Below are 115343 nucleotides of genomic sequence, written 5' to 3' on the forward strand. Positions count from 1 at the left end.
CGCGGGCGTGGGCGCAGAAGCAGGTACAGTCCGATGAGAATGAGGATGGCGGGGCCGACATACGCCAGGGAGGCGAGGACATCGTCAAAGATGCCGCCATAGAGGATGGCGAAGCCGACGATGCCCAGGATGACGCCGGGGATAAGCGGCCACCAGTGAACTTTCTCGGAAACAAAAACCGAGAGGATGGTGATCAGGACCCAGCCGAGGGCGAAGGCGAGCAGGAATACGCCGCCTTCGTCTACGTCGGCGGGAAGCTGCCACGGACCGGCGATGAGCAGAGTTCCGATGCCCAGCCCGGCGAGGATGCCGCCGGGGATGATGGGACCGATTTGCCGCGCCACCAGTCCCCAAACGAGGAAGATGATGGCTAATGCCGGCAAAACATACACCCCCACGCTCTCCATATCCACAAACTGCATGACGAGGGCCACCAGACCGATTACGATCAAGACAATGCCCCCAACCAATTGGTCACGTGTAAGTCTTCGGGTTGTCATTTGCTTGCTCCTTTTGGCGAGAGACGCCACTAACCCTGCATATATCATAGGCAAAACGTGCCGGGAAGGGACGTGACGAAAATCACCACCGGCTTGCGAGTTTGTCATCAGGCAGTAGAATCCAATGCAGGGGCATGATGGTGGCGACTGTCCACAATCACCTTTCCGGAGCAACTACTAACACGCTCTGGAGATTGGACCCATTTCAGCAGATGAAGTCGGTCCAATCTGGCTTAGGAACGGAAATTAAAGAAGACAACGAAGTTGTTTCCTTGCCGTTCCGGCAAACTGACGATGCAAGTCCGTACTTTATTTCATCGTCACGCCTTAGCCGTTATTTTCCGGAAAATGATGAGACGTCTTGTGCTTGAGATCGCGCTTCCGGGAAGATACGGATAGCGTTCCTTACTGGCTTGTGCCGGCATTCTTGTGAAACACCCATGTACGAAATTCCCCTGTTCCCCTTAAAGACCGTCCTCTTCCCCGGTATGCCGTTGTCGCTCCATATTTTTGAAGAGCGTTATAAGCAGATGATGCGCCAATGCTTACAGGAGCATATCCCATTTGGCGTGGTCCTCATTCAACACGGAGAAGAAGTGGGCGCGCCCGCACAGCCACACGTGGTTGGCTGCACGGCGCGGGTGACGCATGTGCAGCCGCTGGAAGATGGGCGCATGAATTTGCTGGCCGTGGGGCAGGATCGCTTCCGCATTCTTTCGCTGAAGCACGACAAGCCGTTTTTGGTGGGGGTGGTGGAGATTCTCCCGCTGCAAGTGGGGGACCGGGCGGTGCTGGCGGCGGAGGCGATGCGGCTGCGCCCGTTGGTGGAGCGGTATCTGGGGATTTTGGCGCAGGCCAATCAGATTGCGTATAGCGCGGACCAACTTCCTGACGAGGCGGAGAAGTTTGCTTTTCTGGCGGCGGCATTGCTGCAAATGCCGGCAGCCAAAAAACAAGCCCTCCTCCATTTCGACAGCGACGCCAAGCTCTTGTCCGCCCTACGCGCCTGCTACCTGGAGGAACTGGCCGTCCTCAAGGCATTGCTCAAACCACAGGCCAACGACCTGGAAACAGGCCCTTTCTCCCTCAACTAGCCCCTAACCTGGCCCTCTCTATGTTCCCCGAAAAGAGTTGGCGGAATCGGTGGGGATAGTCTCATCCATGATGTCGCCCTGCGGGTTGTGGTGAATTCTTCCACACAATGCTTTCGCGTAGACGAATATCGCGGGACGAACTGCCGACCAGCAACTCAAACTCGCCCGCCTCAACGGTCCAGCAGTGGGTGGCCGTGTCATAGAAAGCCAGCGCCGCCTGGTCCAGCAGCAGCGTGACCGTCCGCGTTTCGCCGGGTAGCAAATGCACTTTGGCAAAAGCCTTCAACTCTTGCGGCGGGCGGGCGACGCGGGCCGCCACGTCGCGCACATAAAGCTGCACCACTTCCTGGCCGGGAACGTTGCCGGCATTTGTGACATCAACCTGCACCTCAATCCCGTCTCCGGGGCCAAATTCCGCGCCATTTAGCCGCAAATTGCTGAAGGCAAACGAGGTGTAGGACAGGCCGTGGCCGAAGGGAAACAGCGGCTCCATCTTCTTCTTATCGTAGTAGCGGTAGCCCACAAAAATCCCCTCCCCATACACCACTTTGCCGTTTTCGCCGGGGTAGTTCAGGTACGCCGGATTGTCTTCCAGAGCGCGGGGAAACGTGATCGGCAGCTTGCCCGAGGGCGACACGTCGCCGAACAACACATCGGCCAGCGCGTGCCCGGCATCTTGCCCGCCATACCACTGCTGCACAACGGCGGGAACGGCGTCCACCCACGGCATCTCCACGGGCGACCCCACGTTGAGGACGACCACCGTACGCGGATTGGCGGCGGCGACACGCCGGATTAGCTCGTCTTGCTGCCGCGCCAGGGTCATATCCGCGCGGTCGAATCCCTCGCTTTCCCATTCCCGCGTTAGCCCGGCGACCACGATGGCTGTATCCGCGCGCGCCGCCAGGTCCACGGCGGCCTGGATGGGGTCGTCGGGCATGGGGGGGGCGCAGCCCAGCCGCAGCGTGCGCCACGGAATGGTGGGCGCGGTGATGTACTCAACCTGCAGCGCGACCGGCTTGTCCGGCGAGAGTTCGAGGGCAACGGTTGTTTGCAGATCGCGCTCTCCCTCCTGGCGGTGATCGATAACGACGACTCCGTCCAGCAGTAGCCGCGCCTGTCCGATACTCCAGAGATGCAGATGGTAAATGCCGGCACGCGGCACCGTCAAAACGCCGTCCAATCGCAGCGAAAAATGGGCCGGGTCCACATACGGATTGACCGTCCCAAACCAGGTGAGATGGCTCTTGCGCGCCGTCTCTTGCACGGCGGGGTCGCCGCTCAGGTCGAGATTGTGATAATACGAGAGCGTCAGGCCGTGGTCGGCCCCATCCGGGGTCGTGAGCCAGGCGGCATCAAGCAGCGGTGGCATCCGATGAATGGGCGTACCCAATTCGTACGCAATGGTCACGTCGCCGGCGGCACGCGCCCGCAGCCCCTCCAGCGGCGAAACGGCGTAATGGGCATTCACCTGGGAGCTGCCGCCGCCCATGATGTTGGCCCAGAAGGCGTTTTCGCCGATGACGGCAATGGTCTGGGGTTGCGTCGGGTGCAGTGGAAGCAGATCGTTGTCGTTTTTGAGCAGGACGATGGCTTCCGTGGCCGCTTTGCGCGTCAGATCGGGTGGAGGAGGAGATGATGGGGGGGTGTTTTGTGCCGGCATGATGCCCGGCATGATGCCCGGCATGATGCCCGGCATGATGCCCGGCATGATGCCCACCCGCGCCAGCAATCGCAACAAGCGACGTACCTTGTCATCGACCGCCGCTTCCGCCAACGTCCCCGCTTCAACGTCCGCCACAATCGCCTCCGCCGTCATCCAGCGCGCCGGACCGGGCATTTCCACGTCCAGGCCGCCGCGGCGCACGCCCTCGCTGTAGGTTCCGTACCAGTCGGAAACGACCAGCCCATCATACCCCCACTTTCCTTTTAGCACCTCGTCCAACAGCCCGTGTTCGCTGGCATGAACGCCATTGATGCGATTGTAGGCGCTCATGATGGCCCAGGGATTGGCCTTTTGCAGCGCGATGCGGAACGGCTCCAGGTAAATCTCGTGCAGCGGTCGTTCCGCCACCTGCGCGCTGATCGAAAACCGCTCAAATTCCTGATCGTTGCAGACAAAATGCTTGATACAGGCGGCCACCCCCCGGCTTTGCAGGCCATTGATGTAGGCCGCGGCCATCGTGCCGCTGAGGTAGGGGTCTTCGGCAAAGCATTCAAAGTTGCGCCCGGCGATGGGCGTGCGCGGGATGTTCACCGTGGGGGCCAGCAGCACGTTTGCCCGGCGGCGGCGAGCTTCCTCGGCCAGGGCCGCGCCCACCTGGGTGATCAGGTCGGGATTCCAGGTGGCGCCCAGGGCCACGCCCACAGGGAAGCAGACGGACGTGTCCCCCAGATTGTCGTCGGTTCCGCGCACGCCGTTGGGGCCGTCGCTCATGCGCGCGGCGGGGATGCCCGATTCGGGCAGGGCAACGGTGTGCCACATGTCGGCTCCGGCGAGGAGGGCGGCTTTTTGCGCCAGGGTGAGTTGTGTCAGCAGGCTATCGAGGTGTTGTGCTATGGTTGGGTTCATGGGGGATTGTCATAATGTGACCACGACTTGCAGCCGTACGATCTGACCGTCGCGGTGGAAAATGTGTTGGCTGATGGTTGGGTCCAGGCTTTGGCCGGGGATGGTTGTGGATTGGCCGTTGGCATAGGTGATGGTGATTTGGGGGTGTGTGCCGGCATCATAAATCACCGGCGTCTGGCAAAATGTGAAGGCAAGGGAGCCAACGGGCAGGGGGAATGTCTGCTGTTTCCCGTGGACATCGACGTAGGTGAAGGGGGTGGATGCCGGCAGGAACTCCTCTTCTCGGAGCAGCGTGGGCGCAAAGTGCAGCGCCCCCTGGCGCACAAACACGCCCAACTCGCCCCACCGGGTCAGGATTTCCTCCTTGACCTGGCCGGTCATGCCGGGCTGACGCGCGCCCGCGCCCGCCGGGGTGTGCGAGTAGGGATCGGTGGGGAAAGCGCCGTAGGCGGCAGGCGATTTGTTGAAGCCCAACCCCTGGCGTATGTCGGTGTAGGCGTGGGCGAGGGCCTGGATAATGCCGGCATCTTCTCCCCCATCCACCGCCGCCAGATAATTCTCCTGCACCGCCAAAAGCAGCTTCGCCACCATGTGCCAGTAAATGCTGCCCAGCCCCTCGTAGGCGAAAAACGTGCCGGAGCGACCGGTAAAAGCGTGGTGATTAAACGTGGCCTCAAACAAGTCCAGAATAAACGCGCGTTCGGCGGACACGAGATCGGCGTAGGCGGATTCCCGCGCCAGATTGTCCAGCGCATGGACCACCTGGGAAGCGTTGCGGAACGCGCCGTTGAAATGGTACGCGCCGTTTTCGTCGCGGATCAGCAGGCGGTGGTCCCCGTTGGCCGTTAATGCCCGCACCAGCGCCGAATCCGCCACTTGCGCCGCGGCAATGTTGTTTTTCTGGCGGAAACCGGGCAGGGTGCGGTGCGGATAGAGCAGGTAACTGTGCTGGTCGGCGCGATAGAGGTCGCTGTGGCGCAGGCTGTGCAGCAATGTGACCACCTCGGCGGCGGGCAGCAGGCCGGCGGAAAGAATGGCGACCTGCCCTTCCAGCATGGGGTACAGATGCCCTACGCGGACTTCGTTGCCTTCGAGCCGCAGAATGTTGTAGGCGTGGTAGAGGTTGTCCGGGCGGCGATTGGCGCGCAGGGTGTGTTCAATGTAGGTTTGCGCCAGGGAGAGGAAGTTTGCCAGGGTGGATGCCGGCAATTTCCGTTGGCTGGCGGGTGGTCCCTGGGCATAAATGGTGGCGCGATAGGCCGTGGCCGCCGCTCCCAACTCGTCCATCATCCCCCGCCGCGCCGTGCCGTCGAAGCCGGTTGCCAGGCAGGGCTGGTAGGCGGCAAAAGTAGCCTGCACGCGGGCGAAGAGGTCGGCCACCGCGCTGTTCACGGCAAATGCTTCGTCCGCGCCGGCGCGCAACTGCGTTTGCCAGAAGGCAATGAAGCGGCGCAAATAGGCGGTGGTGACGACGGAAAGCCCTTTGCCCACGAGGGCGTTGTTGGCGTCGTTCCACTCCGGGCGCTGCGTGTTCATCCAGATGCCGCCTTCGGGAACGAGGTTGGTGAGCTTGGCGAGCAGCAGGACGAGTAGTTTTTCCGCCAGGGTGACGTGCATGATGTTGCCGGCATCATCCCGATGCAGGCGGGCGTCTGTACCCAAGTCGGCCACGGCGGCTTCGATTTGCCGCTCGCTCTCCTCGTCGAAGACAATGGTGTTGTACCAGTCGGCCAACATTGCCTGGTAGGGGCGCAGGCGGTAGGGAACGTTGGCGTAGGCGAAGATGGGGCGGTTCCAAAGGCCGGCCAGCGCGCCCGGTCGCACCTGTTCGGCGATTTCCAGCAGTTTTTGCAGATAGATGATCTGGTGATCGCTCCAGTAGCCGATGTTGGCCCATGGGTTGTCGGGTTCGGGGCTTTCCCACTCAATGCCGGCACGGGTGATCCGGTACGGATTGTAGCCATCGGCGGTGGTGGCGTTCAGGAACTTGGCGATGATGCCTTCCAGATACGCCGGAAATGAAAGGGCCAATGGTTCCCAGTTCTGGAAAATATCGCGCCAGTTGCCCTGGTAATCCAGGTGCGGGGAGCCGTCCGCCTTTTTGAGATTGATGGAGAAGTGGTTCCACGGGCGGCTGGGGTCGCCGTGTCGGCGGCTGAAGGTGAGGGGCAGGTATTCGTAGGACAGGCGCAACAGGTCGGGGGCGTTGCTGGCGGCGGCGCTTTCGTGGAGTTCGTGGATGGTCATTTGTGCCGGCAAATCCGCGAACCACCGCCCATATCGATCCAACACCGCCCGATTCCGCACCCGCGCGAAATCCAGCCAATCCGCCCGCTCAATCTGGTAGCCGTGCGCAAAAATCCCCCCGCGCATCACATTGAACAGCACGTTGGCGAAGTGGTGCGCCGTAGTCGTTTGCCGCGCCGAAACTTGCAGCCCATCGGCGGCGGCCACGTAGCGAACCAGGCCCTGCGTTCCCCGGGCAATATCCGCTTCGACTTCCTTTTCCACGGATGCCGCGTCCTGTCGCAGCAGGCGTTCCAGCCGCACCAGGGCCGCGCTATCCAGATTCACGTCGGCGGCCATGTGCCATCGCTGCTCCTGGCGCGGGTCCAGCGTCAAGGGGGCATAGACGAAGTAAGCGCCCGCTTTGCCGCACAGATCTTGCTCCGGCGTCAGCGGGCGACCCTGGCGAAAGGCATCGAGCTGCTCGTCGCAGAGCAGGTGGCAGCGGGCGTCCAGGCCGATCTGCCAGACTGCCGACGCTTTCAGCGATTCGCTCGGTTCCGCATGGTCGGTGAGGGTGGCGCTGAGGGCAAAGATGCCTAATCCGGTGGCCGGGTCCAACTCATTCCGCTTGTAAGCGTGCAACAGGCTGCTCAAAGAAGTTTGCAGCGCCGCCGTTGCCCCATAGGGCAGGACGTTGCGCAACCCGTCGAGGAGATCAACGTGACAGGCGTCGTCTCCGTCGTTCCGCAGCCATCCGCTCTTGATAAAGCCAAAACGGTCGCCGGTGCGCCAGGCGATCCGTAAGGTAAGGCGGAGGTCGTGGTTGATCTCCTCGAAGATGAGTTTGTCGCCGTAGATGTTTTTGTAGAGGTGGCGTTCGCTGCGATAAACGCCGTCGTATCGCCGCGAGAATGGTTCCCAGAGATACGTGCGTCCCTGGCGCGTGACGCGCAGCACGCTTTTGCCGCCGGTCTGTTCGGCGTGCGCGGCGAGTTTGTCTTCCGTCTCGTAGGGGAATAGGGCGAAGTCGGCGTTGATGCGCCCGGCGGTCATGCCGCCGTTGCTGGCGATAAACAGCCAGTGGTCCGTATTGCTGACCAGGTTCATCAGGAAAGGGGGCATCTGGTCGTAATGACGGATGCGGTAGTACGTTTCGTTGAGGAAGGTGACGTACTCGCCTGTGCCGGCATATGTCTGTGTATGTAAGCGGGTTTTTCCCGCATAGAGTTCACCCTGAGGAGTCGTCATGGTTATCCAGAATGCAGGTTTGCCTGATTTGTGGCCGCCTGATGAGTTGGCCGGACTACGGACGTTCGTACACGCGCACGTAATCGACCGTCATGCGCTGTGGGAAAACCGTTGTGTCGTCGGGATAACCCGGCCAACGTCCCCCCACGGCCACGTTCAGGATAATGAAGAAGGGATGATCGTAGACCCAATCGCCGGGCACGTCATCCGGAGTGACGGTGTTGTATAGCGTATCATCCATGTACCAGCGGATAGCTTGCGGCTCCCATTCCACGGCAAAAACGTGGAAATCATCGGCAAAGGGCGCGCCGCCGGGTATGGCATAGGGCTTGCCGATGCCATTGGCCCCGGAGTAACCCGGCCCATGTACCGTGCCGTGGATCAGGTTGGGTTCGCGCCCAATGTTTTCCATGATGTCAATTTCGCCGCAGAAAGGCCAGCTAACCTTCCCGAAGTCGTTGCCCAGCATCCAGAACGCAGGCCAGATTCCTTGCCCCCGTGGAATCTGGATGCGCGCCTCAATACGGCCATACTGCTGTTCCATGGTCCCTTTCGTGATGAGCCGCGCCGAGGTATAGAGCTTGCCCCCCTTGTTTTGCTCTAATGCCTGTATCACCAGATTGCCATTTTCGATAAAGGCATTGTCCGGCGAGTCGGTGTAATACTGCGCTTCCCCGTTGCCCCAGCCGTTGCCCCCGATTTCATGTATCCAGGTGTTGCTGTCTAGCGCCGGCCCGTCAAACTCGTCGTGCCACGTCAACGTCCAGCCTTCCAGATAGCCAACCGGCGTGGCCGTGGGATCGGGCGTGGGCGTGGGGCCAAAGAGGGAACCACCCGCGCAGCCGCCAAGAAGGAGCAGGCAGGCCAGGGTTGCCAGAAAGAGGGGTGGGTGTTTCATATCGGTTACTGTTGTGCCTTTGTGGATGCGTCACACGTTCATGCAGGAGGCGCACCACAACAGAAGCCCGATTTTCCAAATCGGGCAGGCGATTTAGAAAATCGCCCTACAAAAGTAGTCCGAACATCTTGTTCGGACAGTCACACCAGATGCACGACCATCCTGTTTTCACAGAAGCCCGATTTTCCAAATCGGGCGGGCGATTTAGAAAATCGCCCTACATTCAACTACCAACCACCAACCACACCGCGGCAGCCGCGACTTCGCGTAAGCGAGCGCCGCGGCTGCCGTTGATCCATTCCGCTATGGCTTGAAGATGACGGAGTAGTAGGAGATGAAGAGGTCGGCCAGTTTCACCTGATCCAGATAGATGGTGCCGCTGCTGCCATTGGGCATCTCGAATCCGTAGCCCCAAACGTCGGTCAGCGTGAGGCCGTCATCGGGGGCGCCATCCGGTTGGTCGGCGGCGCGCACGAAGCGATGGAAGGGCAGCGTGACCTTCCGCCAGCCGCTGACGTCATCGACGAAGGAGGCGGTGAAGCGCTCGGATGTGTTTTCGGCCTGGTAGACGCGCACGTAATCGACCAGCATGGTTTGCGGGAAGACGAGGTTCGGGTCAATGCTGCCGCCGAAGTTGCCGCCAATCGCCAGGTTTAGCAAGAGGAAGAAGGGGTGGTTGTAGACCCATTGATTGGGGGCCACGTCGCTTGGGGTGGCGTTGTGGTAGTTGATGCCGTCTACGTACCAGTGGATTTCATCCGCTCCCCATTCGATGGCGAAGGTGTGGTAGTCATTCGCCACGGGTTCGCCGAAGTCATAGGTGTTGCCGAAGGCGCTGCCGCCGGAGTAGCCGGGGCCATGGATCGTGCCGAAGATTTCCGTGGGGATACGGCTGACGTATTCCATGATGTCGATTTCGCCCGATTGCGGCCAGCCCACTTCGTCCAGGTCCGTGCCCAGCATCCAGAAGGCGGGCCAGAGGCCGTCGCCGCCATCGGGGACCTGGATGCGCGCTTCGATGCGCCCGTACTCATATTCCATGCGGTCCCAGGAGATGAGGCGGGCGGAGGTGTATTCGCAGGGGCCGTACCAGCAGGCCAGGTCGCTGGTGTTGGTGTTGACTTGTTGCATGGTGAGGGCGAGGTTGCCGCTGCCGTCGAGGGCGGCGTTGTCGGCGCTGTCGGTGTAGTATTCCGATTCGCTGTTGCCCCAGCCGGGGATGCCGTTGAGGGTTCCGTCGCCGATTTCGTAGCGCCAGATGTTGGGGTTGGGTTTTGTGCCGGCATTTCCGTCAAACTCATCCTGCCACACCATCACCCAATCCGCCGGATCAACATCCGCCGTCGTCGCCGACTGATTATCCAGCAAGTTCACGCTGACCGACTCCCCGCTGCCGCTGCCATAGAACCAGAAACTGAGGCCATCGTAGCCGCTCCAGTCTTGTCCCTGGACAAAAGGTTGCGTGAAGGAGACCGGGGTGTCGCCGGTGTCATACGTCACCGCCAGCACCCGTTCATACGTATCCTGACCGGGTCGCGCCATGGCGTCACCGCTCATCACCTCCGTGATCGTGAAGGCCACGTCGCCATCGCTCTCCAGGAAGGAGTGATACCCCTCGAAGTCGTGCAGCAGCGCCGGATCGGCCTCCTCGTTGTCCTCAATGGTGAGAACGGCGCGGTACTGGAAGCCGAGCGTGGCATTTGTCGGGTCGGAGAGAACCAGCATCAGGTTCTCGTCCCCTTCGTATTTGCCATCGTCCAGCGTGGCGACGGTGAAGGTGGCCGTGGTTTCTCCGGCGGGGATGGTGACGATGCCGGCAGCGGGCGTGTAATCGCGGTCCGGCGTGGCGTATCCTTCGGCGCTGCGGTAAGCGACGGAGACGGGAGACTCGGCGCTCATGTTCAGCGTGACGGTGACGACGGCCGTTTCTCCTTCGGCGGCGGAGAAGGTCCCGCCGGCGAAGCTAACGGTCAGGTCCGCCGCGTCGCCGGTGTTGCCGTAGATGGCGAACTGGTCCAGGTAGTTGGTCTGCGCGCCCATGGGCACGGAGCCAAACGCGCCAAAGGCGTAGCCATGCACTTCGGTGAGGGTGAAGCCGTCGTTGGGCGCACCGTTGCCGATGTCCTTGCGGTTGAAGTTGCTGAAGGGGATGGCGAAGAAGCGCCAGCCGCTGAAGTCGTCGGGGATGTCTACGCTGAAGCGTTCGGCGTCATCGCCGGTGGAGCCGGGATTGCGGTTGTCGAGGATGTCCAGGAAGAGTGTGCCGCCAGTGTTGTTGCCATAGAGCCAGAAGCAGACGCCTTCGTAGTCGCTCCAATCTTGTGGCGTCCAGGTGTCCGTGGCCTCGTTGGCGAAGGCGTGCACAAAGCCGGCCCACTCGCCTGTGTTGACGGTGGTGTCGATTTGCAGCACGGTGTTGGGCGTGTCCTGTCCGGGCACGGGTTCGGGGGGGCTGTCGGTGATGGTTTGGGTGAGGGTGATGCCGGCACTGGCCGCGGGCGCGTTGAAGGTGAACCAGCCAATGGAAGCCGAGCCATCCATCCCCGCGGGCAACGTCGTCAACTCGTAGTCATCAACCGTCGTCACGCGCACCACCAGCGCGAACTGATCGATGTAGTTGGCCTGCGCGCCCATGGGCACGGAGCCAAACGCGCCAAAAGCGTAGCCGTGCATCTCGGTGAGGGTGAGGCCGTCGTTGGGCGCGCCGTTGCCGATGTCCTTGCGGTTGAAGTCGCCGAAGGGGATTTCAAAGTAGCGCCAGCCGCTGAAGTCATCGGGGATGTCCACGCTGAAGCGTTCCGCGTCGTCGGAGGTGGAACCGGGGTTGCGGTTGTCGAGGATGTCCAGGAACAGCGTGCCGCCGGTGTTGTTGCCGTAGAGCCAGAAAGCGACGCCTTCGTAGCCGCTCCAATCTTGCGGGGTCCAGGTATCGGCGGCGTCGTTGGCGAAGGCGTGGACGAAGCCCGCCCATTCGCCGGTGTCGATTTCCGTGTTCATTTGCAGCACGGTGTTCGGCCATTCGGTGTCGGGAATGGGGGCGGGAATGCCGTCCGTGAGGACTTGCGTAAGGGTGATGCCGGCAGCCGCCGTGGGCGCGTTGAAGGTGAACCAGCCAATGGACACGGAACCGTCCATGCCGCTGACCAGTTCCGTCAATTCGTAATCGTCCACGATGTCCAGTTTGGCCGTGGTGGGGCTGGGCTGCTCGTCGTCCACGATAGTCAGGGTGGCCGCGCTGGGCGACCCCAGGGTGACGCTGAGGGGATCGCTCAGGGTGAGCAGCACCGTTTCCGCGCCTTCCAGCGCGCCATCGTCAATCGTGTCTACCGTGAAGCTCTGTGTGAGGGTGTTGGCGGGGAAAATGAGCGTGCCGGCAGTGGCGGTGTAGTCCGCGCCGGCTGTGGCCGATCCGTCGGCGGTGGCGTAGCTGACGCTGACGGGGTAGGTGGCCGTCATGTTCAGGGTGGCGATGATGGTGGCCGTGCCGGCTTCGTCCACGCTGTAGGTGGGGCTGTTGAATTGCACGGTGAGGGGGAGCGTGCCGGCATCGCCGTAAACGCTCACATTGTCCAGGTAGAACGAACTTGCGCCGCCGGGCAGCGGGAATACCCACCCCCACATCGTCGTCAGGTTCAGAATGCCATCGTCGGGATACGGTTGGAAGTCCGTGGCAAAATTGAACATATCGAAGTCAACCGCCACTACCTGCCAGCCGGTGAAGTCATCGGTGAAGTTGTAGTCCCAGCGTTCGGCGTGGTCCGCGTCGCTGCCGCCGTCAAACACCTCCACCTGATAGGAGAGGCCGGAGTTCAGGCCGTAGAACCAGAAACTGAGGCCGTCGTAGTTGGTCCAATCCTGGGAAACCGCGCCAAAGTCCGCGCCAAAACCGGCATAGTCGCCGATGGTGAAGGTTGTGGAGAGCAGTTCGTTATAGCCAACCTGGCCCGGTAGCGCGATGGGGCTGGTGTCGGAGATGAGTTCCGTGAATGTGGTGATGCCGCTGCCGCCGCCGTTGTAGACAAACCAGCCTTGTGGCGGGCCACCTTCAAAATCGGCCAACGAAATCAAATTGGTGACGGCGACGTTGTCCAGGTAGAACGCGGACGCGCCGATGGGCAGGGGGAATACCCAGCCCCACATTGTGGTCAGGTTGAGGATGCCATCGTCAGGGTAGGGCTGGAAGTCCGTGGCGAAATTGAAGGCGGAAAACGGGATGATGATTTGCCGCCAGCCGGTGAAGTCGTCGGTGAAGTTGTAATCCCAGCGTTCGGCGTGGTCGGCGTCGCTGCCCCCGTCGAACACTTCGGCCTGGTAGGAGAGGCCGCTGTTCTGGCCGTAGAACCAGAATGTGAAGGCGTCGTAGCTGGCCCAGTTTTGGGAGACCGCGCCGAAGTTGTCGCCAAAGCCGGCATAATCGCCAACGGTAAAGGTGGTGGAGAGCAGTTCGTTGTCACCAACCTGACCGGGAAGAGCGGCGGCATCGGCGTCGGAAATGATTTCCGTGAAGGCGGTGAGGTTGCTACCGCCGCCATTGTAGACAAACCAACCCGCCGGGACGCCACCTTCGAAGTCGGCCAACATGGGGAAGTCGGCCAGCGGCGTGGCGGGGACGGCCACTTCCGCGCGCGCGTCCGTGGGGCGCAGCATAATCAGGGTGGTGAGCAAGGCTGCCGCGGCCAATGTGATCACCAGCAATATCTGTTTGAGTTTCATGAGGTGCTTGCCTTTTGTGGGCCAAAAACCCGGTTTCTGGAAGAAACCGGGTTTTTCGAGTGGTTATTTGGAGCCGGTGACGACGATGCCCTGGATGAAGACGCGTTGGGCGAGGAAGAAGATGGTCAGCGGCAGGATCATGGTGATGATGGAGGCGGCCAGGATGAGTTGGGGTTCGGAGGAGTAGAGGCCGTTGAAGGTGGTGAGGCCGACGGTGATGGGGTTGATGTCCGGGTTGCCGGCCAGATAGATGAGGGGGCCGAAGAAGTCGTTCCAGGCAAAGAAGAAATGGAAGAGGGAGACGGCGACTAATGCCGGCACTGCCTGCGGCAAAATCACGGAGAAGAACGTGCGCAGTGGTCCGGCCCCGTCGATCTTGGCCGCTTCTTCCATGTTCTGCGGAATCGTCATGAAGTATTGCCGCAGCAAAAAGACGTTGTAGGCGTTGGCGAAAAATTGGGGCACGATTAAGGGTAGCCAGGTTCCGCCCCAACCAATGGAGATGAAGAAGGCGTAGGTGGGAACCAGCGTCACCGCCGGAGGGAGGACGATGGTGGCGATGAGGATGATGAACAGGACGTTTTTGTAGGGGAAGTTGAAACGGGAGAAGCCGTAGGCGACGAAGGCGGATGAGCCGACGGCGCCGATCATGGTGACGACGGCGTACATGAGCGTGAAGGCCAGCAGACGCACGAAGTCAATGGTGTTCCAGGCTTTGGGGTAGTTCTCCCATTGGATACTTAGCTCGCGCACGGGTTCTAATGTTCGCCAGCGTCCTTCCCATTCGATGATGCCGGCATCAGGGTTCTTCGGATCGATAAAGCCACTGGACTCGCGCCCCTTGTCCACCAAAGCCCACTCCTGGATGCCGTCCTCCGTGGGCACTTGCAGCACATCATACGTCTGCCCTTCGTACGCATACTTCACCGTTTCCGAAGGCAAAATGGGGGCAGTTGAATCCGAAACCTGTTGTTTGCTCTTCACGGAAGTGACCGCCCCATAGGCCAGGGGCATCAAATAAATCGATAAGAGCATCAAGGCAAACAACGTGATTGCGGCCTTCGTCAGGATATTACGCCGGCGTTTGGCGATCATTCTTTGGGTAGCGGCTTCAGAAAGGGGTCCAGATACGGTTGTGGCCATGACATACCTCCGTTGCGTTGTTCAATAGGCGTTACTGGCGGCAAGACCTGACGGACCTCACGGATCTATCGGGTCTCACCTGGACAACATGGCTCCCCATGCTGGCTTAATCTCTCCCTGTGGGGTAGTAGACCCAATATCGGGACGTGCCAAAGATGATCAGGGTGAAGGCCAGGGCAATGAAGAACATGAACCAGGCCAACGTGGCCCCGTAACCCATGTTGGCGAAAGAAAACGCCTGCTTGTAGAAGTAAACCATGTAGAAACGGGTGGCATTTTCCGGGTAGCCGTTGCCGCCATTGAGGACGAATGGAACCAGGAAGTATTGCAGCAAACCCACCACGCCCAACACCAGGTTGTAAAAAATCACCGGGGAGATCATTGGTAACGTGATGTTGAACAACCGACGGAAGTAGCCGGCGCCGTCAATTTCTGACGCTTCGTAAAGCTCCGTGGGAACCCCCTGGAGACTGGCCAGGCTGGTGAGGATGGCATTGCCCAGGCCCCAAAGGCCGATGAAGGCAAAGGCGAAGTACACCAGTCGCGGATTATCCAGCCAGCGCAGGCCGTCCAACCCCACGGCCTTCACGGTTCCAAAGGACAGCCACTCGATCATGCGATTCAGCCATCCTGTTTGCGGATTAAGCACTTGCTGCCAGATGAGGACGCCGGCAATTGCCGGCACCATCGTGGGCGCATAGAAAAGCGTGCGGAAGATATTTGTGCCCCACAAGTTCTTGGAGTTGAGCAGCAAGGCCAACCCAATCGGCAGGATGATGCCGATGGGCAAGGCAATGAGGGCGTAGATGAAGGTGACGCCTAATGACTGCCACACGACCGGATCGTCGAGAAGCATACGCCGCCAGTTTGCCAGGCCAACAAACCGCGCCTCATCTGGCGCGGCAAGTTGGAAGTCCAGGGTGGAGAAATAGAAAGATGCCACCATGGGCACGAGAAAGAAGATGAGAAAACCGATTATCCAGGGCGAAATGAAGGCGTAACCCAGTCTCGCTTCATATCGCTGCAAGGGAGTCAGTTTTTTCCGCCTGGTGCGGATTTTGGATTGGGCACTGATTTCCTCAAAGAATCCCATGACGTTCCTCCTGGTTGCGCAAGCGGGATAGATTGCTTTTTGGGATTGTCTGGCGGACAAAACAAGGAAGGTTTTTGGTCAAGGTGGGTCAGTTTAGCCATCATACCCATCTTGAATCAGGAACGAAGCTTCGTGGTGGAACTTCGTTCCTGATTATTTGCCGCTAGAATGAAGAGCTATTTGGCGGCGTCGTAGATGGCTTGCAGGTCTTTCACCAGGGTGTCGATTTCCGCGTCAAGGTCGAGGCCCGGATTCTGGTCCATCAATTGGCTCAACTGCGCGTACCGGTCGCTGGCTTCGAGGAAGCTGGGCAGACCTTCTTCGTGGCTGGGGTTGTCCGGGTAGGAAAGGCTGGCGCGAACGACGTCCCAATTGATGTCCGCGCCGGAGGTGGCGCCAAAGGATTTCGTGCGCAGATCATCGAAGTAGGAGTCTTGCAGGCTCAGGCGTGCCGGCATTCCACCATAGATCGCCGCCAGTTCACCCGCCTTCTCGCCCAACAGGTAGGTCAATACCTCGAACGCTTCTTGCGGGTGCTGGCTCGTCTTCATGATGCCGAACGTATCCGCGTGCAGTTTCGCCGTGGTCACGCCATTGTAGGAAGGCACGGCAGCCGCGTCCCATTGTGATTCCAATGCGCCAACGCAGCAGGCGGCGTACCAGAGATGCACATTGGCCATGGCCAGGTTGCCGGATTCAAACCAGTTGCCGGCGGACAGAATGTCACTGTTGCCATAGACGCCGTTGGGATACCAGCCTTCCTCCCACATACCGGTGTAGTACCAGTGCATCGCCTCGCGCCAGTTGTCCGGGAACTGCGCATTACCGCTGGCGTCAACCAGGCTGCCCGGACCAAACAGGGTGGCAATGGCGCGCATGTCCCCCCACATATTGCCGTAACCGAACTGAACGATGTTTTCAATGTCAAAGTCGGGGCTGGTGGCGTCGTTACCGTTGGCGTCCACGGTCAAGAGCATGGCCAGCTCGCGCACGGTTTCGGTGTTCCAATCCATCTCGTTGCCGTCCGCATCCACGTAAGGCACACCGTATTCCTGCGGCGGGTAGGGCAGACCGGCTTCATCAAACAGGTCTCGGTTGAAGAAGGTGAACGAAGGGAAAACGGCGAAGGGGATGCCCAACTGCTCGCCCTCAAAGACGTAGAAATCGACCAGCGCGGGGTCAAAGTCGCTCAAGTCGTAGTTGTTGGCCGCGATCAGCGGGTTCATGTCCATCCAGGCGCCGGGGAAGGAGGCGCGCCCCCGAATGCCCATGGGGCCGACGATGTCCGGCGCGTTACCGGCGGCAATCTGGGTGTTCAACACGTCATAGGCGGAAGCATTGTCCACGATTTCCAACTTCAGGACGATTTTGTCCTGCGATGCATTGTAGGCGGCTACTACGTCTTCTTGCGCCTGAATCGTGGCTTCGTCGGTCCCCGCGCCCAGGCCCACATACCAGCGGATTTCGATGGCGTCACCGGTGGTGGTCTCTTCCATGGGGGCTTCCGTGGGTTCTTCGGCGGGCGCTTCCGTGGCCGCGGCTGTTTCCGTGTCCGCATTGGTTGCGGCGGATGATGAATCGCCGGCTGGCTCCGTGCCGCCGCCGCAGGCGGCGAGCATCATACTGGCGATCAGTAACAGGCTAAAGATGAATATCAAACGGGATTTCTTCATCAGGATTCTCCTCTCTTTTGCGTACATGAGCGATTGAAGGGTTGGTTTTGTGGGGGAATGGGGTTCTTTCTGGGGATGCGTCACCTCCGCTAATCAATTGAGATGGGGATCGGACGTTTCGTTTGAAAGCGATTTCTCCTTTGCGGGTTTATTTGCCGCGCTCTGTGAAAACGCTTTCAAGAAGGTTAACATCTTATTATTAAATTGTCAATGATTTGAAGAGATTTTGGGGGTAAATGCCGGCATCAATGCTCTCTTGCCCGAAAGCGATTTCACTGTACAATTGCCCAAAGGAGTAAACATATGCCCTCTCCCGACAACAAGGTCACCATTTTAGATATTGCCGAAAGAGCGAATGTATCCCCCAGCACCGTTTCCCGCGTCCTCAGAAACTCCGCCGGCGTGGCCCAGGAAAAACGAGACGCCGTCTATCAGGCAGTGTCGGATCTCGATTATCGACCCAACATCTTCGCCCAAAGCCTTGCCAGCGGCCAATCCATGACGATTGGCGTCCTCACGCAGAATTTTGGCAGCCCATTTTACGATGGCATCTTGCAGGGTATCTTGCAGGGGATGGAGGATACGGATTACTGGCCCATTTTCGCCGATGGCCGCTGGCAGCCGGCGATTGAACAACAGGCGCTGGAGCTGCTCCTGGCTCGTCGCGTTGATGGCCTTATCCTGGTGGGCGGCCAATTAAGTGAGCCGATACTGCAAAGGATCGCGGCGGAAACCCCCCTCGTCGTGGTGGCGCGCCAGTTGAAGTCCATGCCCGACCGCTGCATCTATGTAGACAACTTCACCGCGGCATACCAGACAACACGCTTCCTGCTGGACATGGGGCACCGTGAAATCGCCCACATCACCGCGCCCGTCGTCTATCATCAATCCGTGGATGACATCGCCCGGCGACTTGAGGGGTATCAGCAGGCATTGCGAGATGCCGGCATGGAACCCGACCCGCGCCTGCTGGTGGAAGGAAATTTGCAGCAACAATCCGGTGTGCTGGCCGTGGAGATGCTGTTATCGCGGGGATGCCCGTTCAGCGCCATTTTCGCGGCCAACGACCAGATGGCCTTTGGCGCGCGCCTGGCGCTGTACCGGCGGGCGATTCGCGTGCCTGAAGATGTCTCCCTGGTGGGCTTCGACGATGAATCGTCGGCGGCCTACATGGTTCCCCCCTTGACCACGACGCGCCAGCCGGCGGCGGAAATGGGGGAGGCCGCCGCGCGGGCCATTCTTGCACTGATCAACGACAAAAAACCAGATCTGCCCGTCTTCCAGGCGGAGATGGTGGTGCGAGAGTCAGCGGTGCGCCGCCGCTAAGTAACCGCCCGAAAACAACTTCACACTTTTTACGGGCGGTTACTGACAAGCTGCCCGCACATTTCCGCTAATTTAATTGCGGGCAGCCACTAAGGGTTCGCGCAAACCTTCCCGGAAGCTCCGTGTCGGGCTAAAAGCATCTCAAAATGCATTGCATTTCGGTAACTACTAAGCCAGATTGGACCAATTTGCTCTGGTGAAAATCGCCATTGAACGCGTGAAATTGGTCCAATCTCCAGAGAGCGTTAGTAGTTACGCATTTCGCATGAAAACGGCTTCCGGGAAGCTGCCGACGAGTCGTTACCAGATAAGTCAGCCACCCGCCTTCCGGTTTGTTTTAGACGCGCTCAATGATCGTGGCGATGCCCATGCCGCCGCCGGCGCAGAGGGTGATCAGCGCCGTGTTCAGGTCGCGCCGCTCCAGTTCGTCCAGCGCCGTGCCCAGCAGGATCGCGCCGGTGGCCCCCAGGGGATGCCCCAGAGCAATAGCGCCGCCGTTGACGTTGATGCGTTCGGTGTTGTCCAGGCCCATCTCTTTCATAAATTTGAGGACGACGGCGGCGAAGGCTTCGTTGATTTCGATCAGGTCAATGTCGGAGAGGGACATGCCGGCATTCCTTAAAGCCTTGCGCGTCGCCGGAGCTGGACCCGTGAGCATAATCGTCGGTTCATCCCCTACCAGCGCCGCCGCCCGAATCCGCGCCCGCGGGCGCAATCCCAACGCCGCTCCCTTCGCCTTTGCCCCTACCAGCACCAGCGCCGCCCCATCCACAATCCCCGACGAATTCCCCGCCGTGTGTACGTGCTCAATGTGGTCGATCTGCGTGTACTTGCGCAGCGCAATGGCGTCAAAACGGGCCAACCCCATCCTCTCGAAAGCGGGACGCAGCATTGCCAGCCCCTCCCGCGTCGTCTCCGGGCGCATGTGTTCATCGTAATCCAGCAGCACATTCCCGGCATCGTCGCGCACGGGCACAATGGCGCGGAAATGCCCGTTTGCCCGCGCAAAAGCCGCCCGCTGTTGCGAATCAAAAGCGAAGTTGTCCACGTCGGCGCGGCTGAATCCCTCCAGCGAGGCGATCAAGTCGGCGCTGATGCCCTGCGGCACAAAGCCAATCGTCTCGCTCACGTTGGGGTCGTCCATGATCGCCCCGCCATCCGACCCCATGGGCAGCCGTGACATGGATTCCACGCCCCCCGCCACCACCAACTGCTCCCATCCAGAGCGCACCTTCATGGCCGCCAGGTTCACCGCTTCCAGGCCGGAAGCGCAAAAACGGTTGAGCTGCATCCCCGGCGTGTCCAGATTCCAGCCTGCGTACAGCGGCGCCGTGCGGGCAATGTCTCCCCCCTGCTCGCCAATGGGTGTTACGCAGCCCAAAACCACGTCGTCCACTTGCGACGTGTCCAACTGCTGCCGCTGCTGTAAGGCCTGAAAGAGGCCCGTGAGCAGGCGAATGGGCGTCACGTCGTGCAGCGCCCCGTTCGCTTTCCCCCGTCCACGCGGCGTCCGTACTGCGTCAAAAACATAAGCGTCAATCGTCATTTTCTTTTCCCTCGCAAGAAGCATCCGGCCTGTCGCCCTCTCGCTTTCAAACGCCGAGCGCGCGTCCGATTACTTCTTTCATGATTTCGTTTGTGCCGCCATAGATGCGTTGGGCGCGGCAGTCGCGGAAGGCGCGGGCAATGGGGTACTCTAGCATGTAGCCGTAGCCGCCGTGGAGTTGCAGGCATTGGTCGGTGACGCGCCACTGCATGTCGGTGGTCCAGTATTTGGCCATGGCGGCTTTTTCGGCGGTTAGTGTGCCGGCATTATGCGCCTCAATGCAATGATCAATGAACACGCGCCCGATCTCCACCTCCGTGTGCATTTCCGCCAGCGCGAAGCGGCTGTTTTGGAACTTGCCAATCGGTTGCCCAAAAGCGGTGCGCTCCTGGCAGTATTGTAGCGTCCACGCCAGCGCCGCCTCCGCCGAAGCCACCGCGGTAAGGGCAATCGTCAGGCGTTCGCGGGGCAGGCCCTGCATCAGGTAGTAGAAACCGTGACCCTCCTGACCCAGCAGATTTTCCCGCGGCACGCGCACGTTGTGGAAGAAAAGCTCGGCGGTGTCCTGGGCATGGATGCCAATTTTGTCCAGATTGCGCCCGCGCTCGAAGCCTTCCATGCCTCTTTCCACGACCAGCAGCGACACGCCGCGACTGCCGGCATTTACGTCCGTCTTCGCCACCACCACCACCAGGTCGCTGAGGATGCCATTGGAGATAAACGTCTTCTGCCCGTTTAGCACATAGTGGTCCCCCTGGCGCACCGCCGTCGTCTGCACGCCCGCCAGGTCGCTGCCCGTGTTCGGCTCCGTCATCGCCACCGCCCCGATCATCTCCCCCGCTGCCAGGCGCGGCAGCCAGCGCTGTTTCTGTTCCTCCGACCCGTGCCGGATGATGTACGGCGTGACCATGTCGGTGTGGATGGCAAAGCCCGGTCCGGTGGCATTCACGCGGGCCAGCTCCTCGATGATGATGGCGCTGTAACGGAAGTCGTTGACGCCCATGCCGGCATACGCCTCCGGCACATCCATGCACAAAAAGCCCAATTCGCCCGCCTGCCGCCACAATTCGCGGGGGACAATCCCCTCCGCCTCCCACTGCTCATGGTGCGGCGCAATTTCCCGTTCCACAAAGCGGCGCACGGCGTCCTGAAACATGCGGTGTTCACCGGTTAGAAGGTCTGGTTTCATGCGATCATGCTCCTTCACCATCCTGGAAGTTCGCGGCTCCCAGGAAGGTTTTTCGGGTATTGTACCCCGCAACCCCGCTGCGCCCTATGGAATTTGGTCACCAACCGTCGCCACTGGCGGCAAATCTGCCAACCACTGCGTCATCTCTTGCAAACTGATCAGGCGGCGGCGGTGTAAAATCGCCACACTTTCCGCCCCCAGTTGGTGCGCCTCCGCCAATCGCTCCTGTGCGTGGGCGATGCGCGCCAGGAAATACAGCGCCTTTGCCTCATATTCTTGTGCGGTCGCGTCGCGCGCCAGCGTCAGCGCCACCGACGCAAACGTCGCTGCCTGCTCCCATTGTTGTGTTCTCATGTGCAGTTCGCTCAACGTCAGCAGAATGTTGCTTTTTTGCCACCGGTTCCCCAGCAATTCCACCCTGGTGAGTGCCTCGCGGCCATACGCTTCCGCCGCCGCGTAATCGGCGCGGTTGGTGGCCACGGATGCCAGTTGCCCCAACAGATGACAGATGAGTTCCTGATGCCCTACCTCTCGCGCCAGAGCTAATCCCTCGCGCAAATAGGCATCTGCTTCCGTAAACGCCTGCTGCCTGACTGCCAGCGCGCCCAGATTAACGAGTAGGCTACTGATGCGCTCGCGGTGGCCGATTTCGCGGGCGATTTCCAACCCTTCCTCATAGCAGCTTTGCGCCTGGTGCGCCGCTCCGTGCTTGGCCATAATGGCCCCCAGGTTGAGCAAGAGCGTGGCGATCAGTTCCCGATATTGCAGCGCCCGCGCCAGTTGCAGCGACTCCGCATACGCTGCTTCCGCTTGATCAAACAGGCCGCGCCGTGCGGTTAGTACCTCAACAATGTGATTTTGAGGAGTTCGCATCCTCAGATGCGAACAGGCGGCATCTGAGGATGCCGCACTCCTCACCCCTCATTTTTAGGTTGTCGAGGTACTAGCGTCCCCAGGTTGCGCAGCAGGTCGGCGATCTGCTCCTGATTAGCGGCGGCGCGTGCCAGCGTCATTGCTTGATGGTAATGCGTTTCCGCGTCGGCGTAGGCGCTGCGTTTGGCGGCCACCATGCCCAATCCCTGCAAAAAGCGGCTTTCTTTTTGCGCGTCACTTAGTTGGCGTGCCAGGGCCACGCCCTCGCCCAATGTGCTTGCCGCTACGTCATATTGCCCCTGATTGATGGCCAGGTTGCCGGCAAGCAGGAGCAAGTCGCAGGCCAGCGACTTGCGCGATTTGGCGCGCGCCAGCGTCAGGGCTTCGCGGATGCAGGTTTCCGCTGTTTCGTAATCACCCATTTTCGCAGCAGTTTCGCCCAGGTTGCGCTGTAATTCCGCCCGCGCGCCATCATCGACGACGACGGCGAGGGCCTGTTCCAGGTATGTTCGGGCGGTGGTGTACGCGCCGTGGCGGTTGAGATAGGAGAAGATGGTGTTGACGCCGCTTACGAACAAGGCCATTGGGCGTGAGCGCGGGCGCTGTCCAGCGCAGCCAGGATGTTGCTGGCCTCACCATTCATGATGCTGGCGTCGTGTGCGTTGGCCTGTGCGTAGGGGATGAAATAAGCAGCCAGGCGTTTTTGCGCCGTGGCATCTATTTGCTGCAAACGGGCATAGTCGGCTACCGTCTGATGCAGACAGAAACGTCCTCCTCCGGTGTCTTCCAGGAGGCCAAAATCGATCAGCGTGGCAAAGGTGTTGTCGGTGGTATTGTTGACGGCGCAGGCTGCATTCCGGGACAACGGCATAAATGCTGGCGCGGCTTACGTGTTTGATTTCTGGGCCGGCTCCCTGTCTGGGACGACGCCACCTTGGTGCTGGAGCCGGGAAAGGGTTGAAGGCCACCGGCGCTTCCGCCTCCAGGCGCATCCTGGCTTGGGGGCGGAATCAGGCGCCAGTCGATTGCTTTTTCGTAACGACGAACGCTTTCTGGAGTTGGGACCAATTTCCCCAGAGAAAATTGGTCCCATCTGGCTTAGCCGTTACGCTTTTTCTACACGCACGCGCACGTTGCTGAAGGCGGCGTTGCCGGTGAGGGGGTCGATGGTGTGGTCGTCGGTGAGGTCGTTGATGGAAATGCCGGCATTCTCCCGCGCCACCGCCAGCAAAATCCCCGACCGATCATGCCCCCACCCATGCGGCAAACTGACCACCCCCGCCATCACCTCGTCGCTCACCGCCACCTGCGCCCGCACCTGCCCCACCCGCGAGCAAACCAGCGCCATATCCCCCGTTTGCAGCCCCCGCACCGCCGCGTCCTCCGGATGCAGCAGCAGCGTACACCGTTCTTTCCCCTTCACCAGTCGGTGGCTGTTGTGCATCCACGAGTTGTTGCTCCGCAACTGCCGCCGCCCGATCAAGGCCAGGTCAAAGGTGTGTTCCCTGCCGGCATTTCCGCCGAAGAAGTGCGCCGCCAGCCGCGCCATGTCCGCAACAAATAGCTCCGGAGCCAGTTCGATCCGGTGCGTGGGGGTGTAGAGTCGTGCCGGCATACACGACCGCAGCGCCCCTAAATCCACCCCATGCGGCTGCCGCTTCAACTTCGCCAGATTCAGCCCATCCGCCCGCCCCCGTCGCCCGCCCCACGACCCATACGGCCCATACCGCAGCCCCAGGTCCAGGATCGTCTCCGGTCGCCGCTGGAACACGTCCCCCTTGTCCCGGCGCGGCGGTTCGCCTTCCCCCGCCTCCAGATGCGCCCGCAGCGCCTGGAAAATCTGCCAGTCGTGCCGCATGTCCGGCTCCGGCGCAAACAGCGCGGGGGAATACTTGGCCGTGTTCTGCACCGCCAGCACGTGGAAAGCGAGATCGTAATGGGATGTTTCCAACCCCGTCGTCGGCGGCAAAATGATGTGCGCGTGCCGCGTGGTTTCGTTCACGTAAATGTCAATCGCCACCATGAAATCAAGCTGCGCCAGGGCGTCATCAAGCTGACGTCCATGGGGCGTGGAGAGAACGGGATTGCCGGCACTCGTCACCAACGCCCGAATCCGTTCCTCGCCCGGCGTCAAGATTTCCTCCGCCAGCGCAGCCACGGGCAGTTCCCCGCCGAATTCCGGCAGCCCGCGCACGCGGCTGCGCCAGCGCCCATAGCCGCCCGTGCGCCCCGTCGCGCCCACGATGCTCACCACGTCAATGGCCGGATGGGTGAACATGGCCCCGCCGGCGCGGTCAAAATTACCGCTGACGATGTTCAGCAGGTTGATCAGCCAGTGGCAAAGGCCGCCAAACGCCTGTGTGGATGTGCCGATGCGCCCATAGCAGACGGCGCGCGTGGCGGCGCAAAATTCCCGCGCCAGGCGACAAATGTCCGCCGCCGCCATGCCCACGGCATCCGCCACGCGCGCCGGCGTGAAGGCGGCCACCGCTTCTTGCGCCTGCGCCAGATGGTCGCTGTACGCCTGCCACCCATTGGTCCGCGCCAGGCCCTCGGCAAAGATAACGTGCAGCATGGCCGCCAGCAGCAGCGCGTCGCTGCCCGGCCGCGCGAAGAAATGTTCGTCGGCGCGCGCGGCGGTTTCGCTGCGGCGCGGGTCAATGACCACGATTTTGCCGCCGCGCTGTTGAATGCGCCGCAGGCGGTCGGCAATGCCCGCCGCCGTCATCATGCTGCCGTTGGAGACGAGGGGGTTCGCGCCCAGGATGAGCATGTAGTCGGTGCGATCCACGTCGGGGACGGGAACGAGGTATTGGTGGCCGAACATGAGGTAGGCGGCTAGATGGTGTGGCAGTTGGTCCACGGAGGTGGCGGAAAAACGGTTGCGCGTGCGCAGGGCGCGAATGAAAGGCGCGGCGTAGAGCAGCGTGCCCATGTTGTGTACGGAGGGATTGCCCTGATAGATGCCCACGGCGTTGCGCCCGTGCGCCGCCTGCACGGCGCGCAGGCGGGCGGCCACTTCCGCGAAGGCTTCCTCCCAGCCGATCCGCTGCCAGCCGGCGGCGGTGCGCCGCACGGGAAATTTGAGGCGGTCGGGATCGTGGTAGATGTCTTGCAGGGCCACGGCCTTGGGGCAGATGTGCCCGCGGCTGAACGGGTCCTCTTTGTCCCCTTCAATGGCGATGATTTGCCGGTCGCGCATGGAAATGCGCAGGCCGCACATCGCTTCGCACAGGTTGCAGGTGCGGAAGTGAACGTGGTCGGGCTGGGGCTTGCTCATGGGCCGTTCTCCTTCGTATAGTAAGACGAGTGGTGGGCAAAACGCGGATAAGGCCAATCCAGAAAAATATCGATCCAGAAAAGGCACGATTTTCGGGATTGGCTGGAGGCTTTTTCGGTACGGAATAGGATCCTTCAAATTCCGAAAAAGCCCAAAACATCTCTGTTAGCCCTTGCGGGGCTGATCTTGGCGAAGTCCCTGTGGCCTTCGGCGAGCACAGGCAGATAAAACAGGAATCCGCGCAGTCTGGCGATGCTGATTGTTCTCATCCATCCTGGGGCGTTCCGCGCAGGGGGAACGCTTCGGGACTGGCTTCGACGTTGACGGTGACTTCGCAGTTGGGCAGGGCGGTATCGTAATCGGCGCCGCCATCGAAGTAATCGTCCTCGCTGCCGCAGTTGGCGCTGTCATTTCCCGGACCACCGATGATCAGGTCGTCCCCGGCGCCACCCCAGAAGGTGTCATCACCGTCCAGCCCCGTGAGTTGGTCGTTGCCGTTTTCGCCCAGTATCTGGTCGCTGCCGGCATTTCCGCTGATCTGATCATCCCCCGTTCCCCCACAAATCACATCGTCCCCGTCCCCGCCCAGAATCGTATCATCCCCACCCCGCGCAAAAATCACGTCATTCCCCGCCGTGCCCACCAGTTGGTCCGCCCCCTCCGTGCCCAGAATCGTCGGCGTGAGACCGGCGCAGGCCGGCGCGACGATGGTCATGGCGATGCCGGCATTATTGCCCAAATCGGCATCCAACACGTCGCTGACAATCGTGGCCGTATTCGTGATCGTCCCATCCGTATCCGGTATCACGGAAATGTACAACGAGAAAGCGGTATTTGCCGCCAGTCCGGGGAAAAGGCAGGTGACGGCGTGCGCCTGGGGATCGTAACTGCATTCGGCGACGTTGCTGCCGGCATACGTCACATCTGGCGACAACCGATCCACAATCGCCACGTTGGGCGCGGGGCCGGGGCCACCGTTCGCCATTATCAGTTCATACGTCAGCGGCATGCCCGTTTGTGGCTGCGGCGTGTTCGCCTGCATCGTCAGGGACACGTCGGCCAGGCTGCCAAAGACGACGTAAGTTTCGCCCGCGTTGAACTTGTCGTGTGGGTCGGCGCGGAAAGCGCCAAAAATGAGGTCGGGGATGCCGTCGTTGGTCAGGTCGCCGTTGGCGACGCCAATGCCGAAGTAGTCGGCGGGATCAATGCCGTTGAAATAGAAGTTGGCAATGTCTCCCACATGGTAGTAGCCGGCGTCCAGCGGTCCGTAGACGATGAAGGCGCGCCCCGCTTCCATGCGCCCGTCGGGGTCGGAGGTGGTGGCGCCGATCATCAGGTCATCGTAGCCATCCAGGTTGAGGTCGCCGCTGCGCGCGCCCACGCCCAGGTGGTCTTCCTGGCCCAGGCCGCTGATGGTGATGTCCGCGTCGCTGTTTAGGTCCCAAGTGCCGGCAGAACGTGGCCCAAACAACACGTACAACTCCCCCGCATTCAGCACGCCGCTCCCCTCCGCCGCCCACGCGCCCACCAGCAAATCAAGGTGTCCGTCGTGGTTGATGTCCCCCGTGTCCACGCCATACCCGGAGAGATCGCCCCGCCGCTTTCCCTTAATGAGCAAGTCCGCTTGCGCCAGTTCCACCGTCATGCCCGCGCCAAACGGCCCGAAAACGACGTAAGTTTCGCCGGCATCCTCGCGCCCGTCCGGGTCCGCCTGCCGCGCGCCCACGGTCAAATCCTCGTAGCCGTCCCCGTTCACGTCCCCGCCGGCCACGCCCACGCCCGTTTCATCAAACGGATCAATGCCGTTGAAGGTCACGTCGCGGATGTCGTTCAATTCATAGACGCCCGGCGCGAATGGGCCAAAAATGATGTACGCCTCGCCCGCGTTTTCCCGTCCATCCGGGTCGGCGCGCCGCGCGCCAATCGTCAGGTCATTGATGCCGTCCGCGTTAAAATCCCCCACAGCCACGCCAATGCCCGAATGGTCGCCGGCATCAATCCCATGAATGGTCACGTCCGCGTCCGTACTCAGTTCCAGAGACCCTGCCGCCAGCGGACCAAACAAGATGTATGTCTCGCCGGCATCCTCGCGCCCGTCCGGGTCCGCCTGCCGCGCCCCAATCACCAGGTCGGGCAGCCCGTCCATGTTCAGGTCGCCTACGTCCTGCCGAATGCCGGAAAGGTCTACGGCATGAACGCCGTTGATGGTCAGGTTGCGCGCCTGGTCAATCTCGCGCACCACCACGGGGTTGGCGGCCGGTGGCGGCGCGGCCTGTGCGCTCCACCGCAGCGCCCACAAGCTAAGGCTCGTGAGCAGCAGGGTGAGGGTGGTTAGATTTAATAGCCGCCGGGTGCGGGCGGGGGAACAGGGGAGCAGGGGAGCGCGTTCATGGCTGTCAGCGGACAAGGCTTCCTCCGTTGGTTGGTGGGGTGATGATCCCAATTACACAAAGGCGCTGATGCCCGTCATTTCGCGCCCGACTATCAAGAGGTTGATTTCGTTGGTCCCTTCGTAGGTGTAGATGGCTTCCGCGTCGAGCATGAGGCGGGCGATGTGGTTTTCAATCAGGATGCCATTGCCGCCCAAGATTTCTCTGGCCAGGCTGGCGACGCGGCGTGCTTTGCCGGCATTATTGTACTTTCCGAGGGAGACCATGCCGTTGGTGGCCTGGCCGGCGGCCATCAATTGCGCCAGGCGGAAACAGAAGAGCTGCATTTGCGTCACGTCGGCGGCCATATCCACCAGTTTTTGCTGCACAAGCTGGAAGCCGGCAATGGGGCGGCCAAACTGTTCCCGCTCCCGCGCATAGGCCAGGGCATATTCCAGGCAGGCAGCGGCAATGCCCGCTGCTTCCCAGCAGATGGTGTAGCGGGTGTAGCTGAGGACGCGAGCCACGTCGCGGAAGCTGCGCGCGCCGGCCAGCCGATTGGCGGCGGGAATGCGCGCCTCCGTTAGTTCAATGTCCGCGTTGAGGACGGCGCGCTTGCCAATTTTGCCGCCGATGTTGCTGATGCGCACGCCCGGATTCGCCCCCGGCTCTTCGATGACGAACCCGCCCATCTGCCCCGCTTCGTCTTTGGCCCAAATGATGAGGTAGTCGGCGATGGCCGCGTTGCCGATCCACCGTTTTTGGCCGTTGAGGATGTAGCTGTCGCCATCGCGGCGGGCGGTGGTGAGGACGTTGGCGGCGTCGGAGCCGCGCGCCGGTTCGGTGAGGCCAAATGCGCCGATTTTGCGCAGGTCGGCCATGTCGGGCAGCCAGCGCGCTTTCTGCGCTTCGGAGCCGAGCATGCCGATGCTGCCCATGGCCAGGCCGGAGTGGACGCCGTAAAACGTGCCGATGGAGCCGTCGCCGCGCCCCAGTTCGTAGCGAACCAGTCCCGCGGCCAATGGGTCTAGCCCGGCGCAACCGTAGCCGCGCAGCATAGTGCCCATGATGGGCAGTTCGCGCAGGCCAAAGGCGATGTCGCGGGGGAATTCGGCGCGTTCCCAGTATGGGTTGATGTGGGGCAGCACCCGGTCGCTAACGTAGCGGCGCACAAGCTGGCGCAGGTGGCGCTGTTCGTCGTTGAGCAGGTCGTCCAGGCGGAGAAAGTCAAAGGGGGTGACGGCCATTGCAGAAGGAGACTAAACAATACGGTGCTGCTGTTCGGCGGCGGGCGCGTCGGTGAGGAGGTCGAGGGCGTGGGGGAGGACGGGGAGGAGGATGTCCAGGCTTTCTTTGACGGCTTTGGGGCTGCCGGGGAGGTTGATGATCAGGGTGTTGTGGGAAATGCCGGCAATTCCCCGTGACAACATCGCGTGCGCCGTAATCTTCAAGCTCTCCGCCCGCAGCGCCTCGGCAATGCCCGGTGCTTCCCGTTCAATGACGCGGCGGGTGGCTTCCGGCGTGACGTCACGCGGGGCAAAGCCCGTGCCGCCGGTGGTCAGGATCAGGTTGAGGCCGGCACGGCACCAGCGGCGCAGCGCGTCGCTGATGCTGTCCTGGTCGTCGGGGACGATGGCTGTTTCGCTGATGGTCCAGGGGGTGCGTTGGGCGAGAATGCCGGCAATCACCGGTCCACTACGATCCTCATATTCCCCCCGCGCGCCGCGATCGCTGACCGTCAAAATCCCCACCCGTCGTTCCGTGCTCATTTTTGCAGCATTCCACTGTGCTCAATCAAATCCAGCCATTCATCATTGAGGCCGCTATCCGTTACCCCATAAAAGACGCGCAGAGTGTCCCCATCGCGCAGCGCCAGGTCATACCAGACGTACTCATCCTTGCGCCGCGTGTTCAGGACCGCCATGTTTCGGTACCATTGAATCTTCGCGGGGTCTGGCTTGTGCGTTTCCGCCTGGATAATGGCGTAGTGCCACAGCTTGCGCGCCGAGGATTTGGTCACGTTCTTGATCAGGTTGTTGTTCCGCAGGTCGCGCACGGTGTGGTAGATGCTGTCTTTGCGCTGCTGGCTTTCCACAATTTCCACGCCGGTGCGCGGCGGAGCGATCTCGGTTGCGGGGGCGGTGCGCCCGGCGGCGGGGGGAGGAGGTGTTTCCGGGTGGGCGGTGGGTGTACGCTCGAGGGATTCGGCTTTTTCTGCCGGCATTTGCGGCAACCTGCCCAATCCTCTTTCCGCCAGCCGCACTATCTCATCCCGCACCGCCAGCGTTGTATCCGCTTCGTCGCGCACAAAAAACTTGTTTTCGTCCAGCGCGTAAGGCGTCTCTTCGCCGGCGCGTATCGTGATGCGTACCACGTGCCGCCCCTTGGACATCAATTCGTCCATGGACAGATCGGGTTCAGGGCTGAAGCGGCTGGAAACCTTTGTTTGTAGTCGCTCAATGGCCCGATGCACGTCATTGACGCCTACGGGCGCTTCCTTCGGATTGTCCGAGACGCCCACGTAAATGGTGCCGCCGTTGGTGTTCGCCATGGCGCAAATGTCCTGCAAAATACGATCCTGATGCCCGCCCCGCTGCAATAGGCTCGTATGGAATGCCTGTACAATGGAGGGGCCTTCCTCACGCGCCAACTGCACAAAATCCAGCGGTTCCGCCCGTCCGCGGAAGGGGCGTGTCAGCGAGAGGTCATTCCCCTTTAGCACGGCGGCCAGCGCCTCAAAGCTGACTGCGTCCAACAACACTTCCGTGATGCGTTCGCCCACGCCCAGCGATTTGGGCTGCTTGGGGTCGCGCACGAGGCGGTGGGCATCGGAGCCTTGGATGCAGCGCATGGGGCGCGGATACTCCGGTTTGGAACCATCGAAGAAGCGGCGCGTGGTGTAACGGCCTCGCTTTTCCAGGTCGGTGACTTCCAGCGTGTGTAAATGGGGGTCCTGCGTGTAGGCGATGCGCGTTTGGCCGCCGAAATCGAGGCCACGCATAGCCACGCCGTTGCCGGAATTGGCGTGCGCGGCGATGACGATGCCGCCGGCTTGATCGATGACGCGGTATGCGGTGAGAACGTCGCTGGTGGCTCCGGCGGTGGTTTTCCCTTTGCCCAATACCTGCGGGGACACGTTCAGGGTGAGCAGCAGGTGTTCCAGGAAGCTCATGGGCGTGTCCTGCGGAAAAATGCCCAGAATGTGGAAGCCAAACATGGCCGTGAACTCGAATCCCGGCAAGACCAGGATTTTGTTTAGCAGCCGACGATACTCTTCCAGCCGCCGTTTTTCGTCCGATTCAATGCGCCCCAGTTCTTCCAGCCATAACAATTGCTCAATTTCCTTGCGCATGGCCGTGAAGCCGGCCACGCTGTTGTGGTCGGTGAAGGCGATGATGTCCAGGCCGCGTAGTTCCGCCTGACGTAGAATGTCCAGATAGCTAATGTGAGGCTCTTGATAATCCTCGGAGCCTGGGGTGTGTAGATGTAAGTCAATGCGCCGCCATTGGCGGGCTGTATTTTTGGGTTTGGGCTTGTTTCGGCCCGATTTACTTGCCATTAGAGTGATGCCTGTGGTCGGTAATGTGTAGTGGTTTCATTTTCAACGATGCAACGCACCTACAAAATGCGTTTTTTGGGCGGCAAGCCGCCTGATGGATTGCGCGCGGAGGGTTAAAGTCGTGTTTTGAGGTCCGCGAGCAGTTCACGGAAGGGGAAGGGTTTTAGGAAGAAACGATCCGCGCCCGCTTGCAGCGCGGTTTCGGCGCGGCGGGCATCGCCGGAGGTGATGATGATGGGGATGTCTTTGCGTGTGGAGGTTTGTCCAGTACGAATTTCCTGCAACAATTCCAGGCCGGTGTCGTTGCCGGCAAGATGGTAATCAATCACGAAGGCGTCTACCTGGCCCGTGATGCAGGCCCGCGCGCTTTCCTTATTTGTCGCGCAGGTAACGGAGAAGCTATCCATTTCCAGCAATACGCGCAGTAATTGGATACTGCTAAGGTTGTCATCTACCAGAATAATATGCGGCATACTACTTGAAATTATCCGGGTTTGACGTATTTTGCCGTGGGTGGCGGTTCGGAGAAGTGGGTTTCGTTTGGAATAGGGCGCGCCCGGCTTATTTTTTGCCTTCTCCGAGGGAGGCGATGCCGCGTACCGCGCCGATGGTGGCGACGGCTACTTTGATGGCATCCTTGGTGTCAATTCGGGGCGGACCGCCGCCGTTTTCCTCGGCGGTGCGGATGAGAAGGTAGGTGGTCGCCAGGCCGATGAAGGCACCGGCAAGCGCACCAATAATGAGAAATTTCTGTTTCCAGTTATTATCCATCAGGTGTCCTGCGTGTGGTTAGGTGTCGTTGTTTGCTGTTCCGTTGGTGGTGTGGCTTTGGGTTGGACGAGGCGGGCGGCGGTGGTTGTCAGGCGGGTGATGGTGGCGTTGCCGGCAGTGACCGCTTGCGCGATGCGTGGGGCGAATTCGTTGACTTTGGCGTCAATCTGATGCAGGAAGCCATCCAATCGCCAGAAAAGGTGTTGCAGACGGCGCAGCGGGGCGTGACCCTGGCGGCGGGAGTAGAAAATGCCGGCAATAAACGCGATTGGTAGCAGCGGACAAAGCAGCGCCCACGGCAGCGCCATCAGGATGAAAATCGTATCCGCCAGCCCGGAGGCCAGTCCCCGCGCTCCTGCCGTGTCCGCGCCCGTGAAGCTCTGCGGCAAAACGGCGGCCCAGAAGAGCCAGCCCAGCAGGCCGAGGACGATCAACACGCCCAGTCCCAACGGGCCGTAGACAAAAAGCGCGTTAAAGCGGCGCAGCGCTTTCTCTCGATTGCGCTGCGCCTGGCTGGGTGCCCATTCTACGGGTGGCGTTTCTGGCAGTGTCTCCGTTGCTTCCATCTTGGTAATTATTTTACCACATCCTGGCGTGAAACGTAACGAATACGCTCTTTGTCGTCATGGGCAGGGAGCGCCGTCATCGCATTGGCAATAGTCGGCGCTGGTTCCCTGCCCTTCCCACATCAGATAGGTGACGGAGGTATGCCGGCATGTCCCGGTTCCCGCCACGTCGCGTGCCCATTCCAAACCAAGACCATTCAGTTTTTCTTCCTGCACGAGAAAGATGCGCAGGTGCGCCCCATCCTGCGCGCCCAGGCGAACCTGGCCGCCGCGGGCAATGTTCACGGCCAGCAGCGGCAAGGACATGAGGAACAGCCAGAACAGGATGAGGAGGAGGCAGCCGGTGCGGCGCAGCCACTGTTTCATAGGCGCTTTAGGCAGGCGGGTGATCAGGCGGGTTCCGTTTGGGGTTGCGTGGTGCGTAATGCCGGCACATACATCAACGTGGCATACTCCTTCACCATCCGCCGCATACTGAACTGGGGCGTATTTCCGCGAATTGCCTCGCGCATCATTTCTACCCAGCCGCGCGGGATGTCATCCCGATCTCGTTCATAGAAGAGGGGGACAACCTCCTCTTCTAGCAGTTCATAGATGGCATTTGCGTCCGCCCGGTCCTGGGCATCGGGGTTGTCGTGCCGCCCCCCGTCGATAGCCCAGCCATTGGCCCCATTGTATCCTTCGGCCCACCAGCCATCAAGGATGCTCAGGTTGGGCACGCCGTTGAGTGAGGCTTTCATGCCGCTGGTGCCGCTGGCTTCGCGGGGGAGGCGGGGCGTGTTCAACCAGACATCGACGCCCTGCGTGAGATAGCGCGCCATGTGCATGTCGTAATCTTCCAGAAATGCGACGCGCCCGCCCAACTGGTTGTTTTTCGCCAGATTGTAGATTTCCTGAATGAGCCGTTTGCCAGGATCGTCGGCGGGGTGAGCTTTGCCGGCAAAAACAATCTGCACGGGGCGGTGTGCGTCCAGCAGAATACGGCGCAGCCGCTCAATGTCCTTGAAGATCAGAGTGGCGCGTTTGTAGGTCGCAAAACGGCGAGCAAAGCCAATCGTCAGTGCGTAGGGGTCCAGGAGACGGCCGTTGACGAGTACTTGCAGGGGGTCGGCGGTTCCGGCTATCCACTGGGTGCGCAACCTTTCACGCAGGAAGTGGATCAACTTGCGCTTCATTTCCAGGTGGACGTCCCAGAGGTCTTGTGCCGGCAAATCCTTGATCCGCTCCCATACGGCCAGGTCATCCTGTCTATCCCGCCAATCCGGTCCCAGATACTTGTTGAACTGATCGCTCATCTCGCTGGAAATCCAGGTGGGCACATGGACGCCGTTGGTTACGGAAATGATGGGTACATCGCGCACCGATCTGTCCGGCCAGACCTCGTTCCACATCGCTCGCGATACGTCGCCATGCAGTTTGCTGACGCCATTCGCCATCCCCGCCATACGCAGAGCCAGCACCGTCATGTTGAAAGCGACGCCCCACGACTCCTGGTGTTCGCCCAGGCTGAGGAACTGCTCCCGATTCAGGCCCATTTCGTGCCAGAAATTGGCGAAATAATGCTCCACCATGTGGAACGGGAACGTGTCATGACCGGCGGGTACAGGGGTGTGCGTGGTGAAAATGGTTTGTTGCTTGACATCGGCGGCGGCGGCGGCGAAGCTCATACCCGCCTGCACTTTTTCGCGGATTAACTCCAACACCAGGAAGGCGGAATGTCCCTCGTTCATGTGCCATGCGCCGGGCTGGTAGCCGAGGGCGCGCAGCAGCCGCACGCCGCCAATGCCCAGCATGATCTCCTGGCGGATGCGCATTTCGTTGTCCCCGGAGTAGAGGCGCGCCGAGAGTTCACGCTCCCAGGGGTCGTTTTCATCCACGTCCGTATCCATCAAGTAGAGCGCGGTGCGGCCCGCTTCGATTTTCCAGGCCCGGGCAAAAACGTACCGATCGCCAATGGGGACGCTGATCATCAACGGGTGACCATCCGGATGGAGGACCGGGCGGATGGGGGCGATGTGCATGTCCAACTGCTGGTAGACCGCTTCCTGCCAGCCGTGCGCGGGAATACGTTGACGGAAATATCCCTGCGGATACATGAAGCCGACGCAGACGAGGGGCAGCCCCAGGTCACTGGCCTCTTTGGCGTGGTCGCCCGACAAAATGCCCAGGCCGCCGGAGTAGATGGGGAGGGAGTTGTGCAGGCCAAATTCGGCGGAGAAGTAAGCGATTGTCCTTTCTTTGAGTTCCGGGTAGGTGGTGTGGAACCAGCTATGACCGTTTGCCATTTCCTGGTCCAGGCGCATGAGTACCTGGTTGTAGCGGCGCGCAAAAACGGGATCGTTGGCGGCTGCTTCCAGGCGCTCCGGGCTGATTTCATGCAGCATTTGCACGGGATTGTGTTGGGTGCTGCGCCAGAGGGTCAGGTCTAGTCGTTTGAACAGATTGCGAGCTTCGGGGGTCCAACTCCACCAGAGGTTGTAGGCTAAGTCGGGCAAGCGCCGGAGTTTTGCCGGCATTTTTTCCTCAAGTAACGTCATCTCTCTTACCTTCATGTCGCCGCGCATCAGTGACATTTCGCGGCAAAAACATCATTCCTGGCGAATCTTGCTTCGCCAAAATAGTTGACATGTCAACAATTAACGCAGCGATTATATCACGCCCCGTCAACCGGACAACGACAGCCAATTGTCGCACGGCAACCAGACGTGTCTGATCACCACCGGCGAAAAAGACGGCAGATATGGAGACGGTGTAGGGAACGGACGATTTAACCGTCGACCTTCACCCGCCACGGCGGGCGGGTTGCCCGTGGGCGGGGATTCAGGGCGCAGTCAATTGCCAGGGCGGCGGATTGTTCCACGCACCAGTGGAAGGCTGCCGCCCCCATCAGGTTAACGTCCATCGCCGGCGACGGGTTGGTGGGGTTGATCACGTAAGGCGTGCCGTCGGCCAGGGCGAATTCGACCATGTTGATGTCATAGCCAAACGCGCGCGTGATCGTGCTGGCGTCCGCCCGAATGCGCGCCAGCAGGTCCGCGTCGAGGCCTGGCGTTTCGATCTGGTAGGTCTTTTTTTCCAGGGAGAATTCCAGCGGGAGGACATTGTCGCCGCCGATGACGAAGCAGTGGATGTGCTTTTCCGCCGGCACGATCTCCTGCAAAATCATCGTTAATGTATGGCTCTGGTCGTATCGGTCAATCAACTCATCCACGTTGTGCACGCGGTAGGAAATGCGTCGTCCGCCGGTGATCGCATCCTTGAAAATTGCCGGCACACCCACGTACCCAATCACCCCTTCCCAATCCAGCGGATAAGAGAGATTGCGGAAACTCTCCGGAACCGTATCCGCCTCCACCGTCTTGTTGGGTAAAATTAGCGTGCGCGGGATCTTCATCCCCAACTGCGCCACCAAACTCAACCCATAAAACTTGTCGTCAATGGACCACGTGTACGGGTCGTTTAGCACCACGCATCCTTGCATCGCCGCATACTTCACCACAGCCCGGTAAAAGGGAATTTCATGGGACATGCGGTCCACAATGACGTCATAGCCAAGCACATCATTTGTCTTGACGCCGCTTAGTTTCACCAACTCCGCCGTCACGCGACTGCTGCGACGGTTGACCTCCGCCATAATAGCGGACGGCCAACTCCACTCGCGCCCAATCAACAGACCAATGCGCTTCTGCGTCATCTCAACTCCTTCAAAGTAGTCATCAGTGGGTCGTGGCAAGAACAGTTGATGGTTAGAGGTTCGTAACGGGTAAGAGCAGCACGTTCTGCGTTCATCGTTTAACTATTCACCTCCACCTTCCCGGAAGCTGTTTTGATGTTAAGTCAGCCAAGATTGGTTCATTCTTGGAGAAAGAACCAATAAAATAAAAGGGGGAAGTTATTCTTTGATGGTCATCAACAACAAGACATTTTGGGCCTGAAATGCCACTTCCGGGAACGTTCGTTAGACTATGTACCCCGGAGGTTGAACAGTCACTATTGTTAACAGTTTGTTGTTGGCCAGGATTGTACCGAATTACCGCCCGCATACAAAACGGAAAAGCGATGTTTTGACGACGTCGCCTGGCTGTCGCCTGGATTTCCCTCTCCTGATGCGCAAATAAGATAGCCCGTGACTTATGACCATGTTATAATGCGCGGCGGTCTGACCGTGGTAACCGGTCGGCCTCTTTTCCACGCCTGTACAATTCGCGTCGCCGGTTCTCGACACCACCCATTTGGCTGCCCGTGAGTCAGTTCCCAATTTGCCTGCCGATTTGCCGGCACAGGACCACATCTCTGGCGTGGCTTATGGCTGCGTGGGGCAACGACGCTCATTCAACCAGCGGGCGTCAAGACGATTTTTTCATCCCGTCCGTGACCTGTTTTGCCCTCGTGCCCGGTGTATCCATCCAACTATGTAAAGGAGCTTCGAGTGAATCTACATGAATACCAGGCAAAGCGATTATTTGCCAAAGAAGGTGTACCTATTCCCAACGGCGATGTGGCCTCCACCCCGTCGCAGGCGCGCGCCGTTGCCCGCGATCTGGGCGGCAAAGTCGTGGTCAAAGCGCAGGTCTTGACGGGCGGGCGCGGCAAGGCGGGCGGCGTCAAACTGGCAAACACCCCGGACGAAGCCGAGGAACTGGCGCGACACATCCTGGGCATGAATATCAAGGGCCTGACCGTGCGCAAAGTGCTCATTGACGAGCAGTCCCCTGGCATTCAGCAAGAGATTTATCTGGCGGTGTTGATTGACCGCGCCAAAAAACTGCCCATGATGATGGCTTCCGCTGCCGGTGGCATGGACATCGAAGAAGTGGCGGAGACAACGCCGGAAAAGATTTTCCGCGTGCACATTAACCCCAACATCGGCCTGCGCCAGTATCAGACGACCTATCTGGCATCGGGCATGAACCTGCCGCAAAATCTGTGGTCGGATTTTCACAAGCTGGCGGCGGGTCTGTACGCGGCTTTTCTCAAGAATGACGCTTCACTGGCGGAGATCAACCCCCTGGTGATCACCGGCACGGGCAAGTTATTGGCGCTTGACGGCAAATTTTCCGTAGACGACAACGCGCTCTACCGCCATCCCGATCTGGAAGAGATGCGCGACGTGGATGAGGAGCCGGCGGCGGAGCGGGAAGCCCGCCTCAGCGGCGTCAACTACATCCAGCTCGACGGCGAGATTGGCTGCATGGTTAACGGCGCGGGGCTGGCGATGGCCACCATGGACATCATCAAGCTCTATGGCGGCGAACCCGCCAATTTCCTGGACATCGGCGGCGGGGCCAAGTCGGATCAGGTGGCGACGGCGCTGCGTATCATTCTTTCCGACTCGCGCGTCAAGGCGGTACTATTCAACGTCTTTGGCGGCATTGTGCGCGGCGATGAGGTGGCGCGCGGTATTATTGAGGCGCTGCGTCAGCTTGACACGAAAGTGCCCATGGTGGTCCGTTTGCTGGGCACGAATGCGGAAGAAGGACTGCGCATTTTGCAAGAGGCCGACATGGTGACGGCCACGACCTTATCCGAAGCGGCGCAAAAGGCTGTGAAACTGGCGCGAGGAGAGTAACGATGAGTATCTTAGTTGACAAGAACACGCGCCTGTTGGTGCAGGGTATTACCGGGCGGGAAGGCAGCTTCCATACGCAGCAGATGGTCGAGTATGGCACGAACGTGGTGGCGGGCGTGCGCGCGGGTAAGGGCGGCGAATGGATTCATGGCGTGCCCGTTTTTGATACGGTGCAGGAAGCGGTGGAGGCCACGGGGGCGAATGCGTCCGTGTTGTATGTGCCGGCACGTTTTGCCGCCGATGCTATTTATGAAGCAGCGGATGGCGGCATTAAGCTGATTGTGTGCATCACCGAACGCATTCCCGTTCTGGACATGGTCAAAATCACCTCCTACCTGGACGCCAAAGGCGTGCGCATGGTCGGTCCCAACTGCCCCGGTCTGATCACGCCGGGCGAAGCCAAAGTGGGCATCATTCCCGGCTCCATTGTCACGCCGGGGCCGATTGGCGTCGTCTCTCGCAGTGGCACACTCACCTACGAGGTCGTGTACGCCCTCACCAGCCGCGGCATCGGGCAGACCACCTGCGTGGGCATCGGCGGCGACCCGGTGAACGGAACTAGCTTCATCGACGTGCTGAAGATGTTTGAGGCGGACCCGGACACGGAGCAGGTGATTATGATCGGTGAGATTGGCGGCACGGATGAAGAGAAGGCGGCCAGGTACATCGCCCAACATATGACGAAACGGGTGACGGCGTTTATTGCCGGCAGAACGGCTCCTCCTGGACGGCGTATGGGGCACGCCGGCGCGATTGTGGAAGGCAAAAGCGGCACGGCGGAAGGCAAAATCGCTGCCCTGGAAGCCGCCGGCGTGCGCGTGGCTGCCAATCCTGACGAAATCGTGGGCATGATCGCCTGATCATTGCCCGCTTGTGGTGAGTGAACCTCAGAGGCGAAGGCGCGGTCCGTTCTCGCGGGCGCGCGCCTTCGCCTACAGGGCGGCAGCCGATGAACGCCTTACGCCGAACTGACGCAGGTTTTTGGGTCGTGCTGCTGCTGTGCGTGCTGGTGGCGTGGCCGTTTATCAGTCGCGCCGGGCTGCCGCAACAAACGGACGCCGAACTGCACATTTTCCGCCTGGCGGAGTTGAACCGGTTGGTGCGCGGTGGCGTCTGGTATCCCCGGTGGGCGCCAGACTTTTATTACGGCTACGGCTATCCCATTTTCAATTACTACGCCCCCCTGACCTATTACCTGGGACTGCTGCCGATGCTGGTTTTGGGCATGACGGCGGTGCAGGGGGTGAAGTTTGTATTTGTGTTGGGGATGGTGTTGGCCGGGGTGGGGGTGTATGGGTTTGTGCGCGACAATTGGGGGCGAAATGCCGGCATTCTCGCCGCCGCCCTCGTCCTCTTTGCCCCCTACCTGCAATTTGTAGACCCCCACGCCCGGGGCGACCTTGCCGAATCCTTCAGCTTTGGCCTGCTCCCCCTCGCTTTTTGGGCCTTTGATCGCCTACGCCGCTGCCCAGGCCCCGGTAATTGGCTGGCTGCTTCCCTGCTGACTGCCGGCATCATCCTGGCGCACAACCTCATGGCCCTCGTCTTCTTTGCCCTCCTCCTCGCCTGGTCCATCTGGTGGTTCATCCTCGGCGAGAAACCGCGGCGCGGCTGGTCGTTTGCCGCCCTCCTGCTGGGCGTGGGCGTGGCCGCCTTCTTCTGGCTGCCCGTGGCGCTGGAGCAAAGCGCCGTCAATTTGCGCTCCGTCATCGGCAGCGGCAGCCATTTCGACTTCCGCCACCACTTTCTCGACTGGCGCACCCTGTTGGGCGTGTCCCATCTCCTTGACTGGGGAGCCACGGAGCCGGATTTTGTCTTTAATCTGGGTCTGGGGCCGTGGCTGCTGGGTGCGGCGGGAATGGCGGCGCTGATGGCGCGGCGCGGTCAGGGACGGCGGCAGGCGGCGTTTTTTGCGTGGGCGGGGGCGGCGTTGCTGTTTTTGATGATGCCGGCATCCACCTTCCTCTGGGAAATTGTGCCCGGCCTGCCATTCCTGCAATTTCCGTGGCGGCTGCTCGGCGCGACCGCCATCATGCTGGCCGTCGTCGGCGGCGCGGGAGCCGGGGCCTGGCTGGGTGACGGCGGCGGCTGGCGCGGCTGGTTTTGGGCGGCGGCGCTGGCCCTCGTCATGCTGCCCGCCTTGCCGCTGACCGAAATCCCGCCCTGGCCTGCCGACTTTGGCCCCACGGACACGCGCCGCATTGCCGAAATTGAACTGGAAGGCCGCTGGCTGGGCACGACCTCTACGGCGGATTTTGTGCCGGCAACCGTAGACGTGATTCCGCTGCCCACGGAGCAGGTGGTCCGCGCCTTGTTGCGCGACGAGCCGGTGGACCGCGTTAATCGGGCCACGTTGCCTGCCGGCACAACCGTGACCGCCGCGGCCATCACGCCGCTGCATACCCGGTACACCGTGCGCGGCACGGAGCCGTTCGCCCTGCGCCTATACCAATTTGCCTTCCCCGGCTGGCGCGCCCAGGTGAATGGTCGGGATGCGACCACGGATGTGGGGCTGCCGGAGGGATTTTTGGTGGTCCCGCTGCCTGCCGGCAATTTGCAGGTGGACGTTTTCTTTGGCCCAACCCCCGCGCGCCGCGCCGCGAGCGGGGTCACGCTCCTATCCCTGGTCCTGACTCTTGCGGTCGCCGGCTACACTTCGTATAGCGAGAGGGGTAGGAGAAAGAACAGCGGGGTCTCATCCGCGTGGGGGGCGCTGCGCTCGTCTTTTTGGGGAATGTGGGCGATGGTTGTGGTTGCCGGCATTATCACCCTGGCGCACGTCGGGCTGATTTCTCCCCAGGGCTGGCTGCGCCTGGAATCCACCGACCTGCGCGCCCTCCCCGCGCAAACGGACGCGCGGATCGTCTACAACGACGAGATAGCCCTGATCGGCTTTGACGCGCCCCAGACTATGCAGCCGGGGCAGTCGTTACGTCTGACGCTGTATTGGCACGCGCTGACGGTTGTCCCCCAAAATTACCAGGTTTTTGTGCATTTGCTGGCTCCAGATGGGCAGGTGGCGACGCAGTCGGATAAGTTGAATCCGGGGGATTTTCCCACGGAGCGTTGGCCGCTGGACCGGTATGTGCGTGATGAACATGAGTTGGTTTTGCCGGAGGAAATGCCGGCAGGCAACTACCGTCTGGTCGTCGGCCTCTGGCTGCAAAACGAGGGCCGCCGCCTGCCCGTCAGCGATGCCGAAGGCCGACCGCTGGGCGACTTCGCCCTCCTGCGGATGTATGCTATTGTCACGGATCATCAGTGAGAAAGGACATTGCCACCTGACACTCTCTGCTAAAATGTTGACATTGACCCGCATCAGGGAAAACATCTCATGACAACGCAAAGATCGTTAGAAAAAATCACCCTTCTCGGCTACAAATCTATCCGCGAATTGCGGGATTTTCCCGTCAGGCCAGACTTGAATGTTCTCATTGGCGCGAACGGTTCTGGCAAAACCAACTTCATCCGCTTTTTTGAAATGTTGGGGCACATGTTGGACCCAAACAAAGGCCTGCAAAACTACGTGAGCGCGCGGGGGCGGGCGGACGCTTTCCTTTTTCGGGGCATGAAGGTGACGCCGGAACTAAGCGCGCGTCTGGTTTTTGGCCTCAATGAATACAAGTTCACCCTGCGTGCGGCGGATGATCGCTCACTGTTTTTCGCGCAAGAATCCGCGCCGTTCGCCGGACCATGGTATGGTCGGATTGAGAATGCTCAGGGCGGTGGTCATGTAGAAAGCAAGATTGCCCAGGCGAGACCACGCAGCGCCAGTGAACAATGGGTGGTGGACACGATTCAAGGATGGCGCGTTTATCACTTTCATGACACTTCCCCTTCCGCTCCCGTCATGGGCTTGCACAATATCGTTGACAATTTGGTGCTGCACGGCAATGCGGCGAATCTGGCTCCCTTTCTCTTGCGTATGAGCCAGCGCCACGCGGCGCAATACGCCCAGATTGAGGAAGTGGTCAGACAGGTCGTTCCATTCTTTGGCGCATTTGCTTTGCATGAAGGTTCCCCAGGACAGACGCAACTGCTCTGGAAGGATCGTTATTCTGATCTACTGTACTATCCGCATCAGCTTTCCGATGGGACCCTGCGCTTCATTTGTCTGGCGACGCTGCTGCTCCAACCTGAGCCGTTGTCTACGATTATTATTGACGAGCCAGAATTGGGACTTCATCCATTTGCGATTCAGTTGCTCGCCAGTCTGTTGCATGAGGCGTCCAGTCGGTCGCAGTTGATTGTTTCCACGCAATCATCTTTGCTGTTGGATGAGCTGTCGCCCGAACACGTTATCGTGGTGAACCATGAACAGGGCGAATCGACTTTCAACCGACCGGAAACGAAACAGCTACAGGAATGGCTGGCGGAATACACGTTGGGGCAGCTTTGGGAAAAGAATGAGTTGGGAGGAACGCCTTGAAGCCGTGGATCAGGCTTTATGCAATGGTGGAGGGGCAAACGGAACGGACGTTCGCGGAAGCCGTGCTGAAACCGCATCTGGTGGAATTCCAGCTAGAGATGCGGGCAATTCTGGTGACGACCAATCGCAAATTAGGCAGCCGTAGTGGCGTCTTGCGCTATGCGCACGTGCGTGCGGACCTTGAACGCCACATGCGCCAGGACAAGCACTCAGAGGCGTATTTCACGACCATGATCGACTATTATGGGCTATCCGCGGATTTTCCTGGTTGGGGCGAGTCTCGGCGTGAATCGACATCGGAAGGTCGCGTGGCGGTGCTGGAGCGCGCTTTGCGGGAGGATTTGGGCGACAGGCGGTTCATTCCCTATTTTCAGTTGCACGAATTTGAGGCGCTGCTTTATTGTGATTTATCTCAGTTGGCGCGCCGCATTAGCGGGAGCGAGGATGTCCTGGACTTGTTGGCGCGGGAGGTGCAAGGCGCATCGCCCGAAGAGGTCAATGAGGGGGACGCAACAGCGCCCAGCAAGCGGATCATTCGTTATGTGCCGCTGTATGAGAAGCTGAAAGTACGGGTAGGGTCTTCGGCTGCCGCCGCTATTGGTTTACCCGAACTGCGTGACAATTGTCCTCATTTTGATGCCTGGGTGAGTCGTCTGGAACGATTGTCATCCAGTTAAGTGCCCAGTGATGGGGCGGTTTTTTGAGTGAGTTTGCGATGCGCGTGATTAGCGGCAAGGCCAAAGGGCGGAAGTTGAAGATGGTGGGGGGCAGCACGACGCGCCCGATCACGGATCGGGTGAAGGAAAACCTGTTCAACATCTTGCAGGATGAGGTGACCGGGGGGCGGTGGTTGGACCTATTTGCCGGCACGGGGCAGGTGGGCATTGAGGCGCTTAGCCGGGGAGCCGCCGAAGTCGTCTTCGTGGACAGCGCCGTCCAGGCCATTCGCGTGCTGCGCGACAATCTGCGGAGTACAGAACTGACGGCGGGCGCGGTTGTGCGTAAGGGGGATGCTTTTTCGCTGCTGCGATCGGGCGCGGGTGGCCCATTTGACCTCATTTACGTGGCCCCACCGCAGTACCGCGAGATGTGGCTGCGCGCCCTGGAGATCATCGATGCGCAGCCGGCGCCGCTGGCGCGGGATGATGGCCTGGTCGTGGCGCAGATTCATCCGAAGGAGTTCCGCGAAGTGGCCTGGCGGCATTTGCGGCTGGAGGACCGGCGGCAATATGGGACGACGATGCTCTGCTTTTATCGTGTGGCGCACGCCGGCGTGGCCGACCCAGTCGCGGAAATCAATAACGACGGCAGCCTTTAGCCGCCACGCCGCCGATAGAACCACTTCTCTCCCTCGATGGCGATAAAGGCGAGCGTGCCCAGGGCGAGCGTGACGCCCAATTGTGCCCCCGTCAGCGGTGTGACGCGGAAGAAATCGTCCAGCGCGGGCACGTAAATTACGAGCAACTGTAGGGCCAGGGTCAAGACCGCCATGAGCAGCAGCACGGGGTTGCTGCGCCATCCAAGTGATACCAGCGAAGCGCGTGCGGAGCGGGAAGCCAGCGCCTGCCCGATTTGCAGAAAAGCGAGCGTGCTGAAGATCATCGTTTGCCAGGTGGTATCCGCCGGATTTTGGGGATCATACGTGAAGTAGCCCAACCCCAGGGCGATCAGACCAATGAGGATGCCCACCCAGGCTACGTGCAGTCCCATGCCGTCGCTGAAGATGCTGTCCCGTGGCGAGCGCGGCGGTCGCCGCATGACCCCTTTCTCCGCCGGTTCCACGCCCAAACCTAGCCCGAGCAGACCGTCGGTGAGCAGGTTCAGCCAGAGCAGTTGCAGGGGCAGCAACGCCACGGTGATGCCCAGCAAGGGCGCGAACAGCATGACGATGACTTTGCCGATGTTGCCGGCAATTGAGAACTTCACGAACTGGCGGATATTGTTGTAAATAACGCGCCCTTCTTCCACGGCGGCGACGATGGTGGCGAAATTGTCGTCCAGCAGCACCATTTCCGACGCTTCCTTCGATACATCCGTTCCCGTGATGCCCATGGCGATGCCAATATCCGCTTTTTTCAGTGCCGGGGAGTCGTTGATGCCGTCTCCCGTCATGGCGACTATTTGCCCTTTTTGTTGCAGCGATTCGACGATGCGCAGCTTGTGTTCCGGGGAAACGCGGGCGTAGACGGAGACTTCTTGCACGGTTTGGGAGAGTTCAGCGGCGGACATCTGACCGATTTGCACCCCTGTTTTGACGCGCCCGTTGTCGGAGATGCCCAGTTCGTAGGCAATGAAGCGGGCGGTCAGGGGATGGTCGCCGGTGATCATGATGGGGCGGATGCCGGCATCCCGGCAAGTTGCCACCGCCTGTTTGACTTCGGGACGGGGGGGATCAATCATGCCCACGAGACCAATAAAGGTCAAGTCGCTTTCAACAATCGCCGTCGCCTGGCCTGTGGGGGGCGTCGCCCACCAGCGCAGCGCCACACCCAACACGCGCATGCCTTTTTGCGCCATCTGGTCATTCGCCAGGGCGATGCGCTGCCGCCACGCTTCATCAAGTGGCTGTGTCTCCGTTCCCACCCAGACGGCGGCGCAGCTTTCCAACAGCCCGTCTACGGCTCCTTTTGTGAAGGCGAGATAAGGTTTTGCGATGGGGGTGAGGGGGGAGAGTGATGCCGGCATTTCCTCCGCAAACGGCCATTGATGCACCGTCGTCATCCGCTTGCGCTCCGAATCAAAGGGCAACTCCCCCACGCGCGGCAACAACGCCTGCGCCGCCTCTGGGCGCAGATTGGCCTGCGCCGCCGCCACCAACAGCGCCCCCTCCGTGGGGTCGCCAAGAGCCAGGTAGCGTCCCGTTTGTGGGTCGGGCTGCAGCGAGGCGTCATTGCACAACGCCCCCCCCATCAGGGCCAGGCTGATGGCCGGCGGCTGACCGTCCAGGGGCGTCGTGTCGGGCAATTGCAGCGCGGGCGCGGGATGCCCCGTACCCACCAACTGCAAACTGTGCCCGGCCACGTCAATCACCGTCACCGTCATTCGGTTTTCCGTCAGCGTGCCTGTTTTGTCGGAACAGATGGTTGTCACGGAGCCGAGGGTTTCCACGGCGGGCAGCTTGCGAATCAGGGCGCGTCGTCTGAGCATTCGTTGCGCGCCCAGTGCCAGCGTGATGGTGACAACGGCAGGCAAGCCTTCCGGTACGACGGCCACGGCCACGCTCACGGCGGTGAGGAACATCTCGCTCCAGGTTTCACCGCGCCAGACGCCAATGAGCATCACCAGTGCGGCGACGGCCACGCCGAAAATCGCCAGCGTCTTGCCGACCTGGTCTAGCCGCCGTTGCAGCAAGGTCTGGCTGTCCGTCACATCCTGGATGAGGGTGGCGATTTTGCCCAGTTCCGTGGACATGCCTGTCGCGGCGACGACGCCCGCGCCCCGTCCATAGGTGACGATGGTTCCCATGTAGGCCATGTTGCGACGGTCGCCCAGGGGAATTTCTGCTTTGTCCAGGGGCGCGGTATCCTTTTCCACGGGTTCCGATTCGCCCGTGAGCGCGGCTTCCTGGACCATGAGATTGACGCTGGTAGTGAGGCGGATGTCTGCCGGCAAAACGTTGCCCGCCTCCAACAAAATCACGTCACCCGGCACCAACTCGCGCGCCGATAATGTTTGTACGTTTCCGCCGCGCCGCGCCCGCACCATGGGCACGGCCAGTTTCTTTAGCGCGGCCATGGCCTGTTCCGCGCGATACTCTTGCACGAAGCCCAGCAGAGCGAACAGCACGACAATAGCCCCAATTGCCACGGTTTCCGTTGCTTTGCCCAGCAATCCGGAAATCACCGCCGCGGCGATCAGGATGAGCACCATGGTGCTGCTGATCTGTTCCCACAGAATGCGCAGCGGGTGCTTGCCGCCACGGGCCGCCAGTTCGTTCGCGCCGTAGCTGGCGCGACGGGCAGCGACCTCCTGGTCCGTGAGTCCGGTTTGTAGATTGGTACCTAATTCGGCCACAATGTCAGTGATGGATTGCTGATGCCAGTTCACAGTGTTCTTTATTTTTGCTAGGAGTGCCTGGGATGAAATGTGCCTTTCCTCCAGGGATAGGTCACACTTCAAGTAATTTTAATAGGGAGACGAGTCTGTTTTTAGCAAAATCGTGGTAAATAATCAACTGTCGTTCATGAAGAATAGATGAGGAAGGGGTGGGTCAGTTGATGTTGATGTCCACCGTACAACTTCCCTGTTCGTTGCCGGTGGCGTCTACGACGATGAGACGTACGCGGTATGCACCGGGGAGCCAGCCATTGAAGTTGCCGCTGCCCAGCAGCCCGGCGAAAACGGGTTGGGAGATGGTGCGTCCCAGCAGCGAGGCCCAGGTGTTGTCCGTTTGTGGTCCGTTGATTTCCAGTTTGTAGAAACTGAAGTTGGCGGCGGTAGCCGTGCCGCTGAAGGGAACGAGTCCGCTGATGGCGCTGCCGGCATTTGGCGCGCTCAGGTTCACGTTTTCGGGACAGTTGGCAACTGGCTCTGGTGTAGCCGCGGTTGTGTCGGGTGGGGCGGGCGTGCCGTCGTTGGTGTCGCTGGGGCGGGTGGCGACGGGATTGGAGGCGACGGTGGCCAATGCTTGCAAAGCATCTTCAGGTAGCGTGACGGTGGGGACGAGGGGCGGGGTGGGGGTGTTGACGGGGCGGGGCGTGCTGCGGACGGGGGTGGGGGAGGATAGAGGCAGGTGGAAGGGGTCGAGTGTAGGGGTGGGGGCGCGCAGCAGGTCGGCGGGGAGGGTGGGGGCGATTTCGGTGTTGACGTAGGCGACGCTGCCGGCAATTGCCAGCAGCACGACGACAAAAAACAAGGCGCTATTGCGCGCCCGCCGCCCTCGTTCTCGCTCCAGGTTGAACATGGCTTGTCGCAGTATTCGCCGTGCGCGCAGCAGTTCGCTGCCGTACCAGAACAGCCCCAGTCCGCACAAAATATAAATCCAGATGTCGTTCCGGATGAGAAAGACGTAGATTCTTTCCATCAAAATCTCTTCAGCATAGATTTGTATAGATACGCGAGGATTATACCTGACCGGGGGATGTCGGGGAGAGGGATAGAGGGAATCTCTGGGCGTTCTCTATGCAAGTGCGTATGAAACTGAGTGCAAGGTGGGTTGCCTACGTTTCAAGCGTGGCATTCGTGGGTTGCAATGGGTGGTTGGGGCAAGGGGCCAGTGTACGCACAGGACGCCTTGATCTCCGTCCCCCGTCCACGGTCACGCTGCGCGCCAGTGGTTCAGGACGCCCATGACAAGTTGGCGCAGGCGGGGGACGATTTGCAGCCCCACTTGCAGCACGTCGTCGTGTTGCAGGGTTGTGCCCGGCGTGGGGTCTGGGACGGCCATGTTTGTGATGGTGGAGATGCCCAGGACGCGCATGCCGGCATGTCGGGCGACCACCACTTCAGGTACAGTAGACATCCCGACGGCGTCCGCACCCACGGCGCGCAAGAAGCGCAGTTCCGCGGGTGTTTCGTAGCTGGGGCCGCCCACGAAGGCATAGACCCCCTCGCGCAGCGTCAGGTTCATCGCCACGGCGATTTGGTGCGCCAACTGGCGCAGTTCGAGGTCATACGCCTCCGTCATATCGGGAAAGCGTGGCCCGAACAGTTCGTCATTAGGGCCGCGCAGCGGGTTTTGCCCCGCCAATCCGGGTAGGTTTAGATGGTCTTTGATCAGCATCAGGTCGCCCGGCGTAAAGGATGCGTTGATCCCGCCCGCGGCATTGGTCACAATCAGCGTGCGCACGCCGAGCAGCTTCATCACCCGCATAGCCAGCGTGACCTGGCTTATGGGATAGCCTTCGTAGAAATGGGTGCGGCCTTGCAGAACCATGACGGATTGATCCGCCAGACGACCCAAAACGACCTGGCCTACGTGTCCGGAGACGGTGGAGACGGGCCAGTGGGGAATCTCGTCGTACGGGATGATGTCTGCGTTGCTTACTTCTTCCGCCAGGCTGCTCAGACCGGATCCGAGGATCAGTCCTACGGTGGGTTTGTGGCGGCTGGCGTGGCGTACTGCCGTCGCCGCGGCTTCATATTGCGCGCGACCGAATATCTCAGGCATGTTGTTCCTTCCGTTTGGGGCCTGTCCAAGAGTCAGGTTCGAGCGGTCTTCAAGACTGGTCAAGTGGTAACTAACTCAGCCCAGGAGAGGGTTAGCCGTTACCTCAAGTCTTGCGTTTATTCTTCTTCGTCTGTGTCGTTTTTGTCGATTTGGGCGTAGATTTGCGTGGTGGAGATATTGGCATGCCCGAGGAGCTGTTGCACGGTTTGCAGGTTGCTGCCGCTTTGCAGTTTGTGCGCGGCGAAGCTGTGGCGCAGCGTGTGTGGCGTAACGTTTTCGCTGAGGTTGGCTTCTTTGGCATAGGCTTTGATAATTAGCCACAGTCCTTGCCTTGTCAGTTGTTGTCCGCGATGGTTGAGGAAGAGGGCTTTTTCTTCGGCGCGTTTGCGCAGGTGGGGGCGGCCTTTTTCCAGATACTGGCGCAGGGTGTGGGTTGTGCCGGCATCAAATGGCAGGAATCTTGCCTCATCACCGTCTCTTCCCGGGCTGTGCAGGTGCATATCTTCCAGGTTGATGTCATCTACTGTCAACGACACCACTTCCGTCACGCGCATCCCGGTTGCGTATAGCAGCGCCAACAATGCCGAGTCGCGCAAATGTTTGGGTGTTTGTTCTTTGGTGGGGGCCTGCAATAGCTGCTCAATATCCGCATTGGAGAGCGTATTGGGCAGCCGCTTTTCCACTTTGGGCGAGTCAATTTGCTGCGTGGGATCCGACTCGGTCAGTTCACGGGCGTTCAGGTAGTGGAAAAAGGATTTGAGCGCGGCTACTTTGCGGGCGACGGTGGATGAGGCATAGTCACTGTCCTTCATGGAGGTCACGTAGTTGGCAACAATGGCGGACGTGACGGCATTCCAGGAAGCGATGGTACTGTAGTTGTTTGTCAGGAAACTGACGAACTGCCCCAGATCGTTTTTATATGCCGCGGTTGTGTTCTCGGAATAGCTGCGTTCTGTTTGCAGGAATTCCAGAAAGGCGGCCAGTTGCTCTTCCATGACCAATTCCTTGGTATTTGTGCCGGCACAACACATCTCTCTCGTGCGCTGCAACCAGTTACTTTTCTTCGTGTAGCCAAAAAAGGAAACGCCGCTGTGTACAGATTATGTCAGATAGCGCTCACAGGCATTATAACATTACTTTTCATAAGATCAACCTGAATGAACATAAATAAACCCGATCTTAACGCCAGGCCGCCGTGCGGTGGCGATTCCCGTTCCCGATTCTGGCAGTGCCGCGAAGATGCCGGCAACACGCGCGGTCATGTGCAAATGGCATCAAGGACTGACGATGAAATAAAGTATGGTGGAATACGCCGTTGTTTGTTATTATCGCCTGGTTTCCGTCGCGGAGGCAGCGCGACGATTGCCCGTTAGTGTTTCTAGCTGCCGCCGGCTATCGAGTGCCTGCTTTTTCTGGCGAGCTGGAAACTCGCCCACAAGGTGTTGAAAACGGTCACACGATGTGACGGTCACACGATGTGACGGTCACACGATGTGACGGTCACACGATGTGACGGTCACACGATGTGACGGTCACACCTGGTTCAAATCAGGATTTCGCGGATTATTGTGCTATCCGTGAACAGGAGACACTGCCGACATTACCAACCATTAACTACCAACTACCAACATCGACTTTCAAACGTCAACTTTTATTAAGCGAGTTTGAAACTCGCTTCACATGGTGTTCTTGAAGGAGACAAAATGGCTTCCACACAACCCGAACGAATTCTGATCGCCGGCGCCGCTGGCCGTGACTTCCATGATTTCAACACCGTTTTTCGTGATAACGCGCAATATCAGGTGGTTGCTTTCACGGCTACGCAAATCCCCAATATCGATGATCGTCGCTATCCCGCCGAACTTGCCGGCAATCTTTACCCCGATGGTGTCCCCATTTACGCCGAATCGCAGTTGGAGCAGTTGATCGCCGACCTGTCCGTGGACCAGGTGGTGTTTTCCTACTCCGACGTGTCGCATGAATATGTGATGCACCTGGCTTCGCGGGTGCTGGCGGCGGGGGCGGATTTCCGCCTGATGGGGCCGCGGCGCACCATGCTAAAATCCAGCAAGCCCGTCGTCTCCATTGGCGCGGTGCGCACCGGCTGCGGCAAGAGTCAGACCTCGCGCCACATCGTGCGCGCGCTGCAAGAGATGGGGTACGAGCGGGTGGTGGCGGTGCGCCACCCGATGCCGTACGGCAATCTGGCGGCGCAGGCGGTGCAGCGGTTTGCCACCTACGCGGACATGGATCATCACAACTGCACCATTGAGGAGCGGGAAGAGTACGAGCCATACGTGGTGATGGGGGCGGTGATTTACGCGGGGGTCGATTATGAGGCGATCTTGCGCCAGGCGGAGGCGGAAGCGGACATTGTCGTCTGGGATGGCGGCAACAATGACGTGCCTTTCTTCCAGTCGGACTACCATGTGGTGGTCACGGACCCGCATCGCCCGGGACACGAACTGCGTTACCATCCGGGCGAGGCGAACTTACGCATGGCGGACGCGGTGGTGATCAACAAGGTGGACACTGCCGATTACGATAATGTGATCACGGTGCAGCAGAATATCCGCCACGTGAACCCGACCGCGCCGATCGTGAAGGCGGCTTCGCCCATCTTCGTGGATGATCCGGATGCCATTCGGGGTAAGAAGGTGTTGGTGGTGGAGGATGGCCCGACGTTGACGCATGGAGAAATGGCGTATGGCGCGGGCGTGGTGGCGGCGCGCAGTTTTGACGCGGCGGAGATTATCGATCCCCGGCCTTATGCGGTGCGCTCCATTGCCGGCACTTACGCGAAATATCCATCTACGGGGGCGGTTTTGCCGGCAATGGGCTATGGCCACGAGCAAATGGCCGATCTGGCGGAAACCATCAACCGCACCCCCGCCGACCTCGTGATTATTGCCACGCCGATTGACCTGGGCCGCCTGATTGACATCAACCTGCCCAGCCAGCGCGTGCGCTACGAACTGCAATCCATCGGCCAGCCTGCCTTAACCGACCTGTTGCGCGCTAAATTTGGCCGTTAACATCTGCCTGGCGGTGTGACGCACATTTCGCCATGTGCGTCACGCTCCTTTTCTTATTCCTCACGCCCCGACTGCTGAATCAGCTTTGCCACTAGTGCCGTCCAGCCCGTTTGATGGCTGGCGCCGTGCCCGCCGCCCCCATCCCCGTGGAAGTATTCATAAAACAGAATCAGGTCGCGCCAGTGCGGATTGTCGCGCCAGATGGATTGCTCGCCAAAGACGGGGCGTGTCCCCGCTGCGTCCGCGCGGAAAATGTTGATCAACCGCCGCGAAAGCTCGGTCGCCACCTGGCCTAGCGTCATCTGGTTGGTTGATCCGGTAGGGAAGGCCACGGTGAGACTGTTCCCATAGAAGTGGTGATATTTTTGCAGCGCCTCAATGATTAAGAAGTTGATGGGAAACCAGACGGGACCGCGCCAGTTGGAGTTGCCGCCGAATACGCCGCTGCGTGACTCCGCGGGCTGGTAGCTGACGGAATAATCGTGCCCGTTGACGAAGAAGTCGTATGGGTGCTGTTCGTGGTATTTGGAGAGGGAGCGGATGCCATAGGGGGAGAGAAACTCTTCTTCGTCCAACATGCGGTGTAGCAGGCGCAGCAGGCGTTCGCGCGTGAGGAAGGAGGCCAGGCGGCGATGTCCGACTCCGTGGATGTCCATGCCGGCAATATGCCCACTCAAACGAGGCCGATTCTCCAAAAACCAATGCGTGCGCCGGTCGAAAACAGGCATGATGTCCAGCATCTCCTGCTCAATCACCTGCACGCCAATCAGCGGCAGCAGCCCCACCAGCGACCGCACCTTCAGCGGCACAACGCGCTCATCAGGCAAGTGCAGCACGTCATAAAAAAAGCCATCCTCCTCATCCCACAGGCTGACGTTGTCCTCCCGCCCGCCCGTCATGGCGTAAGCGATACGCAAAAAATGCTCGAAGAATTTCGTCGCCAGGTCCTGATAAACCGGCTCCTCTTTCGCCAGTTCCAGGGCGATGCGCATCATCTCCAGGCAGTAAAATCCCATCCAGGCCGTGCCATCCGACTGGTCAATGTGGCCGCCGGTGGGCAGTTGGGCGCTGCGATCAAAAACGCCGATGTTGTCCAGTCCGAGGAAGCCCCCCTGGAAAATGTTATTGTCATCCGCGTCTTTGCGGTTGGTCCACCAGGTAAAGTTCAGCAGCAGCTTGTGGAAAATCGCCTCCAAAAATTCCCGGTCGCGGCGGCCCGACTGTTTGGCGTCAATTTTGAACACGCGCCAGGCGGCCCAGGCGTGCACCGGCGGATTCACGTCGCCGAAAGCCCATTCATAGGCGGGAAGTTGGCCGTTGGGGTGCATGTACCATTCGCGGGTGAGCAAGATAAGCTGCCGCCGCGCAAAATCGGGGTCCAACAGCGTCAGGGGGACGGTATGAAAGGCCAGGTCCCAGGTGGCATACCAGGGGTATTCCCACTTGTCCGGCATGGAGATGATGTCGAAGTTGCTGAGGTGAATCCACTCGCTGTTGCGCCCGTGCCGGCGGGTGGTGGGCGGCGGTGGCGCGCCGGGATCGCCCGCCAACCATTGCTCCATGTCGTAGTAGTAAAGCTGTTTGGTCCACAATAGCCCGGCAAAGGCTTGCCGCTGGATCAGGCGTTCATCCGCGCACAAGTGCGATGGCTGCAGCGCCTCGTAAAACGCATCCGCCTCCGCCTGCCGCTGCGCGAAGATGGCCTCATAATGGGCGAAGGGGGCGGGCATTTCGTCCGCCGATTCTGCCAGGCGCAGGCGGAAGGTGATGGATTGTCCGGCGGCCAGTGAGCCGTGGTAGTAGGCGGCGGCTTTGGTGCCGACCTGATCTGGGTTGATGGCGCCGGGTTCGCCGTTGACGAGGTGGCGGTGGAAGGCGTCTTTGACGTAGGGGCCGGCATTGGGGGTGTGGAAGAGGCGCTCGTTGTTGGTGTCGTTTTCGGTGAAGAACAGGGCGGGTTGTTCGTCGGCGTGGAGGTAGTAGTTGCCGGCATTTCCATGCCGCAAGGCGATAGTGGAGACATTTTCGTGCCGCGAGACCTGTTGCAGTGAGGGTTTTGCCGGCACATCGCGCATCGGACCGTCGGGGTAACCCCAACGCCACGTATTGCGGAACCAGATAGTCGGCAGCAGGTAGTAGTTGGCCGCTTGCGGGGCGCGATTGGTGAGCGTGACGCGGATGAGGATGTCTTCCTGGTACGCCTTGGCGTACTCCACCAGCACGTCAAAATAGACGTCATCGGCGAAGATGCCCGTATCCAGCAGTTCATACTCCGCCTCGGCAAAGCCACGCCGCCGGTTTTCCGCAACCAGGTCCGCATAGGGGAAGGCGCGCTGCGGATACCGGTAGAGCATCTTCATGTAGCTGTGGGTGGGGGTGTTGTCCAGGTAGAAGTACTGCTCTTTCACGTCCTCGCCGTGGTTGCCTTCGGGTCCGGTGAGGCCAAAGAGACGCTCTTTGAGAATGGGGTCTTGCCCGTTCCAAAGGGCAATGGCGAAGCAGATGTACTGATTGCGGTCGCTAATGCCGGCAAGTCCATCTTCATTCCAGCGGTAGGCACGGCTGCGGGCGTGGTCGTGCGGAAAGTAGTCCCAGGCCGATCCGTCGGCGCTGTAATCCTCGCGCACGGTTCCCCAGGCGCGTTCACTGAGATAAGGCCCCCAGTTTTTCCAGTTTGCCTGGCGCGTGCGGTGGGCCTCCAGGCGAAGGTGCTCCTCGGTTCGTTTCATGGGTGGGGGGTTCCCTGTGCCGGCATCCGCCGGCGCGGGCGACGGACAAGGTCAGCCACCGGTCCCTATTTTGAGGCGGGACCATTCGCTCCAGGAGCCGACGTATAATTTGCCCGGTTCCATGCCGGCATATTCCTGCGCGACCAGATTCAGACAGGCAGTGACGCCGGAGCCACAATAGTAGACCGCTTCGGCGGGGGGGATTTCGCCGAGGAGTTGTTCCAGTTGCGCGCGGATTTGCGCTGCCGGCAAAAAGCGCCCGTTCGCGTCCAGGTTCTGGGCATAAGGATGGTTGACGGCTCCCGGAATGTGCCCGGCGACGGGGTCAATCGGCTCAATTTCGCCGCGATAGCGGGGTGGGTCGCGGGAATCGACGAGCAAGGCGGCGGTGGGCACGTCGTCCATTTCGATGAGCCAGTCGTGGTTGGTGGCCCCGATGAAGAGGGCGCGCGGGTGGGTTTCCACGCCGCCGCGCGTGGGATAGGCGGCGGCAACCCACGCCTGCCAGCCGCCGTTGAGGACGGCGACGGCGGTGTGCCCCATGTAGCGCAGCATCCACCAGAGACGGGCGGCGTATGCGCCGCCGACGTCATCATAAACAACGACTTGCTTCTCTTTGTTGATACCCAGGCGACAAAATAGCCGGGACATGGCGGCGGGGGAGGGGAGGGGGTGGCGTCCCTGGTCGGTGAAGGGGGGGCCGCAGAGGTCGTGGTCGAGGTGGGCGTAGGTGGCGGTGGGGATGTGGCCGGTTTCGTAGGCGCGGATGCCGGCATCGACATCTGCCAACGTATAGCGACAATCCACGATTATCCAGTCCGCGTCGCCCACGTGTGGCAGCAAATCAGCGGCATCAATTATCGAACGATACATAAACGCCTACTCCCAACCACCTACTATCCCCCATCCTTCACCACCGGATCAGGAAGTTGCCCAAACTCCGCCACCCAATACCACACGTTGGGTGCGCCAAAATCGGCCGTATACCCCACGCCCACGCTCACCGCCCGATTATTGAGGATAATGCGCCGATGTGGCGGGCTATTCACCCAAAACTCCACCACCCGGCGCGCCTCGTCGAAGCCCCACGCCGTCGTCTCGCCGCCGTAGTTGCCCTCATAACCGTACTGTTGCAACCGTTCAAACGGGCGGGAACCGTCAGAGCCGACATGCCCCGTGAACTCGTTGACGGCCATATCTTCCGTGTGTCGTTGCGCGGCCACGCTCATTTCGTAGACGTAGGAGAGCGGGGGCAGGCTGTGCAGGCGGCGCGCTTCGTTGATGTACCAGAGCAACTGCTCCGCCGGCGTGGCCGTTTCCGGTAGGGGGGCGGGGTCCAGTTGGATGGGTTCAAACGCCTCGTAGCTGCGTTCCGCGCTGAGCGAGACCACATTGGCTTGTGGCGCGTCCGCGTTGGTCTGTGGCGCGTCCGCGGGAGCCAGCGGCGCACCGGGATATTGCGCGCCGGGCAATGCCAGCAGGGGCAGGAAAATGGTGCGCCCCAGGTTCGTGTTAACGCGAATCCATTGCCCCACCTTTGTTTCGCCGTACTCATTGCGCGCCGTGAGCACCACGTAATGGTCTCCCCCGGTCCAAAAAACGTGATTCACGCTGCTGCCGTCGTAGACGCCCCCATCCCCCATGTCCCAGGCATACCCCGTGACGGTGTTATCGCCCGCCGCCTGGGCCGTGATGGCCTCGCCCATGTTGACCGTTTCCGGCAGATAAAGCTGCGCTTGCGGCGGTATGCCCACCGTCAGCGGCCAGACGAAGGAGGCGTGCCCGCCGCTGTCGTTTTGCACCGTCAGGCTGATGTTGTAGTTGCCGGCATCGGCATATTGGTGCGCCGGCTGGCGTTCGCCGCTGGTCTGGCCGTCGCCAAAATCCCATAGGAAGTGAAGCGGCGGCGTGCCACCGCTGAGGTTGGCGAAGCGGATGATCTGTCCGACGGCGGGGGTGGAGTCGTCTGGCGTGAAGGCGGCGGTGAGCGTGTCCACGACCTGGATGACGGTGGTGACGCGGGTGGCGGCGAGGGGGTTGGCGACGTGCAGTGTGATCTGGTATTCACCGGCGACGGGATAGACGACGAGGGGATCGTTTGCTTCCAGTTCGCGCTGGTCGCCCGTCTGCCACACCTGCACGAATGGTCCGGAGCCGTCGATTTTGGCGAGCAACTGCACCGGCTGACCGACGGCGGGCTGCAAGGGATTGACGATGATGCTGGCGGTGGGGGGGAGGCCGACCCAGTAGGTGGCGGTGGCGCTGAGGGTTTCTTTGCCGCGCTGCATGTTGACGGCGAAGCTGCGTTCAGGGGCGTTGACTTCGGCGGCCCCGACGCGGAATTGGAGGGACATGGTTTGCTGGCTGGCGTCTGGTTTGACGAGGGGCTGCCAGGTGATGTGGTTGGTGGTGAGGTCGAAGCTGGTGGATGCCGGCATGATCCCCACGTTGAGGTCGAGAAATGCCGGCAGCGGAATGTCGATCAACGGGACGGCCGGCTCCTGTCCCCGGTTCGTGACCACAAACGTCGCCGTCAACTGCTCCCCCGGACTGGTCACGGGCGGCGAGAGGAATAGCTCTAATTGTACCTCTCCCGGAATCTGCGCGTACCCCGTTACCTCCGGTACGGGCAGCTCCGCTGCGCGCGCCACACCACCGCCGCTGGCCAGGAAAGCCAGCAGGCTGAGAATGACCATTACCAGGGTGATTTGACGGAAGCGGCGCATATGGCTGGCAGTTTATCAGACTTGCCACGAGTATTCAAGCAACAAAACAGTGGCCTGATGGACGGGGGAGGGTTTTCATTGGGGCGATCCATTGATTTTCCCACAATGAAGATGCTTCGCGGCGGCTACCTGCCGCCTGATGGCTGCGATATTTCCTCATTGTGCCCTTTTCTATCCTGAGTTACTATTATAGCCCTTGTGGGCAATCTGGGTGCAAGGCAAAAATGTCGTTGACCGACCATGCCTTTGCGCCTCTCTCACGTCATCTTCATTCTTCAAGAGGCATTTTGCGCCCATGTCTTTGTCGTTCACGCACAAGCAAGCAGACCGCGGTTTTCTGGCCCGCATTTTGCGCCTGGGACTGAAGATTTCTGGGGTGCATAATGGGGATTTGCGGGTGGATACGTCGGTGTCCGTGCCGGCACAAAGCGTGGTCATCGGTGCGATCATTGCCCCGCGTGTTGAGGTGCGTGGTCTGGTGCGCGGCGACATTTTCGCGCGAGAGATCATCGTCCATGCCGGGGGCCAGGTGTGGGGCGACATTTATACGCGCGCTTGCCAGGTGTTTCTTGGCGGCCACGTGCGCGGTCGCCTGAATACGCTGGATGAGGCGGATTTTTCGCTGGCGGATATGCCGGCGATGTTTTTGGAAAGTGGAGATGGGGATGGTGAAATGCCGGCATCTCCATCTCCCCCCACCGCCATTCCTGAAGCCCCTTCTCCCCAACTAATCCTCATCCACCGCCTCGAAAACGAAGCCGCCACAGCCCTTGCCGGACGCGCCGAACTCGAGCAAGCCTTTGAGCAAAAACTGGCGCAAAAAGCAGGCGACGCTGTCGCCGAAGTGTTTACCCTCCGCCATGAATTACAGGCGACGCGGGCGGACCTGCAAACGACCCACCAGAGCCTGCAAGAAACCCGGCTAGACCTGGCTGCCCGCGAGTCGGAACTGGCCGCGGAAACGGGCTTGCGCACCCAATTGGAAGCCGATCTGTCGCGGAGCCAGGCGGAACACGCTGCCGCCGCCCAGGCCCTCAACGACCAGCAAGAAGCAACCGACCTGCTGCGCCAACAAAAGGCGGTCCTGGAATCTGACTGGCGACAAACGCTGGAGGAGCTGCGCCAGATGACGGAGCGGGCGCATAATCTGGAGAGCGCCATGCAGGCAAGTTTGCTCCACTCCGCGGAACAGGAAGAGGCGTTGCTCCGCTGGCAAGAACTGGCCGAAGTGACGGAATCACAGGCGGCGGAGCTTCAACACGCATTGCAGGCAGCCCAATTGGAACTCGAAAAGCAAACGACACTGGCAGCAACCCTGCGCGAAGAACGGGCGGAACTGCGTCGCCAGTTGACGCAAACGCGCGCGGAGCGGGATGCGTTGGCACAGGCGGAGGAAGCCCAGGCAGCCGCCGAGGCCGCCCTCGCGGAACTACAGCAGCTTTACGCGCGGGCGCAAGGGGAACGTGAACGGCTGCGCCTGGAACGGGATGAAATGCAGGGTCAATTGGCGCTGCAGGAGGAAACGTTCGCCACCTTGACGGATTTGCGCGCCAGTCAGAAGGACGTGACGCAGCGGTATGAGGCGCTTCGGGCGCAGCGAGATGACTTGGAAACTCAGTTAGAAACGCGCCAGGCGGAGTTGGCGCAGTTGCGGACCCGTTTGCAAGAAGCCGAGGCCGCGCGTGAGGAACTGGTTGCGGCGGCGGCGCGGGCGGCTGACTTGCAGGCCGCGTTGGCGCGTCAGGAAGATTTGGAGGCGGCGCTGGCCACGGCCACGACGCAGGCGAATGAGTCCGTCGATCTGCTAGTGTGGTACAAGGCGTCTCTACAGGTGACGCAGCAGGACCTGGCGGAAAGAGAACAGTCTCTGGCGCGGTCCCAGGCGAAAAATGCCGGGTTGCTCGCCCAGTTGGAAGAGCGCGCCCGGCTGGTGGATAAATGGAAAACCAATGTCAGTCGCCTCACGGAGCTTCTCTATGCCGCCGAGCGCCGCGCTAAGAAACTGGAAGCCGGGCTGGCTCAATACAAAGAGGCCGCCCAATTGGAATCAGACCGCCTTGCTGCCGAACTGCGTCAGTCGCAGGCGCAGCGGAATGCCAGCGAACAAGAAGCCAACGTGCTGCACCAATCCGTGGCCGCTCAGGGAGAGCGCTTGGCCTGGCTGCAAACGACCCTGGTGGAACGTGACCTCGCTTTAGAAAAATTGCAAGCCACTTTTGACGAGCAAAAACGCTCGCTATACTCCGTGCGCCAACTGGCAACTGCCCGTATCCGAGAGCTGGAGCAAGAACTTGCCCTTGCCCAACGACAACTCAAAGACCTCACGCAATGGCTGGAACGTAAGAAGACGGCCAACAAGCAGCAGCCAACTTCTAATAATTAGGAGGTTACTGCTAAGCCAGATTGGACCAATTTTCCCGGTTTTCTGGTGAAGATGGCCGTTGAGCGCATGAAATTGGTCCAATCTCCGGGAGGGGGTCGAGTTGCGATGATTTACCCGATCTCCCATTCGCCGACAAGGTGTTTTCGCGGGAGAAGCAGCAGCCTGCCACCTTCCAACTACCAACCGTCAACTTTCTCAAAGGAGACCCACACGCATGTCAGACATTGAATTTGCCGTGATCGGCGGCAGCGGACTTTACAACATGGCCGAGTTGACGGATGTCAGCGAGGAGCGCGTCACGACGCCATTTGGCGATCCTTCCGATGCCATCATCATTGGCCGCCTGCATGGGCGGCGCGTTGCCTTTCTCCCCCGTCATGGGCGTGGACACATCCTCAACCCCAGCGAGGTCCCCTATCGCGCCAACATCTACGCCCTCAAGAGCCTCGGCGTGAAATACATCGTTTCCGTCAGCGCCTGTGGTTCGTTGCGCGAAGATTACGCGCCGGGGCACATTGTTGTCCCGGACCAACTGTTTGATCACACCAAAGGATTGCGGGCGATGAGCTTCTTTGACGAGGGCCTGGTGGCGCACGTCAGCGTTGCTCACCCCTTCTCCCCCGAACTCAGCGCTATCCTCGCTGGTTCCGCGCGCGCCGTTGGCGGCGTTACACATGAAGGCGGCACATTCATCACCATCGAAGGGCCGCGCTTCTCCACCAAAGGCGAATCCCAACTGTACCGCCAATGGGGCATGAGCATTATTGGCATGACGACTAGCCCGGAAGCTTTTCTGGCGATGGAGGCGGAAATGGCCTACGCCTGCATGGCGCACGTCACCGATTACGACGTATGGCACGAGAGCGAACAACCCGTGACGGTGGAAATGGTTATCCGCACGCTGATCGGGAATACCCAGGTAGCCCAGGCGGCCATCAGCCACATGGTGCGCACCATGGACGAATGGGCGGCTCCGTTTGTCGCGCATTCCGCCCTGAAAGATGCGTTGATCACCGACCGCGCGCGCATCTCCGCCGCCGCGCGCCGGCGCCTGGCGCTGTTGGTAGACGACTACCTCCAGGCGGGATAGGCTCGCATTGTGGGCGTTTGGATAGGCGGTTAAATGCCGGCATTCCGGCCAACGACCGATCAAGTGCGCGGGAATGAGCGAATCGTGGCCGACGCCAATAACTTGCCAATTGGCAGGTTGAATATATCTTGGACGAGTGCAGAGTGAGGATGTGCTGGACCGGCTGTTTGTCGTGCAGCGGATAAGGCAGCGGTGGCTGCTGCTGCTGGCGGCGGCATTCGTGCTGCTGAATGGGTTGGCGCTCAGCCTGGCGTTGTCGGGGGCGGTACGCTGGCAGCATCTCTGGGGGCCGATGGTGTGGGCCGGGTTGGTGGCGATAGCGCACGGGGTGCTCAACCGATACAAGCCCACCCATGATGCCTTGTTGCTGCCCCTGGTGGGTTTGCTGACGGGGTGGGGGCTGGTGCTGCAAGACCGGTTGGCGGCCAATTTTCTGCCGCGACAGATATTGTGGTTGGCATTAGGGATGGCGGCCATGTTGGCGACGGCTGTTCTGCCGCGAAACCTGCGCTTCCTGCGTCGCTACCGTTACACCTGGCTCACGTTTGGGCTGCTGCTGCTGGCGGCGACGCTCTTGTTCGGCGTCAATCCGTCAGGTTTTGGCGCGACCCTGTGGTTAAAAATCCCATTGCTGGGGCGCGTGTTTTTTCAACCATCGGAGTTGATGAAACTGCTGCTGGTGATCTTTCTCGGCAGCTACTTCGCCGAGCGGGAGTCGCTGCTGCAGACGCGGCAGGGCTTGTTTGGGGCGCTGCCCTACCTGGCTCCCCTGCTATTGATGTGGGGGTTCTGCGTGGTGCTGCTGGTGTGGCAGCGGGACCTGGGCGCGGCCACGCTGTTCTTCCTCGTGTTTTTGCTACTGTTGTACCTGGCGTCGGCGGAGAAGCGTTATTTGTGGATTGGCTTGGGGTTGCTGGCGGTTGCCGGCATTTTTGCCTACTTCCTCTTTGATGTGGTTGCCTTGCGCGTGGATGCCTGGTGGAACCCCTGGCCGGACGCCGCCGGACGCGCCTTTCAGATCGTGCAATCACTCTACGCCCTGGCCGCCGGCGGTCTGACCGGCACAGGCGTGGGGCAGGGTTTTCCGGGGTACATTCCCGTAGTACATTCCGACTTCGCTTTTGCGGCCATCGGCGAGGAGTGGGGCCTCATCGGTAGCCTGGGGATAGTGGCCTGTTTCCTGTTGCTGGTGCATCGCGGCTTGCATATCGCCATGCAGGCGCGGCGTCCGTTTCACTTCTACCTGGCGACGGGGATTTCGCTGTTGTTTGCGGCGCAGTCGTTCTTGATCATGGCCGGCGTCGTCAAGTTGCTGCCCCTGACCGGGGTGACGCTGCCGTTTGTCAGTTACGGCGGCAGTTCGCTGTTGGTGAGCTTTGTGATGGTGGGGCTGCTTTTGTTCTTGTCGGCGGAGCGGGATCAACAGGGCTTGCGCGCCAGGGGTGTGACAAAGACGATGATGAGGCGCAAATGAAGGCGCAGCGGCAGCGGCTGCGCCGCTTGAATCTGGCGATTTTGCTGGCGTTTGTGGCCGTGGGCGTGTCGCTCGTTTACTGGGCGGGGGTGCGGGCGGGCGGCATCCTGGCGCGTGACGATAACCCGCGGTTGGTGGAGGCGGAGCTGCGTATCCAGCGTGGGGAGATTCTCGACAGCCAGGACCGGGTGTTGGCGCGGAGTGTGGCGGAGGGGGAGCGATTTCAGCGCGTCTATCCGCTGGCGGATATGGGTCCGGCGGTGGGCTATTATAGTTTGCGACATGGAATTGCCGGCATTGAACAAGGACTCGACCCCATTCTGCGCGGCGAAACCGGCGACTGGCGTACCCTGGCTTTACGAAACGTCTTGCACATGCCCCAGGTGGGGCAAGACGTGCGCCTGACGCTGGACGCCGATTGGCAGCAGGCCGCCGAGACGCTTCTGGGCGACCGCCGCGGCGCGGTACTCCTGTTTACGCTTTCCGACACCGCCATTCGCGCGCTGGTCAGTCATCCAACTTTCGACCCTAATCAACTTGATGAGCAGTTTGACGCGCTCATGGCGGATGAAGATGCGCCGCTGTTGAATCGGGCTACGCAGGGGCGGTACCAGCCCGGCCTGGCGCTGCAACCCTTCATCCTGGCCGGGGTGGTGGCTACGGACCGCCTGAGCCTGGACAACGCCGTTCCCGATGCGACCGTGCCCGTGCCCGTGTTGGACAGCATTCTTACCTGCGCGAACCAGCCGGAAGACGTCACACATCTGGCGGACGCGCTGCGGTATGGCTGTCCCGCACCCATGTTAACCGTGGAGAGTGTGCTGCAAGCCGCGGAATTGCAGCAGATTTTCGCCGATTTTGGGTTGACCACGGCCCCGGAACTGCCGTTGGTGACGGAAACGAGCGAGGCGACGCCACCTCAGGATATGCGTCTGGCTGTGTTGGGGCAGGAAAATCTGACGGTGACGCCGCTGCAACTGGGGATGGCCTGGATGGCGCTGGCGAATGGGGGTGTCTTGAGCCAGCCGCGTTTGGTGGCGGCGATTGCGGAGGGCGGGCCGCATGGGGCGTGGCAAACGTATACCAAACTGACGCCGCCGCGCGAGGTGGTTCCGAGCCGTGTGGCGGCGGCGATCCTGGCCGCCCTGCCGCGTCAGAAAGATACGATTGAGCATGTGGCGTTGGCTTTGTCTGGTCCGGGGGGCAGCACAAACGCCTGGTATTTAGGGTTGGCGCCCGCCAGCGACCCGCGGTTGGCGGTGGTGGTGATTATTGAGGGGAGCGATGATGTGGGCGCGGCGCAAGAGGTGGGGCGGGCGCTGCTGGCGGCGGCCTTTGGGCGATAAAACTGGACTGGAGCATTCTTTTAGGTAACGACTAACGCTCTCTGGAGATTGGTCCAATGGGGCTTAGCCGTTTCTTTTTAGAATGCTCCAGTCTGTTCTCATGTGTTTAGGCGCCGGTCGCCAGTTCTAGCAGTTTTTGAATGCGGGGGAGCATTTCGACGGGATTGGGGTGCAGCCCTTCTTGCACGAGCGCACTTTCGTATAGCTGTTCGATGGTCAGGTTGATGATGCCGGCATCTGGCTTCTCCGCGATCATACGGGCCAGATTCACGACGATGGGGTGCTGGCGGTTGACCTCCAGAATGCGTTTAGGCACTTCGTAATTCTGGTCGGTGAAGCGACGAATGCGCTCCATCTCCCGATCCCGCGCATCTTCCGGTGACACCAGGCGCACGGGACTATCCTTGAGCAGCCTGGAGGGACGCACCTCAATGATGCGGTCACCCAGCGTGGTGACGCAGCGGCCAATGAAGCGGTTGAAGTCCGCCTCAGCCAGTTCCGGCGTGTCCGTTTCTTCCGCTTCCGCGGCGGGCAGTTCAGGGAGTTCCAGGCCGGCGTCGTCGATGTTCTTCAGCTTCTTGCCCCGATATTCGGTGAGGACGGGAGCGAGGAAGGCGTCCAGCGGATCAACCCAGTAGAGCACCTCCAGGTTGCGAGCGCGGAAGGGGTCCAGGTGTGGACTATGCGCCACGGAGGTCAGGCTGTCTCCCATCACGTAGTAGATGTTCTCTTGCGCTTCCGGCAGCGCGTCTACGTAGGCGTCCAGGGAGGTGAGACTACTATTGGACGTGGAGGAGTGGAAGCGGAGGAAGGGGAGCAAATCCTCTTTGGCTTCGGGGTCAAGGGCCAATCCTTCTTTGAATACGCGCCCATAAGCCTGCCAGAATTTCGCGTATTTGTCGCTGTCTTTGTTTGCCATGTGGCGCAATTCGCGCAGGATACGGCTGCGCAGGGTCTTGCCCAGGTGGCGCATGAGACGATTGTTTTGTACGGTTTCGCGGCTGACGTTGAGCGGCAGGTCTTCGGAGTCTACGACGCCATCGACGAAGTCGAGCCATTTGGGCAGGAGGTCGGTACAGTATTCCTGGATGAGGACGTTGCGGGAGTAGAGTTTGACGCCGGGTTCCTTGCGTAGGGAGAAGATGCTGCGCTCGCGGTCGGCGGGGATGAAGAGGAGGGCGCGTACGTTTACGGGAGCATCGGCGCTGAGGTGGATGCTGGACAGCGGTGGGTTGAAATCGAGGGAGAATTGCTGATAGAAGTTGTCGTAATCTTCCTGTTGTACGTCGCTGGGGTTTTTACGCCAGAGGGATTCGCGCTGGTTGGCCTGTTCTTCGCCAACGTAGATGGGGTAGCTGACGAAGTCGGAATGTTTTTTGATGATTTGCTTGAGTTTCCAGGGGTCGGCGAAGTCGGCGGCGTCTGTTTTGAGGGAGATGTGGATTTCGGTGCCGCGGTCGTTTTTGGATGCCGGCATTACCTCAAACGCATCATCCCCTCGTGACACCCAGGCCGCCGCGCTGGCCTCCGGCTGATAGCTGCGCGAAACCACGCGCACTTCATCCGCTACCATAAAAACGGAATAGAAACCAACGCCAAACTGGCCGATCACATCACCGAGTTGCGTGGCATCTGTCCCGTTGCTCTTCATCTTCTGGAGGAACTCGCGCGCACCCGATTGGGCAATCGTACCCAGATTTTGCACCAGTTCTTCTGCCGTCATGCCGACGCCGGCGTCCTTGATGATGAGTTTTTTCGGTTCGCTCTCGCTGTCCGTCTCCAGGTGAATCGCCAGTTCCGCGCCCGCGTCGTGGACGTTTGCGTTGGTGAGCGTTTCAAAGTGCAACCGTGTGAGGGCGTCGGAGGCGTTGGAAATCAGCTCGCGCAAGAAGATTTCGCGATCCTGATACAGCGAATGCACGAGGATGTCCAGCAATTGCTTGATTTCCGCTTTGAAGTGATAGGTGCTGGTAGTGTTATCTGGTGTGGTCATTCTGCTTCCTCTTCAAAAATAGATTAGGGTCTGTCGGATCTCACGGGATTTTACGTGTGTCATGCTTCGCTTCCGCATGGCATACCCGCACCAAATCCGAAAGACCTATGATAATTAGGTGGGTAACTACTAGCCGGGTGCCCGAGCCTGTCGCCGGCAAGATGGCTTCGATAAGCTCAGCCCACGAGAGGGTTCGTTCCCGAGGCAGGCAATGGAGACAGGGAGACAGGCGTCGTCTCCCAGACTGCTCTAGTACGGCAATAATATAGCCTGATTTTGTTAGATGCGTGTAAGAGAATGTCGGTTCGCCGCCATCGGCATCCAAGACGCGCGGATGCACCATGCCGAACGGGACACGGCGCATCCGCGGAGACGTGATCGTGAGCAGGTAGGCTCGTCTACGGCTGGCTAATCATCTGGCTATAAGCCTGGCCTGTGTAGGAGTATTGGCCTTGTTGCATATTGGCGTAGGCTGCCTGGTTTGCCAGGCGGAACAACTGCGTGCTGTTGATGTTCTTGGGGACATCATTGTAGTTCACGTAGCCAAAGAAGTAGCGCGACCAGAAGAAGGAGATGAAGTCGTAGTTGTAGGTGCGCCCCAGGTCCACGATGCTCTGGATGAAGTGGATGTCCAGTGGTTGCCAGAAGCTATAAGGATCACGGGCGTAATATTCGCCCAGAGAGACTTTGCCCAAGGGTTGGGCGAGTTCCTGGGTCGTGGCTTTGTAGAGCCAGGTTTCGCCGATGACGAGACGTTTGCCGGCATTTATCGCTTGCTGCGACAGGTTGGCGGCGATTTCAAGCTGGTTGCCCTGGTCATTGGCCACCGGATAGATGTGCAGGTTGATGAAGTCCACGCTTGTTTCCTGGATATAGCGGTCAATATAGGTGCTATCTTCCCATGTGCCGTTGCCCGCGCCGTAGAGAATGCCGGCAGAACGATCCAAACTATTAAGCGTATCCTTGACGAAATTCACGAAGTCGTCCACATTCATGCGCACGCCGGTGAGGGCTACCTCGGTGGTGGGTTCGTGAGTGAGCGAGAGATAATCGGGGCGGATTTCGGAAGCGATCAGCAGGACCATGTCCTTACGCTGCTGGAAGTAGGCTTCCTTAGTGAGTCCCCGGTAATCGACAGAGACGTTGGAGAATTCCGTGCCGGCAAAAACAGGACTCGTCTCAATCAACACCTTGAAACCGCGCTGATGCGCTTCCCGCACCACCTGTTGATAAAATGATAGATACTTATCCGCGTCCGGGTAATCGGGAACCAGCAGCGGGTAGGAAATCTGCACGCCGACCCCTGTCAAACCCATTCCGCGCAAGCCGTCCAGGTATTCGCGCACAAGCTGCATGGAGCGCGGTTCCAACAACGCCGGACCCAGGTTGCCGGAAGCGGGCGTCAACTCCCCGGACCAGAACGTGCTGCTGACAGCGGGCGCTTGCGTCAAGACATTTTCTTCGAACGTGTCCAGATTTTGGTCCAGCGTCTCGTAAAGGGCATTGTAATCCGCCGGCACAGTATCGAAGGTTGGCGCCGGCGGCGACGTGGGCGTCGCGGCCACGTTGGTGGCTCCTGCCGTAGGCGCTGCCGGAGTTGGCTGTGCTGCCGCCTCCGTGGGAGCCGGCGCAGCCGCCGTGGGAGCGTCGGCGACGGCCGTCGCCGGCGCGGTAGTCGCTTCTGTCTGTTGTGGCGCTGTCGTTGCCGGTGGCTGTGACGTGGGGGTTGAGGTGATCTGCTGGCGCAGTCTCCCACGGCAGCCGGTAGCCAAAATCAGCACGACAAGAAGAAATGCTGTAAATCGTTTCATTTTATACTCCTTCAATATTGTAGGACGAATTTTTATTTCGCCTGAACGCGGAACGTGACAAGAATTCGTGAAACCTGTTCCGCTTGTCAACCAGGCCGTGCCCGACAAGGCGTGCGGCCATCGGCATTTGTTGTGGCATACGTATCTTCTCACTAAAGGGGGGGATTGTTGGTTGAGCCTGTCGGTTGAGCCTGTCGGTTGAGCCTGTCGGTTGAGCCTGTCGAAACCAACGGCCTTTGACAAGCTCAGGCTGCGTTTCCCCCGAGATATTGAGGATATACGGGCATACCCTCTCTGGCCTGGTGAATAAGCGATTGTTTTAACTGCCACAAACTGTCACTCAGAGAGACGTGATAGATGTGTGGATTGAGGATACGCTGCACGCCTGGGTCCAGGCGCTCCAGATCCGCCTGTCGCCGCTGGCGCATCACGTCAATGGGCGGTTGTGGGGAGACAACTCGCCCTTGATCATAAACGGTCTGCAACAACGGTTCGATCTCGGAGATGGCCGATTGTCGCAGGGCGCGGTACTTGGTGTGGTCGGTCGGATGGCGCAGGATGATGGGGTCCATGGTGCGCGGGTCTTCGTGATCCAGGGTGAGCAGGTCGGCGGTGGCCTGGCCACGTTCGTCGTAGATGCGCCAGACGCGCTTGTGGCCGGGATTGGGCGTTTTGGCGGGGGATTCGGAGATTTTGATTGCCGGCATCCACGCCCCATCCCCCTGCCGCAAAGCCACCAACTTATAAACGCCCCCCAGCGCCGGACTGCCCAACGACGTGATCAAATTCGTACCCACGCCAAAAGTCAGCCGTCGCAGCAGATTGTCCGCGTCAATGCCATAGCGCGGCGCTTCCATCTCAATTTGCGTCAGAATTTGCATGATGGTCAGTTCGTCTAGCTGGTTGGACAGCACAATAACGGTATCCGTAAAACCCGCCTGGTCCAGCATCCGGGCCGCCTGGATACTCAAGTACGCCAGGTCGCCAGAATCAAGGCGAATACCGATGGGACGATGCCCCTTGCTTTTGAGTTCCGTGAAGACGCGGATGGCGTTGGGGATGCCGCTGTGCAATGTGTCGATGGTGTCCACCAGCAGCAGGCAGTCGTCGGGGTACACGTCCGCATAGGCGCGGAACGCTTCCAGTTCGCCCGCGCCCATCGCCATGAAGACCTGCACCATGCTGTGCGCGTGCGTGCCTTTGGGCGGGAACCCCAGCACGTGGGAGACGCCGACGTTGGAGGTGAAGTGCGCGCCGCCGATCAGGGCCGCGCGCGCGCCTGCGTTGCCGCCTAGCCCCTGGGCGCGGCGGAGGCCGAACTCCAGGATGACCTGCCCGCGTCCGCTCTGACGAATGCGTGAGGCTTTGGTGGCGATCAGGGTTTGGTAGTTGAGATGGTTGAGCAGCGAGGTTTCCAGGATTTGGGCCAGGGCTAGTGGCCCTCGAATGATGGTGAGGGGGACGTTGGCGTGGACGACGCGCCCTTCGGGGATGGCGTCAATGGTAATGGCCCGGAAGTGGCCGTGCTGACTGAGATACTGGAGAAAGTCATCGGCGAAGAGTTGCCGACCGTTTTGGCCCGTTTGCCGGCGCAGGTAGTCGATGTCTTGCGGACGGAAATGGGCTGTTTCCATCCAGTCCAGCAGCCATTCCAGCCCGGCGTTGATGCAGTAACCTGCCTGGTGCACGCCGTAGTCGGGGTAGCTGCGGAAGAAATGGTCGAATTGGGCCGTGGTTTCGTGTAGGCCATAGCGGAAGTAGAGCTGGGCCATGGTGAGCTGGTATTCATCGGTGAAGAGAATGCCGGCAGTTGTGTCACGTTGAGATTGTTTCATCAAATTATCCTGCAAGATGCGTTGTTTGGGCACGGACAGGCAAACAAAAACCCGATGCGCCCGTATTCACATCGGTTACTCATGCGGCAGCGGCGGTTTTGTGTTGCCCCTTTGCAATTTGCCTCTATCATAGTGTTAAAGTGATGATATGTAAACACAAACACACAACAAAGGAGATGGATGATGAAGAAACTACTTGTTCTACTTGTCTTTGTGGCGCTGCTGGTTGCCTGTGGCGGCGGAACGGAAAGTCCAACAACCGGTGCGTCGGGAGCAACGGGGAGTGACGAGACCGGTCCGGCCGGCCCCGAAATCGACCCAGACACGGGCCTGGTGATCAATCCTGATCTGCAATATGCGCAGAGTGGGGAGGAGTTCATCGTTGATGGTACGGCTATCAGCCTAAATCTAACGCCGGTCACGTCGCCCGAGTATCTCATATTGCCCGAAGGCGGCACATTGCGGTATCGTATTTTAGGGCAGGCACTGGCCGATACGTTTTACGAGGATGGCAGCGCCGTTCCTATTTCCGCATTCCAAAATGGTATCCACGTGCGTGCCACGGTCAAGTTTGACGCCGACGTTTTGCCGGGTGGTCGCTACGTGTCCACGAACATAACTATCTTGCAGGACAATTAAGGCGCTTCTGTTCCCCGGTGTGGGTTAGATGCGCTGAAGTTTTCGGTGAGAAGAAGCCCGAAGTTCATGCTGCATGAACCTCTGGGGCTGACGAATTCAAGGAGCGGTCGGAGTACAACGCCATCTCTCACGGTTTCCGCTCCTGGATGGACCTTTTCTCTGTCAGCAAAGGTGCGGCGCGCTTTTCTCGATGTGACTTGTGGTATCGTCTGAAGCGCGAGTGCGTCGCACCTGGACCTTTCCCTGACTGACTCTTCCCCATTTCCCGACACGCTATCGACGGCGCGCGCGCATGATAGAAGCGGCGATGCCGGCAATAATCAACCCCGCCCCCCCTAGCAACAGCCAGGGTGGACTGCCGCTGTCATTTGCCGGCATTTCCAGGGGCGCGACCGTAGCTGTAGGAGCCGCCGTCGTTGCCGGGGCGATGACGGTGGGCGTGACCGTGGCCTCCGGCGTGAGCGAGGCGGCGGTGGTTGGGGATGAAGTAGTGGTGGGGAGAGGGGCGGCAATGCCGGCATCCGCGGCAATGCCGGCATCCGCGGCAATGCCGGCATCCGCGGCGGGCGGCGGCGTGGTTGGCGTGGCTGACGGCGGCGCGCTCGTCGCCGTCGGCGTCGGCGTCGGCACCGGGGGGCAGGTGGGATCAGGCGTAGGGTTCCACACCGGGCCGGGCGTCGGTGTGCCGCCATCCAGCGGCGGCGCGCTGACCGGCGGCACGTAGGCGATATTCCCCTGCACGGCCACGGCGGCGTCCGCTACCCAGCCGATGCGGTCGCCAGGGAGGGTGATCTGCCACCAGGGGGCGTTGGTGGCACGCCCCGTAATCGACTGCACCTGGAGATAAACGAGCGTGCCCACAATCTCGTAATCCTGCCCCGGCCCCTGGCGCACATTCACGGTGGATAGGGCTTGCACGGTGGGGAGGTCGCATGGGGCGGCGGTGGGCAGGTAGCCGCCTTCGGGCGTAGCGGCCAGATCGACCGGGGTGGCGGTGGCTTGCGGGGTTGTTTCCGTGGCCGCGGTGGTTGGTTCAGGGGTGCTTTCGCCGCCGGGCGGTCCGGGGGGCGCGGGTGGGTTGGTGGCTGTGGCCTCTGGTTCAGGGGTGCGCGTGGGAATGGTCTGGTAGGTGTTGCCGGCATATGCCGGCACGATTCCCCCAATCGCCCAACCCGCCAGCAGCGCCAAAATCATCAATCGCTTCTTCATACGGCTCTCGTCCTTGTTACCTGTGCAAAATCCTGTTATTTTCATTCATGGCAGTGCGCCCCGTTCGTGGGGAACTCATTTGGTCACTATTCCGCCTCAGAGGTACTGGAGATTGGACCAATTTCACCAGAGTAAATTGATCCAATCTGGCTTAGGACTGACGATGCAATTCCCGTTGTAACTATTCACGTCTCCGAGAGATTGGACCAATTTTGTAGACATCAATAAGATTCAACCAGAGCAAATTGGTCCAATCTGGGCAGATGACCTGTATAGTCACTTCCCGTTTTACTTCATCGTCCGTCCTTAGCCGTTACCTTCGCGAAAGGGGGTCGTGAATAGTTGCCTCATCTGAAAATCACTGTAAAAGTCATGTCACTGTTTAAGCGGGCCGTGAAGGAAATGGTCTGGTCCTGGACGTTTCCGCTGTTGGGGATGATCGTGAGCGGCTGCGTATTTGCCGGCAGCGTCACCCGCACCTGCACGTCCTGAGGGCGCGTGCCCGGTTGCTTAATCCAGCGCAGTTGATAGCGCCGCGTCTCATCCGCCGCCATTGTCGTCACCACCGGCAGCGCATACGCATACGTCTGCTCCGCCGATTCGCCACGTCGCAGCAGCAGAAAATTAGCGAACGTTGTCAGCCCACTGGGGTCTGCTATTGACTGCACCTGACCCGCCCACGGCTGCCCGGACACAAAATAGCCAGCCGCCACCGGCGCCGACGTGCCCGCCAGTAGTGTGGCCCCCGTTGGGGCATACACCCGCGCATAATCCCAATAACAATCATTACGCAGCCGGTCATAGGTGATGTCCGCCGTATAAACGGTCTGGTGAATACAATCGGCCTCGCTGCCATTCCCCTTGTGCCGGTAGCGCACCGTCAGGGTCGCGCTGCCACCGCCAGCCGCGTCAAGCAGAACCTCGTAGACCATTTCGCTGTCTACCAGCGCATTCGCCTTGTTAAAACCCACGTTGGTGTCCGCAACCAGCAGTAGATCGCCATCCGGGTTGGTGGGCAGGCGGCCATCCCACCCCATTTCTGCCAGCGCGGACGCGGCGGCGGCATCGCGCACGAATATCAGCAAGTGCTTGGTGGCAATGGCCTCCATCATGGTGCGCGCCAGCCGCACGAAATCAAGCTCGCCCGGATTTTGCAGCACTTTTGCCTGCATCGCCGCCGCCAGCGGCCCCATAAATGACTTGCGCGACCGCATCCATGCGCCCAGGTCCTCGTCCGCCGCGGTTGGCTGCCATGCCTGCTTGATCCATTCCAGCACGTTTTCGTTGCTCACGGTGGCGTCCAGTTCCGGCAGCGTCACCGGACCAATCGCTCCCAGCAGCATTTGTAGAAACCGTTGATCCGTGGCGACGATGCCGTCCAGGGGCACGCCCTGGCCGTAGGTGTACAGGTCCATCATGGCCGTGGCCGATGTAGGGAAATCGGGCCAGAAGTTGGCGTCGCGGAATAGGAACAGATCGGAGGCCATAAACTGGTGCAGCGGTTCCGGGGGCCAGTCATACGGCTTGTGCGCCCAGTCATCCACCACGTTGGCGTCGTCGAATTGGAGACCGTCGATCCGTCCATCTTGCAGCGTGAGCAGTCCCACGCCGCTGATGAAGCCGCCGGTGGGGCGCAGTTCGTCTTCGTTTTGGGCCACGATCAGGTAGCGGCGCGGACCATCGCCGCCCAGCAGCGCGGGCGCGCTCTGCGCCAGTCTCAGGCCGTCCCGGGCGATGGGCAGCCATTCGTCCAGCAGGGGGAGATACTGGCGCAACTGCCAGGGGAGCGCGTCCCGGTTCTCAATTTGGGCGTAGGCGGTGGCGACGCGGTCCAGTTCGGCGGTGGCCTGCCCCAGGTCAGGGCCGGCCTGCGCCAGCAAGGTTGGCAGGGCGGCCAGCAGGTCGTTGCCACTGTTGCCGTTGCGCAACAGGTTCAGCCCGGGCTTGAGGCCGCGGAAGGCGTAGGCGGCGGCGGCGGTGGCCGCGTCTGCCATCTCCAGCAAATGGGGCGCAGCCACGAGCGTGGGACCGAGCCGGGGAACCCATCCCAGATGGGGCATGAGGGGGTGGAAGATGCGCGTTTCCCGTGTGAGGATAACGACATCGGCGCGTGCGCCCATGACCAATGCCTCTGCCGCGTTGGGGTCAAGGTTTGTCAATCCCGCTGCCAGGAGCGTGGTGGCTTCCTGCTGGCGTGTTTGCAGAGATACGGCGGCGCGGTAGATGCGCCACCCCTTAAGGCCGAGCCAGGCAAGGAGCAGCAGAAGTCCGGCCAGGGTGAGCAGGAGGGGTAGTCGGGAGCGTCTGGGGGAGGAGGGACGGTCAGCGTTGGGCATGGTTTTCGCAGGTCAGCGGGGGCGCGGTGGTCAGATTGATGGCGCAGGTGGGATGTTCCGCTTGCTGCCACAGGGCTGGCAGATCATCGCGCTCCAGATGGGTCAGGTCAGGGTGCTGGTGGCTCAGGTGGCGGCGATACCAATCAAAGGCGTACAGGTTTGCGTCTATCAGGATCAGGTCGGGGCGCAGGCCTTCGATGGTTTGAAAATACCACAATGTAAAGATCGTTTCGTCGCCTGGAGTGAGTAGGATGCCGGCAGGCGGCGCGGCTATGAGCGCCGCTTGTGCGCGGGCGCGAAGCATCTCATCCTCGCGCAGGTTGACGCGGCCAAAGTTTAGCGCAAGCAAGGTGATAGGCAAAATCAGGAGAATGGGTTGCCCGCGTCTGGGCAAAAATGTTAACGAAATGTTCAGCAGCATCAGGCCGGGGAGGAAGAAAATGCCGGCATCGATTGCATCATAAGTGAGCGCGTACAGGGCATAAAGCGCGGTGGTGAGTAGGAGACCCACGGCCAGGCGGTCTCGCCGCCGCCACAGCGCCAGCACGGGGAGCGCGACGCCCAGGTAAGCGTACTGCCGCAGAAAGGCGGACGCCGCGGTTCCTATTTGCTCGCCCAGGCGGTCCAGGTGCGCCAGATTGGGCTGGTAGAGCCGCCCGCTGACCAGCCACCACCAGCCGGAGAGGGTAGTGGGATCACCCCAGATGACGGGGCTGCGCGGGTTCAGCCACAGGGGAAGGAGGGCGTAGGGCAGCAGCCCGGAGAACGCGCCCAGCAGCAGTAGCCCCCAACCGCGGCGAGGCGTGAGCAGCAGCAGCAGGGGCAGCAGCAGCAGCGATGTAAGGTGCGTGGTGAGTGCGAGGCCGAGCAGCAGGCCACGCCAGAAGGGCGGGCGGCGCGTGGCCGTGGCCCACAAGACCGCCGCGACCAGCAGCAGGTTGAGGCCGTAGACCTCGGCAATGAGGGCCTGGCTCCAAACCAGGGGGGCAAAGGCGAAGCTGAGGGCGGCAGCCAGGGAGCCAATGGGATGCGGTTGGTGGCTCCAGGCGTGGGTGGCGGCGGCGACCAACCCGGCGGCGGCGGCGGTGCAGAGGGCGGAGAACAGGTTGAAGCGAAAAGCGACCGTGCCCAGGGGCAGATAGCTGAATAGTTTGCTCAGAAGGAGGTAGGTGGGGTAGCCGGGGGGATGGGGCACGCCGCGCGTGATGGCGGCGGTGATCAGTTCGCCGCCATCACCGCCAAAATGGGCTGTGGTGAGGTCCGGGGCGATGGTGAGCAGGTAGACGCCGAGGGCGATGAGGGCGGCGGCCAGGGGCGTGCGCCAATCGCCTGGGGGCGGCGCGGGGGAGGCGGAATGGGCCAATCAGCGCGCGCCTTTGCCGCCGATGACGGCGGGGATGGTTTTGAGGAGGTAGCCGATGTCGCGCCAGAGCGAGTAGTTGTCGATGTACTCCAGTTCGAGGCGGACGCGGGCATCGAGGGAGAGGTCGCCGCGCCCGTTGACCTGCATGGGGCCGCTGATGCCGGGTTTGACGGAGAGCCGCCGCCGGTGCCAGTCGTTGTACAGGGCGACGATGCGGGCTTCTTCGGGGCGGGGGCCGATCAGGCTCATTTCCCCTTTGAGGACGTTCCAAAATTGGGGCAGTTCGTCCAGGCTCCAGCGGCGCAGGATTTGTCCGATGGGCGTGATGCGGGGGTCGTTTTCCAGTTTGAAGACGGGTTCGGCCAGGTTGTCCAGGTCAATCAGGTTGGGCAGTTCCGCTTCTGCGTTTTCGCGCATGGAACGGAATTTGTAGATGGTGAACGGTTTGCCACCCTGTCCGATGCGTTCCTGGCGGAAGAGGACGGGACCGGGGGAGGTGAGTTTGATCGCCAGGGCGATGAACGGGGCGAGGAAGAGGAAGCTGACGAGGCCGATGAGGCCGCCGATGATGTCCAGGGCGCGTTTGCCGACGTAGGAGAGGCCGCCGATGGCCGTGACCTGGCCGGTGACGCCGGGTTGGGGGCGGAGCAGTCCCCAGGCGTAGCCGAAGCCGAGGGCGGTGGCGCGGGCGGCGAGCATGAAGGGGGAGATGAGGGAGATGGCGCGGTCTTTTTGCCACGCTTTGCCGGCAAATGGCAGGGTCGTGAGCAGGAAAATTAGAGCCGCGCCCGCCAGGGGCAGCGCCGCCCAGCGGGTGAACAGCGTGGCGGCGGCGAGGAAGAGGAGCGCGGCCATCAGCACCATCTGGATTTTCATGACCTGGGGGGTGTGTGAGTCGCGCACGCCTCTTTCGGGGAAACGACGCACGACCTGCGCTTTCCAGAAGCCGATGATGAATTTTTTGCGAAAATAGGCGGCGAGGGAGGCGGCGTGGTGGTGGTAGACGGTGGCCTGGGGGCGGAAGACCATCTGGTAGCCGCGGGCGGCAAGGCGGAAGGAGAGTTCCTGGTCTTCCAGGTAGGGGAAGCCTTCGTCGAAGCAGTCGTTTGCCAGCAGGACGTCGCGGCGGTAGGCGGCGGAGTAGGTGTCGATGAAGTCGATGCGCGCTTGCCCGCGCAAGAGGTCGTATTTGTCTTCGTATTCGAGTTGGACGAAGCGGGCGGCGTGTTCGCGCTGGCGGGTGGCGTAGGTTCCTTTGGCGCCGGCGATTTCGGGATCGGCGAAGGGGGCGGTGAGTTGGGCCAGCCAGTCGGGGGCAGGGGCGCAGTCGGCGTCGGTGAAGCAGATGAGGTGGCCGTGGGCGGCGCGAATGCCGGCATTTCTCGCTGCCGCCGGTCTGCCTCTTTCCTGCCGAACGACACGGACGCCTGCCGCCGCCGCGATTTGCGCCGTTTCATCCGTGGACCCATCATCGACGACGATAATTTCCACGTCAGATGCCGGCAGCGTCTGATTTTTCAGGCTTTCCAGGCAGGCGGCAAGCGTGCGCGCCGCGTTATGGGCGGGAACAACGATAGAAATCATATCAAGAAGGTGCGTGGCTCGATAGTTCCGGCGCGGATGGCAAATAGAAATCGGCAACCGCCAGGGCAATTTCGTGTGGAGGGATGGCGTTGTCCTGGTTGTGCAGCAAGATAATGGTCAGGTCGCGCTGGAGAAAATGGACGTAACTGCCGGCAAAGCCCTGGATGCCGCCGTTGTGGCCGGCGAATGGATGCTCATTGTGCGTGAGGAGGAACCAGCCCAATCCGTGCCAGTAGTCAAACTGGCGTTCGTTTTGTGCCTGGGAGGGGTGGGGGGTGAGCATGAGGGCATGGGTTTGGGGGGAGAGGATGGCATGGCGGCGCACGGCGGCGTCCCAATGGGCTAGATCGACGACGGTGGAGAGGAGAATGCCGGCAGCATACGTCCCCGAGGTGCTGTAGTAAGGCTTATTTACCCATTGCCCATCCCGCCAACTGTAGCCGGCGGCGCGGCGGGGCACAACAGCCGCATAATCATTCGCCCGCGTGTCCCGCATTCCCAATGGCGTGAAAAAATGCGTGCGCAAAAAGTCGGCGTAGGCCTGCCCGCTAATCTGTTCCAACAGGAAGCCCAACAGATAGTAGGCTGTGTTTTCGTAGGCGCTGCGCGCGCCTGGGGCAAAACTGAGGGGCAGCGCCCGCACCAGGTCCAGGATTTCCTCGCGGGAAAGATCGTGGCGTGTCGTTTCCCAATAGCGTGGCACGTCTGTGTAGGATTTGATGCCTGACTGGTGCATGAGCATCTGTTTCACCGTGACGTGATGCCAGGCTTCGGGCATATGTGGCAGGTGCTTGCCTAAAGTATCTCCCAGACTGATACGACCCGATTCCACCAGCCGCATGATGGCCGTGGCGGTGAACAGCTTGGTGATGGAAGCGATTTCGTAGACGGTGGTGGGGGTGGCCGGGATTTGCCACTCCAGATTGGCCCAGCCATACCCTTGCAGCAGCACGGGTTTTCCTTGCCGTACCACGGCCAGCGAGAGGCCGGGAATATGGTGACGGGCCATTTCGGTCCGCAGGAATTCCGCCACGGCGGCGGTTGTGTCGTTCGTCATGATTTTGGCTGCCTGTGATGATACGTGGTTCCCGGGATTTGGGCAATGTCGCCTGAATTTGGGGGGCGTGTTGCGTGACGTTTGCGCGAGTGGCGCAGCGGGTTTTACATAAAGGCGAAATAGAGAAAGACGCCCAGGGTGTAGACGAAGCCGGCGGTGGTGGAGATGATGACGAGGCGTTCGGAGCGGGGTATGTCTTCCTGGCGCAAGAATCGATGCAAAATTGCCGGCATAGCAATCACCCCAATCGGCAGCACAAACAACGGCAGCGTGCCATTCAGGAGGTAGACGACCGTTGTAAGAATCAAAATGGCGGAAAGCGCCTTCAGCAGCAGCGCCGCCCGCTGCCGTCCAACCGTCGTGACAAACGTGCTGCCCGTGCGCCGGTCTACCACAAAATCGCGCAACTGCTGCTCCAACTGCGCCGTCAGCGAGGCGAGGAAGGTGATGGTGAGGATGACATAATCCGCGGGCAGCCAGGATACGCCCATCAGATAGAGCGTGATCAGGTAGGGATATGTTTCCACGAAGAGGGCGTGGACCAGTAGATCAATGCCGGGACGGCTCTTGAAGCGCAGTGGCGGGCTGGAATAGGCCCACATAATGAAGATGCTGATGCCCATCACGAGCCAGCCGCGCCAGCCGAAGCGGGAGAAGATGACCAGCAGCGCGAGTAAGCTCAGGGAAAAGAAGACGAGCGCCTGACGACGGGTGAGCGGATGGCGCACGAAGAAGTTGCGGTGGCGCTTGGCTTGGTCCAGGGCGTCATAAGGGGCGTCGTGGTAATCATTGAGCGTGAAGGCCAGCCAGTAACCGGCGGCGATAGCCAACAGGAGGATGACGTGGCGCGTGGTGATCTGTCCATGCAGGAGGACGGCCAGGGTGGCAATGACAAAAGATACTTGCCAGGCGTCTACGTGATTGAGCAAGAGGCGGAAAAGGCCTGGTTTTTTCACGGTTAATGGGTGTGTGTGACCGTCTGCCCATCAGGAATGGCGATGAAATAAGAGGCGAATTGCATCGTCATTTTGAAGGAGCGGTAAGCCTGGGAGATTGGACCAATTTTACGCGCTCAACGGCCATTATCACCAGAGAAAATTGGTCCAATCGGTCTTGGTAGTTACATCAAAACAACTTCCGCGAAGACATAAGGCAAAGAGTACCCCATTTTTCCCTGTTTTGCCACGTCTCGCCTTGCGGTCCAGCAATTCTCAATTTGAAATGAAAGCAACGATATGAGGCGGGACATCATCTTATTGGACTTTGGACAAAAAAGTTAACATAAAGCGTGATTTGTGAAAGAAGCACAATAAAGGGAAAATGGGTTGGATGGACCGAGAAATCCATGCAACCCATTTGGCGGAATTCCGCCAACGAGTATACCAGACCTTTAACAATCGAGCCGATACGTTAATGGAACTGCTGGATACCCTCAGTAGCAACCGTGATGCGCAGACAGTAGTGGAATTGAGTCTCAACCCGGTCTTTCGCCGTAGCTACAGCACCTTGTTCAAGGGGATAGCCGCGGGTCATCTGACGGAAGAGGGCATGGGGCGGTTGATAACGCCCCATTTGGCGTCGCCACAGGAGCGCCGCTACTGGCTGTTCGGCGTAGATGTCACCCCACAGCGACGGCAATTTGCGCCCTGTGTGGCTGACCGAAGCTATGTCTACTATCCCAATGCTATCAAAGGCAACAAACCCGTGACCGTAGGGCATCAATATGCGACCGTGGGCTACTTGCCGGAGAAGACGGTAGAAACCGGGAGTTGGATAGTGCCTCTGCTCACGAGCCGGGTGGGCAGTGATGAGGACAAGGAGATGGTGGGGGCGCGGCAAATGGGGCAGTTGTTGGGCGATGAGAGTCACCCCTTTCACGGTCAGTTATGTGTGGAGGCTGCGGATGCCGCTTACAGCAAGCCAGCCTACCTCCATGCCAACCTGCATCATCCCAACCTGGTCAAGATTGTGCGCGTCCGTAGTAACCGGGTCTTCTACCAATCATACCAGGCGGCTGATGATGCAGAGAAGGGTCGTGGACACCCAACCTGGTACGGCTATCGGTTTGCCCTCAAAGAACCTGATACCTGGCATGAGCCGGGGGAAACGGTGCAGACAAGGTATCGTAGCCACCGGGGAAAGATATACCAGGTAGTCATTCAAGCCTGGCATAATATGCTCATGCGTGGCAAACGGAAGCCGAAGCGGATTCCGATGTTGGGAACGCCCGCCAAACCACCCCAACCGAGGAATAATTCCGGTGGACGCCTTCCGGGCACGAAACTGCCCCCGCGCAAGCGATACAAGGTGGTCAAAAAGGGCTGAAAACGCCCTTGTGGCCGCCAAAATGGCTCGATTGTTCAATTGTAAAGGTCCTGTTTTTCGTTCAGTTCAAGCTGAAGTTAGTTCTGTTTGTCCAAAGTCCAACCACTCATATTGTGGCGCAAATTCAGCCGGGTTTAATGGGTCTAATAGGTTGCGGATTTGATTATCTGAGGGAACTTGTTCAACCTCAAATAGCGTCTGTAGGTTTTGTTTGCCCTGTTTTTTCTCACTGATGGCCTGATTGTGCGCCAAAAATGATTGTGACTGCATAAAAAACATGCTCATCGCACTATTAACCGCATCCGATAGCTCATATCTTGTATTTGGGCTTGGTTTACGATGGTCTGGCAACTCAGACCAACTTGCTTGACAGACCTGGAAGAATTTTTGTAAGGGAAATTGTTTGACCATGCTCTCCAGTAATGACCTGTTTTGCCCCTTTTGTCAACCTTTTTTCTAAATTGAGAATTGCTGCTTCGGTTACGGCACATTTGCCGCCTGGATACGAAGCTATCCGGCTCGCAAAGGTCTGATTTCGGGTTTGAAGTACCAAAATTCAAACCTCATTTACGGAAAACCAAAGATTTTTCCCGACGTTACAATAGAGTTTTGCAAGTTTTTTGTCCACCACCAATTATGGAGAAGATACCCGCAAACCTTAAAAAATAGCGTAAATGTTCTAAAACGGTTGACAACCGCCGTCAAATGGCCTAAACTTTCGGCCATTGTTGCCAAAGAAGAGCCACATTGAGCCAAAGCCATAAACCAGGAGGAGTCCCATGGTCCCTACGGTCGGTCTGTCCTTGCGTGCCGGCATTCACCTTATCACCGCGCTCGCCCTATCACTCCAACTACTGCTGACACCCTTCGCCACGCCCCCCGGCGTGCCTTCAGCCCCCGGCCTGCGCCAGGCAACAGCCGGCAAAGACATCGCCGCCCGCCTCGCCGCGCCGCTCGCCGGACCGTAACATCGCCAGCTACGGACCGGGAGACCCGCCCAACGCCCCCCACCACTGCCTGGAATACGCCTACGCCCACAACGTCAGCGGCGGCAACTGGCTGGTGAACAAACGGCTGCGGGAGAGCCGTTATGCCGGCAACTGCGGCAGCAACAAAATCAGCACCACCCTCTACCGGTACGACAACAGCAGCACCCCCCAAGACACCACCCTCGGCGCATTCGGCCAACGCACCTGGACATTACGCTGGCTGCCGGACAACGGCGTCGACTACTACCAAACCACGCACGCCACCTACTATGACAACAGCAGTCCGTATTATGGCCTGCCCCACCAAACGGAAACGTTCACCGACCTGAGCAGCAACACCGCCTACGCCAGCGAGGTCCGCAATACGACAACTATCCAGAATTACACGCCTCTCGGCCTGCCGACGCAAACTGAAACCATTGCCACCGGCGTCCCCGCGCAAACCAACAGCATCAACTACCACCCCACCTTCCCCTGGCTGCCGGCCACCGTCACCGACGCCAACAACACCAGCAGCAGCTACAGCTACGACCTGTTCGGTCGGCTCACCCACGTCTACGCCCCCGACCCGGTCAGCGGCAGTCCGACGCTCCTACAGGCGAGCACCGACTACGACTACGACCCCGGCGCGCAGGTGTTGACCATCGAACAAACCGCCTATCCCGACCCATCCGACCCGACGCAAAACCAGGTGAGCAAGCGGTTCTACAATGGGCTAGGGCAGGTCGTGCAAGAACGGCGGCTGAACGCGGAAATTGCCGGCAGCGCCGACACCGTCATCTGGAGCCACACCGAATACGACGGGCGCGGCCTGCCCATCTGCCAGACCACGCCCCAAAGCGGCGGCGCGCAAAACTTCCAACCCAAAACCTGCGCCAACTACAACCACACCACCACCCAATACGACCCCTTCGGTCGCGCCACCCACATCACCGCCCCCGACGGCAGCGCCACCACCACCACCTACGGCTTCCCCACCATCACCCCCGCCGCGCAGCCCGAACTGGCCAAAGTCCAGGTCACCGACGCCAACAGCCACACCATCACCTCCTACACCAACGCCTGGGGGCAGCTTTCCGTGGTACGCGAGTTCTTCGGCGCGGCGCTGGCAGACAACGCAGACACCGTTTATACTTACGACGTTGCCGGCAACCTCACCCAAGTACAAACCTACGACGCCTTCAACGCCGGAACCGGCAACCTGCTGCGCCAGAACAGCATGAGCTACGACACCCTGGGGCGCAAAACCGACATGACCGACGCCGACATGGGTTACTGGAGCTACACCTACGACACCAACGGCAACCTCCTGCGCCAGGAAGCCAACCCGGGCACACCCGACCACATCACCCTCTGCTTCTACTACGACAACCTGAATCGCCTGCGCCACAAAACCAGCGATCCCAGCCCAACTACCCCCTGCCCGGCCAACCCCGCCGCCAGCGGCCCCCAACACCTGTCCACGACGGAATACGACACCGCCGCCAACGGCCTCGGACGCCTCGCCGCCATCCGCTGGGGCAGCGACCCAAACAACAACCACGAAACCTTCGCCTACGACCAACGCGGACGGCTCACCAGCCACACCCGCACCATAGACAGCCACCCCTTCACCCTCGCCATCACCGCCTACGACAACCTGGACCGCCCCCTCACCACCGTCTACCCCGACGGCGAACTCGTGCAAACGACCTACGACCAGGAAGGCGAAAACACCCTCACCGCCGGCGCCAACGCCATCATCGCCGACATCGCCTACAACCAGCGCGGCCAGATGACCACCCAGGCGCGGGGCAACGGACGGGACACCACCTACAATTACTACAACGCCACCGGCAGCAACGGCAACGCCAACTTCCGCCTGCAAAGCATCCACACCGCCACCCTGCCCGGCAAAGAAGACCTCCTCTCCCTCACCTACGAATACGACCCCGTGGGCAACATCACCCAAATCGTCGATAATCTGTTGGCGACAGACAAAAAGCAGGAATTCGAGTACGACGCACGCAACCGGCTCACCCACGCCTGGACGCCCCCCGCCGCCATCGACCCCTACGACCACGACATCGCCTACGACAAACTGGGCAACATCAGCCACTACGACGGCGCCAGCTACACCTACCATCCCGTGAAAAAAGACGCCGTCATCGCCATCAGCGGCGGCCAACAGTTCGCGTACGACGCCCACGGCAACATGATAGACCGCAGCGACAGCACAGGCGACTACACCCAACTCTTCGACAGCGAAAACCGCCTCATCAGCGTCACCACCGGCGGGCAAACCACCCAATTCTTCTACGACGCCGACGGCCAGCGCGTGCAGACCATCCACCCCGACGGGCGCATCACCTATTCCCCCTTCCCCCAATACGAAGAAGAACACATCCCCATCCCCCACGCCCACCCCCACCGCCACCAACACCCCACACGCACCCCGACGCCCACACGTACGCCCACGCCCACCCGTACCCCTACCCCAACCAACACGCCCACTCGCACCCCCACCCCAACCAACACGCCCACTCGCACCCCCACCCCAACCAACACCCCTACGCGTACCCCCACCCCAACCAACACCCCTACGCATACCCCGACGCCCACCCACACCCCTACGCATACCCCGACACCCACCCACACGCCCACCCCATCATCCACCGCTACCCCGCCGCCAACAGCCACGCACACGCCGACAGTCACTCCCACCCCCTGCTGCCTGCCTGTCCGCCAGCGTTGACCTCTCGCCCTCAACGGCGGCATCGCCCTCGTCAAAACCTTCTCCTGGCAGCCCTGCGCCGCCGCCGTCCGCTACACCCTCAACATTCGCGGCGACGGCCTGCCTCCGCAAGGCATCACCATCCCCACCGCGGAGACCAGCACCACCGCCCCCTGGCTCAACCTCATCCCCGGCGGCAGCTACAGTTGGAACGTGAAAGCGTGCTACACCCTCACCTGCGGCGACAGCAGCGACTGGTCCGCCCCCTTCACCTTCTCCTACCTCTACCAACCCACCGCCACCCCCCCCCCCCCCCCCCCCCCCCCCCGGTGGGGGCACCATCGCCCCCAGCCCCACCCCCTACGAATGCCCCACCGCCCTGCAAGAGCCGCCCGACGGCTCCACGCAGAGCGAACCACCCACCCTCATGTGGGCAGACCCCTGCGCTCCCGGCGGCGGCGGCAACGGCCCCCTCAGCGGCGGCTGGTATGAAGTGGAGATAACCGGGCAGAACCAGCCCCCCATCACCCTCATCATCGCCGCCGAAAGCTACGACACCGGCTGGCTGCTGCTGCTCCCCGACAGCTACAATTGGCGCGCCCGTTCTTGCCAGGACGAAGATTGCGTCCAGTCCAGGCCCCTGGCCCGAAGCGTGGTCTTTCACCTACGAAGACGACGCCACCCCCACACCACAAAGCCCACAAGCCCACGGAGACGACGGCGGCGGCATCCAAACCGAATACGGCATCACGCGGCGCAAAGTCTACTTCCTCGCCGGGCAAGCCGTCGCCATACGGCAAGTAGTCGAGGGCGGTACAAATAACCTGCTGCACCTACACACGGACCATTTAGGCAGCAACAGCGTCATGAGTTATAACAATGGCGGGGGCATGGTCGGCGGCAGCCGCACCCGCTACCTCCCCTTCGGTGCCTACCGCACCGCCCCCACCCAAACCTTTACAGATAGAGGCTTCACCGGCCAGCAGCACAACGACGACCTCGGCCTCATCTACTACAACGCGCGGTACTACTTACCCGGCGTGGGGCGGTTTGTGAGCGCGGATACGATTGTGCCGTCACCTACCAGGCCACAATTACTGAACAGGTACAGCTATGTGGAAAATCGTCCACTTTCCCTGGTTGACCCATCGGGTCACTTTTCGGAAGAGGCCATTATTGATTACCTGACACAGAATTATGGTGATGATGCTCAATACATGCTGGAACAATGGAAATCTAATCAGGCATTGTGGGAGTTATTGCGCTATGCTGAAGGTGGAGATATTGCCTTTGTTGGGTATTCGGCAAACTTCATGGCCGGAGGATTATATTATCGCTTTGATGGGATTGGGCAAGATTACCTCATGGATATCACTATTTCCAATATTATGGGTGACACTCCAAATATCGAGGATATGGTTGCGAACCCTGCCTTTTCAAGCACTTACTGGGACACTTCAATTGATGACTTGTTTGCAGGACGCAATAATCTTGATTGGGGTGGATTAATTCGGTGGATAACATTACAACACGATGCTGCTGGATTAGAACAAACAATTCCTCAAATCAAACCGCGCAACGATCTTGTTTTGAAAGAGGGAGATTTCGAGCTTGGTCTAATCGCCTCAATCATTGTTGATCAGATTGATATCCTGGACAAAACCCTACTTTTTGTCTCACCAAGCGGAAGAGCAAACAAATGGATGTCAGTAACTGGTGCTTGGAATTACGGCTTTTACTTTACCTTCGAATTTACGGGGCTAGATGGACCCATCGATTCTGCCAAGTGGATTAATGTTACGTCCAAGTATGCGACACCTTCTGAAGTTGGATTTCCTTACCCTGGTAGTCCGGTTTATGGTTATTTCCCTCATTGAAGCGTAAGAGTTTACAACCCCATAGCGTAACGAGTACAGGATTTGCCAGATGATGAAGAAAACATTGAGTTTACAACTAACTCAGTTTGATATGAAATTTCGAATTGATCGGATATTGCGGAATATTCATATAGGGTTTATTTGTGGGATGATACTTAATTTTGTGATCATCTCAACACTATCAAGTTGCCGGCATGTTACAAATTTCTCAACGGACGATCCAGGGATACAGACTTTGATTGATGGGATTTCTCAATATACAGAGATACAAGGTACTCCGCCCGATAACCTACAGGTATTAATCCCAAACTATATAAATCATCTTCCTGAAATAAGAGGTGTCGTGACAATGATTTATTCTCCACAAACTGAAGACGGTTCTTGGCGGATGTCTTTTTTCACTGAAAATGATTCCTCTGTTATTTTCGATTCAAAAACTGGATGGGTATATATACCCGTGTCAGTTCCTCTTGATTATCATCCATGATGTCTAGTAACCGCCCGAAAACAACTTCACACTTTTTACGGGCGGTTACTGACAAGCTGCCCGCACATTTCCGCTAATTTAATTGCGGGCAGCCACTTAGGGTCTGTCCAGAAATAACTCAGTTAATTTTTGGCATGGTCAAAATCAGCTTGACAGATGAATAAAAGAAGCCACGGGCAAGTTGTGTCATAATCGTTTTATCAACAACCAAAACGACACAAGGAGCAAGCCCGTGGCAGCAAGAAGAGATGATATCGTGGCCGCAGATAGAGCGCAAATTGCGATAGAAATGATGTCGCCTTACCGTCCCAGAGGTCGGGTGACCGAATTGGCGGAGAATGTACCAGTTGTCGCGTCAGGCTTTGTACGACATGGGCGATAAAGGAAAAGACAGTCTGCTGCGCTCGCTGGCGGTAGGACCACATGGACCGCTCGCTAGAGAACAAACGGTATGGGTGACGAAAGACCGGCTGCAACGCAGCGTGTTGAGATTGAGTGAAGCTGGGGTCAGTCAACGCGACGTGGCCATGTGTGTCGCGGACATGTTGGATACCCGGATTTCGCTGGGCTGGGTCAACCGTGAATTGAGGAAGCTGGAGGATGAGGCGCAACAGGTTAACCAGACCTTCCATCCAACTGGCGGCGAAACGTTGTCGGGGGATGAGATATTCTCCAACGGCGCACCTAATTTGCTGGTTGTGGGCAATGAATCGCTCTACATCTATGCCTTGACGCGTGAAGAGGAACGAGATGGGGATACCTGGGGCTGTGTCCTGCTGGATGCCCCGGAAACAGAGCAGTTTGCCTCTGATGCGGGCACAGGATTGGCTGCGGGCGTCAAAGCAGATGAAGTCAGCAGCCACCAACTGGATTGGGACCATTTGCTGCGACCATTGTGGGGGCAAGCCACGCGATTGGAAACACAGGCATACACGGCGCTGGTCAAGGTTGAAGAACGCGCCGCTTTGTTCGCCCAAGCGCAAACGAGCAAACGGTTGGAAAACCACCTGGCCCAGTGGGAAAAGCTGGTGGCGCTGGCTGATCAGAAGATAGAAGCGGTCGATACCTACTATCGTTTGGCTCGGCGTGTTGATGACTGTTTCGCCCTTATCGACCTGACTACGGGCGAGTTGACGAACGCAGAACAAGCCAGCGCCGCTTTGCAGAGGCTGGGGCAACACATGGCCGCCATTTCTGGTCGTATCTATCAGAAGTTGGGCCAGAATTTGCAAAACTGGGCCAGGGGATTGTTCGCTTACCAGCGACAACTGCAACAGGCGTTGACGCCCCTCATCATACCATACGGGCCGTCGGCCATCGCTGCTTTGTGTCGCATCTGGCAATGTGAAGCCGATGCCCGGCGGCGACGTCTCTCCTGGCCGGAAAAGCAAGAACGGCAACAGATTTGGCAACAGGCGTTGGATGAGGCGTTTGCTTGCCTGGGGGATGACCGCTGGCCTGTCTGGGATGCTTTGTCCGCCGTGTTGTCCAAACCCTGGCGGGGCAGCATGTTGGCCGAATGCGTCAACAGCCTGCTGCGACCTATTCTTGATCGGCGCAAGCATACGGACCAGGGTTGTTTGGAACTGTTTCGTTTCTTGTACAATGTTCGCCCCTTTCGCCGGGGCAAAAGAGCGGGGCATAGTCCGGCTCAACTGGCGGGCATTGATTTACCTAATGACCCGCTTTCTTTATTGGGGCTGACACCCAAAGTGTCAAGCTAACTTTTCAGGTTTTTGAACAATGCCGGAAACAGTGTAAACAGATTTCAGGCAGTCTGTAAGATTCCTCAATGCGCGTTCATCTCAAGGCGGTGTTGCCAAAGGCGTAACAATATGATGTATCGTTCTTTTCCTCTCCAGTTAGTTTTCGCCGCGTTGGTGTTTTTGTTAAGTGCTTGTTCCCCATCTGCAACGATTGATTCTAACGAAGCATTGCTGCAAACAACTGTGCCCGAACCGGTAGTTTCTTTCACACCTACCACGTTGCCGCCAACACGAAAAGTAACTGTGACGCATACACCCCAACCCATGTTAACGGCTACAGCTTCTCCATCGCCTGAAATGGCACTCTTGCCCACAACCACACCCGTCTTAACGCTAACAGAGGAAGCGCCCACTGTCCCTTCACATCCTTTTACGACTAGCATCGCCTTGCAGGGATGGTTTGGGGCACCAGAAAGACTAGAAATAGCCGTTTACGATCCGCTCAACAAACGGATGACTACGATTATGCTTCCCGAGACCATAGATGGTTTATCTTATGGTCCCCCGCAGTGGTCTTCAGATAAAACCAAGTTAATGTTTGCCGTATTCAATCCCGTGGAAAACGCAGGTGGATTCTGGGTTTCAGATCCTACTGGTACTAATCTACACCAGGTTGGTCCGAAGTATCCGCGAGAAATCAACCACGATCAGGTTTCTGGAATAGCTGGGTTTGGTTGGTCCTTCACGAACGACTGGTTTGCCTATGCTAATTTTTATTCCCCTATAGATTGGAGACTATTCTTGCTGGACATGTCTTCTGGGAATAGCATCCAAACCGGGGTCAACATGTATTGGGCTGTCTGGTCGCCGTATGACAACCGTCTGGCTTACATTACGATAGATAATGATGCCTTGTACATAGCCGCGCCAGAATCATTCGACCAGCCACAGAGGTACGGTCACGAGGAGTATGTGGGCACGATGGCCTGGCATCCAACGGAGAATAAGATTCTGGTAGGCACAGGCGACAATTTCGTCATAAGCAGCCTGAACAAGTTGTGGTCGCTGGATCTGGATACAGGTCAATGGCAGCTCATTGGTTCATTTCCCTATCTATCGCGGATGGCATATTCACCTGATGGCACGCTCATTGCAGTTGATTCCCAACATGCAGCCAGAAAGCTATCCACGTTGACTATCGTGGACGCAGATTCAGGCGAAAACATTGCCCAAATCGAGAAGGCGAACACATTTTTCCATCGTCTGGATTGGCTAGATGTACAAACCGTTGCCATCAGTACACGCGACAACATACTGGTCTTTCCTGTGCAGCAGCCTGAGAGTACCTACTGGGTCTTTGATGAGAACAGTCCGATTTATGCATATTATGAACACATTCAAATTGCTGATTGGTGAGGAAGGTCCTTCTTCAGAGGCGGGTGTTTTTGAGAGCGTGTTGCAGAAGTAGCGGATGGGTTGGGTGAATTGTGTCGGAGTCGCTTTTAAAAAAGCGGAAAATGGGGCGGCACGGGTCAAATTGTGCCAATGTCGTTGTTTTGTTTAGGTGAGACCACAGTTAATCGTGGTCGGTTAACATGTTTTTGACTCTTCCGAAAAAAGCCTCAACCACCAACTGGTTGAGGCATGACATAATTAGCGGTACCAACTTGAAAAACAAGCCGCCGCTCGAAAATAATGCCCCGACGATAGAAAATAGCTATCAAAAGGGCTGTTAGCGACAAAAATAGAGACAAAATGAAAGCCCCAGACATATTTTCATCCAATTGGGACGCTTGTTCGAGATAGTAATGCGTAAGACGATGAACATTAACCAACAAGGCCGACCCCAGAACGACCATTTGCGAACGAATCAAGCCGCGCACCGGCAGCTTGCCTCCCGCAAAGGGGTTCTTGACCGAACGCACCGTCGCCTCTACGCCTGCACGAACCCCATTGTTCGTAGCGGTAATCCGTTGTCGCAACACAGCCACCTGGATAGCGCGCGTGTTTACCAGCAACGTCGGCCCACTGCGCTTACGCGGCTGAACCCGACATTCCTTTTGGAAAAAGGGGCATTCCGCACAAACATCGCTCGCCAATCGTGCCAACCAACGCCCCTCTTTCTGCCCCGGCTCCAAAATAGCCAATTGCCCCTGCGGACAACTGACCTGTTCTGGTATGCCGTCGTCTGTCAACTGCCAACTGTATTGCTCCCAACCCCACTGCTTCCCTTGCGATTTACCGCCGCGCAGACGAGATGGATGCAATTCTGTCCCATGCGCGTCGCACGCTTCTTCGGACTTGGGGCCGGTGTAACCGCCATCCACCGTCATTTTATCGACCTGATGGCCGCGTTCAGCCTGTTCGGCCAACGATTGCGCCAGCAATTGACCATCATCGGTGTTGTTGCTGGCTGTTTGTACGCTGGTTATCAGTTGCACTGGGTTTTCTGGGTCGCACGTTTCGCTAACGTTGCTCACAAAGTCGCGATACCGCTCCCCATTTTTCTCCCGATACGTCGCTTCCGGGTCATGGGGCGATTGCAAACTGTCGGCGGTAATTTCTTTTGGTTCCCGCAATCGAATCGTCTCGTCATCTTCTATATTGATACTGTTCGCGCAATACCCGCGCTACCAACGCCCTGGCTTCTGTTGCCCCCTCTTCCGCTTCCAATTCCGACAACAAGGCCACCAGCAGTTTTCCTGTTTGCCGCAAATAATCGGGAACTTCTTCGTTTTTCAACCGATAACAGATATGGCGCGGTTGTTTAACCACATACGCTGCCTGTTCTTGCCGCCAAATCGCTTGACGCGCTTCTGGCAAGGCCGTTACCCCTTGCTGCAAAACGCGCAATACCAATTCCAGACGACTACCCATAGCGATATTGCTCAACAATTGGGTGCTGTCCATCCGCTGCCAGCCCACTTTCAGCTTCAATTTCTCTATCTGTTCATCGGTTATGACCCCAAAGACAACTTCATACAGGTTTTCTCCCGTTGTCTCGGCATGTTCCCGCACACGCCGCCGATGATTTTGGAAGGTTCGCAGCGTGGGAACGTTTTGGCTCAAATCGTCCAGACCCAATGCGTATCGTGTTTGCAGGTCAAATTGCAAATGCCGCTCCAATTCTTCATCAGTCCAACCAAAGCCGTCTTTGAGCATATCGCCGCCTACCAGAACGTTGACGGGCGCGTTAGGACGCGAATCGGTTTCGCTGTACAAGAGGGCGAACCGTCCTTCGGGAATGCGCCTGAAAACCTCTGTGCGGAACACGCCGGCCCAGGAATCGTGCAATTGCTGGCGCATTTTGTCGGGCATCAAGAGGTCGCTGTTGAAGAAATTGGGTTGTTGATGTTGGTTGTTTTTACGAAACATAGGCTATTTTCCTGCAAGGAATGATGCCACTTTTTAGCGACTTGACCTTTTTTCGGGAAAGTCAATATTAATGGTGCGCATCATTGACAAAGTTTCACGGCTGGGGAGGATTCATATGCCTCTCCCGCCCTCGACACCCCCGTAATTTGGCGAGGGTATTGTAAATTGAGAATTGCTGCTTGCGGTCGGTTCAATTTTCCGGGTTGGGCGGCGGTGTGTGCGGGCGGGAGCGGGCGTGGAAGATCTGCCGCCAGTCGAGGCGGGCGGCGGCGATGATGCCGAGGACGGTTTGGGGCAGGATGACGACGGCGTGGTAGATAAGGCCGTAGCTGAGGGCGAGGGCTTCGTCGCGCAGCCCGACCAGACCAAGTATCCAGATGGTGAGCCACTCGAAAACGCCGACTTTGGCGGGGGTGGAGGGGGGGGTGAGGCCGATGCTGAGGATGGTGTGCAGCAGGGTGGCTTCGAGGAGGCCGAAGGGGAGGCCGAGGGCGGGGAAGAGGATGAGGGGGGTGAGGATGCCGAGGAAGGCGATGAAGGCGGAGAGGAGGACGAGGACGAGGGTCTGGCGGTGGCTGCGGAGGGCGGAGAGGCCAAGCAGCCCGGATCCGACGAGGCGCATGAGGCGGCGCATGAAGCGGTCACGCAGGGATGCCGGCACAAATCGCATTCCCCACTCGAACAAACGCAGCACCCACTCGGCGCGGTAGGCGATGAGGGTGAGGCCGAGGGCGGCCAGGCTGGTGATGATCAGGAGGGAGGGGACGTAGTTGGTGACAAATGCCGGCAGCACCACAAATGGCAACGCCAGGGCAATCGTCAACGCCAGCATCAGCGAGTCCAGCGTTTTCTCCAGCACCAACGTCCCCAGCGAGCGCGCTTTGACGCCCGCCGTATCCTGCTCCAACGCATAAATGCGGGCCACTTCCCCCAGGCGGATCACCAGATTCACAAACTGCCCCAACGTCATGGCCCAAAACAGGCCGGGCAGCGAAGGCGGCGGCGTGGTGGGATAATAGAGAAGCTGCCAGCGCCACGCCTTCGCCAGCATGGTGAGCAGGATGACGGCCAGCCCCAGGAAAATGTACGTGAGATGGGCGTGTAGGATGGCCTGTCCTACTTCCGCCAGATTCACCTGGCGCACCGCCAGCCACATGATGCCCACGCCTACCAGCAGCCCCAGCAGCACGCGCAGCCAGGGAAAACCGTGGCCGGCATCGGTGGGGGGTGGGGGCATTTCTTGTTGTCTGATCATGTTGTATGCGCGGATGGCCGGTAGGTTAATTCGCTGAATTGACGGGACAAGACAGCGTCTTGGTCGATAGTAAAGGCGCTAGGGGCGCCGGATAAGGGCGGATGGGTCGCCTAACAGCCCGAAAGTATCGCTGATTTCGCGCAGGCTGTCGAATTCCACGTTCAGGTTGGCTTTGGCCTGTCGCAACGCATCGCCGATACGCTGCACATGGGGGTCGTGGATGGCGGAAACGAGGCCGGTGGCAAAAGGCTCCTGGCTGGTGGAGAGGGTGAGGCTGGTGGCGGCAATGAGCAGCACGGGACCACCGGGGTGGCGCAGCAGCGTTTCGGAAATGGCGTCTACGTCGGGGTGGGCAAAGAAGCCGGTGAGGCAGGTGAATTGCAGCACGATGGGCGGCGCGTTGTTTTCCTCCAGGTTGGCGACGGCGTCCGCGCTGAATACGTCATCCTTGCCCCACATGTCGGTGCTGCCGTGGCCCGTATAAGTGACCAGCCAGGCTCCTTCGTTCCACGCCTGGGTCACCTGGTCGGCGTTGGCCCCATAGAGCCGCGCGGCTGCGGCGTTGAGTCCCGACTGGTTGACAAGGGCATCGCTGAAGCGGGCAAATTCGCGGCTGGTTCCGTCGGCGGTGAAGATGGCGTAGGGGGCGGGTTGGCCCTGTTCGTAGGCCAGGGTGCGTTGGACGAGGTTGCCGGCTGTGCCGGCATCGGCGACAGGCCAACGCCCCACAGCCAGATTGGGTCGGCCATCGTCATCCACGTCCGCCAGGCGGGCATCGCTGATGGTTTCGCCGCTGAACTGGGCGGCAATGAGCAGCGGCGGCACCAGATTGACCGGATGCAGCCCCAGATAGTCCCGATAGTCGTAGGTGGCTTCGCCCACGAGGAGGAGGTAGCGGGGTTGGGGCGGCTGCCACGTTTGCATGGCGAAGCGGAGAAAGGTGCGAATGCTTTCCGGTGATTCCAGGCCCGCGCCAAACTGGTCGTAGATTTCCGCCAGGGGGACCTGGGCGACGCGGAGGCCCTGTTTCTGCCGCGCGGCGGCGAGAGGGGCAAGCGCGGGGAGCAGTGCGTCCGGGCTAATGATGATCAGGTCGGCCTGGTTGTCCGGAGCGCGCCAGGCGGTCTCGCGCAGGGGCGCTATGGCGGTGGGCCGGCGGAACGCGCCGGGGCCGACGGCGGCGAGGCGCAATCCAGCGGGCACGGCCAGCGAGACGCGGCCATCTGGCTGCGTTTCGCCGCGCAGTTGGCGCGGGCGGCGCGGGTCGGTGATGTCAAAGAGGAGGGGCGGGGCGGAGAAGCCGGTCAGGTCCAGCGTTCCGGCGGCCTCCGTCAGCCCATCGTACCAGTCGTCCACGGCGATGGGCGGGGCGCTGTAGGTGATTTCGACCCAATCCAGCAGGGAGATGTCCAGGAAGGCCGCGCCAGGGGCGCTGTTGTCCAGGGTGAGGGTGTTTTCGCCGGGGTGAAGGGTTCCTGCCGGCATTTCCAGATCAACGGTGACGTAGGTTTCGCCATCCCACTGTACTTGACCGACGGGTTGGTCGTTGACGCGCACATCCAGGTCGTGGTCATTTTTGACGCCGCGGTCGGTGGTGGTTCCGTAGAGATGCAGGCGCAGGCTGCCGCCGCCGTCGCCGATGGCGGGCAGGGCAAAGGGGAGGGTGACGGCTTGTTCGACCTGGATGGTTTGCCAGAACCAGGGTTCTTGCGGGTGGGCGGGCGTGAAGGCGGAGCTGCGGTAGAGGGTGTTGTTTTCCAGGTGGTGGGTGCGGGCGAGGTGGGTGAGGGGGGTGGCGCTGCCGGCATTTGCCAGATCGGCGACAGGTATGACGGGGCCGCCATCCGCGCCGGCCAGGGTGAGCAAGTAGGGGCGAAACTTCGTGTAGCGATTGTCGGTAGCCAGGCCGTAGAAGATGAGGGCGTTGTCGGCGACGAGGAAGGGAACGGCCTCGCCGCCGGTGGTGAGGGTGGCGGTGGACCAGTCGATGGTTGCCGGGTTGGCGAAGGGGGCCAGCTCGGCGGGGGTGAGGCGGTAGAAGCCGTCCGCTTGCACCATGATTTTGAGTGTGCCGGCATTGGCGCTGATGGCGGGCGTGGGTGTGGGCGGGGGAAGATGCCGGCATGAAACCAGCCACAACCCCGTCCCGAACAACAGCCCAACCAGACGCAGTGGGAGACGCATCACCCGAATCCGCGCCTTATTGACCGGATCCGCGGCGCGTGAAGAACAAAATAGAGCCGTAGACGCCGGCGAGGAAAATCATCATGGCGGCGCAGAATCCAAGCCAGAGCAGCACACGGCCCCGTACTGCCTGCGACGCCTCGCCCGTTGTTTGCGCGGCTTCGCCGGAAAGCGGCGGAAGGCCGCTGCTGTTTGTGCCCGGTTCGAGCGCGCTGGTCGCCTGGGGCGCGGGGAACTGGCTGCCGGGGGTGACGGCCGGCTCCTGGATGGGATACGACGGCAATTCGCCATTCTCGGCGAAATCAGGGGTGGGCAGTCCGGGGTAGGCATCCGTTGGCGGTTGCGTCACGGGCACGATGCCGGGGGAGAGGGTGGCGGTTGGCTCCGTTTGCGCGACTTCCGCGGCCGTCGTGGCCGTGGGGAACTGGAAGGGGGTGGCCGTGGGGTTGCCCTGCACGGAAATGGGCGTGCGCGTGGCCGTGGCGGTGGGCGCGGGCGTGTTCGTGGGGGTGATGGGCTGCGTGGGCAAGATCGGGACGGTGGCGGTGGGCGCGGGATTGGTGGGCGTGGGCGTGATGGTGGGGACGTTGGTGCTGGTGGGCAGTGGGGTGGGGTTTTGGCTGGGGGTGGTTGCCAGCACGGCGGGGGTGGCGGTGGGCGTGGCGCCGGCAATGATGGAGAGGGGGCCGAAGGTGTTTTCGCTGCTGTCCGTTTCCACTTCCACCAGCCTGTACCAATAGGTTTGGCCGGCGGTGACGGTGGCGTCGGTGACGCTGTAATCCGAGCCGTTTAGTTCGCCGCCGATCGCTTCCACAAAGCCGATGCCGGGGTCGGTGTAGCCGCCGGTGGCGTTGTTAGCGCGTTCCACGCGGAAGCCGGCGGTATTGAATTCGGTGGCCGTGCCCCAGGTGACGAGGATGGCGTTTTCTTGCGCCTGGACGTGGAAGTAGCTGAGGGTGATGGCGTTGGGGTCGGTGGTGGGAGAGATGCCGGCCGTATCCGCCGCCACGCGCTGATGGGTGAAAATGGATGCGCCAAGCAGCAAGCCCAAAACCAGTCCCAAACGGGCGACAAAGCGCGTTTGGCCGTGCCAATATGTTTCTTGCCAGAGGAGTTTTTTCATAACGTTTGCCATTCCTTATGCAGAATAGCGGTATTATAACAAAGAAAGAGAGGCAGGACGCCTCCTGGCTGTCAACGTTTCATGAAAGGCAGATAGACGTTGTTGTTCCGTTCGCCCGCGTCCAGCGTCAGCAGTGGTCCCGCCAGATTGTTGCTTTCGTCCGATTCCGCCACTTGCGCCTGTGAGTCCACCAGGGCGAAAACTTCGTGCGCCGTCGCCGCGGGGGTGAAGCCTGTGAGCGTGGTCACCTGCACCGTTTGCGTCGCGCCGGCGGCCAGTTGCGGGACATGAACAAACCCGGACGTGTACAGGTTCACCTCGTCCGGCGTGATGGGATCGCCCGCCGCGAAGGGGGGATCGAGGAAAACGTCCACGTCGAAGGGTTGGGTGATGTTCACCACCCCCGCGTTTTTGATGGTCACGCCAATTAGGACCGGCTCATTGGCGTAGACGGGCGGACCGCTGAGCATTTGCAATTCGCCCACGATTTGCAGGTCGGGCTGCTGGTTGCCCGGCGTGGGCGTGATGGGGGGCGGGGGCGTGGTGGTGGGACCAACAAGGGGGATGATGGCTGTGCCGGCATTGTCGCCATCGTCGTTGTCCAGGCCGGGAGAGGTGACGAAGGCCTGGTTGCTGACCTGGTTGCCGGCAAAACCGCCATCCACCCGCGCCTCAACATACAACGTCACGCTGTCGCCCCATTCCATCGCCTCGTCCACGGTGACGCTTACCTGGCTGCCGGCGGCGTCCACGAGCAGGGGGGCGGCGGCGTAGGCGCGGATAAAGGTGAGGCCGGCGGAGAGCTGATTGAGGATGGTGGGCTTGACGGGATAGATGCCGTTGTTGGTGACGGTGAGGACGAAAGTGACGAGGTCGCCGGGGGCCGCCTGGGGCGGGTCGGCGCTGTGCGCCAGGTGCAGGTCGGGGCGCATGAGGTGCATGGCCGGGTCGCCTTGCAGGGTGAAGGTGTAGAGCAGCGAGGTGTGCCGCCCTGTGTTCAGGTAGGCGATTTTGGCGGCGGAAATGGCGTCGCCGATGGCGGCGTCACCGTCGAGGAAGAGGCTGTCGTAGAAGGCGTCGAGGAGGACGGTGTGTTCGTCGGGGTAGGCGAGGCCGGTGGAGGACCAGTGGGCGGCTGTGCCGGCATTTCCCCGCAGAAACGTCTCCCCCAATCCCGGCAAACCGGGCGCGGCGAAGTACCCGTCCAGGCAATCGGCGCTGAGGATGACGGTCGGCTTCTGCCCATTGCTCCAGAAACTGGTGTTCGCCGTGTTCAGAATGGCCGGTTCGGCCCCCCACTGCGTGATGCCGCCGTGGCCGCGATAGTGGAACAGAGGCGCGCCGCTGTTGGGGTTGCTGAGGTAATCAAGCTGCAAGGTTGCCAGGATCGCTTCCACGTCCGCGCCGGTGGGGTTGTCCGGGAGGCAGAGCGGGTCCACGACGGTGTTGAAGGAGGCGGGGAAGTGGGAGGCCATGTCGTGGTTTTCCTGGCAAAAGCTGCTGCCATCGTCGGCGACGAAGAGGATGTTTTGCTGCCAGGATGCCGGCATTAACTGGTTCTGCTCATAAAGAATGATTTTGTTGATGACGTTGGTCGCCTCCGTCGGCGACTGCGCCGCGATGCGCCCTAGCGCCACGTCGGGCAGCAGATCATCCCCCACCAGCAGCGTCATGGGAAAATCGGTGGGGATGCGCCCCTGGAACCGGTCCACGAATTCCAACCCCGTGGGCACAAACTGCGGCTCGTTGTCGTCCGGGAAGCTGTTGCTCTGGTCGTGGTTGGGGTTGTCCGTGGCGTCGCCGACGAGGGTGACGTAGCGGGGGGGCGTGGTCCAGTTGGCCAGGGCGTAGGCGAGGAAGTTTTGCACGGCGGCGGGCGTGGGCATGCCGGCGCCAAACTGGTCAATCACGTCCGTGATGCGCACGAGGTGTGTGCCGTAGCCGCCGAAGCGGGGGTCCTGGCGGTGCGCGGCGAGGACGTTGGCCGCGTCCATCAGGTCGGGGTAGACGATGGCCAGCCAGTCCGCCTGCCCATCGGCGGGATCGAGGCTGGCGGGGATGACTTGGGTGATGCCGGCAGGTTGGTGGATTTGCGTGGTGACGAGGTACTGCGTGCCGGCATCGTGGCTTGTGCCAAACGTGTACGTGTACGGTCCCGTGCCGGAGATGTTGGCCGCCGTCATGGGGATATTGACGGGTTGGGCGCGGTCGCTGATGTCCCAGACAAAAACGGCGTCTGGGTCATTGCCGCTGAATCCCTGCACGTCGAAGCGGCGTGCTCCGCCCACCTCGTCGCTAAAGAGCAGCTCGTCGTCGTCGGCGATGAACAGGCGCGTGTAATCCACTGTGATGCGGTTGAGGTAGAAGTGATGGGTGCGGTTGACGGTGACGTCGAAGGTGTTGCTCCCGTTGACGACGGCGCTGAGGGGCACGGCGCCGGAGACGTTTTCGTTACGCAGGCCGCTCCAACTGCCGGTGGCCGGGTTGGGCTGCCCATTCATGGTGACGGTGACGCTACTGCTGTCTTCGCGGGTGTTGAATTCGGCGGTGAAGGTGGCGTCGGGGCCGGCGGCGGCGGGATGCGGCAGGTTGACGGTGTATGAGCGGTTGAGCTGGTCCAGCCGTTCCCAAAACCAGGCGTCCGGTTCATTGGGGAACTCGTCCCAGTTGTCCGTCCAGGTGGAAAAGAATTTGCCGATGGGTTCGGCGGTGACGGAGGAGAGCCAGGTGGTGGCGGCGGGGTAAGTGGTGATGTTGCCGGCATCGGCGATCAGGTCGGCGGTATCGTCCGCCCAGAGCCAGAAGAGGTTGTTGGCGATGTACTGTAGCTCCAGCCGCGAGCGCCCGGAGACCCAGCCAAAGAAGCGGATTTTTTCGTCGGCCTCAAACTGGTTGTCCCCATCTCCCACGAACTGGTAAGCGACGGGGTCGCCCCAGCGCATGAGGTGGAAGGTGTGTGGGTTGACGGCGGCGACGTTCATGCCCGCTGCCTGCAAATCGGCGTAGCCGATCTCGTAGATGCCGTCGGCGGCCACTTCGATTTTGTAGGTATCCACCCCGAGGGGCAAGTAGGGGCCGGGGGGGGCGAAGTCGGGCGGGAGGCCGCGCCAGTGGTCGAGTTGGTTGGCGTTCAATATCTGGTGTGACCATTGTGCCGGCATTGTTTGCGGCGGCAGTTGGGCATCGGTCCCGTTCCCGCCCGCGAACGTGATCTCCACATCCAGGGAGCGGGCGAATTGCAGCGTTTGTTGCGCGGGATTGTAGCGAAAGGGGTAGAGCGTCAACTGTACCAGGCGTGCGTCGCGCACGTACATGGGCGCGGACAGGGCGTAGATTTGCGCGGGAAAGAGCGCGTCCGCGTCGTAGATGGCCGGGTCGGGCGCGGTGATGGCTGCCGGTTGATTGCCGGCAGGCGCGGGACCGGCGGGGTAGGGTTCCGCCGCCAGCGGGGGCAGGATGGCCTGGCTGACTTGCCGCTGCCGCACGCGCACCACGGCGTCCGCGCCGGGAGGGAGGAGGATGAAGGTTTGGAAGATGGGCAAGATGGGCGCGCCGGGTTGGCGCAGGGTGGCGGTGAGGCCGTCGGCGGTGATGTGGCCGTCTTGCTGCTGGTAGCTGGGGATGTCTAGTTGGAACTGGATGCCGGCAGGCGAGGCGTGCAGGGCGGTGATGAGGGGGAAGGCGGCGGCGGGTGGGGTGGTGTTGGGTGCGAGGAGGATGAGGGGGAGGGTGAGGAAAATGCCGGCAAGCAATGAAAACCGTCGTAGCCAAACTCTCGTCATACTGTGCCTTTGGTTGGGTGTTTTCGATTGACCTGTCAATGACTCGTGAGCTGGATCAATCCGCGCGCGGCCAGGTCTTGCAGGAATGTGTCCAGGTCGGCGGCGGCTTGTGCCGGCATCACGTCATAATGTCGCACCAGATACGCCTGCATCTCGCCCACCGTGCGCTTCCCGTCAAGCAACTGCCACAATGCGCTGCCCACTTCATTCAGCACGCGCACCTTCCCGGCGCGCGGTGAGACTAGCACCACTTCGCCGTCCAGGATGCGCCAGATAATGTCAGGAACAGGGAGGGGAATCAGTTGTGGATCCATGGTCGCCTTACTGTGTCCAGGTCTCAAACGCCTGATTGGAACTGGAGGGCGTCGCTCCCTGCGCCCCCTGATGTCGTCGGGCCAACGCCAACAAATAAACCCCCGCCAGGACGCCGACAACGGCCATCGGCGGCGCCCAGACGGGCAGGAGGGGCGCATGTAGCGAAGGCAAGTCATACAGCCGCCGCCTGTTGTCGTATTCTACTTCTTCCAGCCGATAGTAGTAGGTCCGACCCGTTTCGATGGCGCGATCATGGTAGGTGTAGCTGGCTCCGGTGGCCGGATTGCCCTGGCTGGGGATGAGGCGGTCGTTGATTTGCGCGAATTCGCCATCGGGCGATGTGCCGCGGTACAGGTTGAATCCTGCCGTCTGGTACTCTGTCTTGGTCACCCAGGAGATTTCGATGTCTGGCACGCGGGCAAGCTGCGTCATGATGACGGCGGCTGCCAGCAGCAGCCAGAGGAGGCCCAGGAGGATGAGGGCGCGGACGGAATCCGACGAGGCCGCTCGCTGGCTCATGAACGATTACTCAGCCCCGATAACCAATCTGGCAGACGGCGGGATTTGCCGGCATTTACTCGTCTTCCCTGCGCATCATATTCCTGGTGATAATAATTGTAATAAATGTCGTAATTGCCCGCGCTGCCGGCCTGCATCCGGTTCAAGACCGCTCCTAGCACCCGTGCCCCAGCTTTTGCCAGGTTCTCCGTGGCGTGCGCCAGCGCCACCCGCCTGGTTGCGCCCGCCTCCACGACGATAAGGCAGCCATCAACCCGTGTTCCCACAATGGCCGCATCCGTGACCGTCAACAAGGGCGGCGTATCCACAATCAGCAGGTCAAACTCCTCGCCAAGTGATTGTAACACCTGGCTCATGCGCTGCGAGTTAAGCAACTCCGAGGGATTGGGTGGCAGCGGGCCACTGGTGAGGACGCACAGGCCCGGCATAGACGTCGATTGCAGATATTGGCGCACGGGCGTGTCTTGATCCAGGATGGCCGAGGTAAGGCCATGATTGTTGCTGAGGTTAAAAAGATGATGCTGCCGCGACAATCGCAGGTCGGCGTCAATAACGACCACCGATTTACCCGCCTGCGCCATCACCACGCCCAGGTTGGCCGTTATCGTTGACTTGCCTTCACCGGGAACCGCGCTGCTGATCGCCACGGTTTGTAGGCTGGCGTCAATCATCGTAAAACCCAGGTTCGTGCGCAGCCCCCGAAACGCCTCGGACACGGGAGCGCGTGGTTCGTGTAGTGTGATCACGCGCGCCGCGCCGTTCTTGCCGCCGATTTCGCTGATGAAACCCAACGTAGGCAGGCCCGTATCTTCTTCGATTTGCTCCGGTGTTTTTACGCTGTCGTCCAGGTATTCCAGCGTGAAGATGAGGCCCAGGGCGGCTATGGCGCCCGCGGCCACGGCCAGGGCGGTGTTCGTGCCCACGCGCGGGCGAATGGGAGTGGACGGCGGGATGGCTTTCTCCACGACGAGCAGATTGTTGCTGCCGCGTGCCTGTTCTAGCCGCAAGTCCTCCAGGTCCTGGAAGTTCTGTGTGTACTTGATTTGTGTTTCGCGCAGGTTTGTTTGCAATCGGTCGTAGGCTGCCTGGCGTTCTGGCGTATCCACTTCGCCGTAGCTGCTGATTTCCGTTTCTAGGGCTTCGATCTGGTCCGCCAGGTCGTCCAGAAGTTGCTGCCGTTTCTGGATGGATTCCGCGTACCGCTGACTTTGCCGCTCCTCGTTGTCCTGAATGAAGACCTGGGCCAGGGTGTTGGCGATGGCGGCGGCGCGGTTGCTATCGTGGTTACGCACCTGGATGCCCAGGATTTTGGAGTCTTGGGGTGTGGAGACGGAAATCTCGCTGGCGAGGGCGTCCACGCTGGTGTTCAATCCCAATTCGGCGATGGTTTTTTCCAGCACGGGGCGGGTTTGCAGGAGTTCGACGTAAGTGCCGGCAAGTTGCTGTTCTAACAGAAGTTGCGCGTACTCATTGCCGGCATTGCTGCCGGGGGCTTCATCAATCAGCAGCCGCGTCGAAGCCTGATAAGTGGGAGCCGTGTTCTTGCTGACCAGGTAAGCCGATCCGCCGCTGATGATCATGGCAATCAGAATGAGCCAGGTCTTGCGGCGCAGCAGATTAAGATAGTGTCTCATTTCCATAAAGCCCACATTTCCTTGCCTGCTTCACGACGGTTGTTTGGTCGGGTTAACGGTGGCGGCGGAACCAGGGTAAAAAGGGTGCGATATTTAAGAGGGACAACAGCGTCAAGGCGTACCACACAGCGGCTTCCCAGGTACGAGAACTGGTTGCTCCCATGCCCAGGCAAACCAGCACTAAACCACTCCAGGCGGACGCCCGAAATGAGGTTGTGCGTCGTTGTTGGCGGAATGGCTGCCCCAATGCCACCGCCTGCCAGTAATGATAGCTAAATGAGGCCACCATTATCGCCAGCCCCATCAGCCAGAATGCGTTGGCCGTTATGGTTCTCCAGAATGTCACGCGCGCAATTATAGCATAAGTTACGAATTACGAATGACGAGTTGTGACGGTGTCCTTCGTTTATCAAGGATAGCCGCTATCTATACTTATCGTCCTCCGACATTCGCCGGTCGTTGAGGAAAGCCAATGTTCGTGCCCACGCCAGCGCCGCGGCCGGGGCGTCGTAGGCATCGGTCCGATCCGGCTCGAAAAACCAGTGCCCCGTGCCGGCATAACGACAAATCGTAACGGGGCGACCCGCCGCGCGTAAGGCAGCCTCCAGCCTGTTGACCTCTGCCTCCGGTTCATACGGATCGTTTGCCGCGAAATGACCGAGATAAGCCGCCTTTGAGCCGGTGTAATCGCCGGGGCCGGTTCCGTAGAAGACGACGACGGCATCAATGGTTTCCGGGGCCATCGTGGAAAGCTCCAGCGCGAAAAACGCCCCCAGAGAGAATCCGACCACGGCCAGGGTCTGGCCTGCCGACGCGGCGCGCAGGAAGGCAACGGCGGCGGCAATGTCCGCCCGCGCTCGTTCAACGTCAAGGGCGCGGCTCAGCCTTTCCGCCTCCGGGATGGTCGTAGCCAGTTGGCCGTGATAGAGGTCCGGCGCGAAGGCGATGAAGCCGGCTTCCGCCAGCCGTGTGCAAAACGCCTTGATGGTGTCGTTCAGCCCCCACCAGGGATGCAGAACCAGAACGCCGCGCCCTGTATCGCGCGGCACGGCTAGAAAACCAGGGGGTTGCGGGGGTGTCATGGGACTCCTTCGAAAATAATCTTCCCGGAAGCTTCGTCACGGATGCTGGCTCCGGGGAGCAGCTTCCGGGAAGATATTGTCATTAATGGTGGTGCGCCGCGGCGCATGAAGTCTCTTTTGTAAATAGTGGTCAGTTGGTGGTTGACAGTTGGTAGTTGGTAGAAGCGCCGCCGTATCCAACGCTTCCGCGATTTTTGTTTGGGTGCGCCCTAAAATCAGCCCACGAGAGCGTTACTCGTTGCCGGCAGCTACTGACGGCGTCATGGGGGAGTGGCGCAGGGCCTGCCACACCTGTTCGGCGCGCAGTGGTAAACGGGTCAGACGCACGTCGGCGGCATCCTTGATGGCGTTTGCCAGCGCCGCCGCCCCCGCCGTAATGGGCGGTTCGCCCACGCCACGCACCCCAAACGGCCCAAGCGGCGACGGGTTGTTGACCAGGTTCGTCTCCAGCCGCGGAACCATATCCGCCCGCGGCAGCACATAATCCAGCAGGCTGCCGCTCAGAAGCTGCCCCTCACCGTCATAAACCATCGCCTCGTACAGCCCCAGGCTCATCCCCTGAACCATGCCGCCGTGCATTTGCCCCTGCACCAGCAGCGGATTGAGGGCAAAGCCAACGTCCTGGAACGCGACGTAATCCAGCGGCTGCACTTCGCCCGTTTCCCGGTCCACGCGCACCTTGAGCAAATGAGCGACAAAGCCGGGGGCATTTTGCGCCACGGCGGCGCTGCCCTCGCTCACGATGGGTCCGCCGCCGCCCCGCTTGCTCTGGGCGATGCGCACCAGTTGGGACAACGGCAGCGTCCGGTCCGGCACGCCGCGCACCCGCGCCGCTCCTTCCGCCAGCTCGATGTCCGCCGCGGCGGCTTCAAATTCCTCCGCCGCGATCTTGATCAGCTTCTGTTTGGCTGCTTCCGCCGCGGCGGCCACCGCGCCAGACATGGCATACGTGACCTGGCTGCCGCCGCTGGCCGCGCCAAAGGGGCCGCTGCTCGTGTCTCCCTGAATCAGGCGCACCTGATCGGGGTGCACGCCCAAAATCTCCGCCGCCACCAGCACAAAGCTGCTGTTCACGCCGGAGATGTCCACCGTGCCCACCTGAATGCTGACCGTGCCATCGTTGTCCACGCGGCAAATTGCGGAGGAGGGTTCCACGGCGGAGGGCCAGCCGCCCACGGCCAGGCCAACACCTTCGTCCGGCCCTTTTGCCGCCCGCTCCCGCCAGGCGGGATGCTGCGCCAACTCCTCCAGGCAGCGCCGCAGCCCGATGTTCGGCCAGGGTCGCCCCGTGCCGCTCAAATCCCCTTCCTCCGCCACGTTTTGCAGCCGGAACGCCAGCGGGTCCAGTGACAAAGCGGCGGCCATCTCATCCATTTGCGATTCGACGGCGAAGGTGGCGTGCGGCGCGCCGGGTGCGCGGTAGGCCCCAATTTGCGGCTTGTGCGTACTCACCTCCAGGCATTCGATGCGCAGATTGGGCCACTTGTAGTAGCCGCCCAGGAGCGCGGCGACGATGCCGCCGAGGCGGAAGGAAAAGACGCCGTTGTCCAGCACCACGCGCGCTTGCAGCGCCGTCAGCGTGCCATCGCGCTGCACGCCCGTTTTTAGCGTGATGGTGATTGCCGGGGAGGGGGTGGTGGCCAGGAAATCTTCAGAGCGGGTGAACGCCAGCCGCGTGGGCAAGCCGACGGCCAGGGCGACGGCCGCCGTCAGTGGCTCCACGATGCCATATTTCGCGCCAAACGCGCCGCCGACCGTTTGCGGCACGACGCGCACGCTGCTTTCCGGTAGGGAGAGGAGACGGGCAACTTCTTCGCGCACGAGAAACTGCCCCTGGGTGCTGGTGTAAATGGTGACGCCGCGCCCCAGGGGATCGGGGTCGGCGACGCAGGCGTGCGGTTCCAGGTAGCCCTGGTGGACCATGCTCGTGTGGTAGGTGTGTTCCAGAATCAGGTCGGCGGCGGCAAACCCGGCGGCAATGTCGCCGCGCGCGAATTCGCTGCGCCCGTGGACGTTGTTTGGCAGCGCATTCGCGCCGTTTTTGCCTACGCCCTCGTTGGTGTGGACGGCGGTCAGGTCGGATTCTTCGCGGGGAAGGCCACGCGGCCAAACGGTGGGCGCGTCCGGGGACATGGCCGATAGGGCATCGGCGACAACGGGCCGCGGGTCGTAATTAACGTCTACGAAATCGACGGCATCGTGCGCGGCGGCTTCCGTTTCGGCGACGACGACGGCTACGGGCTGCCCGCGCCAGAGGACTTCCTCTTTAGCCAGCACGGCGCTGTTGCGGGAGGTGATGACGCGGTCGCGGGTGGGCAGGTCGGCGGCGGTGAGGACGGCGATGACGCCGGGCATGGCGGCGGCGGCGGTGGTGTTGATGGAGAGGATGCCGGCATGCGCATACGGACTGAGTACGGGACGAGCGTGAACCATGCGCGGCAGGCGCAGGTCGGCGGTGAAGCGCGTGTGGCCGGTGACTTTTTCTTGGCCGTCGATCAGTTTGCGAGGCTTGCCGAGGTAAGCATAATCAGTCATGGCTGGTCCTTGAAAGGTGGCGTTGCCGGTTAGATGACGTGGTATCTATTCCATAATTGTACACGAGGCGGGGCGGGTTTTCATGGAATTGTGGATTATCAGGGGGGAGGTGACTTTTGTCAATTGCCGGCATTTTCTCCCATCCCGTACAATAAAATGCAGGCGAGTACTGCTTTCCCCTGGCAGTCGTTTCCTTCCTAATCCAATTGTCAACATTCAAAGCCCTGCCATTTGACGCCACCCTGGACCAGCCGATGCCGGCAGCCCCGGCGCTGCGCCGTTGATGGTGGGGCACGGGAGGCCATCATGCTTGTACAAACCTTATCCCCCCGCGCCAGACAGACGCGGGCCATATCCCTGGCGGCCCTTTGCGCCGCTTTGCTCCTTCTATTCCTACTTGTGAGCGCGACCACGGCCGCATCCTCCGCTTTGCTCATCGGCGATCGGTACGTTGCCGTTAGTGGCAGCGACCTCATGAACGACTGCGCCGACCCCGACCTGCCCTGCCTCACCGTTGCCTACGCCCTCTCTCAGGCCGATCCCCATGACGTCATCCGCGTGGCCGAGGGCGTCTACGTGGAGAACCTCGTCATCAACGCGCCGGTCACGCTGGAGGGTGGGTATGAGGCCGACACCTGGACGCGTGACATCGATCAATACGTGACGGTACTCGATGGCACAAACGGCCAGACCATTCCCGGCGATTGGGATGGCGACGCCGTGCGCTACCCGATGGTGATTGAGCATGAAGAAGGGTATCGCATGTATTACAACAATGGCGAGTTGGGCGGGGCTATTGGCCTGGCCTCCTCGCCCGATGGCGTTACCTGGGCGCGCAACCCGGCCAACCCCATTCTCACCCCCGGCCAGCCCGGAGAGTGGGACGACGCTCGGTTGGAAGCCCCGTTTGTGCTGCGCATGGGCGTCAATGATTACAAAATGTGGTACAGCGGCTACGAGGGGTGTGGCATTGGTTTAGCCACCAGCAGCGACGGCGTTAACTGGACCAGGTATCCGGGCAACCCGGTGCTGGCGGTGGGCGACCAGGATTGGAACAACATCTGCGTGCAGCATCCCTCTGTCATGTACGAAGGCGGCCAGTATAAGATGTGGATGATGACGGTAGGAGATGCCGGCACGGGGTGGCAACCAACGTACTCCTATGCTACGTCGCCGGATGGCATTGCCTGGACCTGGCATCCGGCCAACCCCGTCTTCCAGATGCAGCCCGCCAATGAGTGGGAAAGCATCTGGATGTGGCGGCCCTACGTGTTCCGCCTGACGCCCAACCCGTACCAACTCTGGTACACGGCTTACGGGTCTGGCGGCGCGGCCATTGGTTATGCCACCTCGCCCGACGGCATCAACTGGGTGCGCCATAACGGGGGCGCGGTCCCGGTCATGGCGGGCACGCCGGGCGAGTGGGACGAGGGCTTTGCCGCCGATTCGACGGTTGGTTTCGTCATTGGCAATGTGTTTGCCATGTATTATGACAACAACCACAGCATTGGCCTGGCGCATTCGCCAGATGGCATCGTGTGGACGAAATGGCCGACCAATCCGGTGTTTACGCCGGGCGCGCCGCCGCAGTGGGGGCAGAGTGTGGTGCTGTTTAATGCCGGCAGCGACGGAGCCATTCTCGACGGATTCACCATCACCCACGGGGACGCCTGCGCCACGGGCGGCGGCGGCGGCGTGGGCGTGGAAGGCGTCGTTGTCACTATCCAGAACAGCATCCTGCGCGAGAACAACGCCGCCGGACCATGTGGTGGCGGTGGCGTGGAAGTGCGCCAGCCCGGCGGATTCGTGAACATCCTGCACTCCCAGATCATCAGCAATACGGCGGCGGACGCCGGCGGCGTGGACGTGTGGGATGGCTCCTCCGCCTACATCTTCGATACGCTGATTGCCAATAACAGCGCCCGCGGCGGACTGCCCGGCGGGGGCGTCGAAGTCTCCGTCAGCAGCGTGCTGACCATTGAGAACAGCACGATCAGCGGCAACGTGACGCCGGCTAACGGCGGCGGCATTGCCGTGGACCAGGAGGCGCGGGCGACGGTGCTGAATTGCTCTGTCTTGGGCAACCACAGCGACAACATGGGTGGCGGCATCTGGAGTGGCCCGAACAGTTTCCTGCATGTCGCCGGTTCGGAAGTTTCCGACAACAGCGCCGGGCAGTCTGGTGGCGGCGTGGCGACGGAACAGGTTAATCGGGTGGAGGTGATGGGCAGCACGATTGCCAATAACCATTCAGGTTGGGCGGGCGGCGGCCTCATCCTCAGCGGCGGTTCCGCGCTGCTGGCCGATAGCCAGATCCTCGCCAATCATGCCGAAGCCTGGGCGGGCGGCGTGTGGATTGCCAGCGGCGAAGCGCACGTGGTCAACGTCCTGGTTGAAGGCAACCAGACCGTGCAGTACAGCGGCGGTGGCATGGAAATCAACGGGGATTGGGGGCCTGCCCATCTGCTGCTGGAACATGCCGTTTTGCAGGGGAACGTCTCCACCGGCAACGGCGGCGGCCTGAACGTCTGGCATTCGTCCGCCGACTTGCTGGATGTGCAATTCCTGGGGAATCACAACAGCGAGAGCGGCGGTGGCCTGGCTGTGAGCGCGCAAGGCGCGGCGGTGGTGATGGATTCGCTGTTCAATGAGAACAGCGCTATCTGGGGCGGGGCCTTGTTCGTGGGCGAACTGGGGAATCTGGTTCTGGAGCGCAGCGTGGTCACGGCAAACCATGCCGACGACAGCGGCGGCGGTCTGTTCGCGGGGTATGAATCGTCCGTGACCGTTGCCGGCAGCGCCTTCGACTACAACAGCGCCGGCTCGCAGGGGGGTGGCTTGTGGCATCATGGCTCGCTGACCATGATGGACACGGTGGTGCGCCACAATGTGGCGGGCAGCATTGGTGGCGGCATTACGTCCTGCTGCCCGGAGGGGGGCGGTCCGCTGACGATGACCAACTGCCTGGTGGCGAACAACGAGGGAACCTATGGCGGTGGCATCGCCCCGTTTTGGTTTGGCGTGTTGACCAACGTGACGGTGACGAATAACACCTGCGCGGAAGCGGGTTGCGTCGGCGGCGTGGATGCGGCGCGCAACGACCTGAACCAGATGCACTGGTTCCGCAACAGTATCCTCTGGGGCAACCAGAACAGCGATCTGGGGTGTGAGCCGGGCTTCTGCCGCGCGGATGCGTCGGACATTGGCGTGGGGGGCGTGTACAGTGGCATGGGCAACCTGTCCACGGATCCGCAGTTTGTGGATGCGGCGGGTGAGGATTATCATCTGGCAGCGTGGTCTCCGGTGATAGATGCCGGCACACCATACGGCGCGCCCGACCATGACTATGATGGCGATCCGCGCCCGTTGGGGTATGGCTTTGACATGGGGTACGACGAGTTCGTGGGGACGCCCGACCCGTTGTATGTGGACATTTTCACCAACAAGGCGCAGTACGTCCCCGGCGATACGATGGTCGTGGGGCTGGAGGTGGTGAACGCCACCCGGCAACCGCGACCCGGCGTGCTGCTGCTCACGTTGTCCACGCCGTGGGGAGACAATACGTTGCTGACCCTGCCGCTGGTCCGTCCACCGAAGAGTACGCTCTTCCTGCCGCAGTTGTTCAGTCTGACGCTGCCCACGTTGCCGGATGGGCAGTATGCGTGGCTGCTTTCGTGGCAGCCGTATGGCGAGGCGGATGCCGCGCCGTGGAGTTTTAGCAGTCCGTAATGAGTGGAAGGAGGATGCCGGCATGGGGAAATGCCGGCATCCTCTCTCATCCTCACACCCATGCCGCGGCGGAAAGTCGCCAGTCAAATCCGCTCTGCCACGGAAACCTGATAATTCGCCAATGGCTGCCGCGTGGAGTGCCAGATTCAGGGTGTCTCTACCTTGTTGGATCGACAGCCCATGTCAATGCCGGCACGATCAACATTGACCAACCACGGCGTACGCTATCCGACAATGTTGCACGAGAAGACCGTATTGCTCATCGGCTCTTTCGGACTTCGCGTGATTTACGCCACATAGGGGTTTGGCGTTGAGGCTTTATCTGGTTCTTGCGCACATATTCCGGCCAAAAGCCGCCACTCTCCACGAATGCCCGGAGAACCAGATCATCTTAATCTTACAGGATTTCCCCAATCGGGGTCTTTCTCGCATTCGTGCAGTATAATTTGGCAAGTCAATCTGAGACCGCTAGAACACGAAGGGAGAATGATGGCGATCCCCGAACCTTTCACAGCAGTCGCATTTAGTGCTGGTGTCATAACAAATCTGGCAACGGATATCCTAAAACATCGCTCGCAATATGCAAAAAACCCGCTTATGGTTCGCGCACTCAAATGGGCTGGTTTCCGTGAAACTGAATTTGAAGAGCGAATTCATAACACGCTTGTTGAAGCGTTAACCATCTATTTTGAGACTAATGAAGCTTTTCGAATACAGGGCATCGTTTCATTCTTCAAACATCCTGTTACGGCTCAGCAGATTGCGGATTATGTCATGGATGGCAAGCAGATTGACCAGTCACAATTGCAGGCTTTGCTGGAGCAATCGATCAGTCAGCAAACAATTTCTCAATTACTGATCAAAAAACGCGACCTGGACATTGAACAAGTCGTACCCAGTTTTCTCAGCAGCTATCAAAAAGCGTTAAACAGGCACTTAAGCGTGCCACAAATGGCTATAATGTCGAAATTGTTGGTTCTGGAGAACCAGCAAGTTGTCGAGTTAAAAGCCAGTGAGGATCGCCTTAAGCAGTTCATCTCAGATTTGCTCAGTGAACGCAATTCCCTCCAAAATCAAGATGAGACTTCTCTCAAAGCATCTTTCACTTCAACACCCAAGCAAGCTCGAAAACGTATTCGCTGGCTTCATCTTTCTGACTTTCATACAGGTAAAGATAATTACGGGCAGCGTCAGCTTTTTAGATATATTCTCAGCCATATACGTAATTGCGTGACCGCCAATGCTGCTCCTGACCTGATCTTTATCACCGGCGATATTGCCAACAAGGGGAAGCCAGAAGAATACGATTTATTCAATAGAGAGTTTTTGTTTCCCCTTCAAGAAATCGTGGGTGAGCCTTGCGCCAGGCGCATTTTCATTATTCCTGGCAACCATGATGTAGACCGTAACCAGGCCCGTGCGGTTAAACGGTATGGCATCTTTTTGGACGTGCCTGAATTCCTGGATCCGACACAGGAAGGTTTGAACGAACGTCAATACTTGTTCCCACGGTTTGAAGCATTTGTGGAAAATGATTTTACGGCTGACACGCCCCACTGGTTGTCTTCAACAGAGGGTTTTTCGACGCGAGAAGTTGAAATAAATGGGTGCAAACTCGGTGTATTAAGCCTTAATACGGCCTGGTTATCTGGCAGTGATGACGACCGTCATCAAATGTCCTTTGGCAAGGGGATGCTAGAGGAAGGCCTAAATAGGCTTGAGGATTGTGATTTTCGAATTGTATTACTCAACGTTCGCTCAAATTTTGCGGATAAAACCAAATTTGGTATACCCATATCCTATGGTAGACATTAACAGGTTCGACATACAGACAGAGCGAGTAGATGACATCCCGCTCATTTACAATTCGCTACAAAAAATGGGCATTCAAGCCATTGTGGATAGCATCATCGTCCCCCATGGCAACTGGCAGGGGTTGACGCCCGGTTGGGTCATTACCATCTGGCTGATACATATCCTGGTCAAGCACACCCACCGGATGGATTGCGTTCAGGAGTGGGTTGCCAAACACTTGTTGACACTGGGACACCTAACTGGGCAACTGGTTACGCCGTTAGATTTCACCGATGACCGGTTAGCCCTTTGTCTGCGGTATCTACAGCCGCAAAGCGACTGGGCTGAGGTCGAAAGTCGCCTGGGCAATCGCCTGGTGCGGGTCTATGACCTGGCCAAGAAACTGCCCGAACGGTGGTGTGCGCGGCTAGATGGCACCGTTGGCATTGTCAACCACGACCCCAACGGGTCGTGGCTGTTCCAGGTTGGCAAAGCCAAGAATGGTTTGTTCGAGACCCTGTACAAAATGATGATCGGCAGCCTCGACCCCTTGGGTTTACCGCTGGCGGTGGATATCGTCCCAGGCAACCGGGCTGATGACCCACTCTACATTCCCATTTACCAGCGCATCAAGCAGACTTTTCCGGGTCGGGCGCTGCTGGTCGTGGGAGATAGCAAGATGAGCGCGCTCCTGACACGCGCCACCGTCGCCAACAACAACGACCACTATTTGACACCCCTGGCCTATCTCAAAGATGAACCCAAGCTGCTCGACGAACTGCTGGTCGGACAGCAAGAGCGGGAAGCCCAGATACCGCTTATCTTTTTGGATGGGGCGCTGCCGACCAATGGCACAGCGCCCAATGCGGCTGATGCGGTGGCGCGGGGTTTTGAAGTCAGCCGGTCGCGCAGCGCCATCGTCAATAAGCGCCACGTCACCTGGCAAGAGCGTTTGCTGGTGGTGCGTTCCTTCAGCTACATGCAGAGTGAACGAGACGCATTACAGAAACGGTTGGATAAAGCCGAAGCCGCTTTACGCGCCCTGACACCGCCACGGCAACGCGGCAAAAAGCAGATAGAAGACGAGAAAACGCTGTTAGCGGCCATCAAGCGCATCCAAAAACAGTACAAAGTGTCCGGCTTATTCGTCTGCACGACTAAACGTGAGGTCGCGGAGCGTCCGATACGCGCCTATAAAGACAAGCCAGCGCGGGTGGAAAAGACGGTGCGCTACCAATTGACCGTACAGCGTGACCTGGTGGCGATTGCCGCGGCCATGTTCAAGATGGGGTGGCGGATTTATGCCACCAACGCGCCCGCTGTCGAGTTGTCATTGACCCAGGCGGTGCAAGCCTATCGCAGCCAGTACGTCGCGGAGAACATCTTTCGTCGTCTGCAAGGCAAGTTGCTCTCCATTACCCCGGTCTATGTGCAGCGTGATGACCATGCCGAAGGACTTTTCCACCTGCTGACCCTGGCAGCCCGGGTATTGGCTCTGGGTGATTACGTGGCTAAAGAGGCGTTGGCGGAGGTCAAAGAGGAATTGACCGGCATTTTTCCGGGTAATCCCAAACGAGGCACCGCCACGCCCACGATGGAGCGCATGCTGCAAGCCTTTGAGGACATCAACTTAACCGTCTTCCGGTTAGGAGCGCAGGTTCTTTACCAATTAACCCCGTTGACCGGTGTGCAAGAACGCATTTTGGGACTCTTGGGCATTCCGTTGACGGCCTACACGGGTTTGGCGGCCCTGCAATCCGCCTAATCCAGGGGAGGAGAGGGTCTATTATCTGTATGTGATTGGTAAAGTACGGTGAAAAGCCTCGATGAGTCAAGCGTTTACGGCATTATCGTAGTTTGCATTGTTTTGGAATCACCATCATCAACCGCAATCGCGCAAATTGACTTTTGGCATAAATTTTGAGCGAACGTTGAGTATTAGGTCATCATCCACTAGATTGGTTGCGCGATGAAGAACTACTTGCAGTACGAAGTTTGCTTGGGAAACACAACGCTCTGTACTTGCATGGGCATATGCACCGTACCTTTTCGCGTTTTGAAGAAGGTGGAGGATTTCCTTTCCTGGCCATCCAGACGGGAGCCTGTTTTCAAGCGCGGGAAGATGAAAAATGGGTGAACAGGTTATTGTGGGGCGTTTTGGACCCTGATAGTCAGCAACTGTGTATTGAGCCATTGCGATGGTCACTGTCTCATCAAGAATGGAGTTTAGACGGCGATGCATTTCCCAATAAATACCGTCAGGATAACTATTGGGTGCTGAATATGCCGGTCACAAGTGAAACGCTCGACAAAGAACAGCCCGAGGGTGTCATGATACAACCGCCTTATGGCTGGCTGTGGATAGGTAAATCATTTCTCAATGAGCGGCGGCGTCTTCTGGAGCAAGAAGAAATCATCCGTTATTTTGATGGCAGTATTCCGAGTTGGAAAGAGGCATTGTCTCCACAAATTCCTCGACGTGAAGTAGTCGGGAAGATACTGGGATCACTGAGGCACAATCGCACCGCTGAAAAGCTGGCTGTCACCGTATTGCTGGGAGCCGGTGGTGAAGGCAAATCAACAGCTTTGCGTCAGGTCGTGTGTGATATTGTCTCTCAGGGGGGGTGGCATGTTTTATGGCGGCGCTCTTCTGTTAACGCAAAACTGTCACCGGAATTCGTATTAAACCATCAGTTCAGCCCATCAGAAACGTTGCTAATCGTTTCGGATGAAGCAGATGCTATTGCTACTCAGGCTTACGAGTTGGTAATGGCTTTGCGAGAGAAAGGGCGAACGAATGTGCAATTCTTGCTCTGTTGTCGTGATACAGATTGGTACGGTGTTAAAGCACACGAGTTGCGTTGGGACAAACAAGCCATCTATACACAGGAACAGTTACAGGACCTTTCAATTGAAGATGCCTCAAGAATTGTGTCGGCCTGGTCGGAATATGGCGAGCAAGGCATGGGGCAATTGAGTGATTTGAGCCAGGATGAAGCCACCAGGCGATTTTTCGAAGCGGCCAAAGAGCAAAACGTGCAAGATGGGACTTTTCTGGGCGCAATGCTACAAGTTCGGTATGGTGAAGCGTTGCGGGAACATGTCCGCACACTTTTGTTACGATTGGAAGAAAAATCAGCCCCGGGTGGCACGTTGGTCGATGCTTTTGCCTATATTGCCGCTACGCATGCCGAGAATATCCAGAGTTTGTCTAATATGGTTTTGGCAAAGACACTGGGATGTACGATCCGTGAATTGCAGAGTAAAGTGTTGCGTCCGCTAGGCAACGAGGCCGCTCTAACTATCTCTGGTCAATACATTCTCACCCGTCATCGTACCATCGCCGAAGTGGCAATGGATTTCTTGACAAATGCGCCATTCGATGTGCAGAAAGACGATCTCTTTGTTGAGTTGGTTCGCTCTGCCATTCAACTTAAGAGGAGTGGGGAATTTGTACCGGATTTGCCAACCTGGAGATTCTTATCATCTAAGTTTTTCGCCAAGGGCTATGAACAACTCGGCATTCGTTTAGCTCGCACCCTGGTTCACGAGTCACCAACTAATTCTCATTTCCTGACTAACCTGGCGAAACTACTCCGTGAAGCAGGTGAAATAGAACAATCTGTTGAAGTTTTCCGTTCACTCCCGACTGATGTAAGACGAGATAGGGCATTGTTCTATGAATGGGCGACAGTTGAAGGCAATGCGGACAATCAAGCCCTTGACGCCTGGCTGTCGGGCGTTTCGTTAGCCGATCAAACTGAAAAAAGACCTCCCGACAACAAGCGATCTCAATTGTCCTTAGCTGGAATAGGCATAGCATTTAGGGAACTGTACCACAAGTATAACTACCGCATTTTTATTGAGTCTTGTGGTGCATCGGCACAACTGGGCCTGTCCTTGGATGCATTAAATACCAAAACCAGAAGCAATTTGGAACAAAATCTATCTATTAGCAAGGCAAACGGTGTAAACCGGATGGATTTGCGCGTCGCCTTTGAACTGTTGCGGAAAGGGATTCTTGAAGCCTGGGAACAACGAGAAGATGATTTGCCAGAGTGGGTTCCAGCAGCGGATCGGTTGACTTTTGAGAAACTATCACGGGTGTTGCGGCTTTAAGGGCGTATCTGTAACTACTAACGCTCTCTGGAGATTGGACCAATTTCACGCGTTCAATGGCGATTTTCACCAGAGCAAATTGGTCCAATCTGGCTTAGTGGCTGCCGGCAATTAAATTAGCGGAAATGTGCGGGCAGCTTGTCAGTAACCGCCCGTAAAAAGTGTGAAGTTGTTTTCGGGCGGTTATTAGTAGTTACGCTGTAGGACAATTCGCTGAATTGTCCTCCGCCGTGAAGGGACAATTTAGGCAAATTGTCCTACGGCGCCGGCAGCCTGAGCAACCTATTTGAAACACACCCATTGGCAAGGTAATGTGTACGTTTTATTGGCCGAAACTGTCCAGCAAGGCGCGGATGCCGGCAAGATTGCTATTCCAATCCGCGTCCGTATAACCAGGCAGCAGCACGGAGATGGCGGGGATGCCTTGATCGTCGAGCCAGT

At 59.8% G+C, this 115343-nt stretch carries 80 protein-coding genes (2 of these 80 only partly in view); 26 read left to right on the forward strand and 54 right to left on the reverse strand.

Features of this window, described 5'->3' with window-relative positions; all coding sequences use genetic code 11:
* Positions 1-500: the 5' portion of a hypothetical protein gene (locus H6650_06000; GenBank protein MCB8951550.1), read on the reverse strand. It extends 13 nt beyond the left edge of the window; the window shows 500 of its 513 coding nt (coding positions 1-500); its start codon is at positions 498-500; its stop codon lies off the left edge, out of view.
* A gap of 440 nt (positions 501-940) precedes the next feature.
* Here H6650_06000 and H6650_06005 point away from each other — a divergent pair, with 440 nt between their 5' ends.
* A complete protein-coding gene (locus tag H6650_06005; protein MCB8951551.1) occupies positions 941-1594 on the forward strand; it encodes an LON peptidase substrate-binding domain-containing protein in 654 nt (217 codons plus the stop codon).
* Between the two features lie 61 nt (positions 1595-1655).
* On the opposite strand, the gene H6650_06010 is transcribed toward H6650_06005, so the two are convergent.
* The 7 genes from H6650_06010 to H6650_06040 all read right to left on the reverse strand — a co-directional run bounded on the left by H6650_06010 (position 1656) and on the right by H6650_06040 (position 17163).
* Complete coding sequence (locus H6650_06010; protein ID MCB8951552.1) at positions 1656-4166, reverse strand: glycoside hydrolase family 3 C-terminal domain-containing protein; 2511 nt, start codon at positions 4164-4166, stop codon at positions 1656-1658.
* A 9-nt stretch (positions 4167-4175) separates the two neighbouring features.
* Positions 4176-7643, reverse strand: coding sequence for a hypothetical protein (locus tag H6650_06015; protein ID MCB8951553.1), 3468 nt, complete (start codon positions 7641-7643; stop codon positions 4176-4178).
* Positions 7644-7698: 55 nt separating this feature from the next.
* Positions 7699-8541 carry a glycoside hydrolase family 16 protein gene (locus H6650_06020; GenBank protein MCB8951554.1) on the reverse strand — a complete coding sequence of 281 codons (843 nt, stop codon included), beginning with the start codon at positions 8539-8541 and terminating at the stop codon, positions 7699-7701.
* Between the two features lie 303 nt (positions 8542-8844).
* Positions 8845-13254, reverse strand: a complete 4410-nt coding sequence (locus H6650_06025; GenBank protein MCB8951555.1) for a family 16 glycosylhydrolase — start codon at positions 13252-13254, stop codon at positions 8845-8847.
* 63 nt (positions 13255-13317) lie between these two features.
* Entirely contained in the window at positions 13318-14397 is a 1080-nt protein-coding gene (locus H6650_06030) for a carbohydrate ABC transporter permease (GenBank protein MCB8951556.1), read from the reverse strand.
* A gap of 106 nt (positions 14398-14503) precedes the next feature.
* Positions 14504-15490 carry a sugar ABC transporter permease gene (locus tag H6650_06035; GenBank protein ID MCB8951557.1) on the reverse strand — a complete coding sequence of 329 codons (987 nt, stop codon included), beginning with the start codon at positions 15488-15490 and terminating at the stop codon, positions 14504-14506.
* Between the two features lie 176 nt (positions 15491-15666).
* Positions 15667-17163: an extracellular solute-binding protein gene (locus H6650_06040; protein ID MCB8951558.1), complete on the reverse strand. Its 1497-nt coding sequence runs from the start codon at positions 17161-17163 to the stop codon at positions 15667-15669.
* Between the two features lie 303 nt (positions 17164-17466).
* Between H6650_06040 and H6650_06045 the strand changes: the two genes are divergently transcribed.
* Positions 17467-18489 (forward strand): LacI family DNA-binding transcriptional regulator, encoded by a 1023-nt coding sequence (locus tag H6650_06045; GenBank protein ID MCB8951559.1) that lies wholly within the window; start codon positions 17467-17469, stop codon positions 18487-18489.
* Between the two features lie 337 nt (positions 18490-18826).
* On the opposite strand, the gene H6650_06050 is transcribed toward H6650_06045, so the two are convergent.
* The 16 genes from H6650_06050 to H6650_06125 form a co-directional block, all read right to left on the reverse strand.
* Positions 18827-20035 carry an acetyl-CoA C-acetyltransferase gene (locus tag H6650_06050; protein ID MCB8951560.1) on the reverse strand — a complete coding sequence of 403 codons (1209 nt, stop codon included), beginning with the start codon at positions 20033-20035 and terminating at the stop codon, positions 18827-18829.
* 46 nt (positions 20036-20081) lie between these two features.
* Positions 20082-21224 (reverse strand): acyl-CoA dehydrogenase family protein, encoded by a 1143-nt coding sequence (locus H6650_06055; GenBank protein ID MCB8951561.1) that lies wholly within the window; start codon positions 21222-21224, stop codon positions 20082-20084.
* An 84-nt stretch (positions 21225-21308) separates the two neighbouring features.
* Positions 21309-22097, reverse strand: coding sequence for a tetratricopeptide repeat protein (locus tag H6650_06060; protein ID MCB8951562.1), 789 nt, complete (start codon positions 22095-22097; stop codon positions 21309-21311).
* A 41-nt stretch (positions 22098-22138) separates the two neighbouring features.
* Positions 22139-22681 (reverse strand): tetratricopeptide repeat protein, encoded by a 543-nt coding sequence (locus H6650_06065; GenBank protein MCB8951563.1) that lies wholly within the window; start codon positions 22679-22681, stop codon positions 22139-22141.
* Positions 22666-22962, reverse strand: coding sequence for a hypothetical protein (locus H6650_06070; protein ID MCB8951564.1), 297 nt, complete (start codon positions 22960-22962; stop codon positions 22666-22668). Before H6650_06070 ends, H6650_06065 begins: the two co-directional genes overlap by 16 nt.
* A gap of 240 nt (positions 22963-23202) precedes the next feature.
* Positions 23203-25377 carry a molybdopterin-dependent oxidoreductase gene (locus H6650_06075; GenBank protein ID MCB8951565.1) on the reverse strand — a complete coding sequence of 725 codons (2175 nt, stop codon included), beginning with the start codon at positions 25375-25377 and terminating at the stop codon, positions 23203-23205.
* A 265-nt stretch (positions 25378-25642) separates the two neighbouring features.
* Positions 25643-27784, reverse strand: a complete 2142-nt coding sequence (locus H6650_06080; GenBank protein MCB8951566.1) for an FG-GAP repeat protein — start codon at positions 27782-27784, stop codon at positions 25643-25645.
* A 36-nt stretch (positions 27785-27820) separates the two neighbouring features.
* Entirely contained in the window at positions 27821-28993 is a 1173-nt protein-coding gene (locus H6650_06085; protein ID MCB8951567.1) for an acyl-CoA dehydrogenase family protein, read from the reverse strand.
* Between the two features lie 12 nt (positions 28994-29005).
* On the reverse strand, positions 29006-29515 hold the full coding sequence (locus tag H6650_06090) for a MogA/MoaB family molybdenum cofactor biosynthesis protein (protein ID MCB8951568.1): 510 nt from the start codon (positions 29513-29515) through the stop codon (positions 29006-29008).
* The gene (locus H6650_06095; GenBank protein MCB8951569.1) at positions 29512-31305 is read right to left on the reverse strand and encodes a putative DNA binding domain-containing protein; all 1794 of its coding nucleotides are present in this window, start codon (positions 31303-31305) and stop codon (positions 29512-29514) included. The genes H6650_06090 and H6650_06095 overlap by 4 nt, the downstream gene beginning before the upstream one ends.
* 113 nt (positions 31306-31418) lie before the next feature.
* Positions 31419-31778: a response regulator gene (locus tag H6650_06100; protein MCB8951570.1), complete on the reverse strand. Its 360-nt coding sequence runs from the start codon at positions 31776-31778 to the stop codon at positions 31419-31421.
* Positions 31779-31866: 88 nt separating this feature from the next.
* On the reverse strand, positions 31867-32076 hold the full coding sequence (locus tag H6650_06105) for a hypothetical protein (protein ID MCB8951571.1): 210 nt from the start codon (positions 32074-32076) through the stop codon (positions 31867-31869).
* Positions 32076-32642 (reverse strand): hypothetical protein, encoded by a 567-nt coding sequence (locus H6650_06110; GenBank protein MCB8951572.1) that lies wholly within the window; start codon positions 32640-32642, stop codon positions 32076-32078. Before H6650_06110 ends, H6650_06105 begins: the two co-directional genes overlap by 1 nt.
* 57 nt (positions 32643-32699) lie before the next feature.
* Positions 32700-33008: a hypothetical protein gene (locus H6650_06115; GenBank protein MCB8951573.1), complete on the reverse strand. Its 309-nt coding sequence runs from the start codon at positions 33006-33008 to the stop codon at positions 32700-32702.
* Between the two features lie 23 nt (positions 33009-33031).
* Positions 33032-35194 carry an alpha-glucan family phosphorylase gene (gene glgP / locus H6650_06120; protein ID MCB8951574.1) on the reverse strand — a complete coding sequence of 721 codons (2163 nt, stop codon included), beginning with the start codon at positions 35192-35194 and terminating at the stop codon, positions 33032-33034.
* A gap of 215 nt (positions 35195-35409) precedes the next feature.
* Positions 35410-36336: a hypothetical protein gene (locus H6650_06125; protein MCB8951575.1), complete on the reverse strand. Its 927-nt coding sequence runs from the start codon at positions 36334-36336 to the stop codon at positions 35410-35412.
* Positions 36337-37071: 735 nt separating this feature from the next.
* Here H6650_06125 and sucC point away from each other — a divergent pair.
* The 6 genes from sucC (at position 37072) to rsmD (ending at position 43958) form a co-directional block, all read left to right on the forward strand.
* Complete coding sequence (gene sucC / locus H6650_06130) at positions 37072-38211, forward strand: ADP-forming succinate--CoA ligase subunit beta (GenBank protein ID MCB8951576.1); 1140 nt, start codon at positions 37072-37074, stop codon at positions 38209-38211.
* Between the two features lie 2 nt (positions 38212-38213).
* The gene (gene sucD / locus H6650_06135) at positions 38214-39071 is read left to right on the forward strand and encodes a succinate--CoA ligase subunit alpha (protein MCB8951577.1); all 858 of its coding nucleotides are present in this window, start codon (positions 38214-38216) and stop codon (positions 39069-39071) included.
* 89 nt (positions 39072-39160) lie between these two features.
* The gene (locus tag H6650_06140; protein MCB8951578.1) at positions 39161-41476 is read left to right on the forward strand and encodes a hypothetical protein; all 2316 of its coding nucleotides are present in this window, start codon (positions 39161-39163) and stop codon (positions 41474-41476) included.
* A gap of 69 nt (positions 41477-41545) precedes the next feature.
* Entirely contained in the window at positions 41546-42640 is a 1095-nt protein-coding gene (locus tag H6650_06145; GenBank protein ID MCB8951579.1) for an AAA family ATPase, read from the forward strand.
* Positions 42637-43317, forward strand: coding sequence for a DUF4276 family protein (locus tag H6650_06150; GenBank protein MCB8951580.1), 681 nt, complete (start codon positions 42637-42639; stop codon positions 43315-43317). The genes H6650_06145 and H6650_06150 overlap by 4 nt, the downstream gene beginning before the upstream one ends.
* Before the next feature lie 38 nt (positions 43318-43355).
* Positions 43356-43958 carry a 16S rRNA (guanine(966)-N(2))-methyltransferase RsmD gene (gene rsmD / locus H6650_06155; GenBank protein MCB8951581.1) on the forward strand — a complete coding sequence of 201 codons (603 nt, stop codon included), beginning with the start codon at positions 43356-43358 and terminating at the stop codon, positions 43956-43958.
* Here the strand turns inward: rsmD and H6650_06160 are convergent.
* From H6650_06160 to H6650_06175, 4 genes are all read right to left on the reverse strand, one after another.
* The gene (locus tag H6650_06160; GenBank protein MCB8951582.1) at positions 43955-46687 is read right to left on the reverse strand and encodes a cation-translocating P-type ATPase; all 2733 of its coding nucleotides are present in this window, start codon (positions 46685-46687) and stop codon (positions 43955-43957) included. The genes rsmD and H6650_06160 overlap by 4 nt on opposite strands.
* A 163-nt stretch (positions 46688-46850) precedes the next feature.
* The gene (locus H6650_06165) at positions 46851-47663 is read right to left on the reverse strand and encodes a hypothetical protein (GenBank protein ID MCB8951583.1); all 813 of its coding nucleotides are present in this window, start codon (positions 47661-47663) and stop codon (positions 46851-46853) included.
* 234 nt (positions 47664-47897) lie between these two features.
* Entirely contained in the window at positions 47898-48749 is an 852-nt protein-coding gene (locus H6650_06170; protein MCB8951584.1) for a purine-nucleoside phosphorylase, read from the reverse strand.
* A 116-nt stretch (positions 48750-48865) separates the two neighbouring features.
* Positions 48866-49744 carry a tyrosine recombinase gene (locus tag H6650_06175; GenBank protein ID MCB8951585.1) on the reverse strand — a complete coding sequence of 293 codons (879 nt, stop codon included), beginning with the start codon at positions 49742-49744 and terminating at the stop codon, positions 48866-48868.
* A 708-nt stretch (positions 49745-50452) separates the two neighbouring features.
* Between H6650_06175 and H6650_06180 the strand changes: the two genes are divergently transcribed.
* Entirely contained in the window at positions 50453-51784 is a 1332-nt protein-coding gene (locus H6650_06180) for a GTPase (protein ID MCB8951586.1), read from the forward strand.
* 53 nt (positions 51785-51837) lie between these two features.
* Here the strand turns inward: H6650_06180 and H6650_06185 are convergent, their stop codons facing one another.
* From H6650_06185 to H6650_06195, 3 genes are read right to left on the reverse strand one after another with little or no spacing between them, the layout of a single operon-like run.
* On the reverse strand, positions 51838-54513 hold the full coding sequence (locus tag H6650_06185) for a glucosidase (protein ID MCB8951587.1): 2676 nt from the start codon (positions 54511-54513) through the stop codon (positions 51838-51840).
* 51 nt (positions 54514-54564) lie between these two features.
* Positions 54565-55386: a sulfurtransferase gene (locus H6650_06190; GenBank protein ID MCB8951588.1), complete on the reverse strand. Its 822-nt coding sequence runs from the start codon at positions 55384-55386 to the stop codon at positions 54565-54567.
* Positions 55387-55409: 23 nt separating this feature from the next.
* Entirely contained in the window at positions 55410-57239 is a 1830-nt protein-coding gene (locus H6650_06195) for a PKD domain-containing protein (protein ID MCB8951589.1), read from the reverse strand.
* 295 nt (positions 57240-57534) lie between these two features.
* On the opposite strand from H6650_06195, the gene H6650_06200 reads away from it, so the two are divergent.
* From H6650_06200 to H6650_06215, 4 genes are all read left to right on the forward strand, one after another.
* On the forward strand, positions 57535-59622 hold the full coding sequence (locus tag H6650_06200; protein ID MCB8951590.1) for a polymer-forming cytoskeletal protein: 2088 nt from the start codon (positions 57535-57537) through the stop codon (positions 59620-59622).
* 214 nt (positions 59623-59836) lie between these two features.
* Entirely contained in the window at positions 59837-60712 is an 876-nt protein-coding gene (gene mtnP, locus H6650_06205) for an S-methyl-5'-thioadenosine phosphorylase (GenBank protein MCB8951591.1), read from the forward strand.
* Positions 60713-60848: 136 nt separating this feature from the next.
* Positions 60849-62186 (forward strand): FtsW/RodA/SpoVE family cell cycle protein, encoded by a 1338-nt coding sequence (locus H6650_06210; protein ID MCB8951592.1) that lies wholly within the window; start codon positions 60849-60851, stop codon positions 62184-62186.
* Positions 62183-63532: a hypothetical protein gene (locus tag H6650_06215; GenBank protein ID MCB8951593.1), complete on the forward strand. Its 1350-nt coding sequence runs from the start codon at positions 62183-62185 to the stop codon at positions 63530-63532. The genes H6650_06210 and H6650_06215 overlap by 4 nt, the downstream gene beginning before the upstream one ends.
* Positions 63533-63638: 106 nt before the next feature.
* Here the strand turns inward: H6650_06215 and htpG are convergent, their stop codons facing one another.
* From htpG to H6650_06230, 3 genes are all read right to left on the reverse strand, one after another.
* Positions 63639-65525 carry a molecular chaperone HtpG gene (htpG, locus tag H6650_06220; protein MCB8951594.1) on the reverse strand — a complete coding sequence of 629 codons (1887 nt, stop codon included), beginning with the start codon at positions 65523-65525 and terminating at the stop codon, positions 63639-63641.
* 398 nt (positions 65526-65923) lie between these two features.
* Positions 65924-67336 (reverse strand): hypothetical protein, encoded by a 1413-nt coding sequence (locus tag H6650_06225; GenBank protein ID MCB8951595.1) that lies wholly within the window; start codon positions 67334-67336, stop codon positions 65924-65926.
* A 245-nt stretch (positions 67337-67581) separates the two neighbouring features.
* Positions 67582-69171, reverse strand: coding sequence for a nicotinate phosphoribosyltransferase (locus H6650_06230; protein MCB8951596.1), 1590 nt, complete (start codon positions 69169-69171; stop codon positions 67582-67584).
* Between the two features lie 180 nt (positions 69172-69351).
* Between H6650_06230 and H6650_06235 the strand changes: the two genes are divergently transcribed.
* Positions 69352-69810 carry a hypothetical protein gene (locus tag H6650_06235; protein ID MCB8951597.1) on the forward strand — a complete coding sequence of 153 codons (459 nt, stop codon included), beginning with the start codon at positions 69352-69354 and terminating at the stop codon, positions 69808-69810.
* Positions 69811-70083: 273 nt separating this feature from the next.
* On the opposite strand, the gene H6650_06240 is transcribed toward H6650_06235, so the two are convergent.
* The 6 genes from H6650_06240 to H6650_06265 all read right to left on the reverse strand — a co-directional run bounded on the left by H6650_06240 (position 70084) and on the right by H6650_06265 (position 78315).
* Entirely contained in the window at positions 70084-71019 is a 936-nt protein-coding gene (locus H6650_06240; GenBank protein MCB8951598.1) for an SH3 domain-containing protein, read from the reverse strand.
* Between the two features lie 347 nt (positions 71020-71366).
* Positions 71367-73355, reverse strand: a complete 1989-nt coding sequence (locus tag H6650_06245; GenBank protein MCB8951599.1) for a DUF4012 domain-containing protein — start codon at positions 73353-73355, stop codon at positions 71367-71369.
* The gene (locus H6650_06250; protein MCB8951600.1) at positions 73342-74718 is read right to left on the reverse strand and encodes a DUF2723 domain-containing protein; all 1377 of its coding nucleotides are present in this window, start codon (positions 74716-74718) and stop codon (positions 73342-73344) included. The genes H6650_06245 and H6650_06250 overlap by 14 nt, the downstream gene beginning before the upstream one ends.
* Positions 74719-76302 carry a sugar transferase gene (locus H6650_06255; protein MCB8951601.1) on the reverse strand — a complete coding sequence of 528 codons (1584 nt, stop codon included), beginning with the start codon at positions 76300-76302 and terminating at the stop codon, positions 74719-74721.
* Between the two features lies 1 nt (position 76303).
* Positions 76304-77359: a beta-lactamase family protein gene (locus H6650_06260; protein MCB8951602.1), complete on the reverse strand. Its 1056-nt coding sequence runs from the start codon at positions 77357-77359 to the stop codon at positions 76304-76306.
* A gap of 104 nt (positions 77360-77463) precedes the next feature.
* Positions 77464-78315 (reverse strand): UbiA family prenyltransferase, encoded by an 852-nt coding sequence (locus H6650_06265; GenBank protein MCB8951603.1) that lies wholly within the window; start codon positions 78313-78315, stop codon positions 77464-77466.
* Positions 78316-78688: 373 nt separating this feature from the next.
* Between H6650_06265 and H6650_06270 the strand changes: the two genes are divergently transcribed.
* Positions 78689-79684: a transposase gene (locus H6650_06270; GenBank protein MCB8951604.1), complete on the forward strand. Its 996-nt coding sequence runs from the start codon at positions 78689-78691 to the stop codon at positions 79682-79684.
* Between the two features lie 66 nt (positions 79685-79750).
* Here the strand turns inward: H6650_06270 and H6650_06275 are convergent, their stop codons facing one another.
* Entirely contained in the window at positions 79751-80095 is a 345-nt protein-coding gene (locus H6650_06275) for a hypothetical protein (GenBank protein MCB8951605.1), read from the reverse strand.
* 368 nt (positions 80096-80463) lie between these two features.
* On the opposite strand from H6650_06275, the gene H6650_06280 reads away from it, so the two are divergent.
* The 7 genes from H6650_06280 (at position 80464) to H6650_06310 (ending at position 88872) form a co-directional block, all read left to right on the forward strand.
* Positions 80464-80652: a hypothetical protein gene (locus H6650_06280; protein ID MCB8951606.1), complete on the forward strand. Its 189-nt coding sequence runs from the start codon at positions 80464-80466 to the stop codon at positions 80650-80652.
* A gap of 94 nt (positions 80653-80746) precedes the next feature.
* Positions 80747-83407: an RHS repeat protein gene (locus H6650_06285; protein ID MCB8951607.1), complete on the forward strand. Its 2661-nt coding sequence runs from the start codon at positions 80747-80749 to the stop codon at positions 83405-83407.
* Positions 83408-83813: 406 nt separating this feature from the next.
* Complete coding sequence (locus tag H6650_06290; GenBank protein MCB8951608.1) at positions 83814-84209, forward strand: hypothetical protein; 396 nt, start codon at positions 83814-83816, stop codon at positions 84207-84209.
* Between the two features lie 43 nt (positions 84210-84252).
* On the forward strand, positions 84253-85263 hold the full coding sequence (locus H6650_06295; GenBank protein ID MCB8951609.1) for an RHS repeat-associated core domain-containing protein: 1011 nt from the start codon (positions 84253-84255) through the stop codon (positions 85261-85263).
* A 49-nt stretch (positions 85264-85312) separates the two neighbouring features.
* Positions 85313-85750 carry a hypothetical protein gene (locus H6650_06300; GenBank protein MCB8951610.1) on the forward strand — a complete coding sequence of 146 codons (438 nt, stop codon included), beginning with the start codon at positions 85313-85315 and terminating at the stop codon, positions 85748-85750.
* Positions 85751-86088: 338 nt separating this feature from the next.
* Positions 86089-87474 carry a hypothetical protein gene (locus H6650_06305; GenBank protein ID MCB8951611.1) on the forward strand — a complete coding sequence of 462 codons (1386 nt, stop codon included), beginning with the start codon at positions 86089-86091 and terminating at the stop codon, positions 87472-87474.
* 111 nt (positions 87475-87585) lie between these two features.
* A complete protein-coding gene (locus H6650_06310) occupies positions 87586-88872 on the forward strand; it encodes a hypothetical protein (GenBank protein MCB8951612.1) in 1287 nt (428 codons plus the stop codon).
* A 206-nt stretch (positions 88873-89078) separates the two neighbouring features.
* Here the strand turns inward: H6650_06310 and H6650_06315 are convergent, their stop codons facing one another.
* The 12 genes from H6650_06315 to H6650_06370 form a co-directional block, all read right to left on the reverse strand.
* A complete protein-coding gene (locus H6650_06315; GenBank protein ID MCB8951613.1) occupies positions 89079-90035 on the reverse strand; it encodes a hypothetical protein in 957 nt (318 codons plus the stop codon).
* Positions 90036-90048: 13 nt separating this feature from the next.
* Positions 90049-90831: a transposase gene (locus tag H6650_06320; protein MCB8951614.1), complete on the reverse strand. Its 783-nt coding sequence runs from the start codon at positions 90829-90831 to the stop codon at positions 90049-90051.
* A 190-nt stretch (positions 90832-91021) separates the two neighbouring features.
* Positions 91022-92086, reverse strand: coding sequence for a flippase-like domain-containing protein (locus H6650_06325; protein ID MCB8951615.1), 1065 nt, complete (start codon positions 92084-92086; stop codon positions 91022-91024).
* 78 nt (positions 92087-92164) lie between these two features.
* Positions 92165-94270, reverse strand: coding sequence for a hypothetical protein (locus H6650_06330; GenBank protein ID MCB8951616.1), 2106 nt, complete (start codon positions 94268-94270; stop codon positions 92165-92167).
* A 16-nt stretch (positions 94271-94286) separates the two neighbouring features.
* The gene (locus H6650_06335; protein ID MCB8951617.1) at positions 94287-95393 is read right to left on the reverse strand and encodes a hypothetical protein; all 1107 of its coding nucleotides are present in this window, start codon (positions 95391-95393) and stop codon (positions 94287-94289) included.
* 71 nt (positions 95394-95464) lie between these two features.
* Positions 95465-99175, reverse strand: coding sequence for a DUF11 domain-containing protein (locus H6650_06340; GenBank protein ID MCB8951618.1), 3711 nt, complete (start codon positions 99173-99175; stop codon positions 95465-95467).
* 35 nt (positions 99176-99210) lie between these two features.
* Positions 99211-99489 carry a PqqD family protein gene (locus H6650_06345; protein MCB8951619.1) on the reverse strand — a complete coding sequence of 93 codons (279 nt, stop codon included), beginning with the start codon at positions 99487-99489 and terminating at the stop codon, positions 99211-99213.
* Positions 99490-99496: 7 nt separating this feature from the next.
* The gene (locus H6650_06350) at positions 99497-100009 is read right to left on the reverse strand and encodes a hypothetical protein (GenBank protein ID MCB8951620.1); all 513 of its coding nucleotides are present in this window, start codon (positions 100007-100009) and stop codon (positions 99497-99499) included.
* Complete coding sequence (locus H6650_06355) at positions 100006-101649, reverse strand: polysaccharide biosynthesis tyrosine autokinase (GenBank protein MCB8951621.1); 1644 nt, start codon at positions 101647-101649, stop codon at positions 100006-100008. The genes H6650_06350 and H6650_06355 overlap by 4 nt, the downstream gene beginning before the upstream one ends.
* A 46-nt stretch (positions 101650-101695) precedes the next feature.
* Positions 101696-101989, reverse strand: a complete 294-nt coding sequence (locus H6650_06360; protein ID MCB8951622.1) for a hypothetical protein — start codon at positions 101987-101989, stop codon at positions 101696-101698.
* A gap of 76 nt (positions 101990-102065) precedes the next feature.
* Positions 102066-102725, reverse strand: coding sequence for a dienelactone hydrolase family protein (locus H6650_06365; protein MCB8951623.1), 660 nt, complete (start codon positions 102723-102725; stop codon positions 102066-102068).
* Between the two features lie 231 nt (positions 102726-102956).
* Entirely contained in the window at positions 102957-105260 is a 2304-nt protein-coding gene (locus tag H6650_06370; GenBank protein ID MCB8951624.1) for a xanthine dehydrogenase family protein molybdopterin-binding subunit, read from the reverse strand.
* 306 nt (positions 105261-105566) lie between these two features.
* On the opposite strand from H6650_06370, the gene H6650_06375 reads away from it, so the two are divergent.
* The 4 genes from H6650_06375 to H6650_06390 all read left to right on the forward strand — a co-directional run bounded on the left by H6650_06375 (position 105567) and on the right by H6650_06390 (position 114902).
* Positions 105567-108989, forward strand: a complete 3423-nt coding sequence (locus H6650_06375) for a hypothetical protein (GenBank protein MCB8951625.1) — start codon at positions 105567-105569, stop codon at positions 108987-108989.
* 486 nt (positions 108990-109475) lie between these two features.
* Positions 109476-110804: a metallophosphoesterase gene (locus H6650_06380; GenBank protein MCB8951626.1), complete on the forward strand. Its 1329-nt coding sequence runs from the start codon at positions 109476-109478 to the stop codon at positions 110802-110804.
* The gene (locus H6650_06385) at positions 110791-112548 is read left to right on the forward strand and encodes a transposase (protein ID MCB8951627.1); all 1758 of its coding nucleotides are present in this window, start codon (positions 110791-110793) and stop codon (positions 112546-112548) included. The genes H6650_06380 and H6650_06385 overlap by 14 nt, the downstream gene beginning before the upstream one ends.
* A 197-nt stretch (positions 112549-112745) precedes the next feature.
* Positions 112746-114902, forward strand: coding sequence for a hypothetical protein (locus H6650_06390; protein MCB8951628.1), 2157 nt, complete (start codon positions 112746-112748; stop codon positions 114900-114902).
* Between the two features lie 322 nt (positions 114903-115224).
* Here the strand turns inward: H6650_06390 and H6650_06395 are convergent, their stop codons facing one another.
* Positions 115225-115343, reverse strand: partial view of a hypothetical protein gene (locus H6650_06395; GenBank protein MCB8951629.1) — the 3' portion only. 988 nt of this gene lie beyond the right edge of the window; the window shows 119 of its 1107 coding nt (coding positions 989-1107); its start codon lies beyond the right edge, outside the window; the stop codon is at positions 115225-115227.

The sequence above is a fragment of the Ardenticatenales bacterium genome (genome assembly GCA_020634515.1).
Taxonomy (GTDB): Bacteria; Chloroflexota; Anaerolineae; order Promineifilales; family Promineifilaceae; genus JAGVTM01.

Bases quoted from the DNA above. Each gene is read 5' to 3' on its own strand.
- H6650_06255 (MCB8951601.1), bottom strand. From the start codon at position 76,302: ATGATTTCTATCGTTGTTCCCGCCCATAACGCGGCGCGCACGCTTGCC.
- H6650_06215 (MCB8951593.1), top strand. From the start codon at position 62,183: ATGAAGGCGCAGCGGCAGCGGCTGCGCCGCTTGAATCTGGCGATTTTG.
- H6650_06110 (MCB8951572.1), bottom strand. From the start codon at position 32,642: ATGGAAGCAACGGAGACACTGCCAGAAACGCCACCCGTAGAATGGGCA.
- H6650_06010 (MCB8951552.1), bottom strand. From the start codon at position 4,166: ATGAACCCAACCATAGCACAACACCTCGATAGCCTGCTGACACAACTC.
- H6650_06085 (MCB8951567.1), bottom strand. From the start codon at position 28,993: ATGGCCGTCACCCCCTTTGACTTTCTCCGCCTGGACGACCTGCTCAAC.
- H6650_06310 (MCB8951612.1), top strand. From the start codon at position 87,586: ATGATGTATCGTTCTTTTCCTCTCCAGTTAGTTTTCGCCGCGTTGGTG.
- H6650_06145 (MCB8951579.1), top strand. From the start codon at position 41,546: ATGACAACGCAAAGATCGTTAGAAAAAATCACCCTTCTCGGCTACAAA.
- H6650_06245 (MCB8951599.1), bottom strand. From the start codon at position 73,355: ATGCCCAACGCTGACCGTCCCTCCTCCCCCAGACGCTCCCGACTACCC.
- htpG (MCB8951594.1), bottom strand. From the start codon at position 65,525: ATGACCACACCAGATAACACTACCAGCACCTATCACTTCAAAGCGGAA.
- H6650_06350 (MCB8951620.1), bottom strand. From the start codon at position 100,009: ATGAGCCAGCGAGCGGCCTCGTCGGATTCCGTCCGCGCCCTCATCCTC.
- H6650_06340 (MCB8951618.1), bottom strand. From the start codon at position 99,175: ATGACGAGAGTTTGGCTACGACGGTTTTCATTGCTTGCCGGCATTTTC.
- glgP (MCB8951574.1), bottom strand. From the start codon at position 35,194: ATGAAGGTAAGAGAGATGACGTTACTTGAGGAAAAAATGCCGGCAAAA.
- H6650_06365 (MCB8951623.1), bottom strand. From the start codon at position 102,725: ATGACACCCCCGCAACCCCCTGGTTTTCTAGCCGTGCCGCGCGATACA.
- H6650_06195 (MCB8951589.1), bottom strand. From the start codon at position 57,239: ATGCGCCGCTTCCGTCAAATCACCCTGGTAATGGTCATTCTCAGCCTG.
- H6650_06065 (MCB8951563.1), bottom strand. From the start codon at position 22,681: ATGGCCTTGTTCGTAAGCGGCGTCAACACCATCTTCTCCTATCTCAAC.
- H6650_06370 (MCB8951624.1), bottom strand. From the start codon at position 105,260: ATGACTGATTATGCTTACCTCGGCAAGCCTCGCAAACTGATCGACGGC.
- H6650_06330 (MCB8951616.1), bottom strand. From the start codon at position 94,270: ATGCGTCTCCCACTGCGTCTGGTTGGGCTGTTGTTCGGGACGGGGTTG.
- H6650_06230 (MCB8951596.1), bottom strand. From the start codon at position 69,171: ATGAAACAATCTCAACGTGACACAACTGCCGGCATTCTCTTCACCGAT.
- H6650_06090 (MCB8951568.1), bottom strand. From the start codon at position 29,515: ATGAGCACGGAACGACGGGTGGGGATTTTGACGGTCAGCGATCGCGGC.
- H6650_06180 (MCB8951586.1), top strand. From the start codon at position 50,453: ATGGCTTCCACACAACCCGAACGAATTCTGATCGCCGGCGCCGCTGGC.
- H6650_06275 (MCB8951605.1), bottom strand. From the start codon at position 80,095: ATGGTCAAACAATTTCCCTTACAAAAATTCTTCCAGGTCTGTCAAGCA.
- H6650_06020 (MCB8951554.1), bottom strand. From the start codon at position 8,541: ATGAAACACCCACCCCTCTTTCTGGCAACCCTGGCCTGCCTGCTCCTT.
- H6650_06095 (MCB8951569.1), bottom strand. From the start codon at position 31,305: ATGGCAAGTAAATCGGGCCGAAACAAGCCCAAACCCAAAAATACAGCC.
- H6650_06170 (MCB8951584.1), bottom strand. From the start codon at position 48,749: ATGCCTGAGATATTCGGTCGCGCGCAATATGAAGCCGCGGCGACGGCA.
- H6650_06055 (MCB8951561.1), bottom strand. From the start codon at position 21,224: ATGAAACCAGACCTTCTAACCGGTGAACACCGCATGTTTCAGGACGCC.
- H6650_06225 (MCB8951595.1), bottom strand. From the start codon at position 67,336: ATGAAACGATTTACAGCATTTCTTCTTGTCGTGCTGATTTTGGCTACC.
- H6650_06115 (MCB8951573.1), bottom strand. From the start codon at position 33,008: ATGAAACAGTGGCTGCGCCGCACCGGCTGCCTCCTCCTCATCCTGTTC.
- H6650_06200 (MCB8951590.1), top strand. From the start codon at position 57,535: ATGTCTTTGTCGTTCACGCACAAGCAAGCAGACCGCGGTTTTCTGGCC.
- H6650_06375 (MCB8951625.1), top strand. From the start codon at position 105,567: ATGCTTGTACAAACCTTATCCCCCCGCGCCAGACAGACGCGGGCCATA.
- H6650_06005 (MCB8951551.1), top strand. From the start codon at position 941: ATGTACGAAATTCCCCTGTTCCCCTTAAAGACCGTCCTCTTCCCCGGT.
- H6650_06295 (MCB8951609.1), top strand. From the start codon at position 84,253: ATGAGTTATAACAATGGCGGGGGCATGGTCGGCGGCAGCCGCACCCGC.
- H6650_06030 (MCB8951556.1), bottom strand. From the start codon at position 14,397: ATGGCCACAACCGTATCTGGACCCCTTTCTGAAGCCGCTACCCAAAGA.
- H6650_06185 (MCB8951587.1), bottom strand. From the start codon at position 54,513: ATGAAACGAACCGAGGAGCACCTTCGCCTGGAGGCCCACCGCACGCGC.
- H6650_06125 (MCB8951575.1), bottom strand. From the start codon at position 36,336: ATGACGCAGAAGCGCATTGGTCTGTTGATTGGGCGCGAGTGGAGTTGG.
- H6650_06235 (MCB8951597.1), top strand. From the start codon at position 69,352: ATGATGAAGAAACTACTTGTTCTACTTGTCTTTGTGGCGCTGCTGGTT.
- H6650_06140 (MCB8951578.1), top strand. From the start codon at position 39,161: ATGAACGCCTTACGCCGAACTGACGCAGGTTTTTGGGTCGTGCTGCTG.
- H6650_06305 (MCB8951611.1), top strand. From the start codon at position 86,089: ATGTACCAGTTGTCGCGTCAGGCTTTGTACGACATGGGCGATAAAGGA.
- H6650_06040 (MCB8951558.1), bottom strand. From the start codon at position 17,163: ATGAAGAAATCCCGTTTGATATTCATCTTTAGCCTGTTACTGATCGCC.
- H6650_06175 (MCB8951585.1), bottom strand. From the start codon at position 49,744: ATGGAAGAGCAACTGGCCGCCTTTCTGGAATTCCTGCAAACAGAACGC.
- H6650_06300 (MCB8951610.1), top strand. From the start codon at position 85,313: ATGATGAAGAAAACATTGAGTTTACAACTAACTCAGTTTGATATGAAA.
- H6650_06075 (MCB8951565.1), bottom strand. From the start codon at position 25,377: ATGAGCAAGCCCCAGCCCGACCACGTTCACTTCCGCACCTGCAACCTG.
- H6650_06050 (MCB8951560.1), bottom strand. From the start codon at position 20,035: ATGACGATTGACGCTTATGTTTTTGACGCAGTACGGACGCCGCGTGGA.
- H6650_06380 (MCB8951626.1), top strand. From the start codon at position 109,476: ATGATGGCGATCCCCGAACCTTTCACAGCAGTCGCATTTAGTGCTGGT.
- rsmD (MCB8951581.1), top strand. From the start codon at position 43,356: ATGCGCGTGATTAGCGGCAAGGCCAAAGGGCGGAAGTTGAAGATGGTG.
- H6650_06385 (MCB8951627.1), top strand. From the start codon at position 110,791: ATGGTAGACATTAACAGGTTCGACATACAGACAGAGCGAGTAGATGAC.
- sucD (MCB8951577.1), top strand. From the start codon at position 38,214: ATGAGTATCTTAGTTGACAAGAACACGCGCCTGTTGGTGCAGGGTATT.
- H6650_06290 (MCB8951608.1), top strand. From the start codon at position 83,814: ATGTGGGCAGACCCCTGCGCTCCCGGCGGCGGCGGCAACGGCCCCCTC.
- H6650_06280 (MCB8951606.1), top strand. From the start codon at position 80,464: ATGGTCCCTACGGTCGGTCTGTCCTTGCGTGCCGGCATTCACCTTATC.
- H6650_06355 (MCB8951621.1), bottom strand. From the start codon at position 101,649: ATGGAAATGAGACACTATCTTAATCTGCTGCGCCGCAAGACCTGGCTC.
- H6650_06045 (MCB8951559.1), top strand. From the start codon at position 17,467: ATGCCCTCTCCCGACAACAAGGTCACCATTTTAGATATTGCCGAAAGA.
- H6650_06260 (MCB8951602.1), bottom strand. From the start codon at position 77,359: ATGACGAACGACACAACCGCCGCCGTGGCGGAATTCCTGCGGACCGAA.
- H6650_06325 (MCB8951615.1), bottom strand. From the start codon at position 92,086: ATGATCAGACAACAAGAAATGCCCCCACCCCCCACCGATGCCGGCCAC.
- H6650_06025 (MCB8951555.1), bottom strand. From the start codon at position 13,254: ATGAAACTCAAACAGATATTGCTGGTGATCACATTGGCCGCGGCAGCC.
- H6650_06345 (MCB8951619.1), bottom strand. From the start codon at position 99,489: ATGGATCCACAACTGATTCCCCTCCCTGTTCCTGACATTATCTGGCGC.
- H6650_06270 (MCB8951604.1), top strand. From the start codon at position 78,689: ATGGACCGAGAAATCCATGCAACCCATTTGGCGGAATTCCGCCAACGA.
- H6650_06060 (MCB8951562.1), bottom strand. From the start codon at position 22,097: ATGCGAACTCCTCAAAATCACATTGTTGAGGTACTAACCGCACGGCGC.
- H6650_06320 (MCB8951614.1), bottom strand. From the start codon at position 90,831: ATGTTTCGTAAAAACAACCAACATCAACAACCCAATTTCTTCAACAGC.
- H6650_06190 (MCB8951588.1), bottom strand. From the start codon at position 55,386: ATGTATCGTTCGATAATTGATGCCGCTGATTTGCTGCCACACGTGGGC.
- H6650_06035 (MCB8951557.1), bottom strand. From the start codon at position 15,490: ATGGGATTCTTTGAGGAAATCAGTGCCCAATCCAAAATCCGCACCAGG.
- H6650_06105 (MCB8951571.1), bottom strand. From the start codon at position 32,076: ATGGATAATAACTGGAAACAGAAATTTCTCATTATTGGTGCGCTTGCC.
- H6650_06015 (MCB8951553.1), bottom strand. From the start codon at position 7,643: ATGACGACTCCTCAGGGTGAACTCTATGCGGGAAAAACCCGCTTACAT.
- H6650_06100 (MCB8951570.1), bottom strand. From the start codon at position 31,778: ATGCCGCATATTATTCTGGTAGATGACAACCTTAGCAGTATCCAATTA.
- mtnP (MCB8951591.1), top strand. From the start codon at position 59,837: ATGTCAGACATTGAATTTGCCGTGATCGGCGGCAGCGGACTTTACAAC.
- H6650_06335 (MCB8951617.1), bottom strand. From the start codon at position 95,393: ATGAAAAAACTCCTCTGGCAAGAAACATATTGGCACGGCCAAACGCGC.
- H6650_06165 (MCB8951583.1), bottom strand. From the start codon at position 47,663: ATGGAAAGAATCTACGTCTTTCTCATCCGGAACGACATCTGGATTTAT.
- H6650_06240 (MCB8951598.1), bottom strand. From the start codon at position 71,019: ATGAAGAAGCGATTGATGATTTTGGCGCTGCTGGCGGGTTGGGCGATT.